The 101,944-nt window shown below is 70.9% G+C and carries 103 protein-coding genes, 1 tRNA gene and 1 pseudogene (1 of these 105 cut by a window edge); 65 read left to right on the forward strand and 40 right to left on the reverse strand.

Translation table 11 applies throughout. The features are described 5' to 3' along the window. The 4 genes from sdhA to F6X53_RS05585 all read right to left on the reverse strand — a co-directional run. On the reverse strand, positions 1–1,105 hold the 5' portion of the coding sequence (sdhA, locus tag F6X53_RS05570; RefSeq protein WP_150998017.1) for a succinate dehydrogenase flavoprotein subunit. The gene continues 713 nt to the left of window position 1, outside the view; 1,105 of the gene's 1,818 nt are visible here — the first part of the coding sequence; its start codon is at positions 1,103–1,105; its stop codon lies off the left edge, out of view. Positions 1,106–1,131: 26 nt separating this feature from the next. Then, the gene (gene sdhD / locus F6X53_RS05575) at positions 1,132–1,545 is read right to left on the reverse strand and encodes a succinate dehydrogenase, hydrophobic membrane anchor protein (protein WP_150998019.1); all 414 of its coding nucleotides are present in this window, start codon (positions 1,543–1,545) and stop codon (positions 1,132–1,134) included. 12 nt (positions 1,546–1,557) lie between these two features. After that, a complete protein-coding gene (gene sdhC / locus F6X53_RS05580; protein ID WP_150998021.1) occupies positions 1,558–1,959 on the reverse strand; it encodes a succinate dehydrogenase, cytochrome b556 subunit in 402 nt (133 codons plus the stop codon). 147 nt (positions 1,960–2,106) lie between these two features. Next, on the reverse strand, positions 2,107–3,477 hold the full coding sequence (locus F6X53_RS05585) for an SLC13 family permease (protein ID WP_425324681.1): 1,371 nt from the start codon (positions 3,475–3,477) through the stop codon (positions 2,107–2,109). A gap of 280 nt (positions 3,478–3,757) precedes the next feature. Between F6X53_RS05585 and F6X53_RS05590 the strand changes: the two genes are divergently transcribed. Both F6X53_RS05590 and F6X53_RS05595 read left to right on the forward strand, forming a co-directional pair. Further along, the gene (locus F6X53_RS05590; RefSeq protein ID WP_191970714.1) at positions 3,758–4,642 is read left to right on the forward strand and encodes a LysR family transcriptional regulator; all 885 of its coding nucleotides are present in this window, start codon (positions 3,758–3,760) and stop codon (positions 4,640–4,642) included. A gap of 260 nt (positions 4,643–4,902) precedes the next feature. Then, on the forward strand, positions 4,903–5,499 hold the full coding sequence (locus F6X53_RS05595) for an AprI/Inh family metalloprotease inhibitor (RefSeq protein WP_150998022.1): 597 nt from the start codon (positions 4,903–4,905) through the stop codon (positions 5,497–5,499). An 85-nt stretch (positions 5,500–5,584) separates the two neighbouring features. Here F6X53_RS05595 and F6X53_RS05600 read toward each other — a convergent pair whose 3' ends face one another. Then, positions 5,585–7,351: an outer membrane beta-barrel protein gene (locus F6X53_RS05600; RefSeq protein ID WP_238295978.1), complete on the reverse strand. Its 1,767-nt coding sequence runs from the start codon at positions 7,349–7,351 to the stop codon at positions 5,585–5,587. A gap of 250 nt (positions 7,352–7,601) precedes the next feature. On the opposite strand from F6X53_RS05600, the gene F6X53_RS05605 reads away from it, so the two are divergent. Together F6X53_RS05605 and mutL are read left to right on the forward strand one after the other, a co-directional pair. Continuing rightward, positions 7,602–8,612, forward strand: coding sequence for a KpsF/GutQ family sugar-phosphate isomerase (locus F6X53_RS05605; RefSeq protein ID WP_150998025.1), 1,011 nt, complete (start codon positions 7,602–7,604; stop codon positions 8,610–8,612). 43 nt (positions 8,613–8,655) lie between these two features. Next, positions 8,656–10,641: a DNA mismatch repair endonuclease MutL gene (mutL, locus tag F6X53_RS05610; RefSeq protein WP_150998027.1), complete on the forward strand. Its 1,986-nt coding sequence runs from the start codon at positions 8,656–8,658 to the stop codon at positions 10,639–10,641. Between the two features lie 24 nt (positions 10,642–10,665). On the opposite strand, the gene rsmD is transcribed toward mutL, so the two are convergent. The 4 genes from rsmD to F6X53_RS05635 form a co-directional block, all read right to left on the reverse strand. After that, a complete protein-coding gene (gene rsmD / locus F6X53_RS05615) occupies positions 10,666–11,241 on the reverse strand; it encodes a 16S rRNA (guanine(966)-N(2))-methyltransferase RsmD (RefSeq protein ID WP_150998029.1) in 576 nt (191 codons plus the stop codon). Continuing rightward, positions 11,238–13,214 carry a pseudouridine synthase gene (locus F6X53_RS05620; RefSeq protein ID WP_425324682.1) on the reverse strand — a complete coding sequence of 659 codons (1,977 nt, stop codon included), beginning with the start codon at positions 13,212–13,214 and terminating at the stop codon, positions 11,238–11,240. Before F6X53_RS05620 ends, rsmD begins: the two co-directional genes overlap by 4 nt. Before the next feature lie 825 nt (positions 13,215–14,039). Continuing rightward, a complete protein-coding gene (locus tag F6X53_RS05630) occupies positions 14,040–14,216 on the reverse strand; it encodes a DUF1328 domain-containing protein (RefSeq protein ID WP_109895258.1) in 177 nt (58 codons plus the stop codon). A 73-nt stretch (positions 14,217–14,289) separates the two neighbouring features. Further along, entirely contained in the window at positions 14,290–14,493 is a 204-nt protein-coding gene (locus F6X53_RS05635; RefSeq protein ID WP_150998031.1) for a CsbD family protein, read from the reverse strand. 153 nt (positions 14,494–14,646) lie between these two features. On the opposite strand from F6X53_RS05635, the gene F6X53_RS05640 reads away from it, so the two are divergent. Together F6X53_RS05640 and F6X53_RS05645 are read left to right on the forward strand one after the other, a co-directional pair. Further along, complete coding sequence (locus F6X53_RS05640; protein ID WP_150998033.1) at positions 14,647–15,111, forward strand: nucleoside deaminase; 465 nt, start codon at positions 14,647–14,649, stop codon at positions 15,109–15,111. 116 nt (positions 15,112–15,227) lie between these two features. After that, positions 15,228–15,932 (forward strand): SDR family oxidoreductase, encoded by a 705-nt coding sequence (locus F6X53_RS05645; RefSeq protein WP_150998035.1) that lies wholly within the window; start codon positions 15,228–15,230, stop codon positions 15,930–15,932. A 4-nt stretch (positions 15,933–15,936) separates the two neighbouring features. Here F6X53_RS05645 and F6X53_RS05650 read toward each other — a convergent pair whose 3' ends face one another. Beyond that, positions 15,937–16,851 (reverse strand): alpha/beta fold hydrolase, encoded by a 915-nt coding sequence (locus tag F6X53_RS05650; protein ID WP_150998037.1) that lies wholly within the window; start codon positions 16,849–16,851, stop codon positions 15,937–15,939. 268 nt (positions 16,852–17,119) lie between these two features. Here F6X53_RS05650 and F6X53_RS33085 point away from each other — a divergent pair. Together F6X53_RS33085 and F6X53_RS33090 are read left to right on the forward strand one after the other, a co-directional pair. Further along, positions 17,120–17,854 (forward strand): annotated as a pseudogene (locus F6X53_RS33085) (PAS-domain containing protein); the annotation flags it as partial. 169 nt (positions 17,855–18,023) lie between these two features. Then, a complete protein-coding gene (locus F6X53_RS33090) occupies positions 18,024–19,136 on the forward strand; it encodes a putative bifunctional diguanylate cyclase/phosphodiesterase (protein WP_238296618.1) in 1,113 nt (370 codons plus the stop codon). A 31-nt stretch (positions 19,137–19,167) separates the two neighbouring features. On the opposite strand, the gene F6X53_RS32195 is transcribed toward F6X53_RS33090, so the two are convergent. The 3 genes from F6X53_RS32195 to purD all read right to left on the reverse strand — a co-directional run bounded on the left by F6X53_RS32195 (position 19,168) and on the right by purD (position 22,305). After that, positions 19,168–19,308, reverse strand: a complete 141-nt coding sequence (locus tag F6X53_RS32195; RefSeq protein ID WP_191970715.1) for a hypothetical protein — start codon at positions 19,306–19,308, stop codon at positions 19,168–19,170. Positions 19,309–19,537: 229 nt separating this feature from the next. Then, entirely contained in the window at positions 19,538–20,566 is a 1,029-nt protein-coding gene (locus F6X53_RS05660) for a PAS domain-containing protein (RefSeq protein WP_150998039.1), read from the reverse strand. 455 nt (positions 20,567–21,021) lie between these two features. Further along, positions 21,022–22,305 carry a phosphoribosylamine--glycine ligase gene (gene purD / locus F6X53_RS05665; RefSeq protein ID WP_150998041.1) on the reverse strand — a complete coding sequence of 428 codons (1,284 nt, stop codon included), beginning with the start codon at positions 22,303–22,305 and terminating at the stop codon, positions 21,022–21,024. A 275-nt stretch (positions 22,306–22,580) separates the two neighbouring features. Between purD and xseA the strand changes: the two genes are divergently transcribed. The 17 genes from xseA to sorB all read left to right on the forward strand — a co-directional run bounded on the left by xseA (position 22,581) and on the right by sorB (position 39,750). Then, positions 22,581–24,128, forward strand: coding sequence for an exodeoxyribonuclease VII large subunit (xseA, locus tag F6X53_RS05670; protein ID WP_150998043.1), 1,548 nt, complete (start codon positions 22,581–22,583; stop codon positions 24,126–24,128). Between the two features lie 261 nt (positions 24,129–24,389). Beyond that, the gene (locus F6X53_RS05675) at positions 24,390–24,617 is read left to right on the forward strand and encodes a DUF4170 domain-containing protein (protein WP_150998045.1); all 228 of its coding nucleotides are present in this window, start codon (positions 24,390–24,392) and stop codon (positions 24,615–24,617) included. Positions 24,618–24,827: 210 nt separating this feature from the next. Continuing rightward, positions 24,828–25,772: a ribose-phosphate pyrophosphokinase gene (locus F6X53_RS05680; protein WP_150964073.1), complete on the forward strand. Its 945-nt coding sequence runs from the start codon at positions 24,828–24,830 to the stop codon at positions 25,770–25,772. A gap of 167 nt (positions 25,773–25,939) precedes the next feature. Next, positions 25,940–26,818, forward strand: coding sequence for a lipase family protein (locus F6X53_RS05685; RefSeq protein ID WP_150998047.1), 879 nt, complete (start codon positions 25,940–25,942; stop codon positions 26,816–26,818). Between the two features lie 219 nt (positions 26,819–27,037). Then, positions 27,038–27,757, forward strand: a complete 720-nt coding sequence (locus F6X53_RS05690) for a DUF1013 domain-containing protein (protein ID WP_150998049.1) — start codon at positions 27,038–27,040, stop codon at positions 27,755–27,757. Positions 27,758–27,954: 197 nt separating this feature from the next. Beyond that, positions 27,955–28,449, forward strand: a complete 495-nt coding sequence (locus tag F6X53_RS05695; protein ID WP_306426592.1) for a hypothetical protein — start codon at positions 27,955–27,957, stop codon at positions 28,447–28,449. Between the two features lie 323 nt (positions 28,450–28,772). Beyond that, a complete protein-coding gene (gene rpsA, locus F6X53_RS05700) occupies positions 28,773–30,488 on the forward strand; it encodes a 30S ribosomal protein S1 (protein WP_150998051.1) in 1,716 nt (571 codons plus the stop codon). Positions 30,489–30,861: 373 nt separating this feature from the next. Beyond that, complete coding sequence (gene sppA, locus F6X53_RS05705; protein WP_150998053.1) at positions 30,862–31,848, forward strand: signal peptide peptidase SppA; 987 nt, start codon at positions 30,862–30,864, stop codon at positions 31,846–31,848. A gap of 56 nt (positions 31,849–31,904) precedes the next feature. Next, positions 31,905–32,237, forward strand: a complete 333-nt coding sequence (gene ihfB / locus F6X53_RS05710) for an integration host factor subunit beta (protein WP_280526002.1) — start codon at positions 31,905–31,907, stop codon at positions 32,235–32,237. An 18-nt stretch (positions 32,238–32,255) separates the two neighbouring features. Then, positions 32,256–32,621 (forward strand): lipopolysaccharide assembly protein LapA domain-containing protein, encoded by a 366-nt coding sequence (locus F6X53_RS05715; RefSeq protein WP_150998057.1) that lies wholly within the window; start codon positions 32,256–32,258, stop codon positions 32,619–32,621. Between the two features lie 399 nt (positions 32,622–33,020). Beyond that, complete coding sequence (locus F6X53_RS05720) at positions 33,021–35,111, forward strand: putative bifunctional diguanylate cyclase/phosphodiesterase (protein WP_210386376.1); 2,091 nt, start codon at positions 33,021–33,023, stop codon at positions 35,109–35,111. Between the two features lie 89 nt (positions 35,112–35,200). After that, the gene (locus F6X53_RS05725; RefSeq protein ID WP_150998253.1) at positions 35,201–35,860 is read left to right on the forward strand and encodes a phosphoribosylanthranilate isomerase; all 660 of its coding nucleotides are present in this window, start codon (positions 35,201–35,203) and stop codon (positions 35,858–35,860) included. 249 nt (positions 35,861–36,109) lie between these two features. Further along, positions 36,110–37,351, forward strand: coding sequence for a tryptophan synthase subunit beta (trpB, locus tag F6X53_RS05730; protein WP_150998061.1), 1,242 nt, complete (start codon positions 36,110–36,112; stop codon positions 37,349–37,351). 112 nt (positions 37,352–37,463) lie between these two features. Continuing rightward, positions 37,464–37,540, forward strand: a tRNA-Met gene (locus tag F6X53_RS05735). Between the two features lie 184 nt (positions 37,541–37,724). After that, a complete protein-coding gene (locus tag F6X53_RS05740; RefSeq protein WP_150998064.1) occupies positions 37,725–38,159 on the forward strand; it encodes an RNA polymerase sigma factor in 435 nt (144 codons plus the stop codon). 44 nt (positions 38,160–38,203) lie between these two features. Beyond that, positions 38,204–39,415 carry a SorA family sulfite dehydrogenase catalytic subunit gene (gene sorA / locus F6X53_RS05745; protein WP_150998066.1) on the forward strand — a complete coding sequence of 404 codons (1,212 nt, stop codon included), beginning with the start codon at positions 38,204–38,206 and terminating at the stop codon, positions 39,413–39,415. Between the two features lie 11 nt (positions 39,416–39,426). Next, positions 39,427–39,750, forward strand: a complete 324-nt coding sequence (gene sorB, locus F6X53_RS05750) for a SorB family sulfite dehydrogenase c-type cytochrome subunit (protein ID WP_150998068.1) — start codon at positions 39,427–39,429, stop codon at positions 39,748–39,750. A 249-nt stretch (positions 39,751–39,999) separates the two neighbouring features. On the opposite strand, the gene F6X53_RS05755 is transcribed toward sorB, so the two are convergent. Next, positions 40,000–40,467: a MarR family winged helix-turn-helix transcriptional regulator gene (locus F6X53_RS05755; protein WP_150998070.1), complete on the reverse strand. Its 468-nt coding sequence runs from the start codon at positions 40,465–40,467 to the stop codon at positions 40,000–40,002. Between the two features lie 225 nt (positions 40,468–40,692). Here F6X53_RS05755 and F6X53_RS05760 point away from each other — a divergent pair, with 225 nt between their 5' ends. From F6X53_RS05760 to F6X53_RS05780, 5 genes are all read left to right on the forward strand, one after another. After that, complete coding sequence (locus F6X53_RS05760; protein WP_150998072.1) at positions 40,693–41,199, forward strand: cupin domain-containing protein; 507 nt, start codon at positions 40,693–40,695, stop codon at positions 41,197–41,199. A 106-nt stretch (positions 41,200–41,305) separates the two neighbouring features. Continuing rightward, on the forward strand, positions 41,306–41,704 hold the full coding sequence (locus F6X53_RS05765; RefSeq protein ID WP_150998074.1) for an MAPEG family protein: 399 nt from the start codon (positions 41,306–41,308) through the stop codon (positions 41,702–41,704). A gap of 190 nt (positions 41,705–41,894) precedes the next feature. Then, positions 41,895–42,272, forward strand: a complete 378-nt coding sequence (locus F6X53_RS05770) for a response regulator (RefSeq protein WP_150998076.1) — start codon at positions 41,895–41,897, stop codon at positions 42,270–42,272. A 129-nt stretch (positions 42,273–42,401) separates the two neighbouring features. Then, positions 42,402–42,761 (forward strand): DUF3140 domain-containing protein, encoded by a 360-nt coding sequence (locus F6X53_RS05775; protein WP_150998078.1) that lies wholly within the window; start codon positions 42,402–42,404, stop codon positions 42,759–42,761. 360 nt (positions 42,762–43,121) lie between these two features. Continuing rightward, on the forward strand, positions 43,122–43,376 hold the full coding sequence (locus tag F6X53_RS05780; protein ID WP_150998080.1) for a hypothetical protein: 255 nt from the start codon (positions 43,122–43,124) through the stop codon (positions 43,374–43,376). 43 nt (positions 43,377–43,419) lie between these two features. On the opposite strand, the gene F6X53_RS05785 is transcribed toward F6X53_RS05780, so the two are convergent. From F6X53_RS05785 to F6X53_RS05795, 3 genes are all read right to left on the reverse strand, one after another. Further along, positions 43,420–44,070: a hypothetical protein gene (locus F6X53_RS05785; RefSeq protein WP_150998082.1), complete on the reverse strand. Its 651-nt coding sequence runs from the start codon at positions 44,068–44,070 to the stop codon at positions 43,420–43,422. A gap of 351 nt (positions 44,071–44,421) precedes the next feature. Next, positions 44,422–45,030 carry a 5-formyltetrahydrofolate cyclo-ligase gene (locus F6X53_RS05790; RefSeq protein WP_150998084.1) on the reverse strand — a complete coding sequence of 203 codons (609 nt, stop codon included), beginning with the start codon at positions 45,028–45,030 and terminating at the stop codon, positions 44,422–44,424. A gap of 76 nt (positions 45,031–45,106) precedes the next feature. Next, on the reverse strand, positions 45,107–45,433 hold the full coding sequence (locus F6X53_RS05795; protein ID WP_150998086.1) for a hypothetical protein: 327 nt from the start codon (positions 45,431–45,433) through the stop codon (positions 45,107–45,109). A 231-nt stretch (positions 45,434–45,664) separates the two neighbouring features. Between F6X53_RS05795 and F6X53_RS05800 the strand changes: the two genes are divergently transcribed. The 6 genes from F6X53_RS05800 to F6X53_RS05825 all read left to right on the forward strand — a co-directional run bounded on the left by F6X53_RS05800 (position 45,665) and on the right by F6X53_RS05825 (position 52,285). Beyond that, the gene (locus F6X53_RS05800; protein WP_150998088.1) at positions 45,665–46,648 is read left to right on the forward strand and encodes a GGDEF domain-containing protein; all 984 of its coding nucleotides are present in this window, start codon (positions 45,665–45,667) and stop codon (positions 46,646–46,648) included. A gap of 190 nt (positions 46,649–46,838) precedes the next feature. Next, positions 46,839–48,269 (forward strand): cytochrome P450, encoded by a 1,431-nt coding sequence (locus F6X53_RS05805; protein WP_150998089.1) that lies wholly within the window; start codon positions 46,839–46,841, stop codon positions 48,267–48,269. 45 nt (positions 48,270–48,314) lie between these two features. Beyond that, a complete protein-coding gene (locus F6X53_RS05810) occupies positions 48,315–48,587 on the forward strand; it encodes a hypothetical protein (RefSeq protein WP_150998091.1) in 273 nt (90 codons plus the stop codon). Positions 48,588–48,900: 313 nt separating this feature from the next. Continuing rightward, positions 48,901–50,127 (forward strand): App1 family protein phosphatidate phosphatase, encoded by a 1,227-nt coding sequence (locus F6X53_RS05815; RefSeq protein WP_425324683.1) that lies wholly within the window; start codon positions 48,901–48,903, stop codon positions 50,125–50,127. A gap of 112 nt (positions 50,128–50,239) precedes the next feature. After that, entirely contained in the window at positions 50,240–51,247 is a 1,008-nt protein-coding gene (locus F6X53_RS05820) for an adenylate/guanylate cyclase domain-containing protein (RefSeq protein WP_150998095.1), read from the forward strand. Positions 51,248–51,340: 93 nt separating this feature from the next. Further along, the gene (locus tag F6X53_RS05825; RefSeq protein WP_150998097.1) at positions 51,341–52,285 is read left to right on the forward strand and encodes a DMT family transporter; all 945 of its coding nucleotides are present in this window, start codon (positions 51,341–51,343) and stop codon (positions 52,283–52,285) included. A gap of 60 nt (positions 52,286–52,345) precedes the next feature. Here the strand turns inward: F6X53_RS05825 and F6X53_RS32200 are convergent, their stop codons facing one another. From F6X53_RS32200 to F6X53_RS05835, 3 genes are all read right to left on the reverse strand, one after another. Then, the gene (locus F6X53_RS32200) at positions 52,346–52,486 is read right to left on the reverse strand and encodes a hypothetical protein (RefSeq protein WP_191970716.1); all 141 of its coding nucleotides are present in this window, start codon (positions 52,484–52,486) and stop codon (positions 52,346–52,348) included. Positions 52,487–52,630: 144 nt separating this feature from the next. Continuing rightward, positions 52,631–52,975 carry a hypothetical protein gene (locus F6X53_RS05830; protein WP_150998099.1) on the reverse strand — a complete coding sequence of 115 codons (345 nt, stop codon included), beginning with the start codon at positions 52,973–52,975 and terminating at the stop codon, positions 52,631–52,633. A gap of 146 nt (positions 52,976–53,121) precedes the next feature. Further along, the gene (locus tag F6X53_RS05835) at positions 53,122–55,269 is read right to left on the reverse strand and encodes a TonB-dependent receptor (protein ID WP_150998101.1); all 2,148 of its coding nucleotides are present in this window, start codon (positions 55,267–55,269) and stop codon (positions 53,122–53,124) included. Positions 55,270–55,487: 218 nt separating this feature from the next. On the opposite strand from F6X53_RS05835, the gene F6X53_RS05840 reads away from it, so the two are divergent. After that, positions 55,488–55,763, forward strand: a complete 276-nt coding sequence (locus F6X53_RS05840) for a hypothetical protein (RefSeq protein ID WP_150998103.1) — start codon at positions 55,488–55,490, stop codon at positions 55,761–55,763. A gap of 15 nt (positions 55,764–55,778) precedes the next feature. On the opposite strand, the gene F6X53_RS05845 is transcribed toward F6X53_RS05840, so the two are convergent. Continuing rightward, complete coding sequence (locus tag F6X53_RS05845; RefSeq protein ID WP_150998105.1) at positions 55,779–57,182, reverse strand: polyhydroxyalkanoate depolymerase; 1,404 nt, start codon at positions 57,180–57,182, stop codon at positions 55,779–55,781. Positions 57,183–57,432: 250 nt separating this feature from the next. Here F6X53_RS05845 and F6X53_RS05850 point away from each other — a divergent pair, with 250 nt between their 5' ends. The 3 genes from F6X53_RS05850 (at position 57,433) to F6X53_RS05860 (ending at position 60,502) form a co-directional block, all read left to right on the forward strand. Then, positions 57,433–57,912 (forward strand): cache domain-containing protein, encoded by a 480-nt coding sequence (locus F6X53_RS05850; RefSeq protein WP_238296274.1) that lies wholly within the window; start codon positions 57,433–57,435, stop codon positions 57,910–57,912. A 429-nt stretch (positions 57,913–58,341) separates the two neighbouring features. Continuing rightward, the gene (locus tag F6X53_RS05855; RefSeq protein ID WP_191970717.1) at positions 58,342–59,658 is read left to right on the forward strand and encodes an MFS transporter; all 1,317 of its coding nucleotides are present in this window, start codon (positions 58,342–58,344) and stop codon (positions 59,656–59,658) included. Positions 59,659–60,088: 430 nt separating this feature from the next. After that, a complete protein-coding gene (locus tag F6X53_RS05860; RefSeq protein ID WP_150998109.1) occupies positions 60,089–60,502 on the forward strand; it encodes a hypothetical protein in 414 nt (137 codons plus the stop codon). Positions 60,503–60,515: 13 nt separating this feature from the next. Here F6X53_RS05860 and F6X53_RS05865 read toward each other — a convergent pair whose 3' ends face one another. Together F6X53_RS05865 and F6X53_RS05870 are read right to left on the reverse strand one after the other, a co-directional pair. Further along, positions 60,516–60,725 (reverse strand): hypothetical protein, encoded by a 210-nt coding sequence (locus tag F6X53_RS05865; protein WP_150998111.1) that lies wholly within the window; start codon positions 60,723–60,725, stop codon positions 60,516–60,518. Positions 60,726–60,819: 94 nt separating this feature from the next. After that, complete coding sequence (locus tag F6X53_RS05870; RefSeq protein WP_150998113.1) at positions 60,820–61,056, reverse strand: hypothetical protein; 237 nt, start codon at positions 61,054–61,056, stop codon at positions 60,820–60,822. Between the two features lie 165 nt (positions 61,057–61,221). On the opposite strand from F6X53_RS05870, the gene F6X53_RS05875 reads away from it, so the two are divergent. Then, on the forward strand, positions 61,222–61,443 hold the full coding sequence (locus tag F6X53_RS05875; RefSeq protein WP_150998115.1) for a hypothetical protein: 222 nt from the start codon (positions 61,222–61,224) through the stop codon (positions 61,441–61,443). Between the two features lie 211 nt (positions 61,444–61,654). Further along, the gene (locus tag F6X53_RS05880) at positions 61,655–61,960 is read left to right on the forward strand and encodes a hypothetical protein (RefSeq protein WP_150998116.1); all 306 of its coding nucleotides are present in this window, start codon (positions 61,655–61,657) and stop codon (positions 61,958–61,960) included. 142 nt (positions 61,961–62,102) lie between these two features. On the opposite strand, the gene F6X53_RS05885 is transcribed toward F6X53_RS05880, so the two are convergent. From F6X53_RS05885 to F6X53_RS05895, 3 genes are all read right to left on the reverse strand, one after another. After that, positions 62,103–62,345, reverse strand: a complete 243-nt coding sequence (locus F6X53_RS05885) for a hypothetical protein (protein ID WP_150998118.1) — start codon at positions 62,343–62,345, stop codon at positions 62,103–62,105. 333 nt (positions 62,346–62,678) lie between these two features. Continuing rightward, positions 62,679–62,975 (reverse strand): hypothetical protein, encoded by a 297-nt coding sequence (locus F6X53_RS05890; RefSeq protein WP_150998120.1) that lies wholly within the window; start codon positions 62,973–62,975, stop codon positions 62,679–62,681. 203 nt (positions 62,976–63,178) lie between these two features. Next, positions 63,179–63,412, reverse strand: a complete 234-nt coding sequence (locus tag F6X53_RS05895; RefSeq protein ID WP_306426583.1) for a hypothetical protein — start codon at positions 63,410–63,412, stop codon at positions 63,179–63,181. Positions 63,413–63,642: 230 nt separating this feature from the next. Here F6X53_RS05895 and F6X53_RS05900 point away from each other — a divergent pair, with 230 nt between their 5' ends. Continuing rightward, a complete protein-coding gene (locus F6X53_RS05900) occupies positions 63,643–64,833 on the forward strand; it encodes an alpha/beta hydrolase family protein (RefSeq protein ID WP_150998122.1) in 1,191 nt (396 codons plus the stop codon). Positions 64,834–64,864: 31 nt separating this feature from the next. Here the strand turns inward: F6X53_RS05900 and cynS are convergent, their stop codons facing one another. From cynS to F6X53_RS05920, 4 genes are all read right to left on the reverse strand, one after another. Further along, complete coding sequence (gene cynS, locus F6X53_RS05905) at positions 64,865–65,353, reverse strand: cyanase (RefSeq protein ID WP_150998125.1); 489 nt, start codon at positions 65,351–65,353, stop codon at positions 64,865–64,867. A gap of 462 nt (positions 65,354–65,815) precedes the next feature. After that, on the reverse strand, positions 65,816–66,610 hold the full coding sequence (locus F6X53_RS05910) for an ABC transporter ATP-binding protein (RefSeq protein WP_150998127.1): 795 nt from the start codon (positions 66,608–66,610) through the stop codon (positions 65,816–65,818). Between the two features lie 16 nt (positions 66,611–66,626). Continuing rightward, complete coding sequence (locus F6X53_RS05915) at positions 66,627–67,436, reverse strand: ABC transporter permease (protein ID WP_150998129.1); 810 nt, start codon at positions 67,434–67,436, stop codon at positions 66,627–66,629. Positions 67,437–67,444: 8 nt separating this feature from the next. Then, complete coding sequence (locus F6X53_RS05920) at positions 67,445–68,377, reverse strand: ABC transporter substrate-binding protein (RefSeq protein WP_150998261.1); 933 nt, start codon at positions 68,375–68,377, stop codon at positions 67,445–67,447. A gap of 163 nt (positions 68,378–68,540) precedes the next feature. Here F6X53_RS05920 and F6X53_RS05925 point away from each other — a divergent pair, with 163 nt between their 5' ends. From F6X53_RS05925 to F6X53_RS05960, 9 genes are all read left to right on the forward strand, one after another. Beyond that, positions 68,541–69,467 (forward strand): 3-hydroxyacyl-CoA dehydrogenase NAD-binding domain-containing protein, encoded by a 927-nt coding sequence (locus tag F6X53_RS05925; protein ID WP_150998131.1) that lies wholly within the window; start codon positions 68,541–68,543, stop codon positions 69,465–69,467. A gap of 61 nt (positions 69,468–69,528) precedes the next feature. Beyond that, on the forward strand, positions 69,529–70,845 hold the full coding sequence (locus F6X53_RS05930; RefSeq protein ID WP_150998133.1) for an MFS transporter: 1,317 nt from the start codon (positions 69,529–69,531) through the stop codon (positions 70,843–70,845). Then, positions 70,838–71,734, forward strand: a complete 897-nt coding sequence (locus F6X53_RS05935) for an amidohydrolase family protein (RefSeq protein ID WP_150998135.1) — start codon at positions 70,838–70,840, stop codon at positions 71,732–71,734. Before F6X53_RS05930 ends, F6X53_RS05935 begins: the two co-directional genes overlap by 8 nt. A gap of 49 nt (positions 71,735–71,783) precedes the next feature. Next, positions 71,784–73,181, forward strand: a complete 1,398-nt coding sequence (locus F6X53_RS05940; protein ID WP_150998137.1) for an FAD-binding oxidoreductase — start codon at positions 71,784–71,786, stop codon at positions 73,179–73,181. 31 nt (positions 73,182–73,212) lie between these two features. Continuing rightward, positions 73,213–74,250 (forward strand): NAD(P)-dependent oxidoreductase, encoded by a 1,038-nt coding sequence (locus F6X53_RS05945; protein WP_238296340.1) that lies wholly within the window; start codon positions 73,213–73,215, stop codon positions 74,248–74,250. Positions 74,251–74,385: 135 nt separating this feature from the next. Next, positions 74,386–74,523, forward strand: coding sequence for a hypothetical protein (locus F6X53_RS32205; RefSeq protein ID WP_191970719.1), 138 nt, complete (start codon positions 74,386–74,388; stop codon positions 74,521–74,523). Positions 74,524–74,680: 157 nt separating this feature from the next. Continuing rightward, complete coding sequence (locus F6X53_RS05950) at positions 74,681–75,466, forward strand: SDR family oxidoreductase (protein ID WP_150998139.1); 786 nt, start codon at positions 74,681–74,683, stop codon at positions 75,464–75,466. A gap of 43 nt (positions 75,467–75,509) precedes the next feature. Beyond that, on the forward strand, positions 75,510–76,445 hold the full coding sequence (locus tag F6X53_RS05955) for a dihydrodipicolinate synthase family protein (protein WP_150998142.1): 936 nt from the start codon (positions 75,510–75,512) through the stop codon (positions 76,443–76,445). A gap of 27 nt (positions 76,446–76,472) precedes the next feature. Further along, positions 76,473–78,203, forward strand: a complete 1,731-nt coding sequence (locus tag F6X53_RS05960; RefSeq protein ID WP_150998144.1) for an IlvD/Edd family dehydratase — start codon at positions 76,473–76,475, stop codon at positions 78,201–78,203. A 100-nt stretch (positions 78,204–78,303) separates the two neighbouring features. On the opposite strand, the gene F6X53_RS05965 is transcribed toward F6X53_RS05960, so the two are convergent. From F6X53_RS05965 to pucL, 5 genes are all read right to left on the reverse strand, one after another. Further along, on the reverse strand, positions 78,304–80,175 hold the full coding sequence (locus F6X53_RS05965; RefSeq protein WP_150998146.1) for a CHASE2 domain-containing protein: 1,872 nt from the start codon (positions 80,173–80,175) through the stop codon (positions 78,304–78,306). Beyond that, complete coding sequence (locus tag F6X53_RS05970) at positions 80,175–80,714, reverse strand: FecR domain-containing protein (protein WP_150998148.1); 540 nt, start codon at positions 80,712–80,714, stop codon at positions 80,175–80,177. The genes F6X53_RS05965 and F6X53_RS05970 overlap by 1 nt, the downstream gene beginning before the upstream one ends. A 206-nt stretch (positions 80,715–80,920) precedes the next feature. Beyond that, positions 80,921–83,746, reverse strand: a complete 2,826-nt coding sequence (locus tag F6X53_RS05975) for a molybdopterin-dependent oxidoreductase (protein ID WP_150998150.1) — start codon at positions 83,744–83,746, stop codon at positions 80,921–80,923. Then, entirely contained in the window at positions 83,743–84,570 is an 828-nt protein-coding gene (locus tag F6X53_RS05980; protein ID WP_150998152.1) for an FAD binding domain-containing protein, read from the reverse strand. Before F6X53_RS05980 ends, F6X53_RS05975 begins: the two co-directional genes overlap by 4 nt. 199 nt (positions 84,571–84,769) lie before the next feature. Further along, the gene (gene pucL / locus F6X53_RS05985) at positions 84,770–85,609 is read right to left on the reverse strand and encodes a factor-independent urate hydroxylase (protein ID WP_150998267.1); all 840 of its coding nucleotides are present in this window, start codon (positions 85,607–85,609) and stop codon (positions 84,770–84,772) included. 321 nt (positions 85,610–85,930) lie between these two features. Here pucL and uraD point away from each other — a divergent pair, with 321 nt between their 5' ends. Further along, positions 85,931–86,815 (forward strand): 2-oxo-4-hydroxy-4-carboxy-5-ureidoimidazoline decarboxylase, encoded by an 885-nt coding sequence (gene uraD, locus F6X53_RS05990; protein WP_150998270.1) that lies wholly within the window; start codon positions 85,931–85,933, stop codon positions 86,813–86,815. 22 nt (positions 86,816–86,837) lie between these two features. On the opposite strand, the gene F6X53_RS05995 is transcribed toward uraD, so the two are convergent. Continuing rightward, positions 86,838–88,199 (reverse strand): 8-oxoguanine deaminase, encoded by a 1,362-nt coding sequence (locus F6X53_RS05995; RefSeq protein ID WP_150998154.1) that lies wholly within the window; start codon positions 88,197–88,199, stop codon positions 86,838–86,840. A gap of 340 nt (positions 88,200–88,539) precedes the next feature. On the opposite strand from F6X53_RS05995, the gene F6X53_RS06000 reads away from it, so the two are divergent. Next, a complete protein-coding gene (locus tag F6X53_RS06000; RefSeq protein ID WP_150998156.1) occupies positions 88,540–88,788 on the forward strand; it encodes a hypothetical protein in 249 nt (82 codons plus the stop codon). Between the two features lie 76 nt (positions 88,789–88,864). On the opposite strand, the gene F6X53_RS06005 is transcribed toward F6X53_RS06000, so the two are convergent. Together F6X53_RS06005 and F6X53_RS06010 are read right to left on the reverse strand one after the other, a co-directional pair. After that, entirely contained in the window at positions 88,865–90,019 is a 1,155-nt protein-coding gene (locus F6X53_RS06005) for an iron-containing alcohol dehydrogenase (RefSeq protein WP_150998158.1), read from the reverse strand. Positions 90,020–90,084: 65 nt separating this feature from the next. Continuing rightward, a complete protein-coding gene (locus tag F6X53_RS06010; protein ID WP_150998160.1) occupies positions 90,085–90,963 on the reverse strand; it encodes a LysR substrate-binding domain-containing protein in 879 nt (292 codons plus the stop codon). Positions 90,964–91,164: 201 nt separating this feature from the next. Here F6X53_RS06010 and F6X53_RS06015 point away from each other — a divergent pair, with 201 nt between their 5' ends. The 5 genes from F6X53_RS06015 (at position 91,165) to F6X53_RS06035 (ending at position 93,937) form a co-directional block, all read left to right on the forward strand. Continuing rightward, positions 91,165–92,433 (forward strand): allantoate amidohydrolase, encoded by a 1,269-nt coding sequence (locus F6X53_RS06015; RefSeq protein ID WP_150998162.1) that lies wholly within the window; start codon positions 91,165–91,167, stop codon positions 92,431–92,433. A gap of 43 nt (positions 92,434–92,476) precedes the next feature. Next, positions 92,477–92,890 (forward strand): DUF3830 family protein, encoded by a 414-nt coding sequence (locus F6X53_RS06020; RefSeq protein ID WP_150998164.1) that lies wholly within the window; start codon positions 92,477–92,479, stop codon positions 92,888–92,890. Between the two features lie 267 nt (positions 92,891–93,157). Further along, positions 93,158–93,427 carry a hypothetical protein gene (locus tag F6X53_RS06025; protein WP_150998167.1) on the forward strand — a complete coding sequence of 90 codons (270 nt, stop codon included), beginning with the start codon at positions 93,158–93,160 and terminating at the stop codon, positions 93,425–93,427. Between the two features lie 22 nt (positions 93,428–93,449). Beyond that, positions 93,450–93,659, forward strand: a complete 210-nt coding sequence (locus F6X53_RS06030) for a hypothetical protein (RefSeq protein ID WP_150998170.1) — start codon at positions 93,450–93,452, stop codon at positions 93,657–93,659. 59 nt (positions 93,660–93,718) lie between these two features. Further along, positions 93,719–93,937 carry a hypothetical protein gene (locus F6X53_RS06035; protein WP_150998173.1) on the forward strand — a complete coding sequence of 73 codons (219 nt, stop codon included), beginning with the start codon at positions 93,719–93,721 and terminating at the stop codon, positions 93,935–93,937. Between the two features lie 111 nt (positions 93,938–94,048). Here the strand turns inward: F6X53_RS06035 and F6X53_RS06040 are convergent, their stop codons facing one another. Further along, positions 94,049–94,234 carry a hypothetical protein gene (locus F6X53_RS06040; protein WP_150998176.1) on the reverse strand — a complete coding sequence of 62 codons (186 nt, stop codon included), beginning with the start codon at positions 94,232–94,234 and terminating at the stop codon, positions 94,049–94,051. A 156-nt stretch (positions 94,235–94,390) separates the two neighbouring features. Between F6X53_RS06040 and F6X53_RS06045 the strand changes: the two genes are divergently transcribed. Next, on the forward strand, positions 94,391–94,591 hold the full coding sequence (locus tag F6X53_RS06045) for a hypothetical protein (protein WP_150998179.1): 201 nt from the start codon (positions 94,391–94,393) through the stop codon (positions 94,589–94,591). Between the two features lie 82 nt (positions 94,592–94,673). Here F6X53_RS06045 and F6X53_RS06050 read toward each other — a convergent pair whose 3' ends face one another. Beyond that, positions 94,674–96,008 carry an MFS transporter gene (locus F6X53_RS06050; protein WP_150998182.1) on the reverse strand — a complete coding sequence of 445 codons (1,335 nt, stop codon included), beginning with the start codon at positions 96,006–96,008 and terminating at the stop codon, positions 94,674–94,676. Between the two features lie 472 nt (positions 96,009–96,480). Here F6X53_RS06050 and cyoA point away from each other — a divergent pair, with 472 nt between their 5' ends. From cyoA to F6X53_RS06075, 5 genes are all read left to right on the forward strand, one after another. Further along, the gene (gene cyoA, locus F6X53_RS06055; RefSeq protein ID WP_150998185.1) at positions 96,481–97,647 is read left to right on the forward strand and encodes a ubiquinol oxidase subunit II; all 1,167 of its coding nucleotides are present in this window, start codon (positions 96,481–96,483) and stop codon (positions 97,645–97,647) included. A gap of 143 nt (positions 97,648–97,790) precedes the next feature. Further along, positions 97,791–99,794: a cytochrome o ubiquinol oxidase subunit I gene (gene cyoB, locus F6X53_RS06060; RefSeq protein ID WP_150998188.1), complete on the forward strand. Its 2,004-nt coding sequence runs from the start codon at positions 97,791–97,793 to the stop codon at positions 99,792–99,794. A 4-nt stretch (positions 99,795–99,798) separates the two neighbouring features. Continuing rightward, positions 99,799–100,428, forward strand: a complete 630-nt coding sequence (cyoC, locus tag F6X53_RS06065; protein WP_150998191.1) for a cytochrome o ubiquinol oxidase subunit III — start codon at positions 99,799–99,801, stop codon at positions 100,426–100,428. After that, a complete protein-coding gene (gene cyoD / locus F6X53_RS06070; RefSeq protein ID WP_150998194.1) occupies positions 100,425–100,832 on the forward strand; it encodes a cytochrome o ubiquinol oxidase subunit IV in 408 nt (135 codons plus the stop codon). The genes cyoC and cyoD overlap by 4 nt, the downstream gene beginning before the upstream one ends. A gap of 141 nt (positions 100,833–100,973) precedes the next feature. Continuing rightward, positions 100,974–101,735, forward strand: coding sequence for an SURF1 family protein (locus F6X53_RS06075; protein ID WP_150998197.1), 762 nt, complete (start codon positions 100,974–100,976; stop codon positions 101,733–101,735). Positions 101,736–101,944: the final 209 nt, after the last annotated feature.

The raw sequence follows: 101,944 nt of genomic DNA on the forward strand, positions 1-101,944 counted from the left end.
CCATGTTGTAGTGCACGGTCGGCAGAACCGGGATCGGCTCCCGGGTCACGTCGACGCCCGCGAAGATCTTGGCCGATTCCGAGATGCCCGGCAGGCGCTCGTGCAGGATCTTCGGGTCGAGGTGGTCGAGGTGCAGGAAGATGTGGTCACCTTGCTTGCCGACGCCGCGGCCGGCGCGGATCTCCATCGTCATCGAGCGCGAGACCACGTCGCGCGAGGCGAGGTCCTTGGCGGAGGGCGCGTAGCGCTCCATGAAGCGCTCGCCCTCGGAATTCGTCAGGTAGCCGCCCTCACCGCGCGCCCCTTCCGTGATGAGGCAGCCGGCCCCGTAGATGCCGGTCGGATGGAACTGCACGAATTCCATGTCCTGCAGCGGCAGGCCGGCCCGCAGCACCATGGCGTTGCCGTCGCCCGTGCAGGTATGGGCGGAGGTGGCCGAGAAGTAGGAGCGGCCGTAGCCGCCCGTCGCCAGGATCGTCATCTGGGCGCGGAAGCGGTGGATCTCGCCCGAGGCCTGGTCGATCGCGATGACGCCGACGCAGCGGCCCTCCTCGTCCATGATCAGGTCGAGGGCGAAGTACTCGATGAAGAAGTTGGTGTGGTTCTTCACCGCCTGCCCGTAGAGGGTGTGAAGCATGGCGTGGCCGGTGCGGTCGGCCGCCGCGCAGGTGCGCTGGGCCGTGCCCTTGCCGTAATCCGTCGTCATGCCGCCGAAGGGGCGCTGGTAGATCTTGCCCTCCTCGGTCCGCGAGAACGGGACGCCCCAATGCTCCAGCTCGTAGACCGCCGCCGGGGCGTTCCGCACGAGGTACTCGATCGCGTCCTGGTCGCCGAGCCAGTCGGAGCCCTTCACGGTGTCGTACATGTGCCAGCGCCAATCGTCCGGGCCCATGTTGCCGAGGGAGGCCGAGATGCCGCCCTGCGCCGCCACCGTGTGCGAGCGCGTCGGGAAGACCTTGCTGATGCAGGCGGTGCGCAGGCCCGCCTGGGAACAGCCGACCGTGGCGCGAAGCCCCGCGCCGCCGGCCCCGACGATCACCACGTCGAAGGTGTGGTCGTGGATGGTGTAGGCGGGCTGTGCCCCGTTCGATCCGCTGGCGGCCATGGTCGGCTCCTCAATCTCTCAGGGGGTCAGGCGAGGCGGCTCAAGCCCACGCGCAGGATCGCGTACAGGCAGGCGACGGCGACGATGACCGCGTAGAAGTTGTTGGCGAAGAGGGCGGCGATGCGCAGGCCCTTGTCGTGGACGTAATCCTCGATGATCACCTGCATGCCGAGGCGCATGTGGAGCGTCACCGAGATCACCGCGAGGATCAGGATCAGCGCCACGAGCGGGTGGCTCATCAGCGCCACCGCCTCCGGGTAGGACCGGCCCGCCATCAGGGCGATGATCACCACGAAGGCGACCATCAGGGGCGCGTTGGCGGCCGCCGTGAGGCGCTGCAGCCACCAATGTCCGGCGCCGTGGCCGGAGGGGCCGAGCCCCTGGACGCGGGCGCGCGGCGTGCGGATCGAGACGTTGGTGTTCTGGCGGTTGTCGGCCATCCGGAGGCTCCCTCAGCGCAGGATCAGGGCGAGCGCCCAGATCGTCACGGTGAGCGCCACCGAGCCGATCAGGGTGCCGCGCGAGAGCCACATCCGGCGCTCGCGGTCGAGGCCGAGGCCGAAATCCCAGAGGAAGTGGCGCAGGCCTCCGAGCATGTGGTGCAGCAGGATCCAGGTATAGGCGAAGAGCACCAGCCGCCCGAGGATCGAGCCGAAGAACCACGCCACGTAGCCGTAGGCCGCCGGGCCCGAGGCGAGGGCCACGAGCCAGATCGCCACGAGCGCCGTGCCGCCGTAGAGCGCCGTGCCGGTGATCCGGTGGAACACCGACATCGCCATCGTCCAGGTCCAGCGGTAGATCTGGAGGTGGGGCGAGAGCGGTTGGGCGACCGTGGGTCTGGCGGTTGGGGCCATCGTGGAGCGATCCTCGGATGGGTGAATGGGGGCGGGCGAAATCTGGAGTGGATCTAAGCTCGTATCGCTAGTGCGGCGCAGCGCAAGCCGCAATGCGGCATGAGGAGGCCTCCGCAGGAGGGCAGATTTGATATCGAATGCATTTTGTCACCGGATCTGTCCCAGGAATTGCCACCAAAGATAGTCGAGCGGCGCTGTTACAATCAGCGAGACGGTGCCGAGTGCCATCGTGATCTTGGTGGCATCGCGCAGCGTCACCCGCCCGAGGTCGCTAGCGAAGACGATCGGGGGCGCCTGATAGGGCAGGAACAGGATGGAATAGCCCACCACCTGCACCATCACGACGCTCATCAGGTCGAGGCCGGAGGCGCGCGACATCTCGCCCGCGAGCGCCGTGTAGAGGGCGGGCGCCCCGTTCGCCGTGACCACGAGGGCGAGCAGCGTCGCGACCAGGGTGAGGACGGCGAAGTTCTGCGCCGTCGCGCCGGGCTCGAGGGGCGCCACGGTCAGCAGTGCATGGCCGAGACGGGCGCCGAGGCCGGTCTCGTTGACCAGGGCCACGAGGCCGAGGAGCGCCGCGATATAGAAGCAGGTGCGCAGGTTCACGGCCGCGAAGGCCTCCGGCGCCAGCACGCCGATGCGCGGCATCAGACAGATCACCGCCGCCGTCAGCCCGACCCAGGCCGGGGCGATGTGGTGCAGGCTGTCGGTGACCCAGAATCCGAGGGTCGCGACGAGAATCACGGCGAGCCGCCGCTCCTCGGGCGAGAGCGGCGCGCGCGGCGGCGGCGTGGTCTCGGCGGCGCCCGGCTCCATCCGGTCGGGGAAGATCCGCAGGATCAGCCAGACCAGGAGCACGCCCTTCACCAGGGCCAGCACGGGGGCATGCAGGAGGAGGTAGGGCAGGTAGGCGAGGTGGAGGCCGTATTGCACCTCGGCGGTGCCCGCCATCACGAGGTTGGGGACATTGGCGGGCAGGATCGCGGCCGACAGGATCGGCGTGGCAAGCCCAACGGCCAGCACGGCCCCGGTGCGGCCCCGGCGCCCGGCCGCGAGCCCGAACCCGTCGCAGAGGGCGAGCACGACGGGCACGAGGAGCGCGATGCGCCCGAGATTGGAGGGCATCACGAAGGCGAGAGCGAAGGAGAGGCCGACGATCCCGGCGACGAAGCGGGCATAGGAGCCGGAGAGATGCACGGCGAGGGAGCGGGCGAGGCGGGCGCCGAGGCCCGTGCGCGTCATGGCATGGCCCACCACCATGCCGCTCAGCACCAGCCAGAACGCCGAGGAGGCAAAGCCCGAGAACACGGTCGAGGGCGCGCCGAGCCGGAACAGCATCGCGGCGGCGAAGAACAGCATCGCGGTGACGATCTCGGCCACCAGTGCCGTCGCCCACAGGCCCATGCAGAGCACGAGCAGGCCACCCGTGACGGTGGCGGCCGTCCCGCCCGGGAGCGCGACGGAGGCCGCGAGCGTGGGCAGGCTGGCTGATAGCCCGAAGAGGGCGCTCGCTGACATCGCGGCGTCCGATCCATCCTGAGACGGCGCGAGTCCCTTGTCCCGAGACGGGCGGCACCCTGCGCTTGGCCGGACTTTCTCTGGAACTGGTCCGGTTCGCAATTCGGAAGTGCTGGACACTGCCTTCGCGAACGGCGAAGGATGAAGCGACGATTTAAAGCGTGCACATCGGACTCTCCGCCTTGGGGTGGGCGGAGGCGAGCCTGCACGGGCCGCAGATGCCGGCCCAAGGCTTCGCCACCGGCGGAAGCATCGGCACGGAACGAGAGGTGTGCGGGCGATGATGCGATTCGACCTCGTGGATCTCAGCCTGTTCCGGCACGTGGTGGAGGCGGGCTCGATCACGCACGGGGCGGAACGGGGCCATCTGGCGCTCGCGGCAGCCTCGACGCGCATCCGCGCCATGGAGGAATCCCTCGGCGCCGCGCTCCTGATCCGCCATCGACAGGGGGTGACGCCGACGCCGGCGGGCCGGGCGCTCCTCGCCCATGCCCGCACGCTGCTCACCGATATCGAGCGGATGCAGGGGGAGCTCTCGGCCTATTCGGGGGGCACCGCCGGCCAGATCCGGGTGCTGTCGAACACCCACGCGCTCACCGAGTTCCTGCCGGAGGCGCTCTCGGCCTATCTCGCGGCGCATCCCGGCATCAGCGTCGACATCGACGAGCGCACCTCCGACGAGATCGTCGGCCTCGTGGCCGAAGGGGCGGCCGATCTCGGCATCGTCTCGGGCACGGTCGATACCGGCCAGTTGCAGACCTTCCCGTTCCGGCAGGACCGGTTCGTGCTGGTGGCGGCGACTGGCCATCCCCTGGCCGAGCAGGACCGCGTCGCCTTCGCGGAGGTGCTGAACCACGACCTCGTCGGCCTCGACCGCCTCAGCGCCATCACGCGGTTCCTGGCCGAGAAGGCGGCGCGGATCGGCCGGCCGATGCGCCTGCGGGTGCAGTTGCGCAGCTTCGACGCGGTCTGCCGCCTCGTGGAGTGCCGGGTCGGCCTCGGCATCGTGCCGGAGACGACCGCACGGCGCGCCGCCCGCGCCATGGGTATCCGGGTGGTCCCCCTCGTGGATATCTGGGCCGCCCGCGACCTCACCCTCTGCCTGCGCGACCTCGCGGCGCTCCCGGCCTTCGCGCAGGACTTCGTGGCGCATCTGCGGGCATGAGACGCGGTGAGGGCAGGGGCGCTTGCCCGATCGCTCGGGACCGGGCTCGGCGCCCCGCGCGACAGCGAGATCGAGTCGGCGGCGGGTGCGCCTGCGGCCCCGCCGCCACACTCGCGGGAAAAGGGAGGCGCGGGGCCGCTTCCCCCGCCCGAGGCCCGGCGGCTGCCTTGCGGGCAGCGCAATTGGCGGTGAGGCAGTCGGGCCATCGCTCCCGCCCGCGTCCCGCGCGCTGCGGGCGGCCATCCGGGGAAGTGGAATCGATGCCGCGTCAGGTCCTGTCGTCTCTTGCCGTCGTCGCGCTCGCGGCGGGACTCGCCGCCTGCAGCAGCACCAGCCGCTTCGACGGGCCGCGGACCCGTGGTGGGCCGGGGCCGCAGGCGGCCCTGGAGTCGAACGTGCCGGCTATGCCCTCGGGGGCCGTGACGACCGCGCCGCTCGCCCCTCCGCCGGGCGCCACCGCGGCGCCGGACGGGCCGCCCCCGGTCGGGGGGGCGGTCGCGGCCGCGGTGCCCCCGGGCTCGAACATCATCGCGGAGCCCGTGACGCCGCCTCCGCCGCCCCCGCCCGTGGTGGCGACGGGTCGCTCGTCGGTGGTGGGGAGCTGGAACGCCAAGGACGCCACGGGGGGAAGCTGCAAGGTCTCCCTGTCGAGCGCGCCCGCCCTCGACCTCTACAAGGCCTCGGCCTCGGGATGCCCGAACAAGGACCTCGCCAAGGTCACGGCCTGGGATTACCGCGACGGCGAGGTCTATCTCTATCAGGCCGGCGGCACCGTGGCGGCCCGCCTGCGCCAGGGCGGGAGCGCCCTCGACGGGGCGCTGACGAAGTCCGGCGCCTCGCTGGCCCTGGTGCGCTGAGCCGGGAGACCCGCTCGGGTCCTTCGGACCAGCTCGGGTCCCTGGACCTGCGGAGGGGCGTCCCGGCGCCCGCTCGCCCGGTGCCTCACGGGTTCACCCGCAGGCCGAGCAGGAAGGTGTTGTCCTTGAAGCTGCCGCTCGCCACCGTGCTGTCCACCTGCTGGTAGACGTAGGTGCCGCGCATCGTGAGCCAGCGGTTGAAGCGATAATCCAGGCGGGCGGTGGCCGAGAAACCGGTCTCCCGGATATTGGTGCCCTGGTAATCGTTGCGCAGGAAGGCGGCCCCGAGGGTGATGGAGAGGTTGCGCAGGAGGTCGTGCTGCACCTCCACGGTCTCGGCTTCGGTGAGGATGCCGCTGGAGCCGATGACGCTGGTCTCGGTGATGCCCGTCACCGCCCCGATCCGCACGGTGGTGAGCGGGCTCACCGCCCAGATCAGATTGGCGTTGAGGATCGGTGCCGTGATGTCGCGCAGGGCCGGGTCGACATAGGTCCGGTGCTGGAAGCCCGCCGAGACCTCGCCCGAGACGAAGCGGGTCAGGTTGAAGGCGGCGCCCGCCGCCACCGCGACCCCGTCCGAGTCCCGGCGCAGGCCCGCCGAGTCGCGCACGAGGTCGTAGACCCGGGTGTCCCCGAGCACGTCCACGAATGGCGAGATCACCGGGGAAATCTCGTAGGACGCGCGCAGGCGCAGGCCGTACTGGTTCAGGTTGCGGTCGGCGAGGCTCAGGACCGTGCCGTTCGAGAGCCGGGCATCCTCGTACTCGCTGCGGTCGACCGAGCCGCGCAGCGAGACCTGGAGCCGGTTGAAGGTCTGCGTCGCCCCGACCGTGGTGCCGTAGGTCGCCACGATCGGGCGCGAGGCGGAGACGACCTGCAGGTCGGGGCTGCCCGTGCGCTGGGTGTCGACGAGGAAGCGGCCCTCGACGTCGAGGCGCAGATCCCGGTTGGCGTCGACGCGCAGCCGCACCGAGCCGGCCCCGTTCGGGCGGCTCGCCGCGTCGTTCTCGGGCACTTCGAGGTAGCCGGCGCGCAATTCGCCCGCGAGCTCGCTCGCCGACCAATCGCTGCGGAAGTTGAGCTCGCCCTCGCTGCGCAGCGCCACCGAGCCCTTGGCGAGGCGCGCGGTGGTCTGGTCCGGGTTGGAATCGTAGCCCAGGCTCTGGGTGAAGGACGGGAAGAACGTGAAGCTGCCGAGCCGGATCCCGAGGGGCGCGTAGGCGTCGTCGATCGGAAGGAGGGGGCGCCGGAGCGCGAAGCCGAGCAGCGCCCCCGGGGTCTGCAGGCCGAGGATCGGCAGCGCCCCCGGGAAGGTCGTCGGCAGCGGCACGCCCACCACGGGGTTCTGCACCACCGGGCTGAGGCGCAAGGCCGGCGGGGGGACCTGCGTCGCCTGCTGGGTGATGGCGCGCGTCGCCGTGCCGATCCGCCGGGGCGGGGCCGCGCGCTGGCGCAGGAGGTTCGAGGGCGCGCGATTGTTCGGGGCCGTGGCGGAGCGCTCGGCGGCCAGGGTGGAGCGCTGGGCCGTGCCCAGGATCGCGCGGCCGGGGACGTTCGGTCCGACCCCGGCGGAATCGTCGCCCGCGCCGCTGGTGCCGCCGAGCCCCCCCGCCGCCGCGGGATTGCGCCCGGTGCGCAGGGCCGGCAGGCCGTCATCGCCCGGGGCCTGTCCGGCACCCGGATTCTCCGCGCTTCCCGGCACCGGCGGCGTGGCGCTGAAGGAGGGCGTCTGCGCCTGGGCCGGCGCAAGGCCGAGGACGGCCAGAGGCAGCGCGACGAGGAGGCGGAGCCCCGCAGGCCCCCGCCGGCCCGGCGCCGTGGCATCCCTCGCGATCGACCGCCCCCGTGCCACCGCCCCTCGATCCCCCGCATCGCGTGCCGGGGCGCCCGTTCTGGACAGGGGCACCGCGCATGGTTAACGGGCCTACAACGGTCGCGGTTAACGGGCGGTCAACGGGCCGCCGGCACGGGAGAGATGCGGGCTTTTGGAGTCCGGGCGCGGCCGCAGCCGCCATCCGACCACATTCGCCGGCCAAGGAATTCGGAACGGACGCAATCCGGGGCAGGCGCTCCGGCGACACGCGATGGGGAGCGGGCCCGACATGGCTCTGGCACAGCGGGTTCAGGACACCGGCGAGGCGCAGCCGGCAGCGGCGGTCGCCTCGGCCCTGCGCACCATCGGCACGGAGCGGGACGGCCTCGCCTGCCTGATGGAGGCGATCGGCAACGGGCTCGGGGCCCCCTTCACGGCCGCCGTGGAGCGGATCGCCCGGGCGCGGGGCCGGGTCATCCTCACAGGCATGGGCAAGTCCGGCCATATCGGCCGCAAGATCGCCGCGACCTTCGCCTCCACGGGGACGCCGGCCCTCTATGTCCACCCGGCCGAGGCGAGCCACGGCGATCTCGGCATGATCCAGCCCGACGACGTGGTGCTGGCGCTCTCCTGGTCCGGCGAGACCACGGAACTCGCCGACATCATCGGCTACGCCAAGCGCTATCGCGTCGGGCTCGTGGCGATCACCGCGAACGCCGCCTCGACGCTCGGCCGCGAGGCCGACATCTGCCTGACGCTGCCGAAGGCCCGCGAGGCCTGCCCGAACGGCCTCGCTCCGACGACCTCGACGGCGATGCAGCTGGCGCTGGGCGACGCGCTCGCGGTGGCGCTCCTGGAGGATCGCGGCTTCTCGGCGCGGGAATTCTCGATCTACCACCCGGGCGGGCGCCTCGGCGCGTCGCTGCGCCAGGTGCGCGAGGTGATGCATGCGGGCGACCAGCTCCCGGTGGTGCCCCGCGGCACCCCGATGCGGACCGCGATCGCGGAGATCGACGCCAAGGGCTTCGGCTCGGTGATCGTGGTGGAGGCCGACGGGCGCCTCGCCGGCATCGTCACGGACGGCGACTTGCGCCGCAACGTCTTCCGCCGGGACCTCGACACCCTCACGGTCGAGGCCGTGATGAGCGCGACGCCCCGGACCGTGAACCCCGAGACGCTGCTGGCCAAGGCGCTGGAGATCCAGGAATCCTCGAAGATCACGGCCCTGATCGTGACCGTGGACGGGCGCCCGGTGGGACTTGTCCACTACCACGACCTCCTGCGCTCGGGCGTCGCCTGAGCCCCCGGTGGATCGGGCCTTCCGGTCCCCTTATATCTCCTTGATGCTTCGCCCGGTCCGCCGCCTCGATCCGATCCTCGTCGACCGCATCGCGGCGGGCGAGGTGGTGGAGCGCCCGGCCTCGGCCGTGAAGGAGCTCGTCGAGAACGCCATCGACGCGGGCGCCCGCGCCGTCGAGGTGACGGTGGAGGCCGGCGGGCGCCGCCTGATCCGGGTCGTCGACGACGGCGTCGGCATGCGTGCCGAGGACCTAGCCCTCGCGGTCGAGCGGCACGCCACCTCCAAGCTTCCCGGGGGCGATCTCAGCCGCATCGACAGCCTGGGCTTTCGCGGCGAGGCCCTGCCCTCGATCGGCGCGGTGGCGCGCCTCACCATCACGACCCGCACGGCCGAGGCGGATTCGGGCTCGGCGCTCACCGTCGATGCCGGCCGCAAGGGCGAGGTCCGGCCGGCATCCGCCGCCCGCGGCACGCGGATCGAGGTGGCCGAATTGTTCTCGGCGACGCCCGCGCGGCTCAAGTTCCTCAAGTCCGACCGGGCCGAGAACGCCGCCATCGCGGACATCCTGCGCCGGCTCGCGGTGGCGCATCCGGGCATCCGCTTCACCCTGCGCACCGAGAGCGGCAACCCGCTGATCTTCCCCGCCGAGACGGCGGAGGGCCCGGCCGCCACCCTGCGCCGGCTCGTCGCGGTGCTGGGGCCGGATTTCGGCCCGAACGCGGTGCCGGTCGATCTGGCGCGCGAGGGCTTCAGCCTGTCCGGCCATGTCGGCCTGCCGACCTTCCACCGGGGGGCGGCGAACCACATCCACTTCACCGTGAACGGGCGCCCGGTGCGCGACCGCCTGCTCCTCGGGGCCGTGCGGGGGGCCTATGCCGACACCATGGCCTCCGATCGCCACCCGGTTCTGGGGCTGAGTCTCGCCTGCGACCCGGGACAGGTCGACGTCAATGTCCACCCGGCCAAAACCGAGCTGCGCTTCCGCGAGCCGGGTCTGGTGCGGGCCCTGATCGTCAGCGCGATCCACGAGGCGCTCCGCCGCGGCGGCGCCCGTGCCTCCACCACCAACGCCGCCCGGACGCTGGACGCCCTCCGGCCGATGGGATCGGGGCCGATGGGATCGCGGCCGATGGGATCGGGGCCGACCGGAATGGGACCGGCGGGATCGGCGAGCACCGGGCAGGCCGCATCGTTCAGCGTGCATTCCGGCGCCTCCACGCCGAGCCTGTTCCAGCCCACCCGGCCGAGCGCCTTCCGGGCCGGCGGCCCCTCCTTCGGTGCGCCGGCGGGCCAGGGCCGTGCCCCCTCGACTGGGGGATGGGGCTTCGGCGAGGCGCCCCAGGCCGGGCTCGCGCCCGACCTCGCCCCGCCCGCGGCCGATCTCCGCGAGGCCGAGGCGGCGAGCGGCGAGGCTCTCGATCACCCCCTCGGCGCCGCCCGCGCCCAGCTCCACGAGACATACATCGTCGCCCAGACCCGCGACGGCATCGTCCTGGTCGACCAGCACGCGGCCCACGAGCGCCTTGTCTACGAGCGGTTGAAGCGCGAGCGGGCGCAGGGCGGCATCGGCCGGCAGGGCCTCCTGATCCCGGACGTCGTCGAGATGGCACCCCACGAGGCCGAGCGGCTGGTCGCCGCCGCCGCCGATCTCGCCCGGCTTGGCCTGACGATCGAGGCCTTCGGGCCGGGTGCCGTGCTGGTGCGCGAGATCCCGGCGATCCTCGGCGACGCCTCGGTCCGCAACCTCGTCACCGACATCCTCGACGCGCTGGCCGAGAGCGGGCTGGAGGAGGGCGCCGAGGCCGATCCGCAGGAGGGCGGTCCCCTCGGGCGCCGTCTCGACGCGATCCTGTCGCGCATGAGCTGCCACGGCTCGATCCGGGCCGGCCGGCGCCTGCGCCCGGAGGAGATGAACGCGCTCCTGCGCGAGATGGAGGCGACGCCGCTCTCCGGCTCGTGCAACCACGGCCGCCCGACCTTCGTCGCCCTCAAGCTCGCCGATATCGAGCGCCTGTTCGGGCGGCGCTGACCCGATCCGGAGCGCGGCGACGGTTCATCCCGCTCGGACGGGCGCCACGCTCCAACGCCCCAGCGCGACCTGGGTGTCGCCGTAGCTGCGCCGCTCGATCTCCGAGAACCCCGCCGGCAGCGTCAGGGCGGCGCTCGCCGCCTCCTCGACGATCACGAGGGCGTCGGGTTCGAGCCAGCCGCCCTCGGCCGCCGCCGTGAGGGCCACGGGGGCGAGATCACGACCGTAGGGGGGGTCGCAGAAGACGATGCCGTAGCGCCCGTTCGTGCCGGCGGGGCCGAGCCGCGTCGCGTCGCGCCGGAACAGCCGGGTCGCCCCCTCCAGGCCGAGGCTCTCGATATTCTCGCGCACGAGCGCGCGGGCCTCGGCGCCCTCGTCGACCATGAGGGCATAGGCCGCCCCCCGCGACAGGGCCTCGAAGCTGAGCGCTCCGGTCCCGGCGAAGAGATCGAGCACCCGAGCACCCGCGACGGCGTCGTCGTAGGCGTGGGTCAGCACGTTGAACAGCGCCTCGCGCAGGCGGTCGGAGGTCGGCCGGATCGCGTCCGTGCGGGGCGTGGCGAGACGACGGCCCCGCAACGCCCCGCCGACGATCCTCACCGGGCGCCGCCGCGCGGCGGACGGCCGCCGGGTTTGCCCCCCGAGGGCCGCCCGCCGGGCTTGCCGCCGAACCCGCCCGGCTTGCCACCAAAGCCACCAGGCTTGCCACCAAAACCACCAGGCTTGCCGCCTCCGGCCCGGGCACCGCCGGGCTTGCCGCCGAACCCTCCGGGCTTGCTCCCGAAGCCGCCGGGCTTGCCGCCACGGGGCTTGTCGCCCCCCGTCCGCTCGCCGCCGGTCCGCTCGCCGCCGGTCCTGCCGAAGCCGCCACGGTCGGACGCGCCGCCGGGACGGGCGCCCTTGAAGCCGCCGCCCTTGTCGTTTCCGCCGTCGCGCCCGCCGAAGCTGCGCTCGCCGCTCCGCGCGGCGCGCGGCTTCGCGTCACGATCCCGCGAACCGTGCTCGCGGGCATCCCAGGGCCCGGACGCGCGCGGCCCGGAACCCCGGGGCTTGAACTCCCGCGAACCGGACTCGCCGGACGAAGAGCCGCCCCGGAAGCCGCGGTCCTCGCGCCCACCGAAGCGGTCGCCGCCGGACCGCTCGGTGCGTCCGCCCTCCGGCCGGGGCCGGAAGCCGCGCTCCTCACCGCGATCCGGACGCCGATCACCGCGATCCGAGCCGCGATCGGCGCGGCGGTCGCCGTGATCGGGGCGGCGGTCGCCGCGATCCGAGCCGCGGTCGCCGCGATCCAGGCCGCGATCGAGGCCGCGATCGCCGTGATCGGGACGCGGGGCCCGGACCGGGCGGCTGCCATCCGGTGCGCGGGCGTAGCGGCGCGGGGCCGCCTCGGGGGCTTCCTCGACCGGGCTCGATTTGAGGCGCTCGACCACGACGCGGCGCTCGCCGGTCCTGATCGCGCCGACGCGTTCGCGGCCGCGCTCGGACGCGGCGGCCGCGCGCTCGGCCCGCGGGTCGGCCCCGCGGCGCGGCACCCGGGCGCTGCGGGGGGCGCCCTCGGCCGGCTCGTCCGCGCGCCAGACGGAGCGGCGCGGGCCCGCGCCCATGCCGCCGGTCGGCACGCGCGCCGGGCTGGGCGGAGCCCCGAAGGCGGGTCCGCGTGCCCTGCGCTCGGCGGAGGCCGCCGATTTTGCCGGGCGCGGTGCCTGCTCCGTCCCGCGCGAGGCCTTGGGCGAGCCGAACGGGGCGATCGGCTCGCGCACCGGGCTCTCGAAATCGACGCCGGCCTGGGCCGCGAGGCTCGGGCCGAGCTGCTCCTTCAGCACCTTGGTGCGGATCTCGTCGACGAGGCCGGCCTCGAGGTCGCCGAGCTGGAACGGCCCGAAGGACAGGCGGATCAGCCGGTTCACCGAGAGGCCGAGATGCTCGAGGATGCGCTTGACCTCGCGGTTCTTGCCCTCGCGCAGGCCGAGCGTCAGCCACAGGTTGTCGCCCTGCACCCGATCGAGATTGGCCTCGACCGGGCCGTACTCCATCCCGTCGATGGTGACGCCCTTGCGCAGCTTGTCGAGCTCGGCCTGATTGGTGTCGCCGTGGGCGCGCACCCGGTAGCGGCGCAGCCAGCCGGTATCGGGATGCGCGATCACCTTGGCCAGCCCGCCGTCATTCGTCAGCAGCAGGAGGCCCTCGGTGTTGATGTCGAGGCGGCCCACCGCGACCACGCGGGGGAGATCGTCCGGCAGCGCCTCGAACACGGTCTGGCGCCCCTCCGGGTCGCGGGCCGTGGTGACGAGGCCGCGCGGCTTGTGGAAGATCCAGAGCCGGGTGCGCTCGCGGGCGGGCAGGGGCTCGCCATCCACCGTGATGACGTCGTCCTCCGTCACGTTGACGGCGGGCGAGGCGAGAACACGGCCATTGAGGCTGACGCGGCCCTCGGCGATCATCGCCTCGGCATCGCGGCGCGAGGCGATGCCGGCGCGGGCAATCGCCTTGGCGATGCGCTCGCCCTCATGCGTCTCCGCGGGAGCCTCGTCCGCCTGCGCCGGTGCGGCGCCCGGCGGTGTCACGGCCGGGATGACCGCTTCGCTCCGGGCCGGCGGCGCGGCGCGGCGGCGCAGCGGCGCATCGCCACCCTGCTTCTTCGCCGTACGCGGCGCGACGGCCTTCGCAGGATCGCGTGTGCCCGTATTGGCGTCGGTCGCGGGGGCCCAGGCCTCGGCGGGGGCCGCCTCAGCCTCGTCGGAGGCGGCCGGAGCGGTCTTGCGCCTGGGTTCGGCTTCGGCGCTCACCTTGGGCTCGGGCTTTACTTTCGATACCGTCTTGGCCCTGGACGCTGCCTTGGTCTCGGGCTCCGCCTCGGCCATCGGGCTTTCCGCCTTGGGCTTGGCCTTCGACGTGGCCTTCGACTTCGCCTCGACCGCGGATTCGGCTGCCTTGGTCGCCTTGGCGCCGGCCTTCGCTCCGGCCTTGGCCGCCTCCGGCTCGGACTCGCTTACGGGCTCCGCTTTCGCCTTGGCCTTCTTGGGCGCGGCCTTCTTGGGCGCAGCCTTCGCGGCGGGCTCGGCCTCCGGCGCGCCCTTGGCCTTGGGCCCGGACGCAGCCTTGGGCTTGGACGCGGCCTTCGGCTCAGCCTTGGCTGCGGCCTTGGGCTTGGCCGCAGGGTTGGCTTTGGCGCGCGGCGTCTTGGATGAGGTCTTGGGCTCGCGGGCCTCGGCAGGCTCGCGGGCGTCGTCGTTCGGATTGTCGTTCATGCCAGCCCCATAACAGAGCGGGTTGCCGGGCGCGAGACGTCCCGGGGCCTGATCCCGCGCAGGACAACCGAAAAAAGGCGGCCCGGAGGCCGCCTTCTTGGTCAGGACCCGACGACGCGGGTCCTTCGATACGGCTTTTCGAGCCTCGCGTCAGAGCCGCGGCGAGCGGCCGCGCATCACGCCGAACACGGCCGAGATGAGGAACAGCGCGATGGCGACGAAGAAGACGATCTTGGCCGCCTCCATGGCGGTGCCGGCGATGCCGCCGAACCCGAGCAGCGCGGCGATGACCGCGACGACGAGGAAAGTGACTGCCCAACCGATCATGGTGTCCTCCGTAACTTCGATGATGCCGCTCAACGGCCACGCTTGGCCATCGGTTCCGCGACGATGAGGCGGCTCAGAGCTTCTTCTTCGCGGCGTCGGCGACGTCCTTCACGCCGTCCTTGGCGTCTCCCATGGTACGCTGGGCATCGCCCTTCAGTTCCTGCGCCTTGCCTTCGGCCTGGAGCTTGTCGTTGTCGGTGGCCTTTCCGACCCCCTGCTTGACGTTGCCGATCGCCTCGTTGGCCGCGCCCTTGAGCTTGTCCGTGGTGCTGCTCATCGGTGTCTCCTCAACTTCAGGCTGTGGATCGTGCGCCTCGGGGGCAGAACGGCCCCGCCGAGCCAATGTTCCGCCGATTAACATACCGGCCCGGGCGCATCGCGGGCGTTCGGACGCTTCCCGGATCAAGGGGCGGGGGCTAGAACCGGGGCCGTGCCGACCCCGATTCCAACCGATGCCGACCCCCTCAGCCTCGCCTTCGCGGCCGCCCGCCGGGCGGCGGCCGAGGGGGAGGTCCCCGTTGGAGCGGCCGTGGTGCGAGGGGGGCGGGTGCTGGCCGTCGCCCATAACCGGCCCCGCGCCCTGAACGACCCGACCGCGCATGCGGAGATCCTGGCGATCCGGGCGGCCTGCGCCGCGATCGGGGACGAGCGCCTCGTCGATTGCGACCTCTACGTCACGCTGGAGCCCTGCCCGATGTGCGCGGGCGCCATCGCGTTCGCGCGCATCCGCCGTCTCTACTTCGCGGCGCCCGACCCGAAGGGCGGCGGCGTCGAGCACGGGCCGCGCGTGTTCAACCAGCCGACCTGCCACCATGCGCCGGACGTCTATGGCGGCTTCCGCGAGGCAGAGGCCGCGGCCCTGTTGCGGGATTTCTTCGCAGTACGAAGGACTTGAGAGCATGATCCGAACTGGATTCTGAGAACATCCGGTCAAATCCAGCGCGCCGAACCGGCGCCGGGCCCGCGCGTTGCGGGTTGGCCGGTCCCTGAGACGAGGCGAGGAGACGAGCCATGGTCCCCCATTACGAGCGCGCCCTGATCGTCGGCAGCGGGTCGGGCCTCAGCGCCTCACTGGCCCGCCTCTTCGCCGGGCGGGGGATGCGGGTCGGGCTCGCTGCCCGCGATGTCGACAAGCTCGCCGACCTCGCAGCCGAGACCGGAGCGGCCGTCCACGCCTGCGACGCGAGCCGGCCCGGCGAGGTCGAGGCCCTGTTCGCCCGGCTGGAGCCGGCCCTCGGCGGCCACCCGGACGTGGTGGTCTACAATGCCAGCGGGCGCCTGCGCGGCGCGTTCGTGGACCTCGACCCGGAGGCGGTGGCACAGGCCCTGATGGTCACGGCCTATGGGGGATTCCTGGTGGCCCAGGCGGCGGCCCGGCGGATGCTGCCGGCACGCCACGGGGCGATCCTGTTCACCGGCGCCTCGGCGAGCGTGAAGGGGTTCGCGGGATCGGCTCCCTTCGCCATGGGCAAGTTCGGCCTGCGCGGCCTCGCCCAGAGCCTGTCGCGCGAGTTGCAGCCGCAGGGCATCCACGTGGCGCATGTCGTCCTCGACGGCGCCATCCGGAACCCGGCGCGCGGCGGCGAGCCGGCGGATTCGCCCGACAGCACCCTCGACCCGAACGCCATCGCGCGGGCCTACGGCGACCTGCTCGGCCAGGACCGCAGCGCCTGGGCCTCCGAGATCGCGCTGCGCCCCTGGGTCGAGCGCTTCTGAGATCTCAGCCCGCCAGGAACGGCGCGAGCGCGGCGCGCGTCGCCTCCGGGTTCTCCTCGGCCAGGAAATGGCCGGAGGCGATCACCGACCCGGTGATGTCCGGCGCGAAGGTCCGCCGCCATGCCGCGAGCCCGGTCTCGGGCTTGACGTGCTCAAGATAGGCGTCGCTGGTGAGGAGCAGGGTCGGCATCGCGAGGGTGCGGCCCGCCGCGAGGTCGGCCGCGTCCGCCGCCCGGTCCGGCCCCGCCCCGGCCCGATAATCCTCGCACATGGCGTGGATGCGCTCGGGCACATTCCAGGACTGTCGATAGAGCGCGAGGGCAGCGGGCGCGAACACCGAGAGGTCGTGCGCCTTCGTCCACGCGCGCAGGAGTTCCTCGAAATAGGCGTCGGGCCCGCGGCCGATCGCGGTCTCGGGCTCGGGTGCCGGCCCGGCGAGGAACGGCCAATGCGCGTTCATGCCCGGATGCGCCTCGATCCGCTCCCACTGGATCAGGGTCGGCACGATGTCGAGGAGGGCGAGGCGCGCCACCCGGCCGGGCTCGTCGAGGGCGAGGCGATAGGCCACCCGGGCACCGCGGTCATGCCCACAGATCGCGAAGTGGACGTGCCCGATCCGCTCCATCAGGGCGACGATCTCACGGCCCTGGGTCCGCTTCGCGTAGGCCGCGTGGCCGGCATCGCCGGCGGGCGCGTCGGACCAGCCATAGCCCTTGAGGTCCAGGCAGATCACCCGGTGCGTGCGCGCGAGGTCCGGGGCGAGGCGGTGCCACATGGCGTGGGTCTGCGGGAAGCCGTGGAGCAGCAACAGGGGCGGTCCGTCCTTCGGCCCGCCCGCGCGGGCAAAGGCGCGGCCCCCAGGGCCGTCGATCCACAGGGCCTCGAAGCCCGGAAACAGGTCCGTCTGCAGGTCGGCCATGCCGTCCACTCCCTCGATCCGCCTGGGCGACCCTACCCGGCCGGGGGCGCGGCGCGAAGAGCCGGCCCCGATGCAAGCCCGAGCCAAGGAAAGCCGCCCCTGAGCGCCGCCCAAGCACTCCGACGCCTGGATGCGGCGGCTGGACAATCATCGCCCCCGCGGATGATGGATCTCGCCAATGGCGCATGCGCGAACACCAGCACACCGACCGCAGCAGCAAATCTTAAGACATACCCCGCAGGATGCACCAGATCTTGCCGGTGGTTCGATGCCAGCTCACCTCCTCGAAGACTTCGCGCAGGTCGCCTCCGACTGGTTCTGGGAGATCGACGCGAACGGGCGCTTCACCTATCTGAGCCAGAGCGTCGAGCGGTTCCTCGGCCGCGCCGCCACCGAGCTCGTCGGACACCCGCGCGACGCCATCGCGACGAACCTGCGCGACACCGAGTTCTGGGCGCCCTACCGCGAGGCCCTGCTGCGGCGGCAGGAGTTTCGCGACTTCACCTACCCGTATGCCCATCCCGACGGGGGCACCCGCTGGTTCCGGGTGAGCGGCAGGCCGCGCTTTGCCCCGGACGGGACCTATCTCGGCTATCGCGGCGTCGGCACCGACGTGAGCGGCGAGCAGGACGCCCGCGAGGCGCTGGCCGCGGCGCTCGCGGAACTGCAAGCCTCGAATGCCCGCCTCGTCGCACAGAACCAGCGCTTCGAGGCCGCGCTCAGCAACATGACGCAGGGATTGTGCATGTTCGACGCCGAGGCCCGCCTCGTCGTCTGCAATCACCGCTACCGCGAGATTTTCGGATTGCCCGCCGAGGCGCTGACCTTCGGCACGGTTCAGCGGGAGATCTGCGCGATGCTGGTGGCGCGCGGCTGTTACCGGCGCGAAGTTACGGTCGACAGCCTGTGCGAGGGGACGCGCCTCGCGCTGCTCGCCGACGAGCCCGGCCCGATCCACCGGGAGCTCGCGGACGGGCGCATCCTCGCCGTCTGCTACCGGCCGCTGGAGGGCGGCGGCTGGGTCTCGACCTTCGAGGACATTACCGAGCGCCGCCGCAACGAGGCGCGGATCGCCCACATGGCCCGCCACGACGCGCTCACCGACCTGCCCAACCGGACCGCCTTGCGCGAGCACCGTCAACGACAGCCACGGCCACGGCACCGGCGACGCCTTGCTGCGCGCCGTCGCGGAGCGCCTCTGCGCGAATGTGCGGGGCGGCGACCTGGTGGCGCGGCTCGGAGGCGACGAGTTCGCGGTGCTGCACCGGATCACCGACGAGAACGGCGCCTGCATCCTGGCCCAGCGCCTCATCGCGGTGGTGAGCCCTCCCTACGAACTCGGGGACGTCACGGTCGAGATCGGCATGAGCGTCGGCATCGCCCTGGCGGGGCCGGGCTGCGACGACGTCGAGAGCCTGCTGCGCAACGCCGACACGGCGCTCTACCACGCCAAGGGCGAGGGACGCGGCCGGGCCTGCCTGTTCGAGCCCGCCATGGATGACAGCGCGCGGGCGCGCCGCCTGCTGGAGCGGGAGCTCCGCGACGCGCTGCAGCAGGACGCGTTCGCGCTGCATTACCAACCCCTGGTCGATCTCCGCAGCGGCGCCGTGACGGGGGTCGAGGCGCTGCTGCGCTGGCAGCACGCGGACCGGGGCCTCGTCAGCCCCGAGAGCTTCATCACCGTCGCGGAGGAGACCGGCCTCATCGTTCCAATCGGCGAGTGGGTGCTCAACCAGGCCTGCCGCGACGCGGCGGCCTGGCCGGGCAGCGTGAGCGTGGCCGTGAACGTCTCGGCGGTGCAGTTGCGCCACCGGGGCTTCGCGCAGAGCGTGTTCCTGGCCCTGGCCGCGGCGGGCCTCCCGCCCGGGCGCCTCGAGATCGAGATCACCGAGAGCGTGCTCCTCGACGACACCGAGGCGAATCTCGAGACGCTGCACCTGCTGCGGAGCACCGGCATCCGCATCGCCATGGACGATTTCGGTACCGGCTATTCGAGCCTGAGCTACCTGCGCCGCTTCCCCTTCGACAAGATCAAGATCGATCGCTCCTTCGTGCGCGACGCCGGCCTGACGCCGGATGCGGCCGCGATCATCCGGGCGCTGGTGAGCCTCGGCACCAGTCTCGGCATCACCACCCTGGTGGAGGGGATCGAGACCGAGGCGCAGCTCGCGGCGGTGCGCGCCGAGGGCTGCCGGGAGATGCAGGGCTTCCTGTTCAGCCCGCCCGTCCCGGCCGGCGAGGTCGCCGCGATCCTGACCGCGGAGCTGCGCCCCGAGGCGGCCTGAGGGCCGGCCCCGGGCGGCCGCTCCGATCAGGCTACTTGCCCGAGAGCCCCTTGGAAAAGCCGGCCACGCGCCTGGCCATGCGGCGGGCCGGCCCGTCGAAGGCGTCGAGGAACAGGACGCCGCCCATCACGGAGGCGATCGTCAGGAAGAGCTGGGCCAAAGCGTGCGTCATCGAACGGCTCTCGTGATTCGGCTTTCCAAGACCCCGCACGATCGGGCGCGGCGGTCGGACAGGATTCAACCGGAACAGGGTGAATGGATGGTAAGCGCCGGTACCCGGCCGCGCTTTCCCGAACGGGTGCGCTCTGGGTGCCACGCCGCGGCGGCCCGAATGCCGGAGCCGGAACACCAGCCCACGCGGTCGTCCCTGTCGCGGTTCGGCGCTCGGCCTCGCGACGAGCCTATCGTCGCGCGACCGCGATCGTGTTGTCATCGAGGAACATGAAGCGGATGCCGGCCGTCCGCAGGGCGGCGATGGCCGTGTGGCGGGAGCGTGACGCTCGCTTCTCTTCCCCGTCTTCCAGGCGCCGGATCGTCGAGAAGGACAGGCCGCTGGCCGTCGCGAGTTCGAGCATCGACCAATCGAGGAGGGCGCGCGCCGCGCGCAGATGATGGCCCTGCACGGCCTGCTCCAGGCCCTCGCGCGCGAGATCCGAGATCGCGCAGGGGCCGCCTGCCGGATAGGTGATGATGGCCCATTCGAGGATCGCCGCGCTCCTGTCGCGAATGGGGACGCCGATGCCGTGGAAACGTTCGGGCGGCTGATCCTTCAGCCTCGTGAGCGTCCTCACGTGAATGGGCTGCCCGGCCATGAGCTGCTCGGTGATCTGGGAGCGCGACGCCTCGCGCTCCTGCTGTGCAACCGTTGCGAAGTGATCCGCCTCGATCTCCTCTCGCGGGAGTCCGGTCAGCGTGCAGAGCTCGGTCGGAACCAACGGGGCGCCGCTCGCCTGGGAGGTGAACTGGATGAGGCGAGTCTGCTCGAACACGGCCAGGCGCCACCGCCGCTCGATGTCCCGCGCACGGGCGAGAAGCTCCCGGTCGGTGACATCGAGGATGACGCCGCTCGCCGCCCTGGGGCGTCCCTCCGGCGTGACGAGCACCTCGCCCCGGCTCCAGAGGACGCGGATGCTGCCGTCCGGGCGGATCACCCGGACATTGCATTCCTGCAGGAGACCGCCCGCCGTGACCTGCTCGGCGGTCTGGATCCGGTAGCGGTCCTCGGGATGCATCAGGGCGACGAACAGATCGTAGCTCGGCCGCACTGCGCCGGGCTCCAGGCCCAGCAGGCGATAGAAGCCGGGCGACCAGACATGCTCGTTCGTGCCGAAGGTCCAGCCCCAGTTTCCGGTCAACCGGAAGGTCTCGAGGAGGCGCAGGAACCCGCGCGAGGAGAAGTCCCTCTGCCCGAAGTCCGGTTGCAGATTCATGATCGTAACCTCCAACCGGAGCGCGAACCGGACTCGACGCGATTCGATTTCCGTCACGCGCTGGCGGTGAGGTCGGCTGGCGTCGATCCCTGCGATTCCTCACCGCAAGTCGATCCCCAGCATTCGAGTGGGTCTTCGCGCCAGCCGAAGTATCGGCGCGAAGCCCGGCGGCCACATGACGGCCGGCCTTTGCAGCCCTGGCGCCCTCAATCCTGTTCCAACCTCGATTTCTTCGAATCAACTTAACTTATGCTAAGGCGCGACTCTCCGGTTGTCCAACGACGCTCGTAGCGACGGCCCCCGATGCTGAGCGCATGCGATGAGAGCACCGCGCCAGCTGAGGCCGCTTCGAGGCGCTGACACGCGCTTGGCGCGCAACCGGCTGTTCGGCGTGCGCATGCGGGAGACGAGCAGGACGCCCGGCGCATGCGCGTCGCAATCGTCCTGAGGACTGCTCAGATTCCCCCGCCCGCCACCTCGCGGGCCACGGCGCGCCGGCCGATGTCGCGGCGGCAGAAGCCCTCCGGCCAGTCGATCCGGGCGATCGCCGCGTAGGCGCGTGCCTGGGCCTCCATCACGCTGTCGCCGAGTGCCGTGACGGCGAGCACCCTTCCGCCATCGGCCAGGAGCTTGTCGCCCTCCGACCGGGTGCCGGCTTGGAACACGAAGACCGCGTCGCTCGCCTCCGCCTCCGCGACGCCCCGGATCGTCGAGCCGCGCACCACCGTCCCGGGATAGCCCGCCGCCGCCATCACCACCGTCAGGGCCGCCCGGTGCTCGTCGAATTCGAGGGAGACGCCCGAGAGGTCCCCGTCGCAGGCCGAGAGCAGGGCGGGGACGAGGTCCGAGGCGAGGCGCGGCATCAGCACCTGGGCCTCCGGGTCGCCGAAGCGGGTATTGTACTCGATGAGCTTCGGCCCCGCCTCGGTCAGCATCAGCCCGGCATAGAGGATGCCGGTGAAGGGCATCCCCCGCGCCCGCATGCCCCGGAGCGTCGGCGCGATGATCGTGTCCATCACGGTTCGGGCGATCGCCGGCGTCACGATGGTGGCGGGCGAGTAGGCGCCCATGCCGCCGGTATTCGGGCCCCGGTCGCCGTCGAAGACGCGCTTGTGGTCCTGGGCGGTACCGATCGCGATGGCGCGGGTGCCGTCGCAGAGGGCGAAGAAGCTCGCCTCTTCGCCGGTCATGCATTCCTCGATCACGATCTCGGTGCCGGGCTCCGCGAACAGGGCCCGGATCGCGGCCTCGGCCTGATCCGCGGTCTCGGCCACCGTCACGCCCTTGCCGGCCGCGAGCCCGTCCGCCTTGACCACGATGGGGGCGCCCTTCTCCCGCAGGTAGGCGAGGGCCGGCTCGAGGGCCCTGAACCGCGCGAAGGCGGCGGTGGGGATGCCGTACTCGGCGCAGAGGTCCTTGGTGAAGCCCTTCGAGCCTTCGAGCTGGGCCGCGGCCCGGGTCGGCCCGAAGGCGCGAATGCCCGCCGCGCTCAGATCATCGACGAGGCCCGCCACCAGCGGCGCCTCGGGCCCGACCACCACGAGGCCGACGCCGTTCTGCTCGCAGAAGGCCCGCACGGCCGCGTGGTCCGTGACCGCGAGGTCGGGCCGGTTCTCCCCGTGCCGCTGCGTGCCGGGATTGCCCGGCGCGGTGAACAGGCGCGAGCAGAGCGGGCTCTTCGAGAGAGCGTAGGCCAGCGCGTGCTCACGGCCGCCGGAGCCGATCAGAAGGATGTTCATGGGGAGGGGGTTTTCCTCAAAAACAGGCTCCGAGGGAAGGACGATTCTGGGCTCCGACGCGCTTCGTGCACGGGAACGCGGGTTTCTCCCCGCCGCGTCGGGGCCGGCGCGGCGGGGCAGGGGGGCGCTCGCCCTGGAGAATGAGGGCCTTCGGGAATGAGGGTCTTCGCGCCCCGTCCCGCTCGGGTCGGCGAGGCCGAATCATTCGGGATGATCGCGGGCCGTGTCCGCCATGCCCTCGACCGGCGGGCGCGCCGCCGCTAGCCTCTGCGCCCATGTCCATCCTCGCCGCCCTGACGCAAGCGCCGCCCACGAACGAGACCGAATGGTCGGTCGGCGACCTCGCGGCGGCCTTGCGCCGCACGCTGGAGGACGCCTTCGGGAACGTGCGCCTGCGCGGCGAGATCTCGGGCTATCGCGGCCAGCACGGCTCCGGCCACGCCTATTTCTCCCTGAAGGACGGCAATGCCCGCATCGATGCGGTGGTCTGGAAGGGCACCTTCAACCGCCTGCGCCAGAAGCCGAAGGAAGGCCTGGAGGTCGTCGCCACCGGCAAGATCACGACATTCGCGGGCAAGTCCTCCTACCAGATCGTGATCGAGAGCCTGGAGCCCGCCGGCATCGGTGCCTGGATGGCGCTGCTGGAGGAGCGCAAGCGCGTTCTCGCGGCGGAAGGATTGTTCGCCCCCGAGGCCAAGCGGCCAATCCCCTACCTGCCGGGAGTCGTGGGCGTCGTCACCTCGCCCACCGGCGCGGTGATTCGCGACATCCTGCACCGGCTGGAGGACCGCTTTCCCCGCCACGTCCTGGTCTGGCCCGTGCGGGTGCAGGGGGAGGGGGCGGCGGACGAGGTCGCGGCGGCGATCCGCGGCTTCAACGCGCTCGCGCCCGGCGGCCCGATCCCGCGGCCGGACGTGCTCATCGTCGCCCGGGGCGGCGGCTCGATCGAGGACCTCTGGGCCTTCAACGAGGAGGCGGTGGTGCGCGCCGCCTTCACCAGTACCATCCCGCTGATCTCGGCGGTGGGCCACGAGACCGACACCACGCTGATCGACCACGTCGCCGACCGGCGCGCCCCGACGCCGACGGGCGCGGCCGAGATGGCGGTGCCGGTGCGGGCCGACCTCATGGCGCAGGTCGATGATCTGGGGCGGCGCCGAAGCGAGGCGATCCTGCGCAAGCTCGACCGGGAGCGAACCGACCTGCGGGCGCTCCTGCGCGCCATGCCGAATGCCGACGCGTTCCTGGCCGCCAAGCGCCAGCGCCTCGACCTCGCCGAGGCCCGGCTGATCCCGGCGCTGGCCGGCAATGCCCGCGTGTACCGGGATCGGTTCGGGCAGGTGCTGGAGCGCCTGAGCCGGCATCCGCCGGAACTCGGCCTCGCCCGCGCGAAGGCGCGCCTGGCCGCCATCGATCACCGGCCCCGCACGGCGATGCTCCACCGGATCGAGCGCGGGGGCGACACCCTCGCGGCCCTCGGACGCCTGCTCGGCTCCCTCGGCTACAAGGCCGTGCTCGCCCGCGGCTACGCGCTGGTCCGCGACGAGGCCGGCGCGCCGTTGCGCAGCGTCGCGGGCCTCACGCCCGGCCGGCGCCTGCACCTCGAACTTGCCGACGGCACCGTCCGGATCCGGACGGAGGATGCCGGGACGGAAGGCGGGGAGGAGCCTGCTCCGAAGGCCAAGCGGGCACCGCGCCGGACGCTCACGAGGGAGGCGGGGCAGGACGCGGCGCGAGAGCCGGGCCGGGGCCGGAAGGCCGCCGCGACGTCGCAGGCCCTCGCGGAGGAGATTCCGGGCCCGCGCCAGGGCAGCCTGTTCTGAGGCGCCGTGCCGGCGACGGACGGGCGGAGTGGCCGGGACGATGGCGCAAGGATTCACGTTCCGGGCGCGCCCCCCGTCTGCGCGGAGCCCGCTTGACGGGCGTGGCGCCGTTTGCGACCGGACCGCGCGGCACGAGTCCTGCCTTGGATGAGGAGCCCCGGCGGGCCGGGCCTCCAATCCTGTGACGATCGAGCCCACTGCTTTGAGCCTTGCCAACGCTCTCCGCCAGCTTTCCCACCCAGTCTCCCGCCAGGACATGCGATGACCACGACGATCGACAGTACGCAGAAGCTCCACCTCGTCTTCGGGGGCGAGCTCGAGAATCTCGACGGCGTCCGCTTCCGCGACATTGCGGGCCTCGATGTGGTCGGCATCTTCCCCGACTACGCCTCCGCCCAGGCGGCCTGGAAGTCCAAGGCCCAGGCTACCGTCGACCAGGCGCAGACGCGCTACTTCATCGTGCACCTGCACCGGCTGCTGGAGCCGTGAGCGATGCGGGATGCCTCGCGCGGTCGGATCCCCAGCCAGGCGGGTTCTGTGCAGAGCAGGCCTGCTGGCGCCATGAAGGCATTGTGACACCTCCCCAGCGCTGATAAGAGCGCGACCGGTCGTTCCGACGTTCCAGGCGGCCGGATCAGCGCTGTTTTCAGGTAATTTCAGTGTTTCTCGGCCCGAGATCCTCGACGTGAGTGTGCCGGCATGAAGTCCTCGATCAAGATCATCGCCGGCAATGCGAGCCGGCCATTGGCCGAGGCCATCGCCGCCTATCTCGAATTGCCGCTCGCCAAGTGCATGGTGCGGCGCTTCGCCGATATGGAGATCTTCGTCGAGCTGCAGGAGAACGTCCGCGGCGAGGACGTGTTCATCGTGCAATCGACGTCGTTCCCGGCCAACGACCACCTGATGGAACTCCTGATCATGATCGACGCGGCGCGGCGCTCCTCGGCGCGCCGCATCACGGCGGTGATCCCGTATTTCGGCTATGCCCGGCAGGACCGGCGCACCTCGGGCCGCACCCCGATCTCGGCCAAGCTCGTGGCGAACCTGATCACGGAAGCGGGCGCCGACCGGGTGCTGACCCTCGATCTCCATGCCGGCCAGATCCAGGGCTTCTTCGACATTCCCACCGACAATCTCTTCGCCGCCCCCGTGATGGTGCGCGACATCAAGGAGCGCCTGCCGGTCCAGGACCGCCTGGTGGTCTCCCCCGATGTCGGCGGCGTGGTCCGGGCCCGCGCCATCGCCAAGCGCATCGATGCCTCCCTAGCCATCGTCGACAAGCGCCGCGAGCGGCCGGGCGAATCCGAGGTGATGAACATCATCGGCGAGGTCGAGGGGCGCTCCTGCATCCTCGTCGACGACATCGTCGATTCGGGCGGCACCCTGGTGAACGCCGCCGAGGCGCTGCTCAACGCGGGCGCCAAGGAGGTCTCGGCCTACATCACGCACGGGGTCCTGTCGGGGGGCGCGGTCTCGCGCATCGCGGCCTCGCGGATGAAGGAACTCGTCATCACCGACTCGATCCAGCCGACACAGGCGGTCAAGCTCGCCCGCAACATCCGCGTCGCCTCGATCGCGCCGCTGCTCGGCGAGGCCATCGGGCGCACGGCGACCGAATCCAGCGTCTCCAGCCTGTTCGACTGAAGGCGCCTCGGCCGTCCCTCTGATCCGGCGGCCGCGCTGGCCCTGAGACGGCCCGTCGCGCCGGATGGGCGCGCCCCGGCCCGGCACTATCTTCGCTTCGAGGCAAGCGGCCCATCGATCACCTTGGAGCGGTGGCGCCGGTCTGCCTGCGCGCGGGGGCGGGTATCATGGGGGGCGGACACGTCGTCATCGGCATCCACGGGCTCGCCAACAAGCCGCCCGAGGAGGAGAAGGCCAAGTGGTGGCTGGCCGCGATCCGGGAAGGCATCGAGCGCAACTGCGCCTCGGTTCCGGCCGCCTTTCCCTTCGACTTCGTCTATTGGGCGAGCCTGCGCTACGCCGAGCCCCTCGGGTCCGACAGCAACCTCGAACCCTACCGGCCAGCGGCGAAGGCCGAGGCCTTCCCGCGCTACACGCCGGAGGAGGCCGGCCGCACCAGCCTGGTCGGGCGCCTCTACCACAAGCTCGGATGGCTGGAACACGTGACCGGCCTGACGCCGCTGGACGACGTCATCCTCGAATACCGCCTCGACGATCTCTGGAACTACCACCAGGACAGCGCCTTCCGGGACGCCGCGCGGGCGCGCCTCCTCGCGTGCCTGCGCGGCCGCCGCGCGGATCGCATCCTGCTCGCCGCCCATTCCATGGGCTCGATCATCGCCTACGATTGCCTGCGCATCCTGGAACGCACCGATCCGGATCTCCGGGTCGATCACTTCGTCACGATGGGCGCGCCGCTGGGTCTCGTCGAGGTGCAGGCCGAGATCGCGGCCGAGCACGGGTCGGTGCGCATGCCCGATACCGCGCTCGCCTGGACGAACCTCACCGACAAGGCCGACATCGCCACCGTGGCGGCGGTGCTCGGCGACGAATTTTCCGTCAATGCCCGGGGGGCAAAGCCCCGCGACGTGCCGGTGATCAACGCCTATCGCCGCCCGGACGGCACGCCGAACCACCACAAATCCTACGGCTACCTGCGCACGCCCGAATTCTCCGAGATCGTCCAGGCCTTCCTGGCGGGATCAGGGTCCGCCCCGGCGGGATGAGGACCGGTCCTGGCAGGATCAGCGATCGCGCCCGCCGGAGCGCGTCCGATCCGCAAACGCGATTGCGCGGAACCCCTTGGAACCTATATAGACGACGTTCCCCTTTTACAGCGTGAGACGGGATGCTCCGGCCCCTCGGATCAGCGGGCCGGAGCCCGCGGGCCATCGTCCGCGTGTCCCTTCGGTCCCGTCCCCCGTCACTTCGTTGGAGTTGCCCGCATGTCCCAGGGTCCGCTGATGCCGAAGGCGACCGCCGTGTGGCTGGTCGAGAATACCTCGCTCGCCTTCGAGCAGATCGCCGACTTCTGCAAGCTGCACCCCCTCGAGGTGAAGGGAATCGCCGACGGCGAGGTCGCGGCGGGCATCAAGGGCCTCGACCCGATCACCACGGGCCAGCTCACCCGCGACGAGATCGAGAAGGCGCAGAAATCCCCGAACTACCGCCTCAAGGTCGCGGTCTCCAAGGTGAAGCTGCCCGAGGTCAAGCGCACCACCAAGGGCCCGCGCTATACGCCCCTGTCGCGCCGCCAGGACCGCCCGAACGCGATCCTCTGGCTGCTGCGCAACCATCCCGAGCTCAAGGACGCGCAGATCATCCGGCTGGTCGGCACCACCAAGTCGACGATCCAGCAGATCCGCGAGCGCACCCACTGGAATTCGGGCTCGCTGCAGCCGATGGATCCGGTGACCCTCGGCCTTTGCACGCAGATCGATCTCGATTTCGAGGTGCAGCGCGCCGCCAAGGACCGCCCCGCCGCGGTGGCGACCGATGCCGGCGCCTCGCTCCTGCCCGCCGAGGTCTCGACGGCCCCCGAGGCGGAGACCGAGGAGCAGGACGAGCACCGCCACGGCAGCCGAGGCGAGGAGCGGCTCGACGCCGATTCGGTCTTCGCCAAGTTGAAGGGCATGCGCCGCCCCGACGAGGACGACGAGGAATAAGTCTCGAACCGGAATCATGATTCCGGTTGAGGCGGAAAATCGGGAGTAGACGGCGCGAACGGTGGTCGCCAAGCGGCGCGACATCCGCGATAGTGCCATTCGCGACACTCTTCCGCGATGACGAGACGAAGGGACGCCCGATGGCCTCTCCCGCCACCGACATCGACCCTCAGACCGTGCTCGAACCGCCCGGCCTGATGGCCGGAACGGTCCTGAGCTCCGGGACCATCCCGGGCGCCAGCCCCGATGCGACGCCCGACCCGATCACGCTGGCCGATTCGCTGATGATCGAGGCGGGCTGGAGCCCGGCGAATTTCGGGGAAGCGGGGCCGAATCCGCCCTATCTGCGCATCGGCGGCAAGCTCTGGGTGACGCTCACCGAGTTCGAGCCCTGCTTCTCCTCCTTCCACCGGGACCGGGTGCTGTTCCGCTCCAAGGTCTCGATGGCCGAGCACCTGCAGAAATACGATCAGATCATGATCGACCCCCTCGCCTTCGAGGAATGCTACGGGCCGGGGGAGGGGACGGAGGCGACCTTCCCGTTCGGGTCCTGGCTCAGCATCCGGGCCGTCGAGTTCGACGGGCTCCAGCTCTGGGGCCGCCGCCACGGCCGTGTCGTGCTGCCGCTCGAACCCCTGGCGATCGCCTCCGCGATCTGGCTGCGCAACGCCGGAGCGCCCGCCATCGCCTGACGGGGACCGACGAGCCGCAGAGGTCGGCCCGCCCGGGGATTCACCCCGCGCGGCGCCCTGTTGCCGTTTTGCCGCCGATCGGATAAGGAACGCCCGATCGTCCGGAGGGAATCGCTTCAGGCTTACGGCTTCGTGCCCAGCCCGCGCCTCGCCGGAAGACTCGCCCTCGACCATTGCTTTAGAGAATGCGTCGGCCCTCCCCGCGGGGAGGCGAAGCCCGCCCAGACCGCTTTTTTCGGTCCGCGGGCGGCATTGCGAGAGGGCAACCCGCAACACGAGCCGCCGTCGCAGGCCTCTGGAATCGAGGCCGTTCAGGAGACAGAATGACTGCTGGTACCGCTATGCAGCGCGCACCGAGCCGCGAGGATTTCGCGGCGCTGCTCGAGGAATCCTTCCTCAGCCACGAGATCACCGAGGGCTCCGTCGTCAAGGGTCGCGTCGTCGCGATCGAGAAGGACGTTGCCGTCATCGACATCGGCGCCAAGACCGAGGGACGCGTCGCCCTCAAGGAATTCAACGGCCCCGGCCGCGAGGGCGAACTCGCCGTCGGCGACGAGGTCGAGGTCTATGTCGACCGCATCGAGAATGCGCTCGGCGAGGCCGTGATCTCGCGCGACAAGGCGCGCCGCGAGGAGAGCTGGGTCAAGCTCGAGAAGGCCTTCGAGGCCAATGAGCGCGTCACCGGCACGATCTTCAACCAGGTCAAGGGCGGCTACACCGTCGACCTCGACGGCGCCGTGGCGTTCCTGCCGCGCTCCCAGGTCGACATCCGCCCGGTTCGCGACGTCACGCCGCTGCTGGGCACGCCGCAGCCCTTCCAGATCCTCAAGATGGATCGCCGCCGCGGCAACATCGTGGTGTCGCGCCGCACCGTCCTCGAGGAGAGCCGCGCCGAGCAGCGCTCCGAGCTCGTGGCCAACCTCGAAGAGGGTCAGGTCATCGACGGCGTCGTCAAGAACATCACCGAGTACGGCGCCTTCGTCGATCTCGGCGGCATCGACGGCCTGCTGCACGTCACCGACATGGCGTGGCGCCGCGTGAACCACCCGTCCGAGGTCGTGACCATCGGCCAGACGGTCAAGGTCAAGATCATCAAGATCAACCACGAGACGCACCGCATCTCGCTCGGCATCAAGCAGCTCCTCGCCGATCCGTGGGAGGGCATCGCCCAGCGCTACCCGGTCGACGCCAAGCTCAAGGGCCGCGTCACCAACATCACCGATTACGGCGCCTTCGTGGAGCTGGAGCCGGGGATCGAGGGCCTGATCCACGTCTCCGAGATGTCCTGGACGAAGAAGAACGTCCATCCGGGCAAGATCGTCTCCACCTCGCAGGAGGTTGAGGTGCAGATCCTCGAGGTCGATCCGGTCAAGCGCCGCATCTCGCTCGGCCTCAAGCAGACCCTCCAGAACCCCTGGGAGGCCTTCGCCGAGCAGCATCCGGTCGGCTCCGAGGTCGAGGGCGAGGTCAAGAACAAGACCGAATTCGGCCTGTTCATCGGCCTCGACGGCGACGTCGACGGCATGGTGCACCTCTCCGACCTCGACTGGAACCGTCCGGGCGAGCAGGTCATCGAGGAGTTCAAGAAGGGTGACATGCTGCGCGCCCAGGTTCTCGACGTCGACGTCGAGAAGGAGCGCATCTCGCTCGGCATCAAGCAGCTCGGCGGCGACCCCTTCGCGGAAGCCGGCGAGATCAAGAAGGGTCAGGTCGTGACCTGCGAGGTGACCGAGGTCAAGGATTCGGGCATCGAGGTGAAGATCATCGACACCGACCTGTCGACCTTCATCCGCCGCGCCGAGCTCGCCCGCGACCGCGGCGACCAGCGCCCCGAGCGCTTCGCGGCCGGCGAGAAGTTCGACGCCCGCGTGGTCCAGTTCGACCGCAAGGCGCGCCGGGTTCAGCTCTCCATCAAGGCCCTGGAAGTGGCCGAGGAGAAGGAGGCGATGGCCCAGTTCGGCTCCGCCGATTCGGGCGCCTCGCTCGGCGACATCCTGGGCGCGGCCTTCAAGAAGGCCCGCACCAGCGACGACAAGTAAACGTGATCGCGCCTCGCCCGGCACCGAGCCGGGCGAGGTCCGCACGAGACGCGAGACGAGGCCCGCGCCGGAATTCCCGGCGCGGGCCTCGTCGCGTTCCGGCCGGTCCTTTTCCCGGGTCGCACCGGCGGGCGCCCCCTTGCCGGTCCGCCTCCAGCAGGGCTAGAACACGGCACGCGGGAGAGCCCCCGGGCATCCGCGAGTCCGTAAGCAAACCAATGACTTGGTCTGCACCGAAGCTCAGGTGCAAACTCGGCCGGGATGTGGGACACGAGGGTGCGTGGGCCGGCCGCCGGAGGCGGACGGGCACCCGCGACCGCAGGCGAGAACAGGACCCGGCCCCCAGCCGGAGCGCGAGGGAGTGAACCATCGCATGGCCGCTGACGCCGAACTTCTGATTGATCGACGCCGCCTGCGCCGCAAGCTCTCCCTGTGGCGGGTGCTGGGCATCGGCGGCCTCGTCGTGGCGGCCGGCGCCGTGGGCCTGCGCGTCCGCGCCGGCACCGAGGGGCCGCTCTTCGGCGCGGTGCAGCCGCAGATCGCCCGCATCTCGATCGGCGGCTTCATCGCCGGCAGCGAATCGACCGCCAAGCTGATGAAGCAGGTCGGCGAATCCGCCGCCGTCCAGGGCGTCGTCGTCTCGATCAACTCGCCCGGCGGCACCACCACGGGCTCCGAGGAGCTGTTCCGCAATCTGCGGTCGCTTGCCGAGAAGAAGCCGATCGTCGCCTTCGTGGACGGCACGGCGGCCTCGGGCGCCTACATCACGGCGATCGCGGCCGATCACATCGTGGCGCGTGAGACGTCGCTCGTCGGCTCGATCGGCGTGCTGTTCCAGTATCCGGACGTCTCGGGCCTCCTCGACAAGGTCGGGGTCAAGGTCGAATCGGTGAAATCCTCGCCCCTCAAGGCCGAGCCCTCGGGCTTCACCCCGACCTCGCCCGAGGCGCGGGCGGCGCTGGCGGCTGTGGTCGGCGACACCTATGGCTGGTTCAAGGGCCTCGTGGCCGACCGGCGCAAGCTGGACGACAAGCAGCTCGCCGCCGTGTCGGACGGGCGCGTCTTCAGCGGCCGCCAGAGCGTGCCGCTGCGCCTCGTCGACGAGCTCGGCAGCGAGCGCCAGGCCGTCGCGTGGCTTGAGAACGAGCGCAAGGTGGCCAAGAACCTGCCCGTGCGCGACTGGAAGCCGACCAGCGGCGGCGGCTTCAAGCTCTGGTCGGCTCTCGGCCTCGGCGCCGACCTCCTCGGCCTCGACGGACTCGGCGGCACCCTGCGCACCCTCGGCGCCGAGACGAGCGAGATCGCGCGCGGCGGCATGCTCGCCCTGTGGCGGCCGAGCCCGGCGACCCCGGCCCCCTGAGGGCCCCGGAGCCCGGCCCCCTAAGGGCCCCCGGAGCCCGGCCCTCCCACACCGACATTCGAGAAGACCACCGCATGATCAAGTCAGAGCTTGTGCTGAAGATCGCCGAGCAGAATCCGCACCTCTACCAGCGCGACGTCGAGACCCTGGTGAACGCGATCCTCGACACGATCGCCGACGCGCTCGCCCGCGGCGACCGGGTCGAGCTGCGGGGCTTCGGCGCCTTCTCGGTCAAGCGTCGCGATGCGCGCCGGGGACGCAACCCGCGCACGGGCGCGGCCGTTGCCGTCTCCGAGAAGGCCATCCCGGTGTTCAAGACCGGCAAGGAGATGCGCCAGCGCCTGAACGCGGCCGGTATCGGCGAGAGCCACGCGACAGCGTCGAATTAACGTCCTCCGGAGAGATCGATGATCCGCTTCCTCAAGGGTCTGGTTCTGCTGCCCGTCGCCATCCTGGTGGTGCTGCTGGCGGTGGCGAACCGCGACGCCGTCCGCCTGTCCTTCGATCCGTTCTCGCCGGAAGCGCCCGTCTTCAGCCTGACCCTGCCGCTCTACGCGATCCTGTTCGTGGCCGTGGCCCTCGGCATCGTAGTCGGCGGCATCGGTGCCTGGCTCGGCCAGGGCGAGACTCGCCGCAAGGCGCGCGAGCGCCGCCGCGAGATCCGCCGCCTCGAGGGCGAGACCGCCCGCCTCAAGACCTACGCGCCGGCCTCCGAGACGAAGACCGCCTACGGCATGGCGGGCAACCGCACGGCCCTGCCGGCCCCGCGCTGAGCCCGGGCGCCCGGCCAGGACCCGACCCAACACCGAGAGACGCGAAGACCGAGACGGCGAAACGCCGGGAGGCCCGGGGCCCCTTGGCACGCTCATGCTTGGCCGAATGGCGAGCGACCCGAGGGCGAGCCGCCTGGACGGAAGGGGCTGAGGCGCCCGCGCACAGGATCACGGCCCGGAAAATCGCAGGTTGAAACGCATTAAACCTACTACTCAGAAGAAATGATCACAGCAAACAACCGGAAGTGGCAGTAATTGACTAGCTTTTCCGCGTCGATCTATTTCGGCTTAAGCGGGCATTAACGATCCGATTGCATGGTGAGGTCAGCCCCGGCTTTCCAGCGATCGTCTCGCTGCCCTGCCTGCATGCCGGAGCGGCGAACCGGAGAAGCGCAGATCATGGCGTCCTGCCCGCACCTCTCGCGCACCGCACCGGAGCAGGGTCCGCCGGGCCCGCTCTCGTTCGAGAGGATGTTCGAGACGCTACCCGTTGGGGCGATGACCTGCGATCTCAGCACCTTCACCATCGACTACGCCAATGCCTGCTCGATCCGGCTGCTGCATTCCATCCGGGACACCCTCGGGATCGATCCGGACAACATCGTGGGCACGTCGATCGACGTGTTCCACAAGGTACCCGGCCACCAGCGCGCGCTCCTGGGCGACCCGACCCAGTTGCCGCACAAGGCGCGCATCCGCTTCGGCGAGGAGTGGCTCGACCTGCACATCCATGCGCTGCCGGAGGCGAACGGGCGCGCGAGCCGCGCGCTCCTGGTCTGGGCGATCGCCACCGCGGAGGTGGCCAAGGAGGAGGAGGAGTACCGCCTCCTGCGCATGATCGACGAGATGCCGGTGGCGGTGATGACCGTCGACCCGGTCGACTACACCATCACCTACATGAACGACACCTCGAAGCGCACGCTCGGCCAGATCGAGGGCCTGCTGCCGGTGAAGCCGTCCGAACTCATCGGCAAATCCATCGACATCTTCCACAAGAACCCGGCCCATCAGCGCCGCCTGCTCGCCAACCCGGCCAACCTGCCCCACCGCACCCGGATCAAGCTCGGCCCCGAGGTGCTGGACTTGCAGGTCTCGGCCGTCACCGGCACCGGCGGCGAGTATATCGGGCCGATGCTGACCTGGTCGGTGATCACCAAGCAGGTCGCCGCCGAGGCGCGCATCCAGCAGCTCGCCCATTTCGACACGCTGACCGGGCTCGCCAACCGAACCACGTTCCGGGAGAATCTCGGTGCCGCCCTGGCGCGCGAGGGCGCGGAGGTCGGCCTGCTCTTCATCGATCTCGACGGCTTCAAGATCATCAACGATTCGAACGGGCATCTCGTCGGCGACGCCCTGCTCAAGCGGGTGGCCGACCGCCTGCGCAGCCATTGCGACAGTCCCGGCATCGTGGTCTCGCGGCTCGGCGGCGACGAATTCGCGATCATGCTGGAGGGCGGCACCGTCGCGAGAGCGAGCGACCTGGCCGAGACCCTGGTCGCGGCCCTGGTCTCGCCTTTCCACATCGAGGACGAGCGGCGCCTCCAGGTCGGGGCGAGCATCGGCATCGCGGTGGCGCCCCTCCACGGCGGCGATTCCGAGACCCTGCTGTCGCGGGCCGACATGGCGCTCTACGCCGCCAAGGCGGCCGGCAAGCGGACCTACCGGGTGTTCTCGCCTGATCTCGAGCAACGCATGCGCGAGAAGCTGCGGCTCGAGATGAAGCTGCGCCATGCCCTCGACGAGAAGACGGGCCTGTTCCTGTTCTACCAGCCGATCATCGACGTCCGGACGCGCCAGGTGACTGCCCAGGAAGGCCTGATCCGCTGGCACCATCCCAAGCGCGGCTGGATCTCGCCCGCCGAGTTCATCCCGACCGCCGAGGAGAGCGGCCTCATCGATGAGATCGGGACCTGGGTGCTGCACCGGGCCTGCGCGGATGCCGTGACCTGGGAGAACCGCGCCCGGGTCGCCGTCAACGTGTCGGCGCGCCAGCTCGGCAACGGGACCTTGGCGCCGAACGTCCTCAGCGCGCTGGTGGCCAGCGGCCTCTCCCCCGACCGCCTCGAGATCGAGGTGACGGAGAGCGCCCTGCTGCACGACGAGCTCGACTGCCTCGCCGACCTGCGCCGGATCCGCGATCTCGGCGTCCGGGTCGCCCTCGACGATTTCGGGACCGGCTTCTCGTCCCTGGCGCATCTGCGCGCCTTCCCGTTCGACAAGATCAAGATCGACGGCAGCTTCGTGCGGGATGCGGTGACGCGCCCGGAATGCGCCGCGATCGTGGGGGTCGTGGCCGATCTCGGGCGCCGCCTCGGCGTGACGACCGTGGCCGAGGGGGTCGAGACGCAGGACCATCTCGACCTCGTCATCTCGGAGGGCTGCACCGAGGTTCAGGGCTACCTGCTCGGGCGGCCGGCGCCGCGGGCCCAGGATTTGGCGGCCGTCGCACGCCTCGACGCCGGTGGGGCCGGCCTGCGCCAATCCGCCTGAAGCCGGGGCCCGCCGCAGCCGGGGTGGCTCTCGCGGAAGGCCCGCGTCCCCACGCGGGACGCGTCGGAATCGGCTATAAGGCCGGCATGATGGCTCCGACAACCCTTCCCGCCCGCGTCAAGATCTGCGGTCTCAGCACCGAGGCCACCCTCGAGGCCGCGCTCTCGGCCGGCGCGGACTGGATCGGCCTCGTGCATTTCCCCAGGAGCCCGCGCCATCTCGATCTCGCGCGGGCCGGGCACCTCGCCGCCCTGGCGCGCGGCCGGGCCGAGCGCGTCGTGCTTCTGGTCGATCCGGACGACGCCCTCGTGGAGGCCGCCGTCGCGGCGATCGACCCGGACCTGATCCAGCTCCACGGACGCGAGAGCCCGGAGCGGGTCGCGGCGATCCGGGCGCTCGCGGACAGGCCGGTGATGAAGGCCCTCGGCGTCGCGGCCCGCGCCGATCTCGACGCGGTCCCGGCCTACGCGCGTGTTGCCGACCGTCTCCTCCTCGACGCCAAGGCGCCCCCCGGGGCGGACCTGCCCGGCGGCAATGGGCGCGCCTTCGACTGGGACCTGCTCCTCGGCGCCGACCTGCCCGCCGGCACCATGCTGTCCGGCGGACTCTCGCCCGAGACCGTAGCGGAGGCCGTGCGCCGCACCGGGCTCAGGGCCGTGGACGTCTCCTCCGGCGTCGAGGTGCGGCCGGGCGAGAAGGACCCGGCCCGCATCGCCGCCTTCGTGGGCGCGCTGCGCGGGACCGCGTGAGCCGCGCCCTGAACGCCGGATTCACGAGATGCCGGGCGGATTTCCCAAAACGTCGCGTCTGCCGCATTGTGGTGCCGCCCCCCGCGGGTTTAGAGCCACTGGCAAAGCGCCCCTGACGCGCGACCTGCCAATCGGCGAAGCCGTGCCCGGGGGACCTTGCTCGTTGGGGGCCTTTGCCCGTTTGGGAGCCCTCCGCCCCATGGCGCGCTCCCGGGCGGGCGGCGCCCCTCGCTCGAAGGACGTGACCGCGTGACCATCGCCCCCACCCCGAACTCCTTCCGCACCGGCCCGGACGAGCGCGGCCGCTTCGGCATCTTCGGCGGTCGCTTCGTGGCCGAGACCCTGATGCCGCTGATCCTCGACCTTGAGGCCGCCTACGAGGCCGCCAAGGCCGACCCGTCCTTTCAGGCCGACATGGCCTCGTACGGGACCCATTATATCGGTCGCCCGAGCCCGCTCTATTACGCCGAGCGCCTGACCGAGCACCTGCGCGCGGGCGCCCCGGCCGGCCACGGCGCCAAGCTCTACTTCAAGCGCGAGGAGCTGAACCACACCGGCTCGCACAAGGTGAACAACGTGCTCGGCCAGATCCTGCTCGCCCGCCGCATGGGCAAGCCGCGGATCATCGCCGAGACCGGCGCGGGCCAGCACGGCGTCGCCACCGCGACCCTCTGCGCGCGCTTCGGCCTGAGCTGCGTGGTCTATATGGGCGCCGTCGACGTCGCCCGGCAGGCGCCGAACGTGTTCCGGATGAAGATGCTGGGCGCCGAGGTGATCCCGGTCGAGTCCGGCACCAAGACCCTCAAGGACGCCATGAACGAGGCGTTGCGCGACTGGGTCACCAACGTCGCCGACACGTTCTACTGCATCGGCACGGTGGCCGGGCCCCATCCCTACCCGGCGATGGTGCGCGACTTCCAGTCGGTGATCGGCCGCGAGACCCGCGAGCAGATGCTGGCCCAGGAGGGCCGCCTGCCCGATTCGCTGATCGCCTGCATCGGCGGCGGCTCGAACGCGATGGGCCTGTTCCACCCCTTCCTCGATGACCGCGAGGTCGAGATCTACGGGGTCGAGGCCGCCGGCCACGGCGTCTCCTCGGGCCTGCACGCGGCCTCGCTGACCGGCGGCAAGCCGGGCGTGCTGCACGGCAACCGCACCTACCTGCTGCAGGACGCGGACGGCCAGATCGCCGACGCGCACTCGATCTCGGCGGGCCTCGACTATCCGGGCATCGGCCCCGAGCATGCGTGGCTGCACGAGGCCGGGCGCGTCACCTACTTGTCGGCCACCGACAGCGAGACCCTGGAGGCGTTCAAGCTCTGCTCGAAGCTCGAAGGGATCATCCCGGCCCTCGAACCCGCCCATGCGCTGGCCAAGGTCCTGGAGATCGCCCCGGCGAAGCCCGCCGACCACCTGATGGTGCTCAACCTCTCGGGTCGCGGCGACAAGGACATCCCGCAGGTGGCCGAAATCTTCGGCACCCGGCTTTGAGACCGGAATTTCCCGGGAGCCTGGGCCGGCGGACCGTTGACACCGGAAGGCCGGTTTCCCTATATCCCGGGCGTCTGACCGGCCGCCCACGCGGCGGAGGGTCATGGCGCGTGGCGGGGTAGCTCAGCTGGTTAGAGCAGAGGAATCATAATCCTTGTGTCGGGGGTTCAAATCCCTCCCTCGCTACCAACATCACACGTCAACGACAGTCACCGCGCGATCGAGCCCCGGACCCGTATTCCGGGGCTTTTCCGTATCCGCCCGGGCCTTCGACCGGCGCCGACGCCGCTGACGGGTGGCGGCCCGACGAGGCCGCTCCTTCGCGCCCGTCTGTTCGATCGTGCTATGGAACCCGGGGAGGATGCCTCCGCGGATGCGATCGATCGGTCAGCACTTGGTCGAGGCCTGGCCGCGCCTCTTCGGCTACGCGCTCACGCTCACGCGGGAGCCCGAGAGCGCGCGCGACCTGATGCAGCAGAGCGCGCTCCAGGCCCTCTCCACGCCCGCGGCGCCCTGCGATCCGCGCGCGGCCCGCGCCTACCTGTTCCGGATCGTGCGCCATGCCTGGATCGACCGGATCCGGCGGGCGGGCGTGCGCCGGGAGGAGGGCGGGCAGGATTGGCCCGACGAGGGCTTCGACGACCGCCTGATCGAGGCGATCGCCGTGCGCCAGGCCTTCGCGGCCCTCGATGCGCCCTGCCGCACCGTCCTGGCCTGCCTGGATGTCGAGGGCTTAACCTATCGGGAGACGGCCGAGCGGCTGCGCATTCCGGTCGGAACCGTCATGAGCCGCCTGCACAGAGCCTGACGCGGGATGCTGCGGCAGATCGGCAGGGGAGGGAGGAACTGCAGATGCTCGACAGACGGGAACTCATCAGGCGTGCTGGCTTGAGCGCCTTGGCGGGGCTCGGCGGGGCGGGGCTCGCGCCGCTGCGCGCCCTGGCGGCCGAGACGGTCACGCTCCCCTTCGGCAATGGCGAGCGCCCGCTGGTGGCCTATCCGGGCAAGCGCCCGCTCCTCCAGCTGACGGCCCGGCCGCCGCAGCTGGAGACGCCCTTCTCCGTCTTCGACGCTGGGCCGATCACCCCGAACGACGCCTTCTTCGTCCGCTACCATCTCGCCGACATCCCGACCGAGATCGATCCCGAGACCTACCGCCTGGCGATCCACGGGCAGGTCGAGCGCCCGGTCTCGCTCTCGCTGGCGGATCTCAAGGCCCTGCCGCGGACCGAGATCGTCGCCGTCAGCCAGTGCTCGGGCAACTCGCGCGGCTTCTTCGAGCCGCGCATGGCCGGCGGCCAGCTCGCCAACGGCGCCATGGGCTGCGCCCGCTGGACCGGGGTGGCGCTGAGAGCCGTGCTCGACAAGGCCGGCGTGAAGGCCGGGGCGACCGAAATCGCCTTCGAGGGTCTCGACGGACCCGTCATCCCCGAGACGCCCGACTTCGCCAAGTCGCTGCCCGTCGATCACGCCCGCGACGGCACGGTGATGCTGGCCTGGGCGATGAACGGCGAGGATCTGCCCTGGCTCAACGGCTATCCGCTTCGCCTCGTCGTGCCGGGCTATTACGGCACCTACTGGGTCAAGCACCTCAACAGCATCAGCGTCCTCGACAAGCCCTTCGACGGATTCTGGATGCGATCGGCCTACCGGATTCCGGACAACGACTGCGCCTGCACCGAGCCCGGAAAGGCGGCGGACAGGACGGTCCCGATCAACCGCTTCACCATCCGCTCCTTCCTCACCAACCTGGCCGACGGCGCCCGGGTGAAGGCCGGGCGAACGGATTTGCGCGGCATCGCCTTCGACGGCGGCTCGGGCATCAAGACGGTGGCGGTCTCGCTTGATGACGGGACGACTTGGACCGAGGCGCGGCTCGGCCAGGATCTCGGCCCCTATGCCTTCAGGCCCTGGATTCTGAGCCTCGACCTGCCTCCGGGTCCCCACGCGATCCGGGTGCGGGCGACCGGCAACGACGCGGCGACGCAGCCGATGGAACCGCGCTGGAACCCGGCCGGGTACCTGCGCAACGTCGTCGAGACCACTCGCGTCCAGGCGGCTTGAGGGAGGCGACGATGACGAAGATTCATGCCATCGCGGTCGCGGCGACCATCCTGCTGACCGCCGGGACCGCCCGCGCGGCACCCAGGACCTACGACCTGCCGGAGCCGACCGCGGAGCTGCGAGCGCCAAAGGCCGGTACGCAGGCCGAGGGCTTTCAGGCCGCGCAGGCGAACTGCCTGGTCTGCCACTCGGTCGACTACATCGCGATGCAGCCGCCGGGCAAAGGCAAGGCCTTCTGGGAATCCGAGGTGACCAAGATGGTCAAGGTCTACCACGCCTCGATCGACGAGGCGCAGGCCAAGGCCATCGCCGCCTATCTGGCGGACACGTATTGAGGCGGTGGGCGATCAGGCGACCGCCCACCACTCTCGTCACGACGCCGCCTGCATCGGGACCGCGGCTCCCGCCGCGCCGGGCTTGGCCCTCGACGATCACGTGGGTGCGCCGCCTGCCGGATCGGGCCGAGCCCAGCGGCGCGGCAGTCTCAGGCAGCTTGGTGGCTCGGGTGAACCACCCATGGTCGTCTCCTCAACGGTCCTGTCGCGGACCTTGTTCGCCTGCCGTCGTCGCGGCGCGGCGAGCCCTCAGCGGGGCTCGTCCTCGGGCATCGCGCCGAAGACGGCGATGCGGTCGGTGAGATCCTTCAGGTCCTGGCGCAGGGCGGAGAGGTCCCGGTCGGAGAGCCCGGTCCGGCAGACGACGGATTGCTGCGCGACCGAGACCTTGTCCTCCAGCGCGCGGCCAGCCTCCGTCAGCGCGACCAGCACCAGGCGTCGGTCGGAGGTCCGCCCGCGCGCGACGAAGCCGGCCGCTTCCAGCTTGTCCACCAGCGGGGTGATCGCGCTCGGCCCGAGCTGCAGTCGCCGGGCGAGATCGTGCACGGGCATCCCGCCATCCTGCCAGAGCGCCAGCATCACGAGATATTGCGGGTAGGTGAGGCCAAGCTCGCCCAGGAGCGGCCGGTAGGCACGCACCACCGCGTTGGTGGCGGCGTAGAGGGCGAAGCAGAGCTGGTCGTCCAGCTTCAGCCCGCCGCGCGCGGAAGACGTCATGGCCCGGCATTCCTTCCAGACTTGAACGATTCACGCGTGAATGACATTGTCAACGTGTCGCGCTGGGTGCCCCATGCGCGTGCCGACGCTTCCGCGGGCCGGGTCGGCCTGCGCATTCACCGAAGGCCCAGCGCCAAGGCCGCGCCGAGACGGCGCGACAGGATCTTTCGTTCCGCGAAGGCATGGGACCTTCCGGTCATTCTGACCTTCTCGGAGGATCGCCCCATGCGCCAGAGCGCACGCACCGTCGCAATCGGCCTCCTGGCCGCCGCCTGCACGGGGCCGGTCCTTGCCCAGGATGCCGGTCACGGCGCGCCGGGCCTCGTGACCATGCCGGACGGTGCCAGCGTCGCCTACCAGCCGGGACCGCCGAATCTGCCGAGGGGCACGCGGATCGCCCTGGTGGCGGGGGATCCGGCGAAGCCCGGTCCGTTCGTGCTGCGGGTGATGTTCCCGGCCGACACCGTCGTCGCGCCCCACACCCACGCCCAGGCCGAGACGCTGACGATCCTGTCCGGCTCGATCTACCACCAGCATGGCAAGACGCTGGACAAGACGGCCGGCCAGCTCCTGCGAGCGGGCGGATTCGTCTTCCTGCCCCAGGACATGCCGCACGCGCTCTGGACCACGAACGAGCCGGTCGAGTTGCAGGTCAACGGGACCGGTCCGTTCGGGCTCAACTACATCAACCCGACCGACGACCCGAGCCGCGAGGCCGGTAGCAGCCGCTGAGGGAGCGGCCGCCGCGCCGACAATCCGGGCGGATCCCGCATGCAAAGGCCATCGCGCCGCTCCGGTGCGCGCGGGTGGCTGCCTATGACCATCGGTGGAGCGACACGTGACCTTCCCAGCCCTGACTGCCTTCTACGCCGCCCTGCTCGCGCTGATCTATCTCGGCCTGTCCGGCTGGGTCGTCGCCGGGCGGCTCTCGACGGACGTGCTGCACGGCGACGGCGGCGATGAAGGGTTGGAGAAGCGCATCCGCGTGCAGGGCAATTTCGGCGAGTACGTGCCCTTCGCGCTGCTGCTCGTCGCCCTCCTCGAGGCCGGCGGCGGTGGGGCGACGCTGGTGCGGACCCTGCTGATCGTCCTGCTGGTCGCCCGCATCCTGCATCCGTTCGGGATGCTCGCCCCCAAGAACTCCCCGCGGCAATATGCGTGTCGCGGCGGCGGCATCCTCGCCACCTTCGGCGTCATGGGCGTGGCCGCCGCTGCCCTGCTTCTCCGGGCGGCCTGAGGGCCCAGGCTTTCGGGGACGGCTCCCGATCCTCGCGCGCGGCGGCGCTCTGACCGGCATCGGCCTTGAGCCGGTGGGGTCCTTGAACCTGGGCAGATCGCTCCACCGCATTCGCGGTCAAGCTGAAACGAAACGCGCATCAAACGCTTGACGTGCTTCCTGCCCCGCCAAGGACGAAGCTGGTCGACCGATGAGCCCAGAATATCCGGAATCGCTGCTGCGTGTGCTCGTGGTCGAGGACGAGAGCTTCGTCCGCATGGTCGCGGTCGCCATGCTGGAGGAGGTCGGCCTCGCGGTCGCAGAGGCACCGGACGCCGAGGCGGCGCTCACGCTCCTCCAGGCCAGCCCGGACGCGTTCGGGGTTCTGTTCACCGACATCGACATGCCGGGCGCGATGAACGGCCTCGCCCTCGCCGAGGAGGTTCACCAGAGATGGCCGCATATCCGCCTCGTCGTCACGTCCGGGCGCGTCCTCCCGCGGGAATCCGACATCCCCGATGCGGGGCGTTTCCTGCGCAAGCCCTATCACAGGGGCGCGTTGCTCGCCGCGCTCGACCAGGCGGCCTGACCGTGGTGCAGGGACGGTCCTGCCGCTCGACGATGCGGCCGTGACGGGGCGCCGCGTCCTTTCCCGGCCTGGGCGGGCGGCGGCGCGAACACAGGAAACACCTGGGCTGACCCGGATGAGGAGACCTCGATGGCACACGACGCGAACACCGATCACGAGGCAACCTACAAGGACTTCAAGGACGTGGTGAACATGACGGCGTCCGCCTTGGACACGTACCTGAAGTCGGAGCAGAGCCAATCCGTCGGTCAGAAGAAGGACGGCGCCAGCGAGGCGACCGGTCACGCCGAGGGCCGGCGCATCGTCGAGATCCTGAACAAGAAGAAGTCCGAATTGTCGGACGAGGATTACGGACACATGCGCAAAGTCGTCGGCTACGTGCACCGGCACCTGAAGCAGGGCGGTCCGAAGGACAAGGATGCCATCGCTGATTCCCCCTGGCGGCTCTCCCTGATGAACTGGGGCCACGATCCGTTGAAGGCGGCCTGAGTGACGAACGATCCGTCACGGTCGCGGCGTGCTCGCGGCGGTTGCCGGCTCGGGCTCGCGTTGCCCGCACAATATCCGATTCCGAGAGGCCTCCGATGACCGACGGGAGGAGGAACCCTCGCGCTCCGATGGCGAGGTGCGCCGACGCGGATCGTCGAACCGGCGCGCCGAGCCGCCTGGACTGACCGGGAAACCTCCGGTTCCGCGGAATCGGAACCTTTTGTCGGGGGTCCGGGCCTATTCCCCGCCACGATTCCCGTCTCGCGCCGGCTACCCCGCGAGGCTGAGCCCTCGGCGGGAACCGGCCCGTTTCCGGCGCGTCGTCGCTTCATGCCGAAGAATCAAATCAGGAGGGCCGCCATGCGTGGGCCAAGTCTCGCCGCCGTCGTGATCCTGACCGTGTCCTCCGCCGCACCGGCTCTGGCCCAGGGCGCGCCGAGCTCCAACCTGAACAGCATCAACAACTCGCTGGCCGGGCAGGCGCGGAGCACGACGACGACGCAGCAGCAGACCTCCGGAGCAAACACCCAGCGGATGCAGAACCGTCGCAACCAGATGTCCCAGCCGGCCCCGACCGGCCAGCCCGGCCCGATCGTGGCGCCGGCGCGGCGCTAGGCGTCACGCCGGATCCGGCCTCAAGATCCCGGATTCGGGCGGATCATTCCGCGTCCGGCGCGGCGTCCTCGAGATCCCGGGCGGGAAGCTGGCGCCTGCGCCCGGCCGTCGGGCCGCAATCCGCGCAGACGGATCTGGTGACGCGTCGCACCTCGGCATCGAAGCGCTTGTCGCGCTGATCCTGCACGCGCTGCTCCTTGGCGGCGCGGATCTCGACGGCCGAGGCCGGACCCGTGACGGGCGAGGCCGAACGCGGCTGGGCGACGGCCACGCGCGTCGATGCGCCGGTTCCGGCGGGCCCCAGGGCCATCATGTGACCGAGGCCGGCGGCCGGGACGGGCTGCTCGGGATCGGCCGCGGCGAGGGCCGAGCCGGTCACGCCCCGGCGCGTCGGCGGCTGGTCGGGCGGGGCGTCGTATCGCGCGGCTTTGGTGGAGACCCGGGTCTGGAGCGCGTCGGCCCGCGCCAGCGCCGCGTAGGGATCGACGCCGGCAACGCGGGCGGGGGCGCCGGCCTGCGGCAGCAATTGCCCCGGCATGGTCAGGTTCGGTTCGGGCGGCGCGGCCTCGGCCAGGGCCGCGGGTGCGACCCCTGGCGCCGGACCCCGGCCGAGGGCCATGGGATTGGAATCGGTGCTGATGCAGCCGCCGACGAGCAGGAGAGGCAGAGCTGCGACGAGTAACGATTTCACCATTGGCCCCCGTTCCGCGGCCCGAAGCCTCGCAGCGAACCGCTCCGGCACGCGAGGGAATGCGGTACCCGATCTCTCGGGTACAAAATATGGCGCTCCGGCGCGTTGAGCCCGCGAAATTCGCAGCTCATGCACCGATGTTTCAGTGGACCCGCGCGGCTGCTCACAGCAGCAGCCAGGCCGCGACGCCGTACGTGATCGGCGGCAGCAGCAGCAGGAAGATCAGGAGACCGATGCGGTGGGCCGAGCTGAGGATCATGTGCTTCGCGTCGAGCGGGGGCTCTGCGCCGAGACCAGGGTTTCGGGAGCTGTGATGCCCCACCGCGCTGGCCCGCGTCAAAGCCGTTCCGCATCTCAATCGGTGATCACCGCGTCCAGCGCGATGTCGTGGGGTTGGGGATGGATCGTCGCGAGGCGCCCAAGCGCGAATCCGACCCCGATCGTGTGCGGTTTCACGGGCATCGCCGCGATGGTCCGGTCGTAGAATCCGCCGCCGTAGCCGAGGCGGTAGTTCTCGCGGTCGAAGCCGACGAGCGGCACGATCAGCAGGTCGGGCTGGACCGTCTCGCCGGCCTCCGGCACCGGGATGTTCCAGACGCCCGCCGTCATCAGACTGCCGGGGGACCAGGCGCGAAACACCAGCGGGTGCCCCCGCTCGACGATCACCGGCAGGGCGAGTTGCGCCCCGCGCTCCCGCATCGACGCCATCAGGCCCCGAGGATCGTACTCGCCCCGGAAGGGCCAGTAGAAGCCGATCAGCCGGCTCGGGCGGGCCGCGAGGGCCACCTCGAGGGCGGTGCCGATCCGCTCGCTGGCGGCTTCCCGGTCGGGAGCCGCGATGGCGAGGCGCTCCGCGATCAGGCGCGTTCGCGTCGCCTTCCGCCAATCGCGGATCGTTGGCCAGTCCGAACCCGCATCGGGCGCCGGCGGTCCGGGGTCTGAGGTCTTGGTCGGATCATCCATCGAGCCGCATCCTCCCGCTTGGCATCGCCCCCTCCGCGCCGTCCCGGCCGATTCGGGGCGGGCGGCTCGAGATACTCTATTGGCCGCCGAAGGCGCGCAGGGGCCGCCCGGCCTCCGAGCGATGCGCCATCCTGGCGGATCCGGTCGCGTCGTCGATCCCGGCCAGCCGCGGTCCCACCGCCGCGTGCAGGGACATCTCGCCCCGGTCGAGGACGAGGTTGACCCGCTCGCACCACTCGGCATCCGCGACATTCGCCGCTTCCGCCTCCCGGACGGCGTCGGCCACGATGCTGCAGACGTCCTCCATGAGCTGGCGCGTCAGCGGCGGCCGCGTCTGGGCGGCGTAGGCGACGGCGATGATCCGGCCCCATTCCTCGGCTGATCGACCCGGATGTGCACCCATCGGCAGGCACCTCGCCGTATCACGCCGCGGACCGGCTCCGCGCTGGCCGACGGCAGCAGCCATCCCCACACCCTAGACCCGATTTCGTCCTCGCGGAATCCGGGTTCCGCTCTCGCGTGATCGTGGCGGCCCGATCGACCGGGCGCGGGCCGGACCGCAACCCGGGTTTAAGCAATCCCCTCTATTCTGCTGACCGTCTCCCAAGAGAGATCGGACTTACTGGACCAGACCATGCGGAATGATGCGGGTTCAGCCGATGAATGGCAGTCCCTCAGGCTTCACAACAGATTATACGCGCAAGCCGCCAAGCTCGCCCGCATCGGGGCCTGGGAATGCGACCTCGCCGACGAGCATCTGACCTGGACCGACGGCGTCTACGATCTCTTCGGGCTGCCGCTGGGCGGCCCCTTGAGCCGGCGCACGATCGTTGATCTCTACACCGAGCGGTCGCGGCGCGAGCTTGAACTCGTGCGGGCCGACGCCCTCCGGCGCGGTCACGGCTTCGTGCTCGAGAGCGAGATCCGGACGTGGCGCGGACAGACCCGCTGGATCCGGATCACCGCCGACATCGCCTCCCTCGCGGGACGGCCCGTCCGCCTGTTCGGCCTCAAGCAGGACATCACGGACGAGCGGGAGGAATGGACGCGCCTGCGGCACCGCGCCGAGCACGACGCGCTGACGGGGCTCGCCAATCGCGGCCGGTTCGACGCGCATTGCCGCGCGATGGCGAGCGATGCGCGGACCCGCGGCTCCGTCGCCGCCCTGGTGCTGATCGATCTCGACGATTTCAAGCCGATCAACGACCGACTCGGCCACGCCGCCGGGGATGAATGCCTGCGCCAGGCGGCGCTGCGGTTGCGGCGGGTATTCCGCGATGCCGTCCTGGTTGCCCGGATCGGCGGGGACGAGTTCGCGGTGCTGCTCCGGGCGCCCCTCGGGCCGACCCGGATCGCGCAGATGCTGGCCCGCGCCTCGGCGGCTTTGTGCCAGCCGATCCTCTGGAACGACGCGCGCCTCGCGGTCGGCGCCTCCATCGGGGCGACGATCCTCGGCCCGGCGCGGAATGCGGCGGAGGCCTTTGCCGAGGCCGACGCGGCTCTGTACGCCGCGAAGGCCGCGGGCCGGAACGCCGTGCGCCTCCACGGGGCCGGCGAGCCGCCGCCATTGGCGACAGAGTCGGATCAGCGGGGTCGGGCAGGTCGGCAAGCCGGCTGATCCGGGCGGATCGGCACAGCGCGCTGCGTCCGGCATCGGACCCGCCGCCACGGGGCGCCTGAAGATTCGACAGTCGAGGGGCCGGCTTGGCCGAGGCCGGAACCTCGTATGCGTACGTCCGCGTTCGTATTCAAACCGCGATCCCATCCCTATCCTCCGCGGATGCTTTGCGCGGAGGTCGTCGGTCGCCATGGCAGCGAAGGTCGCGTCGTCCCCTTACGCCCGCGGCGGCGCGCCAGCCGCGCGATCCCGCCCCCCGGGGCCTCCGGGTTTGCCGATCCTCGGCAACCTTCTCGGCCTGGCGCGCGACCCGCTCGCCTTCTACACGGACTGCGCCGAGCGCTATGGCGACATCGTCGGCATGCGCCTCGGCGGATGGCCGGCGCTGCTTCTCAACGATCCCGACGACATCGAGTCGGTGCTGGTCAAGCAGCACCGTTCCTACGTGCGCAACAGCTTCTTCTGGCGCCACGTCACCGCGGTCTTCGGCAACGGCCTGCTGACGAGCGAGGGCGCCCTCTGGCAGCGCCAGCGCCGGCTCGCGGCCCCCGCCTTCACGGGACCGCGCCTGACGCGCTACGGCGAGACCATGGTCGCGCATACGGGAGCCATGCTCGACACCTGGAAGGCGGGCGAGATCCGCGATGTCCACGCGGACATGATGGTGCTGACCTTGCGGATCGCGGCCGAGTCGCTGTTCGGCGCGGTCGTGGAGGAGGATGTCGAGACCATCAAGCGCGACGGTGACGCGATCACGCGGGAGATCGCCGCGCGCTTCACGCGCCTTTTCGTCATCCCCGACATCGTCCCATTGCCGGGGCATCTCCGGTATCGCCGCGGGATCCGCCGGCTGGAGGCCATCGTCGCCCGGATCCTGCGTCAGCGCCGCGCCGATCCGGAGGTGCATAGCGACCTCCTGTCGAACCTGATGCAGGCGCGCGACGAGACCGGCCAGCCCATGCCGGACCGGCAGCTTCGGGACGAGGTCCTGACGATGCTGCTGGCCGGGCAGGAGACCACCGCCCTCGCGCTCACGTGGAGCTGGTACCTGATCGGGCAGCATCCCGAGGTCGATGCGCGGCTCGGGGCGGAGGTGGAGGCGGTTCTCGGCGGCCGCGCGCCGACGATCGACGACCTGCCGCGGCTGCGCTACACCGGCCAGGTCATCACCGAGGCGATGCGGCTCTTCCCGCCCGCCTGGGCGCTCGGCCGGGAGGCGACCGTCGATTGCGAGATCGGCGGATATCCGGTGCCCAAGGGCACCACGCTCTTCATCTGCCCCTGGATCCTGCATCGCTCCGCGCGCTTCTTCGACGAACCGGCGGCATTCCGTCCGGAGCGATGGGAGGGCTCCCTCGCCAAGGACCTGCCGCGCTTCGCCTACCTGCCGTTCGGCGGAGGGCCGCGCATCTGCATCGGCAACCGCTTCGCCCTGATGGAAGCGAGCCTGGTTCTGGCAACCGTCGCGCAGCGCTTCAGCCTGACCTGGCAGGCGAGCCGGCCCGTGATCCCGCTGCCGTCGATCACCCTTCGCCCGGATGGCGGCGTCTGGGTGAAGCTCGCCGCGCGCGCAGGGACGCCGGCGGGAGCGAATCGCCGAGAGGCACGTTTCCAGGCATAGTACCCTCCGCACGTGGCCGCGCGTGCCAGCCAGGGAGGCATGCCGATGAGGACCGACGATCGTTACGCGCGCTTGATCCCGATGGTGCGGGCCGTCCTCGAAACGGTGGAGCAATCGATCGCGGCGGACGAACGCTCGGCGGCCGACATGGCACGTCTCGCCCATGACGTCGCGGACCAGCCCGGCGGCGCCGCCGAAACCTTCGCGCAGGTGAGCCGCCACCACGCGGTGCGCGCGCTGGCCGGGCGCGGACGGCGCGCGGCGCTCCTCGTCCAGTACGGGCTCACGACGCCGGACGGGGATGACGCGGACCTGTGAGGCGTCGCGCCTCCCGATGGCGCACCGGGGATCGAGAGGGGCCTCGCATGGGGGTCCCGGGGAGGGCCCCGGCCGTGATGCCTCGTATAGCGCCCGGGCGCGCCGACCTTGCGATCACCCGCGTTGACGCGTGGATCGGGGGCACCCGTCGGGAGCCGCGCCTCAGCCGCCCCCTGGTATCGTGACATGACCCTCCGCCCGCGCCGCATCGAACCTGCGTGCCCTGCGGGCGCGCACCGGACAGCCCGCCCATGATGAAGCACCCATGATGAAGCGCGGCCGGTGGCGGCGCGCGGCGATCCGCGGCCTGCGCATGCTCGCCCGCCCGGTCCGCCGGGCGCAGGGCAAGGACGGTCTCGTCCTCGAACCCTATCGCGGCTACGGCTCGCACGCCGAGATCTTCCTCATCGGCCGCGCTTTCCGGCAATCCCGGCCGGACGGCGCCGGCGCGGAGGGCAGCCTGCCGGTGCTTCTGCGCGACGTTCGCCGACGCATCACGCGGCGCCCCATCCGGGGCGCCCGCATCACCGCGCGCTTCGGCGGGTCCGAACTGCAGGTGACGGCGGACCGGGACGGCTATTTCCGCATCCACTTGCGGCCGCACTCGATCCCGCCGGGGGACGGGGGCTGGCACGCCGTCGATCTCGTCCTGGCGGCCGACCCGCCGGTGCGGGCGACGGGTCAGGTGTTCATCCCGCCGGCGCGATGCCGCTGCGTCGTCATCAGCGACATCGACGACACGGTGATGCGCACGGGCGTGGCGAACAAGCTGAAGATGCTGTGGCGCCTGTTCGTGGCCGATGCCGCGAGCCGGGTCGCCTTCCCGGGCGCGGCGGCCCTGTACCGGGCGCTCCATGCGGGCGCCGCCGGGAACGAGTCCAACCCCATGCTCTACGTGTCGCGGGCCCCCTGGGGCATCTACGACATGCTGACGGCGTTCTTCCGCCGTCACGCGATCCCGGAGGGCCCGGTCATGTTCCTGCGCGAGTGGGGCCTGTCCTGGCGCCACCCGCTGCCGCGACGCGCGGAGGAGCACAAGCGCGACCTGATCGTCCACATGCTCAGGCTCTACGCCGATCTGCCCTTCGTGCTGATCGGCGATAGCGGGCAGCACGATCCCGAGGTCTATGCCGAGATCGTCGCGGCGCATCCGGGCCGCGTCGTCGCCGTCTACATCCGCAACGTCTCCTACGACGCGGCCCGCATCGCGGAGATCGAGCGCCTCGCCGCCTCGGTCACGGCGGCCAGGAGCAGCCTGGTGCTGGCGGCCGACAGCGTGGCCATGGCGGAGCACGCCGCTGGGCTCGGGCTGATCGCCCCGGAGGCGGTCGCCGCGGTGGCGGCCGAGCGGCGCACGGCGGATACGCCGGAGCCCGCGGCCGAGATCCGCCGGATCGACGCCTCGACGGCGGAGCCCGCGGCCGGAGACCGGTTGCGGGACGCGCTCGACGGCGTCTCTGACGGCCCTCCGAACCTGGTCGTCGAGGCGCAGCCCCGCGACCGGACGAACGGAGCCCAGGGCGCGCGGCCGCCTGGGTGAAGCCGCCTGGATGAAGCCGCATGGGTGAAGCCGCCTGGGTCGCGCCCGGATCGCCCCAGGATCGCGCCCAGGAGGGCTGCCACGGCGCGGCCCTTGGCGTATGAAGGCGGCGATGCACAACCTCCGGTTCTGGTTCGTCGCGCCCGTCCTCGGGGCACTGGCCGGCCTGCTCTACGCGGGCGTCTTCAACGCCGGCACCCTGACGGGCTCGGCCATCCGGGGCGCCTTCATCGGGTCGCCGATCCTGCTCTATGAGCGCGGATTCCTGCTGCCGTACTGGCGCGACCGCATCCGGCAGGCCGCGACCCCGCTCTTCGCCATCGCCACCCTGGCGACCTACGCGGCCATGATCGTGCTCGGCAACGCGATCGCCGGCACGCTGCTGCACCACGTCTTCGGGCATATGCACAGCGCCCGCGCGGCGATGTTCATGACGGAGGCGGGCTTTGCCTACGCGCTCGGCGTCTCGGGCGTGATCGTGTTCGTCTTCCGCGTGCGGGACCTGATCGGCCCGAGCGTGTTCACCAACCTGCTGATCGGGCGCTACCATCGCCCGATCAGCGAGACGCGCATCTTCCTGTTCCTCGACGTGTCCGGGTCGACGCAGTTCGCCGACCGTCACGGCGACCTCGCGGCGCAGGCCTATCTCGGGCAGATCTTCAACGCCCTCGCGGCGCCGGTGCGCCGCTCGGGCGGTTCGATCGACGATTACATCGGCGACATGGCGCTGGTCACCTGGACGATGAAGCGCGGCGCGAAGGATGCCGCCTGCCTGCGCTGCGTTCTAGATTTCGCCGCGACCCTCGCGGCGGACGCCGCCATCTGGCGGGACCGGTTCGGGCAGGTGCCGGAATTCCGTGCGGCGCTCCATTGCGGCTCGGTCGTCACGGCCGAGATCGGCTTCGAGCGGCACAAGATCGCGTATTTCGGCGACGTCGTGAACACGACGGCCCGGCTCGAGGCCCTGTCCAAGACCCTCGGCGTCACCATCCTGGTCTCGGCCGATCTCCTGGCCTGCATCGGCCCGCTGCCGGACGATCTCGTCGCCGAGGATCTCGACTTCCACGCCATCCGGGGGCGCAACGAACCCCTGGCCGTGTCGGCGATCCGGCAGCGCTGACGCGCCGGCCCGCAGGCCCCTCTCCGCGCCTGATCGCGATTTCCGACGCGTTGGCCGGATCCACCGAACGCGAAAACGCGATAGAGGGGCCTCATGGCACAGCCTCCCACCGCCTCGACGCCCCGCAGCGAGACCGGCCAGCGAACGGTCACGAGCGCCTACGCGCTCCTGACGCTGACGGCCCTGATCTGGGCCGGCAACGCGGTGGCGGGCAAATGGGCGGTGGGGCAGGTCTCGCCCTTCGCCCTCACGAGCCTGCGCTGGCTCATTGCCTGCGCGGCGCTGATCCCCCTCGGATGGAGACCGGTTGCGCGCGAGTGGCGCCTGCTCGTGCCGAGCTGGCGCCGCATTCTGCTCATGGGCGGCTGCGGCTACACGGCCTTCAACGCCCTGTTCTACGTGGCGGGCTCCTACACCAGCGCGACCAACCTCGCGCTGTTCCAGGGCTCGATCCCGGTCATCGTGCTGGCGCTGAGCTTTCTGGTCTACCGGACGCCCGTCGGGCTGATCCAGGGGTTCGGGGTGCTGGTCACGCTGCTCGGGGTCGCCCTGGCGGCCACCCACGGGGATCCGGAGGTGCTGCGCACGCTGGCCTTCAACCGCGGCGACCTGTTCATGCTCGTCGCCTGCCTGCTCTATGCCGGCTACACCGTCGCTCTGCGGTCGCGGCCGGCGGTGTCGGGACTGACCTTCTTCACCGCCCTGGCTGTCGCCGCGCTCCTGACCTCCCTGCCGCTCCTGGCCTTCGAGGGAATCACCGGCCGCCTGATCTGGCCGACGCGCGAGGGTTGGGCGATCGTGGTCTTCGTGGGCCTCGGCCCCTCGCTGATCTCACAGCTCTTCTTCATGCGCGGGGTGGAACTGATCGGTCCGAACCGGGCCGGCGTGTTCGTCAACCTGGTCCCGATCTTCGGGGCGTTCCTGGCCGTGGCCCTGGTGGGGGAGCCGTTTCGCCTGGACAACGGCATCGCGCTGGCCCTCGTCCTCGGCGGCATCCTGATCGCCGAGCGGCTCGGACGGCGACGCCGCGGCGCCTGAGGAACCGCGCCGATCCGCGAAGGGCCCGCGGCCTCGCGCTGCACTCGCCGGCGCGGGGGCTCAGCGCGGTTGCGCGGCGATGCGCGAGAACGCCTCGATCAGGGCCTCGGCCTCTTCGGCCGACAGGTCGCTGATGCAGAGGCCTCGGCCGACGAAGACCGTCCACACGCCGTCATAGGTGGCTTCCTTACGGATCTGCATGGCCGAAACCCCTTTGAAGGTCAGGTTCGGGGAACGCTTCTTGAAGGCAACGGGCCGCGAGCGCCCTGGCTCCCAACCGACCCGGCCTTGCACGGATCGGGCCGCCGCGTTCCCGCCCGCGGTCCGGGCCCGGCCTTCAGCGGTTCAACCCCGGGCCCTCTTCCGATCCGCCACCTCGCTACCCATCCCGACCCGGAAGGCGCTCGCGCAGGTGGTCAGGTCGCCGAGCCCGCACCGGTGGCAGGCGCCGGACAGGGTGACGAACCCGGAATCGGAAACGCGCCCGCACCGGGCCGCGTCCGCGTCCGCGTCGCGCGGGCTGATCCGGACGCGGTAGAGAAACCGGCACTGGCCCTGATACAGCATCGGAGCTTCCGCGCTCCGGCGCTGGGCGGCGCCCCCGGGCCTGCCCGGCCCATCGCGCAAATCCTCGCGGGCGACGAGGGCTCCATCGGGACGGCGGAAGACATTGATCCAGTAACCGCCCATCCCGCGCCGTCCGCCCTGGCTGCCGCGTCGGGGCCGTGGCCCGGGCGCCCGCGCGGCGCCCGAGGCTCGCGCGATGTTTGGAATACTGCATTCCATTGGCGCGAAGGCAAGGGTGTCCGCGGAGGACAGCGCCCGAGGACGGGTCGTCAGAACCGGGCGGTGAGGAAGAGCCGGACGTTGCGGCCCGGGAGCAGGATCTCGTCCTTCTTGAACGAGGCCGAGTTGCGGATGTCGGCGTCGAGCAGGTTGCGCCCCTGCAGGCCGAGCGTCACCGCGCTGGCGCCGTAGACCAGCGGGTCGAGGGGCTTGGTGTAGCTCACCTCGGCGCGCAGGTCGTTCCAGCCGCGCGTCGGCGTCTCGAGCGGGGCGACCTCGACCTGATCGAAGGCGTGGAGCAGGTTCACCCGGGCGAACCAGCCCTCAGCCCGAACAAAGAGGCCGCCGCCGAGCCGGTGGGGCGGGATGCGCGGCACGTAGCTGCCGTCGTCGAACTGGGCGCGGACGAAATCGTACTGCGCCTCGAGGCCCGCCCAGCCGTCACCGACCGGCAGGAGGTCGAGCTGGGCCCCGATCTCGGCCCCGTAGAAGGTCGCGTTCCGCTGCGCGTAGACGATCTGGCGCAACTCGTCCCCGCTGCCGCAGGAGGCGAAGTCGTCGTCGCAGCGCAAGCCGGTCTCGCGCTTGTAGATGAAGCCGGTATAGCGCGTGTAATAGCCGGTCGCGTCGAGGCGCAGGGGACCCTCGGCCCTTCGGAGGCTCACCTCGGCGGTGCGCGCCCGCTCCAGCCGCAAGGACGGGTTACCGATCTCGAAGGTCGCGGTGGCGTCGTGCGGCCCCAGCGAGAACAGCTCGTAGCCGGTCGGCGCGCGCTCGACATAGGAGCCGTTCAGGCTGGCCACGAAGCCGTAGGGCAGATCCTGCAGCGCGCCGAGGCTGAGGCTCTTCGGCGCGAAGCGGCGCGTCAGGGGATAGCGCAAAGGGTCCTCGCCGGGCACGGGCAGATCGTCCCTCGGCACCTGCGTGGCAATGCTGTTGAGACGGTCCCCCTCGATGCGTCCGGCGGCTTGCAGGCGCAGGCCGTTGCCGACGGCGAGTTCCTCGAACAGGTAGGCTGCGTCGGCGCGGGACTCGGTCCGCGGCAGGAAGCCCTCGAGCTGGGTATTGAGGACCCGGCGCCCGGTCTGGAACCCGATGGCTCCCGTGAGCGTGCCGAGCGCCGTGAAGACGGGGACGTGCTGCGCCTCGATCCGGGCCTCGACCTCGCGGTTCTTGAAGATCGCCTGGATCCCGTCGATGCCATCCGCCCCGATGCCGATCTCGTCGTGGCGATATACCGAGCCGCCGCCCCAGAAGCGGATCACCTCGAAGGGACCTTCCAGGGGCCGATAGGCGCCGCGCGCGAGCAGCTGGTCCTGATGCGGCGTCAGGCGGGTGCGGCTCTGTGCGGCCTCGCCGCCGGGGATCTGGTACTGGGCGTCGTAGCGGCTGTAGGAGAGACCGAGGAAACCACGGTCGCCGATGGCCGAGATGCCGACGGAGCCGCCCTGCGACGCGGTGGCGGAGTTGCGCTGGATGCCGCTCGGGATCGCGTAGCTGTCGGTCGCCGACGTGAACCCGTCCGCGTGCACCGCAACGCCGTCGCCGCCCGCATCGACCGAAGCGGCGCCGAGCCGGCCGTTATCGACACTCGTGAACCCCGTCGTCACCTGTCCCTGGACGCCCCGGTCCGGGATGAAGCTTGGGACCCGGTTGTTCTCGGCCGAGACCACGCCCCCGATGGCGCCCGAGCCGTAGCGGAGCGTCGCGGGCCCGCGGATCACCTCGATCCGGTCCGAGACCAGCGGATTGACCGGGACCGCGTGATCCTCCCCGAGTTCGGAGACGCCGCCCGCGGAGATGCCGTTCTCCTGGATGCGCACGCGGGCATTGTCGAGGCCGCGGATGATCGGCCGGGAGGCGGCCCCCGGCGCGTAGGTCGAGGCAGAGATGCCGGGCCGGTCGAACAGGGCATCGCCGAGCGTGCGAGGCTGGTCGCGCGCGATCTGCTCCTGCGTCACCACCGTCACGGGCGAGACAGTGCTCGTCACCACCGGGAGAACGCCCGTCGGGCCGGCGCTCGCCGAGGCTGGCGAGGCCTGCACCGACAGGATCGGGCTCGGCGAGGTGACGCTGAGCTCCTCCAGGGTCACGGCCTGCTGCGCCGCGGCGCCGGTCACGAGAAGGACAGGGCCGGCGAGCGCGAGCGCCGCGCGGGCAAGGCCTTCGAGTGGCGAGGAACGAGACGAGCGGGGCATGTCGATCCGAACGATGTTATATCGTTACACTAAGGTAGCCTCGGCTTCCGGATCGCAAGGCTTCGCGCTGCGCGCGGTCTCAGATGCGCCACGCCCGTAACATTGTTACAACACGGGCCGAGCAGGCGCGGCCGCGAGCGCCGATCTGAAGGGCGATCAGCGGTGTGCAGGATCGCCCGCGCGTGTTAGCGTCACCCCGGTCAGCGAGGGAGGCAGCGATGCCCGGTACCCATGCTTTCCCAGCCCGGGGTGATGATCAGGACGCGCTCACGGGTGAGCTTCAACATACCTTGGCGGCCTTGGCCGATGTCGAGTTCGCGTTGCAGATCCAGCGCGAGCGCCTCGATTGCTGGCCCGGTCCCCGCGAGCAGAAGGACCGGCTCGCCGCACAGGCCGAGACGGAACGGCAGCGTCGGCGCGCGCCGCTGATCCGGCGATTGGACGCCCTGCAGGCGCGCGTCATCGCCATGACCCTGGGCAACGTTCTGCACTGACGGGCGCCCGGCCGCTCAGAGGGGAAGGCGCGGCCCGAATGGCTTGGAGCGGGATGCGCCGCGCGAATGTGCGGTCGTGTAGGCTCCGGGTCCGGGGAGCGGGCCGAAATGCGGGACGCGCTCCGCATCGCGCGGCTCGGCGTCGCGGCCGGCGTGAGCCGGGCCCGGGAGGGTGATCGCCTGATCGCGCAGGCTCGCCAGCCTGTCCAGCGTCGACCCGTCGTCACTGGATTCCGGGCGTGCATGCTCCTGCATGAAGGCCGTGATCCTGGGCACGATCTCGGCGCGGAAACGCGCGCCGTTGAAGATGCCGTAATGCCCCGCCCCCGCCTGCAGGTGATAGCGCTTCCGGTCGGCCGGGAGATTGACCGCAAGGTCCAGCGCCGCGCGGGTCTGGCCGACACCCGTGATGTCGTCGGCCTCACCCTCGACGGCCATCAGGGCACAGCGGCGGATCGCGCCGAGATCCACGCGGCGGCCGCGGTGGCGCATCTCGCCCCGCGGCAGGGCATGCGTGAGGAAGACCGTCTCGATGGTCTCGAGGTAGAACTCGGCCGTGAGATCCATCACGGCGAGATACTCGTCGTAGAAGGCGCGATGCTTGGCGGCCGAATCGCCATCCCCCTGGACGAGGTGGTCGAACAGGTCCCAATGCGCCGACAGATGGCGATCGGGGTTCATGCCCATGAAGCCCGCCAGCTGGAGGAAGCCGGGATAGACCGCGCGCCCGCTGCCCGGATGTCCCCACGGCACCGTGTGGATGCAGTGCTGGCGGAACCAGTCGCCCCCCCGCTCGACTGCGAGCCTGTTGACGGCCGTGGGCGAGCGGCGCGTGTCGATGGGGCCGCCCAGGATCGTGGCCGAGCGCGGCACGCGCGGATGGTTCTCGGCCTCCATGAGGGCGATGGCGGCGAGCACCGGCACGGCGGGCTGGCAGACCGCCATGACGTGGAGGTCCGGTCCCAGCGCCTCGAGGATCGCCACGCACGTATCCACGTACTCGTCGAGGCCGAAGCGGCCGGCCGCGACCGGCACCTGCTTGGCGTCGGTCCAATCCGTGATGAAGACCTGATGCGTGTCGAGGAGGGCCGCCACGGTCCCGCGGAGCAGGGTGGCGTAATGGCCCGACATCGGGGCGACGAGAAGCACCTTGGGCTTCGTCGAGGGCTCGCCGAATGCGATCACGCGGCAGAAGGGGCTCTGCCACACCGCGCGCTCGGTCGCCGGGAGCGCGAAGGCGGGCTTGGCGTAAGTGCGCGTCGCGCGCTCGAACAGCTCACAGGACGCCGCGACCGCACGGCTGCTATAATGATAGGTTAAAGGACTGAACGGATTCTCGAAGGCAATTTTCGCAGCATCTGCGGCAATACGGGCTGGCATAAGCATTAGGTTCCACGTATCCCGCATCGCGTACATCATCCAGCTACTCCTTGGAGCAGCCTTCACCTCAGACTCTCCATTTTCACATCATTGCGCTGGCTAACGCCCGATGCTCACAAAGAGTTTCCTGGAATCTTTGGAACGTCGCTCCGTCAGGCACGCTGAATCGCGCCGGGGGGGCTGCGCCGAGGGTCGGAATCCGCGTGAGGGCACGACCCATGTTTTGATAATGCGGGCCGGGGCGTCCGGTGCTCCTGTCGCGCCGACGGGAATGCGCGGGCATCGCGGCATGTTCAGATTCCTCTCGACCTGCCTCGCTTTCCTGATCGTGACGACGGCGCAGGTGGGCGGCGTTCCGCCCGCCCCCGCGATCCCCGGAGAGGCGGCCCGCATCGAGAGCATGGTCAACAAGGCCGCGGCCCTGGTCGAGGTCCGGGGGAAGCAGGCCTTCCCGGATTTCAGGCGGCGCGGCAGCGAGTGGCGCTTCAACGAGGTCTATCTCTTCGTCATGGATCTCGGCGGGCGGGTCCTCCTCAATGTCGAGTTTCCTCGCCGGGAGGGCACCAATCGGCTGAAGGAGCGGGACGCGGACGGCAAGCTGTTTCACGAGGATTTCATCGACGTCGTCCGGTCCGACGGCTCGGGATGGGTCGATTACATGTTCCCCAGGCCGGGACAGAAACATCCCTCCGCGAAGTGGAGCTATGTTCGGGCGGTGACGATCGACGGAGAGCCGGGGCTGATCGGCGCGGGCTTCTACGCCGAGTAACGCAAGGCCGCGTGCCGGACGTGAACCGCGTTCGGCAGCTCAGATGGATCCGGTCCGGGCTTGCCGCCGCGATGCGGTCGCGCGCTCGCGGCATCGGCCTGGCGCGGGGTCGGCGAACCGGTGCAGGCTCCAGCCGGGCGGATGGTAAGCCCCCGTCCACGCGCCGCCGCGGAGGGGAGGGGGCGTTCCAATCACTGCAGAGACTGCAACCGTGCCCCGCCGGCAGTGGGTTTCCTGCCGGATATCGGGCCGCTATGGTCGGCCTTCCCCCGAATAAGGTAGGGGCCGGCACCCTGGCCTGACCCATGCAGGCGGCGTCCTGCGGGAAGATCCTGCGCAAAATCCCTGCACGAGATTCCTGGGGTAATGCCCCGCGCCCTGCCGTCTCCATCCGGCCGATCCCCACGCCGCCCGATTCAAGGCTGATTGATGAGCGAACTCCTCACCCGCCCGGACGTCGCGGACGTCCAGGCCGCCCAAGGACACCTGCTGCCCGACCAGGAGCGCGTGCCGCTTGCCCAAGGGCATGCGTCGGTCGACCGAGGAATCCTGCCCGCCGCCTCCCCGCCGGAGCGGCATCCGGGCCTGGTCCTCGTGGCACTCGCGATGGGTGGCTTCGCCATCGGCACCACGGAATTCGCCGCGATGAGCCTGGTGCCCGATTTCGCGCCCGACCTCGGCATCGATGCGCCGACCGCCGGCCATGTCATCAGCGCCTACGCCCTCGGGGTGGTGGTCGGGGCGCCGATCATCGCGGTGCTGGCCGCCAAGGTCGCCCGACGCACCTTGTTGGTCGGCCTGATGGTGCTGTTCGCGCTCGGTAACGGCCTCTCGGCCCTCGCTCCGAATTACCATGGGATGCTGGCCTTTCGCTTCCTCGCCGGCCTGCCGCACGGCGCGTATTTCGGCGTCGCGGCCCTCGTGGCGGCCTCGCTGGTCCCGCGTGAGCGTCGCAGCCAGGCGGTCTCGCGGGTGATCGCGGGGCTCACCGTCGCGACCGTGGTGGGCGTGCCGCTGGCCAATGTCATCGGGCAGGTCGCGGGCTGGCGCTGGAGCTTCGCCCTCGTGGCTCTGCTCGCCGGGCTGACGGCGACCCTGGTGCGGATCTTCGCGCCCCTCGGGCCCCCGGCCCCGGGCGCGAGCGCCCTGCGGGAACTCGGCGCCCTGCGCCGCGGGCAGATCTGGCTGACGCTCGCCACCGGCGCCATCGGGTTCGGCGGCCTGTTCTCGGTCTACACCTATCTCGCCTCGACGATGCTGGAGGTCACCCACGCGGCTCCGGCCGCGATCCCGCCGGTGCTTGCCCTGTTCGGCCTCGGTCTCACCGTCGGCAACCTCGCCTGCGCCTGGGCGGCCGACCGTGCGCTGATGCCGGCCGCCGGGGCGACGCTGGTCTGGAGCGCCTTCGCGCTCGCCCTCTACCCCTTCGCGACGGCAAGCCTCTGGACGCTCGGCCCGGTGGTGTTCCTGATCGGTTGCGGCGGCGGCCTCGCCACGATCCTGCAGACGCGCCTGATGGATGTGGCCGAGGACGCCCAGACTCTCGCGGCGGCCCTGAACCACTCGGCCTTCAACCTCGCCAACGCCCTCGGGCCCTGGCTCGCTGGCCTCGCCCTCACGGCCGGCCTCGGCCTTCCGGCGACGGGCTGGGTCGGCGTGGGGCTGGCGCTCGGCGGGTTCCTGATCTGGGCTGTCTCGATGCTGGTGGAGCGGAGCGGCGCGCCGGTTGCCCGGCAGCCCTCGTGACGCGAAGACCCACGGCGGGCGCTCTCCGGAGGATCGCCCGATTCCCGTCCGGACGGTCCCGGCTCAGGCCGGTCAACCGGACAGAAAAAAGGCCGCCCCGGTAAGGGAGCGGCCCGAAGTCTAGGGAGGAAACGCCCAAGAAGGGCACACCGCCGCGACGCCATCGCGGCGGTGCATGGCGCGCTTCTCCCATAGGGCATTGCAGCGCACAATCCGCCCCCGGTGAAGGTCTGGCATGCCAGAGGCGCATGGAAACGTTTCCAGCTTGACCGGAAGCGTCCGCTGGCTGCTTGCCCCTCTCCACCGCACCGATCGCCCGCGCACCGGGATCGGCCGCGCTGATCCTCTTGCGTCCGGCGACAAACGGCCTAGCCTCTTCGTCGGACAGCGTCAGCATGTCGGGACGGTGAATGCCGTCCGAGGGGACGCGATGAGAGTGGTGATCCGGACCGGGTTCGTCCTCTGCCTCGTCCTCGTGAACTCCGGCGCAACCTTCGCGCAGGCCAAGCGGTCCCTGATCTGCAAGGAGCAGGTGGCCATCGGCCTCGTTCAGCCCGAGGCCGGGGGTGCGGTGAAGGCTGAGACGATCGCGGCCAGAACCTTCTCGCTGATCCTGAGCCGCGACCTGCTGAACGTCATCCTGGCGGGCAGAACCGAGTTCTTTGAATGCCAGGACGTCGCGTACCGGTCCGACGGACGGCGCCGGTCGAGCACGATCAAGTGCCAGAACGCGACCAATTTCCTCACGCTGGATCTGGTGAGGCTGAAGTTCTTCAAGGCTCAGCTCAACCCCGAGGACGAGACCGACGCGAAATTCAGCTACGGATCCTGCAACCCGATCTGAGGCGCGGTCCCGCTCACTCGATCAGCACCAGAAGCGTGGCGTACCCCGCAATCGCGACGAGCACGAGACCGAGGAGCACGGCCACGCGGCCGATCGTTTCCTGCCGCACCGCATCGGTGGGACGAGGATCCGGATCGCGCATCGAATCCTGGGCCGCGTCATCGCTCATGCCATCGACCGCCTTCTTGCCATCGACCGCCCGCTCCGAGACGCTGCGTAACATAGGTTAGCGAGGTCGGCGGCCTCATTTGAGGGGTCCGCTGCGCCGTCCTGCGGGCCGCTCGGTGCAATGCGCGCGGGGACCCGATGGCGAGGCTTCAGGGGGCGGGTGCGTCCGCGATATCGAGCGCGACGCCCTGGCCTCTCAGAACGTTGAGGATCCGCGCCTCCATGTCGGCGGTCAGGTGGGGAATGCGCAGGTGGATGGTGCTGCCGCGCTCGGACCCGCTGACCCACATCCGGTAGTGCAGCCCTTCGGATCGGAGCTGCTGCAACATGTGCTCCGCGCCGATCCGCACCACCTCGTTGTTCATCGCGATCGTCTTGTCATCCATGGCCGGTCTCCACACCCCTCCTGTGAGAACGGTCGGACGCGCGGCCTAGTCCAGGACGGCCGGCTCCGTGCCGGTGCCGGCCGATATCCTGCGCGTCCTTTCACAGGCTCGCCCGCGCGTCGGCGCTCCCGTAAGCTTGGCTTCACCAGCCATGGAGGGAAGCGTTTGAAATTCACCATCAGCGCGAACACGCCGGACGGCCCGGTCGCGTTCCAGACCGGCTCGCCGGAAGCGGCGCTCGATCGGGCCCGGATCCTCGCCGACGAGGAAGCCCAGGAGGTTCGAGTCACGGATATGCACGGGCGCGTCTACGAGACCGACGCCTTCGACGGATGTTTCGTGCGATCGCAGGCGTCGAGCCGCCTCGACCCGGAGCCGTCATCGTGACGATCTGCGTGTTCTTCGCGGTTCGCGAGATCTTGACCGCTCGCAAGATCTTGACCGTTCGTCGGATCTTGGACGTGCGCATATCCAGCGTCCGGTCGCGGATGCGGGGAGATCGGCCGCGCCGGCGGGACTGATCCGCGCATGGGGTGGAAACGACCGAACCGATACGCTTCCAAAGCGTTCCTAGCTGCCGATAAGGAGAATACGCGACATGAAGGCATTGTGTTTAATTGCGGCCGTGGGTCTCAGCCTGGCGGGGCCAATGAGCCTGGCCTGGGCCCAGCCCTACGGCGGCGGAGATTACGGATACCGGGATCGCGACTACGGGCGGGATCGCGACTATGACTCCAGGGATCGCGATAGCAGGCCCAGAGGGCGCGCGTATGGCTTCGATGAGCGCGAGTACCTGCGTTGCAACCCCGACGTTCGCCGCGCCATCGAGCGTGGGCAGATGGAATCGGGCGCCGCGCATTATCGGGTCTTCGGTCGTCGTGAGGGCCGCCGGCTCAGCTGCTGATCGGCGGTCGGAGCGTCGCTGACGTCACCGGATGGCGTCGATGCGGCAGGGACGTAACGCGGGCATGGCCCCGCGCCACGTCCCTGCCTGGCGGCCCGTCAGAGCCGATCCGACGCGGAGCAATGCCCGCGCGCGGGCCGCCCTAACCCGGTGCGCCCTGGCCGAGGTTGAGAAGCAGCGCGACCCTGTCGGCCAGCGCCGTCACGGCGGTTCCGGGATTCTCGGAACCGAAGGTCGCGACCGCGACATGCATGCCGAGGACCGGCACGAAGACCAACGCCATCATGAAAACGATCACAGCGATGCTGTGGTCGCTTCGACGCGCAGGGCTGCCCGAGACGGGGCGCCGGGCGGAGCGGCTCGGGAGCGATTTGGGACGAAACATGGCTCACCTCGTTTGGGACTGGCCGCCAAGGCCGGTCGCGGGCGAGCCGGATCCGACGATCAGGCGCGCGTCACGCGGTCAGCCAAGAGCGGCGAGGTCGATCGACTACTGTCGTCGGGCATTGGGTTGTTCGGTTCCTGAGGAGCCGCACGACGCCGGACGGGCGCATGCGGACGATGTGCTGATGATCTGCGACGGCGGCTTCGTCAAGCCATGTCGCGCCCTTGCCCGCAGGGGGCCTCGCGGGCCGGACGACGAGCCGTCCGCCCTCTCAACGGCGGGGGCAGCGGAGCGTTCCCATCGCGCCGGGGACCGGGGAATGATCCGCAATCCTCAAGGTGCCGGGCGCTCCGGGTGGTCGCACCGGTAGGGACGCCCGTCCTCCGCCCGGACATGCGTGACGCGGCCGCCGGCGTTGCGGCACTCGGTGGCGAAGGCCGACAGCGCCCCGCGCTCGGACAGGGCCAGGCTGAGGGGCGTCAGCGTCACGATCAGCAGGAACCAGGCGATCAGGCCGAGCACCCACCCGTTCGGCTTGCCCGGGCTCGGCGGCCGATCCGGCCATCCCGGCTGGGGTGGGGGCGGCCCCAGGAAGGCCAGGCTGAGTCCGAGCCAGACGGTTGCGTTCATGAGCGATCCCGCATGAGCGATCCCGAGAGCGCGAGCCGGGTGGCAAGTCTGGCCGAAGCGGATCACAGCCCAGGCGTCGAATTCTGCTCTCAATCTCCGCCAGTCGGAACCGATCTGCGGCCATAGGAAGCAGCCGGATGCACCAGCGGCCGTGCTCGAAGCGACGAGGCCGGGTCGGGCAAGGCGAGGCAGAGTGCCCGCCGTCAGGCGTGTTCGAGCTCCAAGGCGAGATCGGTCAGGTAGGCGGCGATCCGGCGGCCCGCCGCGGCATCGCTGCAATCGACCCAGAAACCCACCGCGAGCGTCTCGCCCTCGTGCTGGCGCAGGACCGATTCGGCCATCAGCGCCACCTCGCGCTCGGTGGCGGCCGAGACTGTCCGCACCGCGTCGGGGGCGGCGATGGTGACCCGGTAGACGCTCGTCAGCATGGTCGACATGCTCCCTCCGTCGTCACGCACGATTCGGAGCACAGCCCGGCCGTCGCAAGCTCCCTCAACGGCTGCCCGAGCCGAACGGATCCATCGGCCGTCACGGAATTCGTCCTGGGCCGTCGCCGGCCACTGGGCGGCACCGCCCGCACCGGCGGACCGAGCCTGGGAGTGCCTGGACAACCCGCCGAGGCCGGGGTCTGGATAGCGGGACAGGGGATGATCGAGTCGAGGCAGGGATGCGATCCACCGCTTGGTCCGCCGCCCTCCTGTTCGCGGTCTGCGCGAGCGCCGCGGCGGATGACGGTCGCGGGCTGCGGCGTGGCGGCAACCCGGCCGACGTCAGCATCTCGGGCCTGTCCTCGGGGGCCGCCATGGCGGTCCAGTACGCGGTGGCCCATTCCGGCTCCGTCACCGGCGTGGGCTCCGTCGCGGGGCCGCTCTGGGGCTGCGCCGAGGGCAGCCTCTCGCGGGCGGTGAATGCGTGCCTGTGCGGGCGCGGGCCGCTGCCCGCGACGCTCGATGCCGCCCGCCGTCTCGCCGCCGATGGCGCGATCGACGCTCCCGCCGCGGGCCTCCCGCGACGGCTGCGGCGGGCCTACCTGTTCCAGAGCCCGGCTGACGAGACCGTGGCGGCGGCATCCGGCGCGGCGAACGCGGCCTTTCTGGCGGATTTCATCGGACACCCCCCGGAGATCGACCGGGGCAATGCTCGGGATGGGAGCGACCGGGCGGGCCACGGGATCATCGCGCCCGGCCCCGGGACCGATGCCTGCACGGTCGATGGCCGGGAGACGAACTTCATCCGCAGCTGCGGGGCCGAGGACAATGCGGGACGGATGTTCCACGCGCTGTTCGGCGAGGGGTCAGGCGACGCGCCGGGCCGGCGGATCGACGCCATCCCGGAGAGCGAGATCTGGAGCTTCGACCAGCGCGGCCTGATCGACGCTGCCCGGGTGGAGCGTCCGTCGATCGCCGACGATTCCCTCAACGTGTTCTGGATCCCGACGACGAGCCCGCGCCGCCGCAACCTCGATATGGCGGACCGGGGCTACCTCTACGTCCCGCCATCCTGCCGCAGCGCCGGGAGCGCCTGCCGGGTCCACGTCGCGCTGCATGGCTGCCGGCAGGACGCCCGGACTTTCGCCCTCCGGGCCGGCTACAACAACTGGGCGGAGGCCTACCGGACCATCGTGGTCTATCCGGCGATCGCCCCGGGCCAATCCCTGCCCGGGGCCGTCTGCGAAGCGCCGCCCCTCAGCGAGGCGGTCGATGCCGCCTGGTTCGAGCCCAATCCCAACGGCTGCTGGGATTGGTGGGGCTATCTCGACACCGCGTCCCGCAGGGGCCGCTATCTCACCAGGGCGGCCCCCCAGATGCGGGTGCTCGACGCGATCATCGCCGCCGTGACCGCGCCGAGACCGGATTGATGCGCCCCGCCGACACGGCCCGGAGGCCGGCTCAGCCTTCCTTGAAGCCGTATTCCGGCACGCCGTCCTCGTTGCCGTAATACTTGTAGGGCAGGAACTTCCCCGAGAGGTTCATCTTGACCCGGTCGCCCTTGTTGTTGGGCTCGCGCTCCATGGTCATGTTGAAGTCGATGGCCGACATGATGCCGTCGCCGAACTCTTCCTGGATCAGCTCCTTCCAGGTGGTGCCATAGACCATGACGAGCTCGTAGTAGCGGTAGATCAGCGGGTCGGTGGGCGGCATCTGGGCGATCGACCCGCGATAGGGCGCCTCGTTGAGCATGCGCTCCTCGGCCGCCGAGAGCCCGAACAGGGCCGCCGCCTTCCTGGCCTGGGCCTTGGGAAGCTTCATCTGGCCCAGGCAGGCGGCCGTGATGAGGATCGGCGAGAGGCCGCCGATCTCCTCCTGGATGTGCTTCCAGGTCCAGCCCTTCTCCCGCTTGATGTCAAGGAGCTTCTCGGTGAGGTCTTCGCGCTTCATGGCTCGTCTCCGGTGGTTGGCGCTGCCGACGCGTCGCGCCGCAGCCTGTCCGGCTGCGGCGGGCAAGGGGGCCACGCGTGTCCGGATGGCCCGGATGCGTGGGATTTCGGTTCGATCGAGAGGGTCTGGGTGATGCCGGCCCGGCGAACGGCACCGGGTTCGGGCCCGAACCTGATCGCGATCGGCATCGGCGTCAGAGAACGGGCGCCACCGGGGGTCGACGGGCTTGCCGGGACATGGGCCATAAGGCGCCTCGTGGAGATCGAAACCTCCTCCGCGCGGCAAGCGGCATGCCAGACGATCGGGGTGATGGGCCGGTTGAAACAACGCCGCACCGGGACCGTCGGGACCACGCGATCTCGGTGCGGCACGAGAGGCCGGACCGTGTCGAAGGATTGCGCCGGGTGCGCGAAACCGAGGTCGAGGCGGATGCCCGGGATGCGGCGGCCCCGGAACGCGCGCCTAATCCACCGCGGCGCCGTGCAGCTCGGCATCGGTGAAGCGCTTCTGCTCCTCCATGACCAGGGCCGCGAGCTCGCGCTTGAGGGCGTTGAACGCGCCGGATGCGGTGTCGCGCGGGCGCGGGATCTCCACCACGAGGTCGCGCTTGATGCGCCCCGGCCGGTAGGTCATCACCAGGATCCGGTCGGCGAGGTAGATCGCCTCCTCGATCGAGTGGGTGACGAACACGATGGTCTTGCGGGATTCGGCCCAGATCCGCAGCAACTCGTCCTGCAGGGTGCGCCGGGTGAGGGCATCGAGGGCCCCGAAGGGCTCGTCCATCAGCATCACTGGCGGATCGAGGGCGAGAATGCGCGCGATGGCGACGCGCTGGCGCATGCCGCCGGACAGGTCCTTCGGATAGCGCTTGCGGAAATCGGACAGGCCGAGCTTCGCCACGATGCGGTCGACCGTGACGGCGGCCTCGGACCGGTCCACGCCCTTGATGTCGAGGCCGAAGCGGACATTGTCCTCGACGTTCATCCAGGGAAACAGCGCGTATTCCTGGAAGACCATCCCGCGCTCGGGGCCCGGCTCCACGATCGGGGCTCCCCCGAGGGTGATCGCGCCTTCGGTGAGCGGCGTGAAGCCCGCCACGGCATTGAGCAGGGTGGACTTGCCGCAGCCCGACGGCCCGAGCAGGCAGAGGAACTGCCCCTCCGGCACGGTGGCGCTGATGTCCTGCAGGGCCGCGACCGCGCCGCTGCCGCTGCCGAACACCTTGCTGGCGTTGGCGATGACGATTTCTGCCGACATGCGGAGGGGTCCGGGCTCAGCGTTCAAGGCCGCGATGCCAGCGCAGCAGGTGGTCGTTGAGGCGCGACATGCCGCCATCGATGATGAGGCCGAGGATTCCGATCGTCAGCATGCCGCCGATGATCTTGTCGGACCACATGTACTCGCGCGCCTCGAGGATGCGGTAGCCGAGCCCGTCCGAGACCGCGATCATCTCGGCCACGATCACCACGATGAAGGCCGTGCCGATGCCGATCCGCATCCCGGCGAGCACGAAGGGGCTCGCGGCCGGCAGGATCACGCGGCGGAACATCGTCCAGGAATTCGCCCCGAGGTTGCGCGCCGCCCGGATATAGATCGAATCGACCTGCCGCACGCCCGCGATGGTGTTGACGAGCACGGGGAAGAAGGTGCCGAGCGCGATCAGGAACAGGGCCGGCGGGTTGCCGAGCCCGAACCAGACGATGGCGAGCGGGATATAGGCGATCGGCGGGATCGGCCGCAGGATCTCCAGGAGCGGGCTGAACAGGCCGTAGAGCCGGTCGCTGGTGCCGAGCAGGAGCCCCACCGGCACGGCGAGCCCGGCCCCGATCAGGAAGCCGCTGAGGACGCGGGCGAGGCTCGCCACCGCATCGTGCGGCATCTCGCCGGAGAACAGCCAGGCCAGGTAGCTCTGGCTGCCGGGCTCGTAGGGCAGCCCGGGCAGGAGCCCGGAATACCACTTCATCGCCACCGCGCTCGGTGGCGGCAGCACGATCGGGGAGAACACGCCGGCGCGGCTCAGGATTTCCCAGAGGACCAGGAGGGCGATCGGAACGATGGCGCCGCGGAACCGGGACAGGGACATCCTGGCCCTCAATTCGTCTTGAGGTCGGCTTTGGCCTTCTCGAGCATGTCGAGCTTCACCCACTCAGCATCGCTCTTGGGCGGGTTCACCATCTTCCCGAGACCGTACTTCATCATGTAATCGGTCGTGATCTGCATGTGCCCGGCCGGGACGTCGTAGGTGTACTTCGCGTTGGCCATGCCGTCGCGGAAATCCTGGCTCGTGAGCTGGCCCTTGAAGACCTGCTCGCGCACGTATTTCTCGGCCAGGGCCGGATCATCGATGAAGGCCTTGGTGGCGGCCACGAACAGCTTGAGGACGCGGGCGGCCACCTCGGGCCGCTCGTTGTACATCTTCTCGGTCATCACGAGAGGGCGCACCGGCACGCCGATCGGCGTGTCGTAGGGCTTGACCACCTCGGCCGCGTAGCCGGCGCTGATCGCCTGGGTGGATTGCGGCTCGCTCTGGCAGATGATGTCGACGTATTTCTGCGCCAGCGCCTGGTTCAGGTCGGCGTAATTGTTGAAGTAGGTCAGCTGCACGTCCTTGCCGGGCCGCTCGGACCAGGTCATCCCGTGCTTGTCGAGTTCGGCCAGCAGCATCAGGTCCTGCGTGCCGCCCCGCACGGTGGCGACCTTGAGGCCCTTCACGTCGGCGAGCGACTTGATCTCGAGATCGGGCCGGCGGAGGATCCGCACGCCGCCATTGGCGAAGCCCGCCACCACGTAGAGCTTCACGCCGTTGCCGCGCGCCGCCACCGCGCCGTCCGCGCCCGAGGCCGAGATGTCGATCTGGTCGACCGCCATGGCGGGGTAGATGTCGGCGCCCTTGGCGAAGACCCGCTCGTCGATCTTGAGGCCGAATTTCGGCGCGATCTCCTTCATGTAGGAGATCGCGCCGTAATGGGCGAATTTCAGGTTTCCGAGGCGGACGAGGTCGTCGGCCCGGGACGGGACCGTCATCGCGAGGGCGAACAGGGCCGCGCAGGCCGTCGTGGCGCGCAAGATCATCGTTTCCTCCGACGGGGGTCGTGCGCCCCCTGTTGCTGCGCCCGTGGAAACGAACGCCGTTACATTGACTAGGCGAGGGCCTTGCTGAAAGTAAAGCGGGCGTAGGGTATGGGTCGTGACAAAGCACAACGAGATCCGCCGCGTGGCGGTGGTCGGCTGCGGGACCGTGGGGGCGAGTTGGGCCGCCCTCTTCACCGCGCACGGGCTCGACGTCGCCGCGACCGACCCGGATCCAGGCAGCTCTGAGCGCCTGAGCGCCTTCGTAGCGCAGGCGCGCGCCCAGCTCGCCGAATTCGGCCTGGCCGGCGAGGGCCGGCTCACCTTCCATCCGGAGCTGGAAGCGGCGGTCGCGGACGCGGATTTCGTCCAGGAGAACGCACCCGAGGCCGAGGGGCTGAAGCGCGCGCTGCTGGCCCGGCTCGACACGCTGCTGCCCCCCGGAGCGATCATCGCGTCCAGCACCTCGGCGATGCTGCGCAGCGCCATCGTGGCGGATTGCGCGCGGCCGGAGCGGGTCGTGGTCGCGCACCCGTTCAACCCGCCCCACCTGGTGCCGCTGGTCGAGATCGTGGCGGGCGATCCCGATATCGGCGCGCGCGCGGCCGCCTTCTACCGCGGGCTCGGGCGCCGGCCCGTCATCCTGGCCCGCGAGATGCCGGGGCACATCGCCAACCGCCTCGCCTCCGCCCTCTACCGGGAGGCCGTGAACCTCGTGGCCGAGGGCGTCGCCAGCGTGGCCGACATCGATGCGGCCCTCTGCAACGGGCCCGGCCTGCGCTGGGCCGCGATGGGGCCGCACATGACCTATCATCTCGGGGGCGGGGAGGGCGGCATCCGCCACTATCTCGACCATCTCGGCCCGAGCCAGGTCCGCCGCTGGGCGAGCCTGGGCAACCCCGAACTCGACGCGGCCGTGAAGGACCGGATCGTGGCGGGGATCGAGGCCGAGGCGCAGGGGCGCCCGATCGCGGAACTGGAGAGCCGGCGCGACCGGGCCCTGATCGAGATCCTGAAGGCCCGCACCGAAGTGGCGGGCCGATGAGACGACCGGCGGCTCCGATCCCGGGAGCCCGAGACGCGACGATATCCGGAAAGGTGACGCCATGGTTGGCAGGACAGGACCCGAGGCGAAGCTGGCCGCGGAGGAAGCCACCGTGCTGCCGATCGAGGATGCGAGCCTCACGGCCTTCTACAAGGACATGACGGTGCCGGAGCGGCGCACCTTCTGGGCCTGCGCCGCGGGCTGGGCGCTCGACGGCATGGACTTCATGATCTACCCGCTGGTGATCGGCACGATCATCAAGCTGTGGAATGTCGATGCGGGCTCGGCCGGGCTTGCCGCCACCGCGACGCTGCTGGCCTCGGCGGTCGGCGGCTGGGCCGCGGGCTACCTCGCCGACCGGATCGGCCGGGTGCGGACCCTGCAATTCACCATCCTGTGGTTCTCGTTCTTCTCCCTGGTCTGCGCCTTCGCGCAGGATTTCAACCAGCTCCTGATCGCCCGCGCGCTCCTCGGCCTCGGCTTCGGCGGCGAGTGGGCGGCCGGCGCCGTCCTGATGGGCGAGACCATCCGGGCGCAGTATCGCGGCCGCGCGGTCGGCTCGGTGCAATCGGGCTGGGCGATCGGCTGGGGCCTGGCGGTGCTGGCCCAGGCGGTCCTGTTCAGCGCCCTGCCGCCCGAGGAGGCGTGGCGCTGGATGTTCGTGATCGGCGCCGCGCCGGCCCTTCTGGTGTTCTACCTGCGCGCCTATGTGGAGGAGCCTAAGGTCGCGGCCGAGACGCGCGCCCTCCAGGCCAGCCGGGGCGAGAGCCCGAGCATCCTCGAGATCTTCGCGCCGGGCATCCTCAAGACCACGATCCTGGCCTCGCTGCTCTCCACGGGCTGCCAGGGGGGCTACTACGCCATCACCACCTGGCTGCCGCGCTTCCTCACCACGGAGCGCAAGCTCTCGATCGTCGGCTCCACGGGCTACCTCGCGGCCCTGATCGCCGGCTCCTTCACGGGCTATCTCGTCGGCGCCTGGCTCTCGGACAAGATCGGCCGGCGCAACCTCTTCCTGGTCTTCTCCCTCGGGGCGATCGGGGTGGTGCTGGCCTATACGCAGCTGCCGCTCTCGAACGAGATCCTGTGGGTGCTGGGCTTCCCCCTCGGCTTCTTCGCATCGGGCTACTTCTCCGGCATGGGCGCCTTCCTGACTGAGCTCTACCCGACGCGCCTCAGGGGGTCGGGCCAGGGCTTCTGCTACAATTTCGGCCGCGGCATCGGGGCCCTGTTCCCGGCGCTCGTGGGCTACATCTCGGCCGGGATGACGCTCGCCAACGCCATCGCGATTTTCGCCGTCGGCGCCTACGGTCTGTTCTTCGTCGCAGCCTTCTCGCTGCCCGAGACCCGCGGCAAGGTCCTGCACGTCGATGGCTGAGATCAGCGCGCCCTCCGCCGACGGACGCCCCTGCCCGGGGCCCGATCCGAGCCCGAGCGGACCGACGCGCTACGCGGTCCCGGCGGGCGCCGTGGACACCCACGCCCACGTGATCGGCCTGCCGCCCGAATTCCCGTTCGTCGCCGGGCGCAGCTACACGCCGCCGGAGGCGCGGGCCGAGACCTATCTGCGCATGCTCGACGCCACCGGGATGGCCTACGGCGTCCTCGTTCAGGTAAGCGTGCACGGCACCGACAACCGGCGCATGCTGGAGGCGCTGCGCGCCCACCGCGAGCGCCTGCGGGGGATCGCCGTGATCCCCCTCGGGCTGCCCGAGCGCGCGCTGCGGGCGCTCAAGGACGACGGGGTGGTGGGCCTGCGCCTGAACGTCCTCTATGGCGGCGGCATCGGCTTCGATCACGTGTCGGCCTACGGCGATCTCTGCCGCGACATGGGCTGGCACCTGCAATTCCTGATCGACGCCCGCACGCTGCCGCCCCTCGCGGCGACGCTGGGACGCCTGCCGGTGCCCTTCGTGGTCGACCATATGGGGCACTTCCCCACCTCGGCCGGGCTCGACGATCCGGGCTTTCGCACCCTCGTGTCCCTGGTGCGGGATGGGGCCTTCGTGAAGCTGCAGGGCGCCTCGCGCAACTCGGTCGCGGGGCCGCCCTACGCGGACACCATTCCGTTCGCGCGCATGCTCAACGATGCGGGCCCGGAGCGCTGCCTCTGGGGCTCGGACTGGCCGCACGTCGCGACCTGGGGCCCGATGCCGAAGATCGGCGACCTCCTCGACCTGATGGCCGATTGGGTGCCGGATGCGGAGCGGCGGCGCAAGCTCTTCGTCGAGAACCCGCAGCGGCTCTACGGCTTCCCGCCGGCGTGAGACGCCGGCCGTGCCGGCCCCGGCCGCCAGCGCCTGAGAGGAGACGACCATGGATGCCAGCGCCGGGATTCCGGACCTGCTCGCGCGGCTCGGGGCGCGGCTCGGCCCCGCCGGCCTCGTCACCGACGCGGCCGATCTCGCGCCCTACGCGATCGATTGGCGCCGGATGTTTCACGGCCGGCCCGCGGCGGTCGCGCGCCCGGGGAGCACCGCAGACGTCGCGGCCGTGGTCGATCTCTGTCGGGCGGCCGGCGTCCCGATCGTGCCCCAGGGCGGCCATACGGGGCTCGCCGGCGCGGCGACGCCGGACGCCTCCGGGCGGCAGATCGTGCTCTCCCTCGCGCGCATGAACGCCGTGCGGGCCGTCGATCCGGTCGGCCTCACGATCGAGGCCGAGGCGGGCTGCATCCTGCGCCAGGCCAAGGACGCGGCCGAGGCCGCCGGCCGGTTCCTGCCCGTGACGCTCGCGGCGGAGGGCTCGGCGATGATCGGCGGGATCGTGGCGACCAATGCCGGGGGCCTCAACGTGCTGCGCTACGGCATGACCCGTGGCCTCGTCCTCGGCCTCGAGGTGGTGCTCCCCGACGGGACGGTCCTGGACGGCCTGCGGGCGCTCCGGAAGGACAATGCGGGCTACGACTGGAAGCAGCTCTTCATCGGCGCGGAGGGAACCCTCGGGATCGTCACCGCGGCGATCCTGCGCCTCGTCGCCCGGCCGCGCCACACCGCGACGGCACTCCTCGCCGTCGCGGATCCGGCGGCGGCCCTGCGGATCCTGCACGGGGCCCACGACGCGCTCGGCGAAACAATCCAGGCCTTCGAGCTGATCTCCCGCACCTCGATGGACCTCGTCGCCGAGCATGCGGGCCTGCACAGCCCCCTCGCGGGCGCGGCCTGGTCCGTGCTGATCGAGGCCGGATCGAGCCTGCTCGGCCTGCGCGAGGCCTTCGAATCCGTGCTCGGGGCAGCCCTCGAGAGCGGCGATGCGGTCGACGGCGTCCTGGCGGAATCCGGCCAGCAGGCGGCCGGGCTCTGGGCGCTGCGCGAGGGGGTCTCGGAGGCGGAAGGCCGCACTGGCCGAAGCGTGAAGCACGACGTCTCGGTGCCGATCTCGGCGATCCCAGCTTTCCTCGACGAGACCGCGCGCGCCCTTGCCGCCGGGGCGCCGGCGGCCCGCGGCAACGTCTTCGGCCACATGGGTGACGGCAACATCCACTACAACGTCCTGGTCGGCCCGGACGACACCACCGAGGCCATCAACGCCATCGTGCACGGCGTGGTCGAGCGCTTCGGCGGAAGCATCTCGGCCGAGCACGGCATCGGGCAGTACCGGGTGGCGGAGCTTCAGCGCCACCGCCGGCCGGCGGAGCTCGACCTCGCGCGCCGGATCAAGCACGCGATCGACCCGCAGGGCCTGATGAATCCCGGCAAGGTGCTGCCCCCGTAACGCGTCTCCCCCAGACCGGAGCTTCAGCCCCGTGAGCGATCCCTCCACCGGCCCGGCCCGCGAGATCCTGCCTCTCGTGGTGATGACGAACCCGATCCACCCGGAGGCGGAGGCGCTGCTGCGGCCCCGGGCCCGCCTGATCACCGCCCCCGACACCCGCGCGGAGACGCTCCGCGCCCTCGCGGCCGAGGCGACGGGGCTCATCGTGCGCGCCCAGCTCCCGGACGACATCCTCGACCACGCGCCGCACCTGCGCGGCATCGTCCGCCACGGTGTCGGGCTCGACTTCGTCCCAATCCCGGCCGCGACGGCGCGGGGCATCCCGGTCGCGAACCTGCCCGGCAGCAACACCCAGGCGGTCGCCGAGCACGTCTTCGCGGCCCTGTTCCATCTGCGCCGGAAGCTCGCGAGCCTCGACGCGATCCTGCGGGACAGGGGCTGGATCGCCGCCAAGCCGCTCGCGAGCGATCTCGACGAGGTCGGCGGCAGCACGCTGGGCATCCTCGGCACCGGCGAGATCGGGCGCCGGGTCGCCGGGATCGCCAAGGCCGGCTTCGGCATGCGGGTGCTCGGCCATTCGCGCAGCAACCGCAACCTCGACGGGCTGATCGAGCCGGTCGACCGGGAGACCCTGTTCTCCGAGAGCGACGCCGTCGTGGTCGCCTGCCCGCTGAATGACGCGACGCGCGGCCTCGTCGATGCCCGTCTGATCCGCCGTATGCGCGGGCGCGCGGTCCTCATCAACGTGGCGCGGGGCCCGATCGTCGAGGCCGCAGCCCTCGCCGAGGCCCTGATGGCGGGCCGGATCGCGGGGGCCGCCCTCGACGTCTTCGAGATCCAGCCGCTGCCTGGCGATCACCCGCTCCTTGCCTGCCCGAACCTGCTCCTGACACCGCATGTCGCCGGCACCAGCGCCACGAGCCTGCGCGTCATGGGTCGCGGCGCGGCCGAGGAGATGCTGCGCATCCTCGCCGGCGCGCCGCCGCGCAACCTCGTCAACCCGGAGGCGCTGGCGAACCTGAGCCGCAGGACCGGCCGGGCGGAGAGGGGTGAGCCCGCGGTTCGTTGACGAAGCCTCACCGACCGCATGCCGCCACCGCATGCGCGCGATGTCGCGCGGGCGATTGCTGCACCGCAGCATGAAGCGCATCTCGGGTCTTCGGAAGCATCCCGCTTCGCCCTTCGAGATCCTCGCGAGACCGCAATGCCCACCTCGATTCCCACCTGGGCCGGCCCCGGCCAGCCCCGCAGCGCGCCGGAGCGCGGCCTGTTCGACCGCATGATCCAGGCTTGGCTCGGCCATTATCAGCGCCTCATCGACTCGGGCAGCCATCCGCTCTGACCCGCGGCGGCGGCGGTCCGCCGGGCGTCGCGCGGCGTCGAAGGAAGCCGGCACGCGAGCGGATATCGGGTGAAAGATGCGGACCCGCGCTTAACCCCGGGTCCCTCACGTCCTAAGAGGTGGCGAACGCGAAGCACACGCAACCGAGGAGACGTTCATGGATCTGGGTCTGCGCGGAAAGACGGCCCTCGTGCTCGGGGCCGGCGGCGGACTGGGGCGGGCTATCGCGACCTCGCTCGCGGGGGAGGGCGCCCGCGTCGCCGTCGCCGACATCGACGCGGATTCCCTCGCACCGACGATGCAGGCGATCGCGGCGGCCGGATCCGAGGGGCTCGCCCTGACCTGGGACCTCGCCGACCTTGCCCAGATCGAGGGGCATGTGAGCGCGATCGAGGCGCGGTTCGGCCCGGTCGACATCCTCGTCAACAACACGGGCGGCCCGCCGCCGACCCCGGCAGCCGGGCAGCCGCCGGAGACCTGGGCGAAGCAGTTCCAGGCCATGGTGGTCTCGGTGATCGCCGTGACCGATCGGGTCCTGCCGCAGATGCGGGCGCGCCGCTGGGGCCGGGTGATCACCAGCACCTCCTCGGGCGTCGTCGCGCCGATCGCGAATCTCGCCATCTCGAACGCGCTGCGGCTCTCGCTCGTCGGCTGGTCGAAGACCCTCGCCCGCGAGGTCGGGCCGGACGGCGTCACGGTCAACATCGTGCTGCCCGGGCGCATCGCCACGAAGCGCATCCTGTTCCTCGACGAGGCCAAGGCGAAGCGCGAGGGGCGCGAGCCCGCCGCGGTCACGGCCGAGAGCACGGCCGCCATCCCGCTCGGACGCTACGGCGACCCGCGCGAATACGCCGACGTGGTGACCTTCCTGGCGAGCACGCGGGCCTCCTACGTCACCGGATCGGTGACGCGGATCGACGGCGGCCTGATCCCGAGCGTCTGACGCGCGCCGCGTGATATCGGGCCCGCAAACCCAGGAGGACACCATGGCTCTGACCAGCGCGATCAAGGGCGTGATCCCGATCGCCCCGACGCCCTTCCACCCCGACGGGCGCGTCGACGAGACCTCCCTCGACCGCATGGCCGATTTCTTCCTCGGCGCGGAGGTCGACGGCGTCACCATCCTGGGCCAGCTCGGCGAGGCGCCCAAGCTCGATCATGCGGAGGCGGTCGCCATCGCCCGGCGCGTCATCGGGCGCCTGACCATCCCGGTCCTCGTCGGCGTCTCGGCGCCGGGCTTCGCGGCGATGCGGGCGCTCGCCCGCGAGGTGATGGAGCTCGGTGCGGCCGGCGTCATGATCGGCCCGCCCAACACCCTGCGCACCGACGACCAGATTGTCGCCTATTACCGCAACGCCGCCGAGGCGATCGGCCCCGACGTGCCCTTCGTGATCCAGGATTACCCGCTGACCTTCTCGGTGGTGATGACGCCATCGGTGATCCGCCGGATCGTGACCGAGACCCCGTCCTGCGTCATGCTCAAGCACGAGGACTGGCCGGGCCTCGACAAGATCACGGCGCTGCGCGCCTTCGAGCAGGACGGGTCGATGCGCCACATCGCGATCCTGACCGGCAATGGCGGCCTGTTCCTCGATTTCGAGATGGAGCGCGGCGCGGACGGGGCGAATACCGGCTACGCCTTCCCGGAGATGCTGGTCGACGTGGTCCGCCTCTCGGCGGCAGGCCAGCGCGACGCGGCCCACGACCTGTTCGACGCGCACCTGCCCTATCTGCGCTACGAGCAGCAGCAGGGCCCGCTCGGCCTCGCCGTGCGCAAATACGTGTTCCAGCGGCGCGGGATCTTCGCCTCGGACGCCCAGCGCAAGCCCGCCGCCAGCCTCTCGGCGCAGGCGAAGGGCGAGGTCGATTACCTGCTGTCGCGCATCGCCCGCGTCGATCCCCGCGCCCGGATGGCGACCTGACTTCCCTGGACGGACGAGGCCGACACCATGAGCAAGGGTCTGCGCAAGGGCCTCACCAGCTACGGCGATGCCGGCTTCTCCCTGTTCCTGCGCAAGGCCTTCATCAAGGCCGCGGGCTACTCGGACGACGCCCTCGACCGGCCGATCGTCGGCATCACCAACACGGCGAGCGACTACAATCCGTGCCACGGCAACGCCCCGGCCCTGATCGAGGCGGCCAAGCGCGGCGTGATGCTGGCCGGCGGCCTCCCGATGGTGTTCCCGACGATCTCGATCCACGAGAGCTTCGCCCACCCGACCTCGATGTACCTGCGCAACCTGATGGCGATGGATACCGAGGAGATGATCCGGGCCCAGCCGATGGACGCCGTCATCGTGATCGGGGGCTGCGACAAGACCCTGCCGGCGCAGATCATGGCGGTGGCGAGCGTCGACCTGCCGAGCGTGGTGATCCCGGTGGGGCCCATGGTGGTGGGCCACCACAAGGGCGAGGTGCTCGGCGCCTGCACGGATTGCCGCCGGCTCTGGGGCGCGCACCGGGCCGGGACGATCGACGAGGACGAGATCGAGCGGGTCAACGGCCGGCTCGCGCCCTCCGTCGGCACCTGCATGGTGATGGGCACGGCGAGCACGATGGCCTGCATCGCGGAGGCGCTCGGCTTGGCCCTACCCATGAGCGCGACCGTGCCGGCCCCCCATGCCGAACGCATCCGGATCGCCGAGCAGAGCGGCCGGCGCGCCGCCGCGATGGCGATGTCGGGCGGCCCGCGCCCGAGCGACCTCCTGACGCCCGCCTCCTTCCGGAACGCCCAGATCGTCATGCAGGCGATCGGCGGCTCCACCAACGGGCTGATCCATCTCACGGCGATCGCCAACCGGACGCCGAACCGGATCGACCTCGACGCCTTCGACGCTCTCGGCCGGACCGCGCCGGTGCTGATCGACCTAAAACCCTCCGGCGAGCACTACATGGAGCATTTCCACCATGCGGGCGGCGTGCCGGCGCTGATGCGCCGGCTCGGCGACCACCTCGACCTCGACGCCCGGACAGTGGCGGGCGGGACGCTCCGGGACGTGGTGGCGGCGGCCGAGGAGGTCCCCGGCCAGACGGTGATCCGCTCAGGCACGGATCCGATCAAGCCGGTCGGCGCCATGGCGGTCCTGCGCGGCAACCTCGCGCCCCGCGGCGCCCTGATCAAGCACAGCGCCGCGAGCCCGTCGCTCCTCCAGCATACCGGGCGGGCGATCGTGTTCACGTCGATCCTCGACATGACGACCCGGATCGACGATCCCGAGCTCGACGTCGCGCCCGAGGACATCCTGGTCCTGCAGAACGGCGGCCCCAAGGGCGCGCCCGGCATGCCGGAGGCGGGCTACCTGCCGATCCCGAAGAAACTCCTGGCGCGCGGGGTCAAGGACATGGTGCGCATCTCGGACGCGCGCATGAGCGGCACCGCCTTCGGCACCATCGTGCTGCACATCACCCCGGAATCCGCCGATGGCGGCCCGCTCGGCCTCGTCCGGACCGGGGACCGCATCCGCCTCGACACCGCGGGACGGCGCATCGACCTGCTGGTGGACGAGGCGGAGCTCGCGCGCCGGCGCGCCGCGCAGGAACCGACGCCCCGGCCCGTCTGGGCGGAGCGCGGCTATGCCCGCCTCTTCCACGACACGGTCCTGCAGGCGGACGAGGGCTGCGACTTCGCGTTCCTGCGCGCCGCGCCGAAGCCGCCCGGAGAAGGATCCGCAGGACCGTAGGTCCCGGCCCCGCCGAGGCGATCGATCGCCGCCTGTTGGGGCCGCCGGGCTTGCCGCAGTTGGGCTTGCGGCTCGTCCCACGGCGACAGCCCGGGCCGCCTCAGTGGGCGGGTCCCGTCCCGCCCCAGCGATAGGCGACCCGCAGGGGCTCCGCGCGCCCCCGGATCGCCACGGCCCGCTCGCCCTCGAAGGGCATCTCGGCAGCCGCGACCCCGCTCGCGGCGAGCAGGTCCGTGCTGACCACGAGGGCGGCGCCGAGGTCCTTGGCGACCTCCATCAGGCGGCTCGCCACGTTCACGCTGTCGCCCGCCACCGCGATCTGCTGGTGATCGGCCGCCCCGAGGCGCGAGGCGACGACCTCGCCATGATGGGCTCCGACGCGCAGGTCGACGGGCCGGCCCCGTGTCGCCCGATGCGCGGCGAGCCAGGAGCGGATCTGCGTCACGAGTCCGTCGGCGGCCCGGAGCGCCTGCCGGGCATCGTCGGGCCCCGGATCGAGCAGGCCGAACACCGCGAGCGCCCCGTCGCCCATGAAGCTCAGCACCACGCCGCCGTGCCGGCTGATCTGCGCCTCCACGACGCCGTGATAGGCGCGCAGGAACAGCTCGGTTTCCTGCGATCCGAGCCGTTCGCTCAGGCGCGTAAATCCGCTGAGATCGACGAAGACGATCCCGACCTCCTGCGTCACCGGCGCGGCGAGGAAGCCCGGGTCCCGGGCGAGCCGGGCCGCGAGCGCCGGAGGGTGGAACAGGCTCAAGGCGGATTCCGACCGCGCGAGCTCGCGCGCGCGGCGCCGGTCGAGCCCAAGACGGCCGAGGAGCCCGTAGAGCAGGCCCGGGATCATCGCGGCGAGCGGCATGGCGGCGCTCAGCCAGAGATGCGCCCCGAAGGCGATCACGGTCGCAACCAGCCAGGCCAGGGCGGCGAGGATCACGACCGCGAGGGCGGGACCGGCCGGGGCGAGGGAAACCAGCAGCGCGGCGGCGACGGCGAGGAGGATCGCCGCCCCCGCATCGATGCGCCGAACCACGGCGTCGCGCACGAGGCCGTCGCCGGTGGAGAGGTGGCCGACCGCCGTCGCCAGCACCTCGACGCCGGGCAGCACGGGATCGTAGGGCATCGCGAAGGTGTCGGCCGCCCCGAACGCCGTGGCGCCGACGATGACGATCCGGTCGCGCAACTCCTCGGCCTCGACGTCGCCCCGCAGGACGGCGCCCGCGCTCACGGTCCGGATGGTTCCGCGCGGGCCGTAGAAGCGAAGGGGCAGGTTGAGGCCGAGATCCGGACGCGACCGGGCTGCGCCGACCGCGATCCGTCCGGCCTCGAGCACCGGTTCCGCGCGGGCCGCCTGCGCGGCGAGGCGCAAGGGGAAGGATGGCAGGGCGGTGTCCCCGTGCCGGATCAGGAGCGGCACGTGGCGCGGAGTGCCGGCATGGTCCGTGGCGATGTTCACGAGGCCGATGCCGGTGCCCTCGCGAAAGCGCTCGATCGGCCAGCGCAGGCGCTCGGCGACGGGGAGACCCGGGATCGGCACGGCTTCGGCGCCCCCCGGCGCCCCACCCCGGAACGCGGCCGCGGCCGCCAGGACGGCGCCGGATTCCCGGAGCGCGGCGGCGAGGTCGGCATCCGCCGCGTCCGGCCCGCGGTCGAGGAGCAGAAGGTCGAGGCCGATCGCCCGGGGCCGCGTCCCCGCCAAGGCGCGGACGAGCCGCGCCAGCGTGGCGCGCGGCAGCGGGTAGGCGCCGGCCTCGCGGATGGCCTCGTCGTCGAGGGCGACGATGACGATGTGGCCCGGCGCGGATTCGGGCCCGACCAGAAGGAAACGGAGATCGAGGAGCGGTGACTCGATCCGGTCGAGGACGCTCGCGCGTCCGTCGAGATGCCCTGTCGCGATGAGGATTGAGGCCGCGAGCGCCAGGATTGCGGCCACGGCGGCATGGGCGCGCCGCCCGTAGCGCGGCCATGCCGGCATCAGCGGCCGAAACGCGCGAGCAGCCCGGCCGCGCGCTCCGAACTCCATCGCTGCACGTGGAGCGAGGTGCCCCCGGCCTCCACGTCGATGCCCTCGCCCGCCTGGAGCGTCACCGCCTGGCCCCCGGGCCGCGCCACGGCGACGCTGCCCTCGCGCACGAAGACCGAGGTCTTCTGGGCGGAGACGTCGACGGCCCAGACCGTGCCGCGCACCGACGCCACCGCGTGCGGCGCGAGGATCTGGAAGCCGCCGCGGCGGGGCGGAACGTCGATGAGGAGGCCGCGGCTCGTCACCTCGGCGCCCTCGGGACGCCCGTCCCGGTTGCGGTCGATGAGCTTGTAGGCGGTGCCGCTCTCGGCGCTGATCGTCAGCCCGTCGGCGCAGGACAGGACCTGGCGCGGCGGATCCGTATAGGGCGTCACCGTGCAGCCGCGGGTCTGCGCGCCGACCGGCCCGCTCGACAGGATTGCGCCCGACAGGATCGCCGTCGCGACGGTGACACGGAGCGGCCCGCGCCGGCCCGGAACAACACCCGGCATCCTGCCCTCCTGGTCAGGCCCGCGGCGGCGCGATGAACCCGTCGCATCGCGCGGCGGAGCGCCGGTCCCTCCGGTCGCGGAGGGATCGCGCTCCGACCTGCCGAGGCGATGAGACCGGCCGCCGGGCCGCGACCCTACAGCTTGCGGAGGCGAAGGACACGCAGACGGGCGGTCTCGGTCGGGATGCGGACCGAACGCGACGACCTTCAGTCGAGGGGACGCGGAGCACAGGCGCGGCGGGTCACATCAGGGGCCTCGCCGGCATCCGGCCCGGCGGCCATCGGCCCCTCGGCAGAGGGGGACGAAGCCGTTCCGGCCATCACGGCCCTGTAGATCCGATCCGGCGCGAAGGGGGTCGCGGTGAGCCGCGCCCCGGTGGCGTCCCGGATCGCGTTGGCGAGGGCGGGGGCAACCGGATTGTAGGGGCTCTCGCTCATCGATTTGGCGCCGAGCGGCCCGACCGCGTCGTAGGTCTCGGCGAACAGCACCTCGGTGCGCGGAACGTCGGCGATGGCCGGGATATGGTAGTTACGGAAGCTCTGGGCGCCGACGCGCCCGGCCGCATCCGGATGCATGTCCTCGTACAGGGCCGCGCCGAGCGCCTGGGCGACGCCGCCCTCGATCTGGCCCCGGCACTGCATCGGGTTGATGACGCGCCCGGCATCCGCCGCGTGGACGCTGCGGAGGATGCGCACCGCGCCACTCGCGGGATGCACCGCCACCCGGAAGGCCTGGACGTTGAAGGCGACGGAGCGCGGGCTGCCATCCGCCCGGCCCGCGGCCTCGATCCCGCCTTCCGCGAGCGCCGCCAGCGCGATCTCGCCGTCGGCCCAGGTGATCCGATCGGGCCGGAGGCGGCAGGCATCGGGGTCGCACCCGGCACGGGCGGCCGCGGCCGCGCGAAGGCGGGCGGCGAGCGCGGTCGCGGCCTTCAGAACGGCCCGCCCGGCCACCACCGTGCCGGTGCTGCCATAGGCGCCGGTGTCGTGGCCGACCGCGTCGGTATCGGCGTGGCGCAGGGTGATGCGGTCGATGGTCGTGCCGAGGGCGTGGGCGGCGATCTGGGCGTGGACCGTCGCGGTGCCGTTGCCGAACTCGGCGGTGCCGGCGAAGACCGTATAGCGGCCGTCGTCCTCGAGGCGCGCGCGCGCGTCGGAGATATGCCCGCGCGGCGGGATCGTGTCGATCATCGCAAGCGCCATGCCTTGCCCGACGCGCCAGCCCGGCGGTGCCGGCTCGCCGCTTGGCCGTGCCAGCGCCGCCTCGGCGAGGTCGAGGCATTGATCGAGGCCGTAGCTGCCGTACTGGACGTCGTGCGGTTCGAGGCTCGTGGAGACCATCGGGTCGCCGGGGCGCACGGCGTTGCGGCGGCGCATGGCGAAGGGGTCGAGCCCGAGGGTGCGGGCCAGCTCATCCATTGCCGATTCCACCGCGAAGATGGTCTGGCTCAGGCCGTAGCCGCGGAAGGCCCCGCTCGGGACGGTGTGAGTGTAGGCGGCGTAGCCGTCCACGCGCTTGTTCGGGCAGCGATAGACCCCGATCACCTCGTTGCAGCCATGGTGCAGCACGCCGCCGGCGTGATTGGCGTAGGCACCCGTGTTGGAGACGACGTGGAGCGCGAGGGCCGTGAGCATCCCGTCCCGCTTCGCGCCGAGCTTGACCCGCACCCGCATCGGGTGGCGCGTGGTGGTGGCGAGAAACTGCTCCTGGCGGGTCAGCTCCCATTTCACCGGGCGCCCGGTGCGCAGGATTGCGAGCGCCACGAGATCTTCGGTCAGCATCTCCTGCTTGCCGCCGAAGCCGCCGCCGACCCGGCCGCAGAGGACGCGCACCCGTGCCCGGTCCAGGCCGAACAGGGTGCAGAGCGCGTCGCGCGTCAGGAAGGGGACCTGCGTGGAGGACCGGATCGTCAGGCGCCCGTCCGGATCGAGCCAGCCGACCGCGCCGTGCGTCTCGAGATGCGCGTGCTGGACGCGCTGCGCGGCGTAGGTCTCCTCGTAGACCGCGTCGGCCTCGGCGAAGCCCGCCTCGACGTCGCCGATCAGGCCGTGCGCCTCGGCGGCGAGATTCGGGTGGGCGCAGCGCGGCGGCGCGTCCGCGCCGGGCGCGTCGCGCGCCTCGTGGACGAGGGGCGCGTCCGGGTGCAGGGCCGCTTCCGGTTCGAACACGGCCGCATGCGGGGCGTAGGTGACGGCCAAAGCCCGGCACCCGGCCTCGGCGGCGGCCTCGCTCTCGGCCACCACCGCGGCGACGCGCTGGCCGACGAAGCGCACCACGTCGTCGAGGAGAAGGGTGTCGGGGGCGTCGTCGCCCGGATTCTCGTGGCGGCCGGTGGAGAACCGGATTCTCGGCACGTCGGCATGCGTGAACACCGCGACGACGCCCGGCACCGCGCGGGCCGCGGAGGCGTCGATGTGGAGGATGCGCGCATGGGCGTGGGGCGAGCGCAGAACTTTGAGGTGGAGGAGGCCCGGCACGGCGAGATCGAAGGTGAAGGCCGCCCGGCCCGACACGATGGCCGGTCCCTGAGGCGCCGGCAGGCAGCGCCCGACCGGATCGCCCTCCGGACGTGCCTCCGCCTCCCCGAGTCCCGCGACCGCATCCCGGATGGCGCGGTAGCCGGTGCAGCGGCAGAGATTGCCCTTGAGGGCCGCGTCGAGGTCCTGGCGCTGGCCCTGGTCGAGGGTGCAGGCCGTCATCACCATGCCGGGGGTGCAGAAGCCGCATTGATAGCCCTGCGCCGCCAGGAAGGCCTCCTGCATCGGGTGCCGTACCCCGGGCATCGGCTCGCCCGGTGCGCAGGGTCCGGCCAAGCCCTCGATGGTGGTGACCTGCCGGCCCTCGGCCCGGAAGGCCGGCAGCAGGCAGGCATGGATCGGCTCGCCGTCGAGATGGATGGTGCAGGCGCCGCAATCCCCCGCATCGCAGCCCTTCTTCACGCCGAACCAGCCGAGTTCGCGCAGGAGCGTGCGCAGGCACTGCCCGGGGCGCGGCTCGGCCTCCTGCGGTGTGCCGTTGACGGTGAGCCTCATCGCGCGGCCTCCCCGGCGAGCTCAGCCCGGATCTCCTCGGCGAGGAGATGGGTGACGTGGGCGCGCCAATCCGGCGCGCCGTGGACGTCGTCGTACCAGAGATCCGCCGGGATCGCCGCCGCGAGGGCGGCGCGTAGCCCCGCGGCGTCCGGGAGGGCGGCATGATCGAGGCGCACCGGCCGCCGGGTCGCGGCGGTCACGGTCAGGGCGAAGGCGCCGCGCGGATCGCGGGTGCCGATCAGCAGGGCGGCCGAGCGCCCGTTCGGGCTGAGGGCGATGCGCCGGAAGGCCGTGCGGCGGCGGAGCGCGGCGGCCGGCAGGTCGATCCGGCGCAGGATCTCGCCGGGTTTGAGCGCGGTCTCCTGCGGACCGCGCACGAAGGCGGTGACGGTCAGGCGGCGCTCGCCGCCATCCGGCGTCCAGATCAGGCAGGATCCGTCGAGGGCGGCCGCGAGGGCGATCATCGGCCCGGCGGGGAGGGCCATGCAGAGGTTGCCGCCAACGGTCGCCAGGGTCCAGACCTTGAACGAGCCGAGGAGTGCCCGGCAGCATTCGGGCAGGAGCGGCGCGGCGATCCAGTCCTTGGGCAGTTCGAGCCGGTTGAGCGCCGCGATGGTGCAGGTGGCGGAAATCGACAGGCCGTCGGGGTCGATGGCGTGGGATGGCCAGCCGAGGCCTGCCAGGTCGACGAGCCGGACGAGCCCGTCCTGCGGCTCGGAGAACAGCCAGGTCCCACCGGCCAGCCAAGCATCGCCGGCCTGCCACCGGGGCAGATCCGCCCGTTGGCGCGGCCTGAGGAGGGCGTCCACCGCGTTGAGATCCATCGCCGTCCCTGCCGCTGCCGCGGAACCGGCAAAGCAATCCGCCTGCCATGCCCCGCCGGGATCCCATCCCGGGTCGACCCGTCTTCCGCCGCTCCCGGTCGGCCGGTCAAGGGCGCCGGAAGACCCGTTCTGGCAGGTCACAGGCGCAACCCGAGCGGTATGCCGCAGGGATTTTCAAAGCATCGATGCCGGCTTCGCGTCAGTCCCGGCCGATCGTCGCCACGATCTGCCCGTGCGGCTCGTCGGTGGGCAGGAACACGGTTCCGGGATTCTCGAGGCCGAAGGGCGCGAGATTGATCGGGATGTAGTGCTTGTTGGGCATCGCGAAGCCGATCTCGGCAATCTCCGGGATCTCGGCCAGCACCGCCCTGCCCATGCGGTACATGCTGTCCTGGACGCCGTAGCTGTAGGTGGTGCCGAACACCGCGATCATCAGGGCCAGCGCCCGGGCATTGGCGGCGGCGTAGTCGGCGGGCGTGCCGGTCCAGGTCCAGGTCGCGTCCATGCTGGTGGCGGCGATGCGGTCGGTGGCATCCGGGAGCGTGCGGTACTGGTCGTCGACGAAACCGGCCCAGCCCGATTGCGTGGTCTTCATGAGGGTGTAGCCGCGCAGGCCCGAGCACAGCACCGCTCCCTCGCGGCTCGCCTCGAGCCCGACATAGCCGAAGCCGTTGCCGTCTCGGGTGAAGGTGTGGCCGTGCGGCTGGCCGTCGAAGGCGTGGCGCAGCCAGCGCGTCTCCAGCGCCTCGATCGTCACCGCCTCGACCTGCGGGTAGGTGTCGAGGAACACGGACGCGACCGCCCGGACGAAGGCCTCCTTGTCGAGGTCGAGATTGCGGGCCGCCGTGACGTTGACGATGTTCTTGACGCTGTCGGTCGCCACGCAGGCGCGGTTGTCGCCCCGGGTCCAGGCGGCCTCGAAGGCCCCCTTCATCAGGACCGTCAGGCTCAGCTCGCGCGGGGTGTGATGGTCGCCGTCGCGGCTGAGGCGCATCACGCGCACCTGCGCCTTGCCGTAGGTCGATGCCGTCAGGGCCATGGTCGTGTCCTCGAAATCCGTTGCCCCGCGCGGCTCGGCGCGGTCGCGGGCATCGACACGGCTGCCGCGCCCCTGGAGGGACAGGTTCAGGGCCGCCGAGATCGCCGAGCGCAGGATGCCCGATTCCCACAGCGGGCGCAGCGCCTGCGGCAGCGGCCTGACGATGGCCAGCGGGACAGAGGCGACGGTCACGGCGGCGCGGATCGTCGTCAGCCCGAGCCAGGCATCGGCGCCAACCACGGGCGCCGGGACGCGACCGCGTGGCGCGTGATCTGCTAAGCCTCGCGAGGCCCCGTGAGCCGGAAGGATGAGGCCCACCCGATGACCCGGACCCTCGATGCTCTCAACGCGTTTCCCGCCCCCGATTTCGTCGCGGCGCTCGGCGGGGTGTTCGAGCATGCGCCCTGGGTCGCCGAGGCTGCCGCGGCGCGCCGGCCCTTCGGGCGGGTCGAGGACCTGTTCGCGGCCATGCGCGAGGCCGTCGCGGAGGCCCCCGAGGCGCGCCGCCTCGGGCTCCTCACCAACCATCCGGAACTCGCCGGCCGGGCGGCGCGGGAGGGGCGGATCGCGCCCGATTCCATCGCCGAGCAGGCTTCCGCCGGCCTCGACCGGCTCTCGGAGGTGGAATACGCCCGGTTTGCGGCCCTCAACGAGGCCTACCGGGCCCGCTTCGGCTTCCCCTTCATTCTCTGCATCAAGCGGCACGGGCGCGCCTCGCTCCTGCGCAACTTCGCGCGACGGCTCGAGGCCGACCGCGCCGACGAGCGCCGGACGGCGGAGGCGGAGGTGCTGCGCATCGCGGCGATCCGCCTGAATGCCCTCGTGGTGGGCGAAGGGCCGCTGGGCACGAACGGGCGCATCTCGACCCATGTCCTGGACATCGCGGCGGGGCGCCCGGCCGCCGGCGTCGCGGTGGACCTCGCCGAGTGCGTCTCCGAGACCGAGACCGTGGTGGTGGCCCGGACCCGCACCAACGCGGACGGGCGCACCGACGACCCCCTGATCGGCGGGCGCCCCGTGCCGATCGCCGCCTACGAACTGCGCTTCCGGCTGGGCGACCATTACCGTGCCGCCGGGCTCGACCTGCCCGACCCGCCCTTCCTCGACATCGTCACCCTGCGCTTCGGCGTGGCCGACCCCGAGGGGCATTACCACGTGCCCCTGGTGGCCACGCCGTGGAGCTACCAGACCTACCGGGGCAGCTGATGCGCAGCCGGGATCTCACCGCTCAGGCGCCGCCGAACAGGTCCAGGGCGAGGCGGGTATGGTCCTCGCGCAGGCGCCCGGTCTCGATGCCGAGGGGGTGCCCGTCGAGCACCCGCCAGCGCCCCGCCACCATCACCCGGTCCGCCCGATAGGCGCCGCAGAGGACGAGGGCCGCCAGGGGATCGTGCGCGCCCGAGAAGCGCAGCTCGTCGAGGGTGAACAGGGCGAGATCCGCCTCGCGCCCTTCCGCGATCCGGCCGATATCGCTGCGGCCGAGGCAGCGGGCCGACCCCTCGGTGGCCCAGCGCAGGGCGTCGAGATGGGTCACGGCCTCCGCGCCGTAGGTGAGGCGGTTCAGCATCAGGGCATGGCGCACGCCCTCGATCAGGTTCGAATTGTCGTTCGAGGCCGAGCCGTCGACGCCGAGGCCGATGGGGCTGCCGGCCGCCTCCAACTCGCAGGTGCGGCAGCGGCCGGAGGCCAGCGTCATGTTCGAGGTCGGGCAGTGGCACACCCCGACGCCGGCCCGGCCGAGGCGGGCGACCTCGTCGTCGTTGAAGTGGATGCCGTGGGCGAGCCAGGTGCGGGGATTCATCCAGCCCACCTCCTCGAGGTAATCGACCGGGCGCTGCCCGAATGCCGCGAGGCAATAGGCGTCCTCGTCGAGAGTCTCGCCCAGATGGGTATGCAGCCGACAATCGTGGCGCTCGGCCAGCGCCGCGCTCTCGCGCATCAGGCGCTTGGTGACGTTGAAGGGCGAGCAGGGGGCGAGCCCGATCTGCACCATCGCGCCGGGCCGGGTATCGTGGAACATCCCGAGCACCCGCTCGCTGTCGGACAGGATGGTGTCGTCATCCTGCACCAGGCTGTCGGGCGGCAGGCCTCCGTCGCGCTCGGACAGGCTCATCGAGCCGCGGGTGACGTGGGCCCGGATACCCACCTCCCGCGCTTCCTCCACCTGGATGTCGACGGAGGCCTCGAGCCCCTTCGGGAACAGGTAATGGTGGTCGCCCGCCGTGGTGCAGCCCGAGAGCAGCAATTCCGTGTAGGCGAGGCGGCTCGCCAGCCGGAACGCCTCGGGGGTGAGCCGGTGCCAGACCGTGTAGAGGGCCTTCAGCCAGGGAAAGAGAGGCTTGTTGATCGCGAGCGGGTGGGCCCGCGTCAGCGTCTGGAAGAAGTGGTGATGGGTGTTGACGAGGCCCGGGATGACGACGTGCCGGCCGGCCTCGAAGGTCTCGTCCACGGGGATCGCGGGCCTGGCGCCCGCGGGCACGCGCTCGACGATGCGGCTCCCCTGCACCACGATTCCCCCGCCGGCCCCCTCGGCCAGGATCGCCAGGGGGTCGCGGATCCAGAGGCGTGGCGCGGTCTCGGCTTGCGTCATCCGGTTCCTCGTTCTCTGTGGGAAAGCTGGGCAGCTCGGACGATAGGGCCGGCGAGGCCGGCCCGGAAGCCTGTCCCAGCGATGCCCGCGACGTCGATCGGTGCGACGGCGCCGGGTCGGCTCGGCCAATCCTGGGAGCCCCGGACATGTCGATCGTTCGCAGAAGGGGCTGCCGCCGATCGCTCCATGCGAACAGCCGCAGTTCCGGCGCAGGGCCAGGGCGATCGCGCATCACGAAGAGGACGGGAGCAGACATATTTTCCTGAAATGGCCGAACCGCCGGGTGGCGGGCGCGTTGGACCAGCGCTCTCTCCACGGCCCCCAGAACGGAAGACCCTCCATGGCTCCTCGTCACCTCCGCGCCGCCCTGTTTCCCCTCGCCATCGCGCTGTTCGCGGGCGCCGCGCCGATCGCCGCCACACCGGCCGCGGCCGTGAGCCCGTCCAAATCCTACATGTTCAGCGAGCCGCGGTTGCGGAACGCCTGCCGTCCGCCCCTCAAATTCGCCGCGGGCGCCTGCGTGCGCCGCTGTCCCGCCGGCTACCAGGACAATGGCGGATATTGCCGCCACCGGACCATGCGGCGCTGACGGCCGTCGCCGGGGTGTCGCGCCGACGCGGCAAAGGGCGGCGGCACAGGGTGTCGGCGTCTCGGGGCGTTCGATCTCAATGGGCGGCCGTGTAGATCGCCAGGATATCGGCTTCGGTGAGCGGGCGCGGGTTGTTCACGAGGAGGCGCGTCTGCTTCATCGCATCCCGCGCCAGTCGCGGCAGCGCCTCGGCCGCGATCCCGACCTCTCGCAGGCGCTGCGGCAGCCCGAGTTCGCGGCTGAGGGCGGCCAGTCCCTCGATCAGACCCTGCGCCCGCTCGGGAGCCGGGAGGGGGGCCAAGGCCGGGAACAGGTCCGGTGCGATCTCCGCATAGGCCGACAGGGCCGCCTCCCGATTGAAGCGCAGGACATGCGGCAGCACCAGCGCGTTCGAGAGCCCGTGCGGCACGTGGTAATGGCCGCCGATCGGGTAGGCGAGGGCGTGGACCGCCGCGACCGGCGCGTTCGCGAAGGCTTGGCCGGCGAGCAGCGAGCCGAGCAGCATGCCCTCGCGCGCGGTCGCGTCCCGCCCCACGAAGGTCGCCTGCCGGATATGGGCGCCAAGCAGCGTCAGCGCCTGCCGGGCGAGGCCGCGCGAGATCGGATTGTTGTTCGGCGAGGCGGAGGTGTAGGCCTCGATGGCATGCACCATCGCGTCGAGGCCCGTGGCCGCCGTCACGGCGGGCGGCAGGCCAAGGGTGAGATCGGCGTCGAGCACCGCGATGTCGGGCAGGAGCAGCGGCGAGACCACGCCCTTCTTCTCGGCCTCCCCGGTGGTGACGATGGCGATCGGCGTCGCCTCCGAGCCGGTCCCGGCCGTGGTGGGCACGAGCGCGAGGGGCAGGCGCGGACCCTTCGCGCGGTCGAGGCCGTAGATCTCCGGCAGCGCCTCGCCGCTGCGGGCGAGCAGGGCCACGATCTTGGCAACGTCCATGGGCGAGCCGCCGCCGATGGCGAGCACCCCGGTCGCCGCATGCGCCTCCGCGACGGCCAGCGCCGCGTGGATGTTCGCTTCCGGCGGATCGGCCGCGACGCCGTCGAAGATCGCGACGCGGATCCCGGCGGCTTCGAGGCTCGCGAGCGCCGGGTCGAGGAGTCCGATCTGACGCAGGCCCGCATCCGTGACGAGGAGCACCCGCGCGCCGAGCACGGGGCCCACGATCTCCGCGAGCCGCGTGCTGGTCCCGGGGCCGGACACGATCGCCCGGACCGTGTTGAAGCGGAACGTCATCGGAGCCTCCTGGGATCGGGCCGGAACGGGAACCGGGGCGACTATGGCCCGGCTTCGGGCCGGATTCACCCCGAAAGCTGCGTCCGCATCGCGGCCAGGAAGTTCGTGGCGATCGGACCCGGATCGGCGCGGGCGAGCGCGTAGACGTCGGCATTCGGGGCCGGCTCGTCCAGCGGACGATAGGCGATGCCCGGATAGGGCAGGCGGCCGACGAATTCGGGCACCAAAGCGAGGCCGAGCCCGGCCGCGACGAGGCCGAGGAGCGCGTGGGACTCGACCATCTGATGCGACAGGCGCGGCACGAACCCGCTCGCCAGACAGGCGTCCCACAGGGTGTTGGCGAAGCGCGAATCGGCGAGGCGTAAGGAAAGATAGCGCGCATCGCGCAGGGCGATCAGCGGCAGGCTGGCGCGATCCGCGAGGGGATGGGCCTCGGGCAGGGCCACGCCGACCCGCTCGCGCCAGGCGAGTTCCGCCCGGAGATCGGGATCGTCCGGCGGGCTGCGCAGGAAGCTGAGATCGGTGCGCCGCGCGTGGAGGGCGGCCTGTTGCGCCTCGGGGGGCATCTCGTGGAGGCGGATGTCGACGTCCGGGTGATCCTCGCGGAAACACCGGATCAGGTGCCCGAGCGGCCCCGTCAGGATCGATCCGGTGAGGCCGATGGTGAGCCGTCCGGTCCGGCCGCTGCCGATGGCGCGGGCCTCGTCCGCGGCTTGGCGGACCTGTGCCAGGATCGCGCGGGCTTGTTCCAGGAAAGCGGTGCCCGCCTCCGTCAGGGCGACACGCCGGCTCGATCGCACGAACAGGTCCGTGCGCAGCTCGGCTTCGAGGTCGCGGATCTGCTGGCTCAGGGGCGGCTGCGAGACACTGAGCCGCGCGGCTGCGGCGGTGAAGCTCAGCTGCTCCGCGACCGCCACGAAGTAGCGCAGGTGCCGCAATTCCATGGCGCCGCTCGGCTCAGAGGATCTGCATCTCAATCGGTTCGAACAAGATATTGGACGACTGAATAGAGAACCAGCATGCTCGCGGGATATCGCCCTCCGCCGGATCGCGGCGCCGGGATCCGGCCATCGGCACAGCGTATGCTCCGCTGGCGCCGCCTCGGCCGGAGCCGCGCCGAGGCCCGCCACAGGAGATCACGCCCGATGCGCAGGCCGGACCACGCCGCATCCGCCACCTCCGGGACGCGCCTCGGCACCGCCGTGATGGCACGCCTCGACATCCTCGCCGGGCTCACGGACGAGCCCGGCCTGCTCACCCGCCTGTTCCTCTCTCCGGCCCACGCGGCTGCCGCGCGTCAGGTCGGCGCCTGGATGGAGGAGGCGGGCATGCGGGTGACGTTCGACGCGGCCGGCACGGTGGTCGGGCGCTACGAGGGCGATCGGCCGGGCGCACCGGCCCTGCTCCTCGGCTCGCATATCGACACGGTGCGCGATGCGGGCCGCTACGACGGCACGCTCGGCGTCGTCACGGCGATCGCGGCAGTCGCGGCCCTTCATGAGGCCGGGCTCCGCATGCCCTTCGCCGTCGAGGTGCTGGCCTTCGGGGACGAGGAGGGCGTGCGCTTTCCCGTGACGCTGACGGGCTCGCGGGCCCTCGCGGGACGCTTCGAGCCGGCCGCCCTCGATTGCCAGGATGGCGACGGGATCAGCCTGCGCGACGCGCTGACGAAGTTCGGCCTCGATCCCGAGGGGGTCGGGCGCCTCGCCCGCGCCCCGGCGGACGTGCTCGGCTATCTGGAGGTCCATATCGAGCAGGGGCCGGTGCTGGAGGCGGAGGACCTGCCCGTCGGCATCGTCACGGCCATCGCGGGAGCCGCGCGCTACAGCGTCGTGGTGGAGGGCGCGGCCGGACATGCCGGCACCGTGCCGATGGGGCTGCGCCGCGACGCGGCGGCGGCCGCCGCCGAGATGATCCTCGCGGTCGAGGCGGTCGCCCGCGCGGACGCGGATCTGGTCGCCACCGTCGGCACCGTCGAGGTGCCGCGCGGAGCGGTGAACGTCATCGCGGCGCAGACCCGCTTCACCATCGACATCCGCAGCCCCGACAACGCGGCGCGGGCGCGGGCGCTCGCGGACCTCTTCGCGCGCTTCGACGCCATCGCGGCGCGGCGCGGCGTCTCCTACGCCAAGAACTCCTTCTACGAGGCGCCGGCCGTTGCCTGCGCGCCCGGCCTCGTCGCGGCGATCGAGGCCGGGGCAGGGCGGCTCGGGATCCGCTCGCGCCGTTTGCCCAGCGGCGCCGGCCATGACGGCCTCGCCCTCGCGGCCCTGTGCCCGATCGGCATGATCTTCGTGCGCTGCGCCGGGGGAATCAGCCACTCGCCGCGCGAAGCCATCACGGTCGAGGATGCCGACATCGCGGCGCGCCTCCTCGTCGACCTCCTCCACCACCTCGATCCCGCCGCCTGCTGAACCGGCGCGGACACGGCGTTTACCCGGGAAAGGACCCACCACGATGACCGAGCTCAAGATCAAGGCAGGCCCCTACGACCTCATCGGCCGCCTGGAGACCGAGAAGGCTCCCCAGACCTGTGCGGCCTTCCTCAACGCACTGCCCTTCGTCAGCGAGATGGTGCATGTCCGCTGGAGCGGCGAAGGCGTGTGGATGCCCCTCGGCGACCTCGATTTCGGCGTCGGCTACGAGAACCACACCAGCTATCCGGCGCCCGGACAGATGATCCTCTATCCGGGCGGAATCAGCGAGACCGAGATCCTGCTCGCCTATGGCGGCGTCCATTTCGCCAGCAAGGTCGGGCAGCTTGCCGGAAATCATTTCCTGACGATCACGAAGGGCCTCGAGAACGTCTACGACCTCGGCCGCATGACCCTCTACAAGGGCGCCCAACCGATCCGCTTCGAGCGAATCTGACCCCGTCTGCCCCGAGCGGTCGCGCGCTGCGGGCGTCCCGAGGGATGCCCGCGGCCGACGCCGATGTTGCGGGGCGCCGCGCGTTGCAAATCCGCGGCTGCGGGCCCATATGCAGGCAAGGCCAGTCGTGACGCCCAGCGTCGCTGGACCGGGGACGGCCACGGTGCCGGGAGGAGGTGACGCCGGATGTACGCGCACCCGATTCCGCCATCAGTGGCCGTTGGCATTTCTACGTGGCCGTCAGGCCCGTCCGAGTCTCGGAGAGACATGAGCAAGCGTATCAAGTCCAAACCGCTGGAGCGCGGTTCCGTGCTGTTCGACGTCGTGTACGATGACGGATCCCAGGCCTCCAACCGCCGGGTGCCCGTCGAAGTGCTCGGCGGCCTCGACGGCGACGAGCCCGCGCGCGCGGTCATCACGGCGCAGGATGAGGTCATCGCCCAGAAATCCGGTCGGCCGCAGCGAACGATCCAGAGCCTGACACGGTCCCCCTTCCCCGACCCGAAGCCGGCACGGGGCCCGCACGGCAGCGCCTGATCCAGCGATCGGAGGGACCGGCATGCCCCACAAGTTTCGGCTCGGCCAGCTCGTTCGCCTGCGCAGTCAGGCGGCAGCCCGCAACGCCAACCGGATCTACGAGATCGTGAGCCTGCTGCCCGACGATGCCGAGCCGCCTGGCTACCGCATCCGCAGCACGGAAGCGGGCACCTGCGATGCGCGGGAGCCTGAGCTCGTGCCCGCCTCGCGGACCTCGAACCCGGCCTCCTGAGGGCCGGATCCTAGACGAGCCTGGGCGCATCCTGCGCGGCAGGCGGCACGGAGGCCCAGATGGCAAACGACAACCGGAGCGGCCATGCCCGCTCCATCTCGATGAGCGACTTCAACGCCCGCGCAAAGCGCATCGCGGAGCAGACGGCGGCAATCGAGAAGCCCGAGAAGGCACCCTCGAACCGGTCGCGCCGGACGCCGTTCAAGCCCGGCCCTCAGACGGCCGAGACCGAAACCGAGACGCAGCCGGCCGCCGAGGAATCCGAACCCGAGGCCTGAGCCGGCCGGCCAGTTCGACGCGATCGATGCGGGCTTCCGGGCCCGCATCATCCCGCACCCCGGCTTCCCGGCAACCGGCCCGACACGAGGGGCGACACGGGCGGTGCGTCGTCAGGCGGCCGCCTGATCCGTCGGCGCGGGCAGGGTCTCGCCTGCCTCGGCCTGTTGCTCCGGCCCCGCCACCGCGACCGGAAGATGGATCGGCGGAAACAGGCGCCCGAGTCCCCGCGCCACCCCCTGCGCCACTCCGTCGAAGGCCGAGCCGCACAGGCCGGAATGGGTCTCGATCTCAATCATGGCTTCGAACTCGACGCGTCGGTGCGGGCCCGGTCCCCGGGCGCACCCGGAGATCGGCTTGATTCAGTCCGGGCCATCGAAGAAAGTTCCCGCCGACGACGATTAAAGGGCGCCAAACCGGTAGCGGGGGCCGGCCGCGTGAGCCATATCCGTGGCATGAGCACTGATGCGAGCTATCCCTACTCCCTCGAGATCAAGCCCTGCGAGAAGCCCGAAGGGCATTTCACCTGGGTCATCCGCGAGCGCGGCAAGCTCCTGCAGCGGTCGGACAAGCCCCATGCGTCCGAGGCCCTCGCGCGCCGGCGCGGGGAAGCCGAGATCGAGCGGCTGCTCGGACCGGGCATCGGCGGCCGCTGACGCCAGGATGCGGCGGGGCGGATTTCCGCCCGCCGCAACCGCCGTCCCTCAGGCCTCGCGCATGATCAGGCCTCGCGCATGATCAGGCCTCGCGCATGAACCGCTTGTTCAGGGCGAGCGCCGACAAAGTCGCGACCGCGCCCGAGAGCAGGTAGACGCCGACCCAGGCGAGGCCGAAGCGGCTGGACAGGCTGAGCGCCACAAGGGGCGCGAAGCCGGCACCGACCAGCCAGGCAAGGTCCGACGTCAGGGCCGAGCCGGTGTAGCGGTAGCGGTTGTCGAAGTTCGACGAGACCGCACCGGCGGTCTGGCCGTAGGACAGGCCGAGAAGGCCGAAGCCCACCACGACGTAGATCGTCTGCCCGATCTCGCTGTCCCCGAACAGGATCGGCGCGATGATGCTTCCGAGGGCGAACACCCCGATCAGGGCGGCCGAGATGCCCACGAGGGTGCGCCGCCCGATCTGGTCCGCGATCAAGCCGGACGCCACGATTGCGCCGGCGGCGATCAGCGCGCCGGCGAACTGCACCATCAGGAACTCGCCCGCGGAGCGCTGCGTGAACAGCGTGATCCAGCTGATCGGGAAGACCGTGACGAGGTGGAAGAGCGCGAAGCTCGCCAGCGGCACGAAGGCGCCGATCATGATGTGGCGGCCGTGCACCCGAATCACCTCGAGAACCGGGACGGCGGAAAGCTCCTGCTTCTTGAGGAGCGCCGAGAACTCCTCGGTGCCGACGAGGCGCAGCCGGGCGAAGAGCGCGACGACGTTGATCGCGAACGCGACGTAGAACGGGTAGCGCCAGCCCCAGTCGAGGAAATCCTCGGACGTGAGGTTGACGAGGAAGAACGAGAACAGGGCGCTCGCCAGCATGAAGCCCAGCGGCGCACCGAGTTGCGGCATCATCGCGTACCAGCCGCGCCGGTTCTCGGGGGCGTTGAGGGCCAGAAGCGAGGCGAGCCCGTCCCAGGCCCCCCCGAGTGCAAGGCCCTGCCCGATCCGGAAGGCCGCCAGCAGCACGATGGAGGCTGCGCCGAGATGGGCGTAGTTCGGCAGGAAGCTGATCGCCGCGGTCGAGCCGCCGAGGAGGAACAGGGCGATCGTCAGCTTGACGCCGCGGCCATACCTCCGGTCGACCGCCATGAAGATCGCGGACCCGATCGGGCGCGCGATGAAGGCGAGGGCGAACACCGCGAAGGCGTAGAGCGTGGCGCGCAGCGGATCGACGAAGGGGAAGAAGACCTTCGGGAAAACCAGCACCGAGGCGATGCCGTAGGTGAAGAAGTCGAAGAACTCCGAGGTCCGGCCGATGACGACGCCAATGGCGATCTCGCTGGGGGCGACCTTGTGGTCGGTCGAGACCAGCCGCGCGTCGCGCTCGAGCGGCGTCGAGGAGGGGAGGGCGTAATCTGAACTCATCGTCGGCAATTCTTGTCCTGGGCATCGGGCCGAGACCGCCGCCGAGGGCGGCCGATCGGTTGCGTGTTGGGGGCGTTATGGCGCAGGCCTGCGCCACGGCAAAGCGCGGAGAGGCGAGACCCCGTGACGCGCGCCCGCCCGATCCCCGTCCAGGCGAGGCGAAACGGGGCGGTTCGAGGAGAGCGCCGCCCGCATCCACACTCCGGGCTCAACCCTGCCATGCTTGCCGCGCCGATGGGTGAGACATCTGTTGCACTTGCCACAACGCCACGCTGCAGCGCAGAAAACCGCGCCGTTCCCGAGGCGTGCCGATCCGAGGCGCACCGGGGGAGGGCGGTCCAGGGCAGGGGCTTCTCTGCACGGATGTCGGGGCTTCGTCCCCGAGGTCCGGCGCGAGGTCTCGGCATCCAAGTCCCTGACCCACGTCCCCGCGCCCGAACTTCCGTCCCGAGCCCCTGCACCGATCGACCCGATGTCCATCAGACTTCTTCGCGGCCTCGCACTGGTTCCCCTGTTCGGCCTGCTGTCAGGCTGCAACATGGTGGTGATGCAGCCCTCGGGCGACATCGCGGCCCGACAGCGCGACCTGATCCTCGCCTCGACCGGGCTGATGCTGCTCATCATCGTGCCCGTCATCGCCCTGACGCTGCTGTTCGCGTGGCGCTATCGCCACACGAACACGGAGGCGGCCTACGATCCCGACTGGCATCACTCGACCCAGCTCGAAGTGGTGATCTGGTCGGCGCCGCTCGTCATCATCATCGCGCTGGGGGCGCTGACCTGGATCAGCACCCACACGCTCGATCCCTACCGGCCCCTCAGCCGCCTCGACGCGTCGCGGCCGCTGCCGGCGGACGTCAAGCCGCTCACAGTCGAAGTCGTCGCACTCGATTGGAAGTGGCTGTTCTTCTACCCAGATCGGGGCATCGCGACGGTCAACGAACTGGCCGCCCCCGTGGACGTGCCGATCACGTTCAAGATCACGTCCGCGTCGATCATGAATTCGTTCTACATCCCGGCGCTCGCCGGTCAGATCTACGCCATGGCGGGCATGGAGACGAAGCTGCACGCGGTGGTGAACAAGGAAGGCGTCTATGACGGCTTCTCGGCCAATTACAGCGGAGCCGGCTTCTCGCGGATGAACTTCAAGTTCCACGGCCTCAGCCGGGACGGCTTCGACCAGTGGATCGCCAAGGCCAAGTCCGACGGGACGGAGCTGAGCCGCGAGGCCTATCTCAAGCTCGAGAAGCCGAGCGAGCAGGAGCCGGTCCGCTACTATTCGGGCGTCGATCAGGGGCTCTACAGAGCGATCCTCAACATGTGCGCGGTCCCGGGCAAGATGTGCATGAGCGAGATGATGCACATCGACGCTCAAGGGGGCGCCGGCAAGGACAGCCACGAGAATCGCGCCAGGCTCGAATACGACAACCGGCACGCCCAGGAGGGCGACGAGGCACAGGGCGCGACCTTCCCGGCCTCGGGCCGCCCGCCGCGCGGCGACGTGCAGCCCCAGGGCATGAAGCCGGACGCACTGGACCCGAAGGTCAACGCCCCGGCCCAGCACCCCGATTCGCACCAGGGTCATTCCATGCCCGGCATGAAGCAGAATGACCCTGCCCCGGCACAGATGCACCACTGACCCGGCAGCGCTGAGCGCTTGAGCCCCCCGCCGACCACCCGCGCGGGGTCGGCCACGACGAAGTTCGGTCTCGGCAAGCCGGCAGGTGCGCAGCGCCGTGCGGGTCCGCCGAGACCGCCGACATCCTCGAACGAGCAGAACCGATGTTCTCCAACCTGGATCTCCAGAAGCTCGTCTTCGGGCGCCTGACGCTCGAAGCGATTCCCTACCACGAGCCGATCCTGCTCGTGACCTTCGCGGCCGTCGTCCTCGGCGGCCTCGGGGTGCTGGGCGCGCTCACGTATTTCCGCCTCTGGGGCACGCTCTGGCGCGATTGGCTCACGAGCGTCGATCACAAGAAGATCGGCATCATGTACATCATCCTCGCGCTGGTGATGCTGCTGCGCGGCTTTGCCGACGCGCTGATGATGCGCGCCCAGCAGGCGATCGCCTTCGGAGCCAATGACGGCTACCTGCCGCCGCACCATTACGACCAGATCTTCACAGCCCACGGCGTGATCATGATCTTCTTCGTCGCGATGCCGCTGGTGACGGGCCTGATGAACTTCGTGGTGCCGCTGCAGATCGGCGCCCGCGACGTGGCCTTCCCGTTCCTCAACAATTTCAGCTTCTGGATGACGGTGAGCGGCGCCGTGACGGTGATGGCCTCGCTCTTCGTCGGCGAGTTCGCCCGCACCGGCTGGCTCGCCTACCCGCCGCTCTCCGGTCCGGCCGCGAGTCCCGGCGTTGGCGTCGACTACTACATCTGGGCGCTGCAGATCGCCGGCATCGGGACGCTGCTCTCCGGCATCAATCTCGTGGCCACCATCGTGAAGATGCGCGCGCCCGGCATGAGCATGATGAAGCTGCCGGTCTTCACCTGGACGGCGCTCTGCACCAACATCCTGATCGTCGCCGCCTTCCCGATCCTGACCGCCGTTCTCGCGCTGCTGTCCCTCGACCGCTACGTCGGCACGCATTTCTTCTCGAACGACCTCGGCGGCAACCCGATGATGTACGTGAACCTCATCTGGATCTGGGGTCACCCGGAGGTCTACATCCTGATCCTGCCGGCCTTCGGCGTCTTCTCCGAGATCGTCTCGACCTATTCGGGCAAGCGCCTCTTCGGCTACGCCTCGATGGTCTACGCCACCGTCGTGATCACGATTCTCTCCTACCTGGTCTGGCTGCACCACTTCTTCACGATGGGCTCGGGAGCCTCCGTGAACTCGTTCTTCGGCATCACCACGATGATCATCTCGATCCCGACGGGCGCCAAGATCTTCAACTGGCTGTTCACCATGTACAAAGGCCGGATCCGGTTCGAGGTCCCGATGCTGTGGACGGTCGGCTTCATGGTCACCTTCGTGATCGGCGGCATGACCGGCGTGCTGCTGGCGGTGCCGCCCGCCGACTTCGTCCTGCACAATTCCCTGTTCCTGATCGCGCATTTCCACAACGTGATCATCGGCGGCGTGCTCTTCGGCATGCTGGCCGGCATCACCTACTGGTTCCCCAAGGCCTTCGGCTACAAGCTCGACCCGTTCTGGGGGAAGATGTCGTTCTGGTTCTGGCTCACCGGATTCTGGTTCGCCTTCATGCCGCTCTACGTGCTCGGCCTGATGGGCGTGACGCGGCGCCTCAACCATTTCGACGATCCCTCGCTCCAGATCTGGTTCGTGATCGCGGCCTTCGGCGCGTTCCTGATCCTGCTCGGCATCGCCTCGTTCGGCGTGCAGCTCGTCGTCAGCTACCTCAACCGCGAGGCGCTGCGCGACGTAACCGGCGACCCGTGGAACGGCCGGACCCTCGAATGGTCCACCGCGTCGCCACCGCCCGAGTACAACTTCGCCTTCACGCCCGTGATCCACGATCACGATGCGTGGTGGGACATGAAGCGCCGCGGCTACAGCCGTCCGCTGGAGGGTTTCCGAGCGATCCACATGCCGAAGGGAACCGGCACCGGCGTGATCCTGGGCGCGCTCAGCCTGGTCTTCTCCTTCGCGATGATCTGGTACATCTGGTGGCTCGCCGCGGCGACCTTCTTGGCCATGGCGGTCGTCACGATCGGCCACACCTTCAACTACAACCGCGACTTCTACATCCCGGCCGACGAGGTCATCCGGGCCGAGGGCCAGCGGACGACGATGCTTTCGGGACGGGCCTGAGACCATGGCGACGCACGCACAGACAGTCCTGAGCCCGGGCGAGGCTCCGGAATTTCACCTCGCGGAGGACCATCATCCGGAAGGCAGCACCATGCTGGGCTTCTGGATCTACCTGATGAGCGATTGCCTCATCTTCGCGGTCCTGTTCGCCACCTACGCGGTGCTCGGCCGAAACTACGCGGCCGGGCCCTCCCCAAAAGACCTGTTCGAGCTGCCGCTGGTGGCCCTGAACACCTCGATGCTGCTCCTCTCCTCCATCACCTACGGCTTCGCCGTCCTGGAGATGGAGCGGAACCGGCAGGGCGCGACCCTCGGCTGGCTCGCCGTCACGGGCCTGTTCGGCCTCTGCTTCGTCGGGATCGAGCTCTACGAGTTCGCGCATCTGATCCACGAGGGCGCGACGCCCCAGCGCAGCGGCTTCCTCTCCGCCTTCTTCACTCTCGTGGGCACCCACGGGCTGCATGTCAGCCTCGGCATCGTCTGGCTGGTCACCCTGATGGTGCAGGTGCGCCAGCGCGGCCTCATCGTCGAGAACCGCCGCCGGCTCCTGTGCCTGTCCATGTTCTGGCACTTCCTCGACGTGATCTGGATCGGGGTCTTCACCTTCGTGTACCTGATGGGAGTCCTGCAATGAGCTCGGCCGCGGAGACCGCCCATCACGGGCACGCGCATGGCGATGCGTCCCACGGGGGGGCGGGCAGTCACGGCACCCTCAAGAGCTACATGACCGGCTTCGTGCTGTCGGTCATCCTGACGGCGATTCCGTTCTGGCTCGTGATGGCCGACGTCCTCGGTGACAACCGCACCACCAGCCTGGTGATCATGGCCTTCGCGGTCGTGCAGATCGTGGTTCATATGATCTACTTCCTGCACATGAACACGAAGTCGGAGGGCGGCTGGACCTTCCTGGCGCTGATCTTCACCCTGACCCTTGTGGTGATCACGCTGATCGGCTCGCTCTGGGTGATGTACCACCTCAACGCCAACATGATGCCGATGTCGGCCCACGACATGCAGCACCACATGCCCGCGCGCTGAGCCGGTCCCCGGATCGCGTTCGGCCGGAGCCGTTCCCGTCGCGACGGGAACGGCTCTTCTCATATGTACCGGTATCGCGTTCGCCGCGGTTTCATCAGGATCCGACTTGCGAGCCGCCCCCGTTTCACCCGCGATCCCGTGATGTGCGATCCAGAGCCGGAAACCGGACCCGTCACCTCCCGCACGCCCCTGGTGCGGATCTTCGCGGGCCTCCTCGCCGGGCTGGCCTTCCTGGGTTTCGTCGGTCTCGGAACCTGGCAGCTCGAGCGCCGGACCTGGAAGCTCGACCTGATCGCCCGGGTGACGGAGCGCGTCCGGGCCGAGCCGGTCCCGGCGCCGGCAAGGCCCGACTGGCCACGGGTGACCACCGCCGATGCCTACCGGCACGTGCGCGTGACAGGCACGTTCCTGAACGATCGCGAAACTCTGGTTCAGGCCGTGACGGAGCGCGGTCCCGGCTTCTGGGTTCTCACGCCCCTGGCGCTCCAGGAGCGCGAGATCATCCTGATCAACCGCGGCTTCGTTCCGGCGGACTGGCGCGACCCGGCATCCCGCGTCGCGGGGCGGATCACCGGTGAGACCACGGTGCGCGGGCTCCTGCGCCTGAGCGAGCCCGGCGGTGCCTTCCTGCGCTCGAACGATCCGGCCGGCGAGCGCTGGTTTTCCCGGGACGTCGCGGCCATCGCGGGCGCGCGGGGTCTCGGCGAGGTCGCGCCTTACTTCATCGATGTCGATGCGAGCCCGCTGCCCGGCGGCCTTCCGGTCGGCGGCCTGACCGTCATCGCCTTTCGCAACGATCACCTCGTCTACGCGCTGACGTGGTACGCGCTCGCCCTGATGGTCCTGGGTGCGGCGGTCTACCTGATCTACGACGCGCGCCCGAAGGGGCGATCGAGGGCGTAGCCGAGGCGGCCGCGGACGGCGCCAACCTGTCGAGCGCCAAGAATCCACCCGGATCGAGGCCGGGAAGGGGGATCCCCGACCGTCACACGGATGTAGGATTTCGGTGCCTCTCCGCTCATTTTTGGGTTGACGGGTTTGGGCGTGGTGCGTATACCGCTGCTCATCGGCGCCGGCCGCGGAAGCGGCCCGGTCGCTGAAACGTCTCTTGG

Source organism: Methylobacterium soli, assembly GCF_008806385.1.
Taxonomy (GTDB): Bacteria; Pseudomonadota; Alphaproteobacteria; order Rhizobiales; family Beijerinckiaceae; genus Methylobacterium; species Methylobacterium soli.

Bases quoted from the DNA above. Each gene is read 5' to 3' on its own strand.
- sdhD (WP_150998019.1), bottom strand. From the start codon at position 1,545: ATGGCCGACAACCGCCAGAACACCAACGTCTCGATCCGCACGCCGCGC.
- sdhC (WP_150998021.1), bottom strand. From the start codon at position 1,959: ATGGCCCCAACCGCCAGACCCACGGTCGCCCAACCGCTCTCGCCCCAC.
- F6X53_RS05585 (WP_425324681.1), bottom strand. From the start codon at position 3,477: ATGTCAGCGAGCGCCCTCTTCGGGCTATCAGCCAGCCTGCCCACGCTC.
- F6X53_RS05590 (WP_191970714.1), top strand. From the start codon at position 3,758: ATGATGCGATTCGACCTCGTGGATCTCAGCCTGTTCCGGCACGTGGTG.
- F6X53_RS05595 (WP_150998022.1), top strand. From the start codon at position 4,903: ATGCCGCGTCAGGTCCTGTCGTCTCTTGCCGTCGTCGCGCTCGCGGCG.
- F6X53_RS05605 (WP_150998025.1), top strand. From the start codon at position 7,602: ATGGCTCTGGCACAGCGGGTTCAGGACACCGGCGAGGCGCAGCCGGCA.
- mutL (WP_150998027.1), top strand. From the start codon at position 8,656: ATGCTTCGCCCGGTCCGCCGCCTCGATCCGATCCTCGTCGACCGCATC.
- F6X53_RS05630 (WP_109895258.1), bottom strand. From the start codon at position 14,216: ATGATCGGTTGGGCAGTCACTTTCCTCGTCGTCGCGGTCATCGCCGCG.
- F6X53_RS05635 (WP_150998031.1), bottom strand. From the start codon at position 14,493: ATGAGCAGCACCACGGACAAGCTCAAGGGCGCGGCCAACGAGGCGATC.
- F6X53_RS05645 (WP_150998035.1), top strand. From the start codon at position 15,228: ATGGTCCCCCATTACGAGCGCGCCCTGATCGTCGGCAGCGGGTCGGGC.
- F6X53_RS05650 (WP_150998037.1), bottom strand. From the start codon at position 16,851: ATGGCCGACCTGCAGACGGACCTGTTTCCGGGCTTCGAGGCCCTGTGG.
- F6X53_RS32195 (WP_191970715.1), bottom strand. From the start codon at position 19,308: ATGACGCACGCTTTGGCCCAGCTCTTCCTGACGATCGCCTCCGTGATG.
- F6X53_RS05660 (WP_150998039.1), bottom strand. From the start codon at position 20,566: ATGAATCTGCAACCGGACTTCGGGCAGAGGGACTTCTCCTCGCGCGGG.
- purD (WP_150998041.1), bottom strand. From the start codon at position 22,305: ATGAACATCCTTCTGATCGGCTCCGGCGGCCGTGAGCACGCGCTGGCC.
- xseA (WP_150998043.1), top strand. From the start codon at position 22,581: ATGTCCATCCTCGCCGCCCTGACGCAAGCGCCGCCCACGAACGAGACC.
- F6X53_RS05675 (WP_150998045.1), top strand. From the start codon at position 24,390: ATGACCACGACGATCGACAGTACGCAGAAGCTCCACCTCGTCTTCGGG.
- F6X53_RS05680 (WP_150964073.1), top strand. From the start codon at position 24,828: ATGAAGTCCTCGATCAAGATCATCGCCGGCAATGCGAGCCGGCCATTG.
- F6X53_RS05685 (WP_150998047.1), top strand. From the start codon at position 25,940: ATGGGGGGCGGACACGTCGTCATCGGCATCCACGGGCTCGCCAACAAG.
- F6X53_RS05690 (WP_150998049.1), top strand. From the start codon at position 27,038: ATGTCCCAGGGTCCGCTGATGCCGAAGGCGACCGCCGTGTGGCTGGTC.
- F6X53_RS05695 (WP_306426592.1), top strand. From the start codon at position 27,955: ATGGCCGGAACGGTCCTGAGCTCCGGGACCATCCCGGGCGCCAGCCCC.
- rpsA (WP_150998051.1), top strand. From the start codon at position 28,773: ATGACTGCTGGTACCGCTATGCAGCGCGCACCGAGCCGCGAGGATTTC.
- sppA (WP_150998053.1), top strand. From the start codon at position 30,862: ATGGCCGCTGACGCCGAACTTCTGATTGATCGACGCCGCCTGCGCCGC.
- F6X53_RS05715 (WP_150998057.1), top strand. From the start codon at position 32,256: ATGATCCGCTTCCTCAAGGGTCTGGTTCTGCTGCCCGTCGCCATCCTG.
- F6X53_RS05720 (WP_210386376.1), top strand. From the start codon at position 33,021: ATGGCGTCCTGCCCGCACCTCTCGCGCACCGCACCGGAGCAGGGTCCG.
- F6X53_RS05725 (WP_150998253.1), top strand. From the start codon at position 35,201: ATGGCTCCGACAACCCTTCCCGCCCGCGTCAAGATCTGCGGTCTCAGC.
- F6X53_RS05740 (WP_150998064.1), top strand. From the start codon at position 37,725: ATGCGATCGATCGGTCAGCACTTGGTCGAGGCCTGGCCGCGCCTCTTC.
- sorA (WP_150998066.1), top strand. From the start codon at position 38,204: ATGCTCGACAGACGGGAACTCATCAGGCGTGCTGGCTTGAGCGCCTTG.
- sorB (WP_150998068.1), top strand. From the start codon at position 39,427: ATGACGAAGATTCATGCCATCGCGGTCGCGGCGACCATCCTGCTGACC.
- F6X53_RS05755 (WP_150998070.1), bottom strand. From the start codon at position 40,467: ATGACGTCTTCCGCGCGCGGCGGGCTGAAGCTGGACGACCAGCTCTGC.
- F6X53_RS05760 (WP_150998072.1), top strand. From the start codon at position 40,693: ATGCGCCAGAGCGCACGCACCGTCGCAATCGGCCTCCTGGCCGCCGCC.
- F6X53_RS05770 (WP_150998076.1), top strand. From the start codon at position 41,895: ATGAGCCCAGAATATCCGGAATCGCTGCTGCGTGTGCTCGTGGTCGAG.
- F6X53_RS05775 (WP_150998078.1), top strand. From the start codon at position 42,402: ATGGCACACGACGCGAACACCGATCACGAGGCAACCTACAAGGACTTC.
- F6X53_RS05780 (WP_150998080.1), top strand. From the start codon at position 43,122: ATGCGTGGGCCAAGTCTCGCCGCCGTCGTGATCCTGACCGTGTCCTCC.
- F6X53_RS05785 (WP_150998082.1), bottom strand. From the start codon at position 44,070: ATGGTGAAATCGTTACTCGTCGCAGCTCTGCCTCTCCTGCTCGTCGGC.
- F6X53_RS05790 (WP_150998084.1), bottom strand. From the start codon at position 45,030: ATGGATGATCCGACCAAGACCTCAGACCCCGGACCGCCGGCGCCCGAT.
- F6X53_RS05795 (WP_150998086.1), bottom strand. From the start codon at position 45,433: ATGGGTGCACATCCGGGTCGATCAGCCGAGGAATGGGGCCGGATCATC.
- F6X53_RS05800 (WP_150998088.1), top strand. From the start codon at position 45,665: ATGCGGAATGATGCGGGTTCAGCCGATGAATGGCAGTCCCTCAGGCTT.
- F6X53_RS05805 (WP_150998089.1), top strand. From the start codon at position 46,839: ATGGCAGCGAAGGTCGCGTCGTCCCCTTACGCCCGCGGCGGCGCGCCA.
- F6X53_RS05810 (WP_150998091.1), top strand. From the start codon at position 48,315: ATGAGGACCGACGATCGTTACGCGCGCTTGATCCCGATGGTGCGGGCC.
- F6X53_RS05815 (WP_425324683.1), top strand. From the start codon at position 48,901: ATGCTCGCCCGCCCGGTCCGCCGGGCGCAGGGCAAGGACGGTCTCGTC.
- F6X53_RS05820 (WP_150998095.1), top strand. From the start codon at position 50,240: ATGCACAACCTCCGGTTCTGGTTCGTCGCGCCCGTCCTCGGGGCACTG.
- F6X53_RS05825 (WP_150998097.1), top strand. From the start codon at position 51,341: ATGGCACAGCCTCCCACCGCCTCGACGCCCCGCAGCGAGACCGGCCAG.
- F6X53_RS32200 (WP_191970716.1), bottom strand. From the start codon at position 52,486: ATGCAGATCCGTAAGGAAGCCACCTATGACGGCGTGTGGACGGTCTTC.
- F6X53_RS05830 (WP_150998099.1), bottom strand. From the start codon at position 52,975: ATGGGCGGTTACTGGATCAATGTCTTCCGCCGTCCCGATGGAGCCCTC.
- F6X53_RS05835 (WP_150998101.1), bottom strand. From the start codon at position 55,269: ATGCCCCGCTCGTCTCGTTCCTCGCCACTCGAAGGCCTTGCCCGCGCG.
- F6X53_RS05840 (WP_150998103.1), top strand. From the start codon at position 55,488: ATGCCCGGTACCCATGCTTTCCCAGCCCGGGGTGATGATCAGGACGCG.
- F6X53_RS05845 (WP_150998105.1), bottom strand. From the start codon at position 57,182: ATGATGTACGCGATGCGGGATACGTGGAACCTAATGCTTATGCCAGCC.
- F6X53_RS05850 (WP_238296274.1), top strand. From the start codon at position 57,433: ATGTTCAGATTCCTCTCGACCTGCCTCGCTTTCCTGATCGTGACGACG.
- F6X53_RS05855 (WP_191970717.1), top strand. From the start codon at position 58,342: ATGAGCGAACTCCTCACCCGCCCGGACGTCGCGGACGTCCAGGCCGCC.
- F6X53_RS05860 (WP_150998109.1), top strand. From the start codon at position 60,089: ATGAGAGTGGTGATCCGGACCGGGTTCGTCCTCTGCCTCGTCCTCGTG.
- F6X53_RS05865 (WP_150998111.1), bottom strand. From the start codon at position 60,725: ATGTTACGCAGCGTCTCGGAGCGGGCGGTCGATGGCAAGAAGGCGGTC.
- F6X53_RS05870 (WP_150998113.1), bottom strand. From the start codon at position 61,056: ATGGATGACAAGACGATCGCGATGAACAACGAGGTGGTGCGGATCGGC.
- F6X53_RS05880 (WP_150998116.1), top strand. From the start codon at position 61,655: ATGAAGGCATTGTGTTTAATTGCGGCCGTGGGTCTCAGCCTGGCGGGG.
- F6X53_RS05885 (WP_150998118.1), bottom strand. From the start codon at position 62,345: ATGTTTCGTCCCAAATCGCTCCCGAGCCGCTCCGCCCGGCGCCCCGTC.
- F6X53_RS05890 (WP_150998120.1), bottom strand. From the start codon at position 62,975: ATGAACGCAACCGTCTGGCTCGGACTCAGCCTGGCCTTCCTGGGGCCG.
- F6X53_RS05895 (WP_306426583.1), bottom strand. From the start codon at position 63,412: ATGTCGACCATGCTGACGAGCGTCTACCGGGTCACCATCGCCGCCCCC.
- F6X53_RS05900 (WP_150998122.1), top strand. From the start codon at position 63,643: ATGCGATCCACCGCTTGGTCCGCCGCCCTCCTGTTCGCGGTCTGCGCG.
- cynS (WP_150998125.1), bottom strand. From the start codon at position 65,353: ATGAAGCGCGAAGACCTCACCGAGAAGCTCCTTGACATCAAGCGGGAG.
- F6X53_RS05910 (WP_150998127.1), bottom strand. From the start codon at position 66,610: ATGTCGGCAGAAATCGTCATCGCCAACGCCAGCAAGGTGTTCGGCAGC.
- F6X53_RS05915 (WP_150998129.1), bottom strand. From the start codon at position 67,436: ATGTCCCTGTCCCGGTTCCGCGGCGCCATCGTTCCGATCGCCCTCCTG.
- F6X53_RS05920 (WP_150998261.1), bottom strand. From the start codon at position 68,377: ATGACGGTCCCGTCCCGGGCCGACGACCTCGTCCGCCTCGGAAACCTG.
- F6X53_RS05930 (WP_150998133.1), top strand. From the start codon at position 69,529: ATGGTTGGCAGGACAGGACCCGAGGCGAAGCTGGCCGCGGAGGAAGCC.
- F6X53_RS05935 (WP_150998135.1), top strand. From the start codon at position 70,838: ATGGCTGAGATCAGCGCGCCCTCCGCCGACGGACGCCCCTGCCCGGGG.
- F6X53_RS05940 (WP_150998137.1), top strand. From the start codon at position 71,784: ATGGATGCCAGCGCCGGGATTCCGGACCTGCTCGCGCGGCTCGGGGCG.
- F6X53_RS32205 (WP_191970719.1), top strand. From the start codon at position 74,386: ATGCCCACCTCGATTCCCACCTGGGCCGGCCCCGGCCAGCCCCGCAGC.
- F6X53_RS05950 (WP_150998139.1), top strand. From the start codon at position 74,681: ATGGATCTGGGTCTGCGCGGAAAGACGGCCCTCGTGCTCGGGGCCGGC.
- F6X53_RS05955 (WP_150998142.1), top strand. From the start codon at position 75,510: ATGGCTCTGACCAGCGCGATCAAGGGCGTGATCCCGATCGCCCCGACG.
- F6X53_RS05960 (WP_150998144.1), top strand. From the start codon at position 76,473: ATGAGCAAGGGTCTGCGCAAGGGCCTCACCAGCTACGGCGATGCCGGC.
- F6X53_RS05965 (WP_150998146.1), bottom strand. From the start codon at position 80,175: ATGCCGGCATGGCCGCGCTACGGGCGGCGCGCCCATGCCGCCGTGGCC.
- F6X53_RS05970 (WP_150998148.1), bottom strand. From the start codon at position 80,714: ATGCCGGGTGTTGTTCCGGGCCGGCGCGGGCCGCTCCGTGTCACCGTC.
- F6X53_RS05975 (WP_150998150.1), bottom strand. From the start codon at position 83,746: ATGAGGCTCACCGTCAACGGCACACCGCAGGAGGCCGAGCCGCGCCCC.
- F6X53_RS05980 (WP_150998152.1), bottom strand. From the start codon at position 84,570: ATGGATCTCAACGCGGTGGACGCCCTCCTCAGGCCGCGCCAACGGGCG.
- pucL (WP_150998267.1), bottom strand. From the start codon at position 85,609: ATGGCCCTGACGGCATCGACCTACGGCAAGGCGCAGGTGCGCGTGATG.
- uraD (WP_150998270.1), top strand. From the start codon at position 85,931: ATGACCCGGACCCTCGATGCTCTCAACGCGTTTCCCGCCCCCGATTTC.
- F6X53_RS05995 (WP_150998154.1), bottom strand. From the start codon at position 88,199: ATGACGCAAGCCGAGACCGCGCCACGCCTCTGGATCCGCGACCCCCTG.
- F6X53_RS06000 (WP_150998156.1), top strand. From the start codon at position 88,540: ATGGCTCCTCGTCACCTCCGCGCCGCCCTGTTTCCCCTCGCCATCGCG.
- F6X53_RS06005 (WP_150998158.1), bottom strand. From the start codon at position 90,019: ATGACGTTCCGCTTCAACACGGTCCGGGCGATCGTGTCCGGCCCCGGG.
- F6X53_RS06010 (WP_150998160.1), bottom strand. From the start codon at position 90,963: ATGGAATTGCGGCACCTGCGCTACTTCGTGGCGGTCGCGGAGCAGCTG.
- F6X53_RS06015 (WP_150998162.1), top strand. From the start codon at position 91,165: ATGCGCAGGCCGGACCACGCCGCATCCGCCACCTCCGGGACGCGCCTC.
- F6X53_RS06020 (WP_150998164.1), top strand. From the start codon at position 92,477: ATGACCGAGCTCAAGATCAAGGCAGGCCCCTACGACCTCATCGGCCGC.
- F6X53_RS06025 (WP_150998167.1), top strand. From the start codon at position 93,158: ATGAGCAAGCGTATCAAGTCCAAACCGCTGGAGCGCGGTTCCGTGCTG.
- F6X53_RS06030 (WP_150998170.1), top strand. From the start codon at position 93,450: ATGCCCCACAAGTTTCGGCTCGGCCAGCTCGTTCGCCTGCGCAGTCAG.
- F6X53_RS06035 (WP_150998173.1), top strand. From the start codon at position 93,719: ATGGCAAACGACAACCGGAGCGGCCATGCCCGCTCCATCTCGATGAGC.
- F6X53_RS06040 (WP_150998176.1), bottom strand. From the start codon at position 94,234: ATGATTGAGATCGAGACCCATTCCGGCCTGTGCGGCTCGGCCTTCGAC.
- F6X53_RS06045 (WP_150998179.1), top strand. From the start codon at position 94,391: ATGAGCACTGATGCGAGCTATCCCTACTCCCTCGAGATCAAGCCCTGC.
- F6X53_RS06050 (WP_150998182.1), bottom strand. From the start codon at position 96,008: ATGAGTTCAGATTACGCCCTCCCCTCCTCGACGCCGCTCGAGCGCGAC.
- cyoA (WP_150998185.1), top strand. From the start codon at position 96,481: ATGTCCATCAGACTTCTTCGCGGCCTCGCACTGGTTCCCCTGTTCGGC.
- cyoB (WP_150998188.1), top strand. From the start codon at position 97,791: ATGTTCTCCAACCTGGATCTCCAGAAGCTCGTCTTCGGGCGCCTGACG.
- cyoC (WP_150998191.1), top strand. From the start codon at position 99,799: ATGGCGACGCACGCACAGACAGTCCTGAGCCCGGGCGAGGCTCCGGAA.
- cyoD (WP_150998194.1), top strand. From the start codon at position 100,425: ATGAGCTCGGCCGCGGAGACCGCCCATCACGGGCACGCGCATGGCGAT.
- F6X53_RS06075 (WP_150998197.1), top strand. From the start codon at position 100,974: ATGTGCGATCCAGAGCCGGAAACCGGACCCGTCACCTCCCGCACGCCC.